This is a genomic window from Pontibacillus chungwhensis BH030062 (assembly GCF_000770675.1).
GTDB lineage: Bacteria > Bacillota > Bacilli > Bacillales > BH030062 > Pontibacillus > Pontibacillus chungwhensis.
Map to the genome: position 1 here is coordinate 1 of NZ_AVBG01000011.1, position 115,343 is coordinate 115,343.

Genomic DNA, 115,343 nt, shown 5'->3' on the forward strand with positions numbered 1-115,343 from the left:
CGGCTGAGGAGACTCACCAGCTCCCCACAGGAAAGCGAGTGGTTTCCAGTCCCACCTTACACACAATTAGAGCTAACGGAAACATTCTCTCAGTTTCGAGTCTTCAAGATTACTGCCCTATTTTTGAACAAACTGGTTAAATAACAACCTTAAACGGTAACAAAACCTTTCTAAGCAGAAGATCAAGCAACAGAAGTGTATGAAAAGGAGACTTGTTCATTTTCAGAATTCGGGTTAAAATGGGACTAGTATCGGGGACGAAGGAGGTCAATACTATGGCATCTAAAACTACACAAAAGAAACAAACAGAATCTACACAGCAACGCAAACCATCAAAGCGTGAAAAGCGTCAAAAGTTTGTTGTGTACCTTATGATTGTAACGATGTTATTAACATCACTACTTGCTGGAGCAGGTATGTTCTTATAATGAATGGATCGAAAAAAAGCATTTGGCTATTGAAGCCAAATGCTTTTCTTTTTTTCTTATGCTTTTATATGGCGGATCGCTTCTGCGACTTCTGTAGTAGGAGGCATACAAGAAAAGTTTTCGCAGATATAGGCAGTCGAACGATTATGAATTTTTTTATAATCTGCTGTGAAAGGTGCAAGGCTTGCAAGTCTTTCTACAGAATCACCAACGAGATAAGTCAATTCAGGGTGGAAATCTTCTTGAAGAGAACGCAGTAGTTCATTCATTCCGTCATCCCCTTCACTTTTAAGGACCACAACTTCTTTAGCGCTACTTTGAATAAGCAAATACGTCTGCAAAAAGTACGCATGCCCATCTGAATACTTCACTAAGTCATCTGTGAAGGAAGCAATTGTATGATTTACAACTTCTTCTTTCCTAACATCACCAGTTAATCTTGCTAATCGCAAAAGCTGTAAGGAAGCTACACTATTCCCAGAAGGCACCGCTCCATCCGCAGCTTCTTTAGGACGGGTTATAAGCTGTTCATGATCGGTACCATATAGATAGAAACCTCCCTGATCTGCATCTAAAAATAAAGCCATCATTTGCTCACTAAGTATATTCGCCTTTTGTAAATAGTCAAGGTTAAAACTTGCTTCATACATTTCGATATATGCCCATAATAAATACGCATAATCATCAATTAGCCCTAAATGTTTCACTTCACCATCTCGATATCGCACCATAAGGCGGCCATCTACAAATAGGTGCCGTTCTATAAATTGTAGGGATTGTTTCGCTTCTTCAAAATAGGTTTTGTTTCCAAACACTCTAGAAGCTTTTGCAAGAGCTGTAATCATCATTCCATTCCAGGAGGTGATAATTTTATCATCTTTAAATGGACGAACCCTCGCCTCTCTTGCCTCAAATAACTTCTCCCTCCCAACTTCAAGTGACTCCCGAAGCCTTTTTTCTTCTAAGCCATTTCGTAATGCATAGGATTTGAGGTCAAGTTGAAGCAAATTCGGAATACTTTTCCCTTCAAAGTTCCCTTGTTCTTTAATGTCATATACGTCACAAAACAATTCCCCCAGATGTTGTCCAAGGATTTCTGTTACTTCATTAGGAGTCCAAACATAAAACTTTCCTTCCACACCTTCTGAATCCGCGTCCTCAGCAGAGTAAAAGCCTCCCTCTGCATGCTTTAATTCACGAAGAACATAAGAAATAACTTCTTGTGCTATCTTTTTGAAACGCTCTTCTTTAGTTACTTGATAGGCTTCTGTATACGTAATCGCAAGAAGAGCTTGATCATAAAGCATTTTCTCAAAGTGCGGCACTAAAAATTTCTCATCAACACTGTACCGGGAAAATCCGTATCCAATATGGTCATATATTCCTCCAGCCGCAAGTCCATCCAGGGTTTTCTCAACCATACTAAGAGCCTTTTCTTCTCCAGAATATCGATAGTAACGTAACAAATACATTAGTGTGTGGGGTCTTGGGAATTTTGGAGCACTACCAAAACCTCCATATGTCTCATCGTAGTTATTATGGAAGGCCTCATAGGTTTGGTGAAGGACGTCTTTTGTTAAAACTGTGGTATTTTCCATATTAAACGCCTGGTCGAGTGCATTTTGTACATTATTCTCAATGTTTTTCACTTTGTCAGGCTGCTCTTTAAAGTTGTGATAGAGCTGCAAGATCACATCGCGAAAACCCGGCATCCCGTACCTGCTCTCTTTTGGAAAATATGTACCAGAATAAAAAGGGACCTGTTCAGGGGTGAGGAACACGTTAAGAGGCCATCCGCCCATCCCGTTCATCATATGACAAACAGTCATATAGATTGAATCCAGATCTGGTCGCTCCTCCCGATCTACCTTTATCGATACAAAGCGCTCATTTAAAAGCTTTGCTACCTTCTCGTCTTCAAAGGATTCTCGTTCCATTACGTGGCACCAATGACAAGTCGAATACCCAATGCTTAGAAAGATCGGCTTCCCTTCTAAATTTGCTTTTTGAAAGGCTTCTTCTCCCCATGGGTACCAATCAACAGGATTGTATGCGTGCTGAAGCAAATAAGGGGATTTCTCATGAATTAACCGATTAGGCTTTTTATGTAAAGATTCATAGTGATCCATTATTTTCTTACACCTCATTATTTTGGTTTATGCATGCCACTATAACATATCTTAAAGGAGATAAAGGTAGAATTTGTAGAGATTTGAATTGTTATTCCCCTCATAAAGCATCTCTTTATTGAAACACTAAGTAAGGAGAACCACTCTTAAAGAGAGGATGTTTCGATGAAGAACAATCAATGGTGGTCCATGTTTAATACAAAAAAACAACCCATGTGGATGGGACTGTTTGGTAAACGAAAAAGAAGCCGTGGCCCGATGGTGATGTCTGTCTTAGGTGTAATGGCTACAATGGTTAGCGCTGCCTTTTATGGTATCGCGCGCGGTCGCCAGGATGAAGGCACGAATCAAAATGAACCGATGCGTAAATATGCTGGTAAGATTCAGGAGTATATGAAGCGTGCTGACTCCCGCCCTTCAGGAGCTGCGTTCGCGGAATTTGCTGATGAGATTATGCCAGATGCCAATAAAAAACCTGAAGAAAAAAAGTAAAAAAGCGGGCGACTCTTATGAGTCGTCCACCTTTATTTAAATGAATCTCTAAACATTAAGAAAGGCTTATACCTATTTGCTCACTTAAAGCAGTTACATTAGATGAGTCTTTTCTTCATCACAAGATCAGTCGTTTCATACCCCATTTTTTTATAGAGTCCAAGGGCTATTTTATTATGAGCGAAGACGTGTAGCCCAATTTGGCTAATCTCCAACGATTCAGCATATACCTCTAATGCTTTCATAGTGGCCGTACCGTATCCTTTTCCTTGTTCTTCTTCGTGCAGTTTTATATCATAAATAAATATGTGCGCTTCTTCAAGACGATGCTGACGATGAAGCCAGATCATGCCAACCTCGTTTCGATCCTCATTGACGATCGTAAATAAATCGTGATCATTCGTATCAAGATCATTTGGCAAAAGCGTCTCAAATTGCTCTTGTGCATTAATCAGGGCTTCTGACTCTGTCCAGTTCCCTGCTTTCACATGTTCCATAGCGTATTCACGTATTGAATCTGTATAATAACTTTCGAATGTTTCTTGTTTCATTGGTATAAAGCGTACTTTCATTATCATACCCCCTTCACCTCACCTCAGTTTACCCTATGCCCATCACTGTTCATCGTATACCTGAGCTTTTAGAAAAGGCAAGTAGGAAGATTACTATCTTAGTCGAACTCTCCTTTTCTTTTTTAACCCCTGGCTAGGCCCACCTCAAGCACGGAAACATTCTCTCAGCTTCGAGTGTTCCGCATAAGGTGCTTATTTGTAAAAATGAAATCTACATAACAGAGAAAATAAATAGAAGACAAAATCATTATGATTTCATCTTCTATTCATTCGTAATTTTTATATTTTAATGAGTAAGCAACTCTACTGACTCGCATCCACCTTTACGATGTTCTCACGAATCATGGCAATTGAGATGATAAGGGCCACTAAGCTTAGGATAAAAAAACCTGCGGCATAGGTTGGAATCCTTTCTTCTGGGAGTAAATCAGTAATCTCGATAAGAAAGAAATACACACCAATTCCATCCCCATCTATGTTTGTACCAAGAGACCATAGTTTCAAACCCTTACTAAATGATAGTAATGCAAGCAAAACTAAAATAGCCACACCTGACCAACGGCGAAGAAAATCCATACACCTCTCCCTCCTTACTCACTTTTACTACACATACAACGTAAATCCTTCTAAAGGGAGGTTTTTATCCATTAAATGACAAAGGTTTTCATTAAATTACTTTTTTCGACAAACACCTATATTGCCCTCTTTCATCGTCTAACTCTCTATTTAACAATTCAATCTCTTTTAAAGATTGCTAGAAAACCTATTTTTATTTAATATTCTTCTTCCCTCTCACATAAAGATAGAGTGAGGGAGGGGTCACGTTTGCAACGAATATCAAAAGCTTCTATACAATCAAAGGTAACTTTCATAAGTCGATATCTAGTAATCTATGGGTTCCTATTTATTATGATCGCGATTATGACGGCTACCTCTTATAGCAAAACATTCTTATCATCTCAGACAATTGAAAATGCCTTAAAGTCGTTTCAAAGCACAGAAGTATTGTTGGCTGTAATGGGGAGAGAAATGCCCCCTCTTTTACAAGAATATGAAGAAGAGGTACCAGATCTATCTACTTCTAAATTTGTAGTTGATGCTTTAACCGATATTCGTCTTGGAGATGCACGTAGTCTTCTTGGGCGGGAGATACCAGGGTTAGATGCGTACCATACAGAAATCTTAATAGCCGGAGAGGGAACAGATTACACCACACTTCCATACGAGTCTCCACCGCCCGATGACTTCTTCTCAAGCGCTGAGGATAAAAAGGATACATCACCTGAAGAAGATAAAGTACCAGAAGAAGCTTCTGTATTGATCTATCATACACATACGTGGGAAGCATTCTTACCAAACTTAAACGGAGCAACAAAACCTAATGAAGCTGTCAGTCACGACGAGACAAAGAATATAGTCAACGTCGGATCCATGCTGAAAGAAGAATTGCTAAAATACAATATTCAATCTCAGCATGTGAAGGATAACGTCGCAACCGAGTTGAAAGAAAGAAACTGGTCATATCCTGATTCTTACAAAGCTTCAAGAGAGATTGCCGCAGAAGCTTTAGCAAAAAATGATAAAGTAGAATACATCTTCGACCTGCATCGTGATTCCGTTGACAAAGAGATCACGACAACAACAATAAACGGACAGCCCTATGCCCGGCTTTTCTTCATTGTGGGTAAAGAGAACAAATTCTATGAGGAAAACCTTCGTTTTGTAACCGAGTTAAACAAGAAACTAAATAAAGAATACCCAAGCATCAGCCGAGGCGTCTTCCAGAAAAGTAAAGCTCAAGGAAATGGACTCTATAATCAAGATTTATCTGAGAAAGCTTTGCTAATTGAGATCGGTGGCTACGCGAACAACAATGAAGAAATTCGAAACACCGTTGCAGCTTTCGCAAAAGTGTTTAGTAAAATGTATGAAGGTGACATGGAAGTAAATGCTCAATAAACCTTGGCTCATTTGGTTTTTATGGGCTGCCTTATCCACACTCGCTTCCTTCTTCATTTTTCACTGGATGATAACGGTTGCATGCTTTGTTGCAGGACTTTCGATAACTGTGGTTACGTTGTTTCATGAGTTTTGAGAGAAGAACTGAGCCTTTTAGCTCAGTTCTTTTCTGTTAGTTAGGCAGAGCTTAAGTCGATCTTCGGATACTTTTGTGCTTCCATATACTTCTTTACACAGAAAAGGCACCTTTCGCCCAAAAAAGTGCCTTTTTATTAATGATTTATATCCTCTTTGTCTTTTATCTCAACACTCATAACAATAGCAAAATCTTCCTCTTTAATTACTTCCGGAAGTTTAGTAGGATCTCCCATCCCACCACTACTTATAGAATTATCGCCAGATGCTACCCAATAGGCGACATAAGCTTCTTCTCCTTTTACTAGCGTGTGTTTCTCTGATAGCCCACCGTAAGTGGACATCCCAAGGTCCTCTGGTATAGTAGCCTTACTACCCCCAAGGCCATTTCCATCTCCCATATAAAGATGGGCTAGTTCCTCATCTTTCAACATTGCAAACGATAAAAGGTCATCTTCATATGTAGTTTTCAGTGCACCAAACATTTTACTACCGCCTTTTAGAAATTCACCATCTTTATAATAGGTAAATGTCGTAACAAGGTCTTCCCCTTCCCCTAAACTGCCATTCATTTCGAAGTATTTTGTATAGCTAATTCCTGTAGCTGATACAAGTTTTTTCTCGCGATCGGTTAACTCAATCGGTTTAATTGTTACATCTTCATTTCCTTTTTCCTCTTCCGCACAGGCTGCTAGTATAACGAAAAGGAAAAGAAATAATATCATTCGTTTCACCTTTTCACCCCTTCATTCAGAGTAATGTGTATAGGTTTGCACATAAAAGGGAACAACCCTAATTTAAGATACTACCCTTACCATTTAACCCCACATTATCGTACCACAATTAACCAAAAACGATATCGCCCAAAAAGGATTTTTTCAATTTTCTAGAAATGGTAGATTAAGAACTTAAAAGGAGCGATTAAATGAAAACAACTAAAAGCCCCATCCATAACAGCATAAACACCATGTTTGTGCCCGTAAGTGACCTACAAACTTCCGCCAGATGGTACTCTGATCTACTAGGTCAGGAATGTAACCCTTCTGAAGTAGAGGAACCAGTCTACAACATGAAGATTGATCACTACACTGGAGTCCTACTCGATGCCGGACCTCCCGGAGAGAAACAAAAAGTAACTCCCTAAGCTCACCCTCTATTCAACTTCCATACGGATGATATTAACGCTTCGTACCAATATGTAAAGGAATTAGGATATAGCATTACCTCTAACATCACACGTTTTGAAGACCTTTCTTTCTTTACAATTAAAGACCCCGATGGCAATATCATTATGATCTGTACAGGCTAGTATTCAAAAGCGAAAGTGCCTGTTTAGCAACGTATAGACTGGACTGAGCCGCAGTGAGGTCAAGGAAACACGATGAGCCTATGCGGATCGATGATGACTGATCGACCGGAGGTGAGGGAAGTCTACTAGTTGCTAGGCACTGGAGCTAGACGATCAAAAGCGAAAGTGCCTGTTTAGCAACGTATAGACTGGACTGAACCGTAGTGAGATCAAGGATACACGATGAGCCTATGCGAATCGATGTTGACTGATCGACCGGAAGTAACGAAAAGGCTTAAGGAAGATTATCCTCAAGCCTTTAACTTTAATTCTTTTACACGTTGCCGCAAATCCTCCGGCCACCAAGCTCCACAATCTTCTGAGACAACACAAGCCGCGCACGCCTCCAAGTCATACACCATCATGTCTTTTATTGGAGGAGCATAGAGGTGTAAAGTAATTAACCCACTCTCGTTACGATCTTTCATAGTATGCACCCCTTTAACAGGAGCGAACAGAAACTCTCCTGCATGTTTTTGTTCATCAAATAAAGCACGTGGAATCCGTCCGTCTTTAACCTCAAAAACCGTGTGCTTAGTCGTACCGTTTAGGACGTGTATCCACCCATAAGAATTACCGTGATCATGAGGGGCACATTGAAGGTTTGACCAGTTCATCACGAGCAGTTCCACCTCTTGGTTATGAAACAATACTTTTCTGTAATAAGGCTTCCCTTCAGGGTCCTTAAGATGCTCCTCTACATCATCCACTTTTGTATCAAGCTGCATAAGTGCATACCTTAACTCTTCTTTTGAAGGTGATTTTAGTTTTCCGAGAACATCTTCTAAACGATGTTTCCATTCCATCCTATATCCTCCTCTTTTTAAGTAATCTGATTAGGTTCCACACTTGACCATTTACAAAGACGACGCCCACGATAATAATGACGCCTCCTGCTATACTTTGGAAAAAGATTTTTTCGTGAAGAAGCAAAACCGCTGCTATTAATGTAGCTAGTGGTTCTAAATACATAAACGCAGACGCTTGAGAGGCTTCAAGCACTTCATGTGCTTTTCCCCAATACCAATAAGCAATACCTGAGACAAACACCCCAAGAAAAATAAGGTGCCCCCACTCTGTAGCAGATAAAAACGGTAAGCTCTGCCATCCTCGGCTTTTCACAAGAATGGGGACTGTTAGCAAAAAGGATAACGCACTCATATAAAACGTAATGACTAATGATGGTAAAGGTATGGGTAAGCGTTTGAGTAAAATACCATACACCGCCCAGTTCAACGTACTAAGAAGCATGAGAAGATATCCAATATTTATGGCAAATTCTAACCCCTGTCCACTTCTTGAGGTCGTAATCAAGATTACCCCGGCTATAGCCGAAACTATACCAATAGCTCTAGACAAGGTTACTTTCTCATGTAGAAAAACCATGGATAAAAAAACAGTAAACACAGGAGAAAATGAAATCATCCACCCTGCATGGGAAGCATCAATAGTTAATAGCGCTGTTGCTTGTATAATTTGGTGAACGAAGACTCCTAGTATTCCAAGCACAATTAGAGATGGAATAGACCTGAGGGATAGTTTCATAGGATATCTCATTACGAGCAGCACACATAAAAGAAAGATTGCCCCTATCCCAAACCGAATGACCAGGACTGTGTAAGGGTCAAGTTTATCTAAAACAGCCTTTGTCGAGACAAAAGAAATGCCCCAAAACGTGATGGATAAAGTCGCATAAAAAGAGGCAGCAATTTTGGATGGCATAAACGACGCTCCCCATTTCGAAAGATCTTCTTTCTTTCATCCTATGCCTGTCCAAATGGTTCATGAAAGAATCATTTGGAAATTTTTATTGAGAAGAAATGGTTGTTAACCTACAATAGAGATAGAATTGTCGGAAAATTAGGAGGATGACCGTGCTCTTATACTATTGATCTTTGTGAAGTTCTCATCCAACATCCATTTATTAAAAGGAGGACTTACACATGGAATGGGTTAAAGAATTTTATAATAGGCAGTATGAACTGTTAACAAATAACCCCTTGAACCAGATACTACGGGATGACTTGGTTGATAAGATGGAGGATCTATTGGAGGAAAAGCCCCGCAACCTCCTCGAATTAGGTGGAGGGACAGGTCAGTTTGCTGTTGCTGCAGCCAAACGAGGATACGACGTAACTGTTATTGAACTTGTTCCAAAAGCGGTAGTGAGGATGAAAGCCTTGGCTACAGAGCATGGAGTTGAAGATAGTATTCATATCATAGAAGGGGATTTCTATGAAGCAGAGTTTAATCACCCTTTTGACTGTATTTGCTATTGGGACGGCTTCGGCGTCGGCTCAGATGAGGACCAAACGAAACTCCTACACCTAATAGAAGAATGGTTAAGTCCTGGTAGCCAAGCGATCATTGATTGCTACACTCCTTGGTATTGGGCAAATGCTGCCGGAATAGAAATGAGCTTTGATGACATTATGAGACAGTATGACTTTGATCCTTATCACTGTCGAATGATTGACACTTGGTGGTCAGTTAACGATGAAAGCCAAGCTGTGACTCAGTCGCTTCGTTGCTACTCCCCAGCAGATCTTGAACTTCTCCTTACGAAAAGCACTCTCCTACTGGATCACTCTATACCAGGCGGGGCTGTGGATTACGATAAAGGGGAATACGAGGAAAGAGTACCACTCCACCAAGCCATGTCTTACACAGCTTGCTTGGTGAAGAGCAGACCTTAAAGAATTAAGGAGTATGAAATAACCGATTATTTCATACTCCTTTCTTATGTATGACCTATTTCTATATATACAATAAATATAAGGGTAGGTAAGATAAAGGCTACAGCCGCTTCCCAAAACGAAAGAATATCTACAGCCCCTAATACGAAAACAGTATTCATAATGATACAATATAAAATGATAAGTTTTTTTAGCAAATTCTTACCCTCCCTTCACCTTGCATTACCCTCCTAAATTGTACCATATACATTTTTCCCCATCCCTTAATCAAACTATAAAAAAAGATCCCATCTCATTTCGAAATAGGAACTTCTAAGAAAATGATTGTATTAATGTCCGCCACCATGGCCTTCAAGATCACCAATGGCTTTAACTGTGGGAGGATGAGCTTTTGAATATTCATATTCAATATCATAAGTCTCACCGACTTCAACAAGGTTCCAGGTCATCTTGTCTTTAAATCTTAATTCTTTCTTCATGCCTTCTACCTTGATTATGTACTTATGGGATTTTTCCATCTCTTTATCATGTTTCTCAATAACTTTAACATCATGTAGCGTATCGTGATGGGCAATTTTCGTATTCAAGTAAAACGATAATCCCGTGATTACAATGATGCTGACAATAATAGTCTTGATTAATTTTTTCTTCACGGTATGTCCTCCTTCTGTTTCCTCGTTTCTATTTAATCATAGAATAAGTCTGTTGACCATTTTTTATGAGAAATGTTTAAAGGTTTCATTCACAAATGCTTGATAAGGGGTTTCGGGTAAACCTTTGATCCCTTCATAAGCTTCTTTTGCATACATCTTACCCTTTTCCCATTCCCCTAAATCCTTAAAGCAAAGGGCTTGATAGGCTTTTACTTGGTGGATCATGGAACGATCAAACGGATGCACCCACTCTGGGATAATGGTAAATTGATTTAATAGGTCTAATGCTTCTTCTACATTACCCATATGATATAGAGCCTTCCCCTTTTCCATAACATAATACGAATCCACTGATCCTCCTGTCACATCTTTAAAATCCTCAATAGTGCGGATCGCTTCTTCATATTCTCTTGCAGCTTCATTATAATAATGGGATTTCAATAACAGTACCGCTGCTTTTGTCTCAGCACTATCTACAAACTGACTGTATAAATCAAGCTTTCCTAGATAATACGATACATCCTCATCATTTCGCATCATAATCGCATATAAACAAGCGATGCGGTATTGTTCTTCAATATGGTAAAAGATTTTTGTTGTTCTTGAGTATGATATCGCAGATTGCAGAACTTCCTTCGCTTCTTTATTTTGCCCAGTTGCAAAAAGCAAAGAAGCTTCATGAGTCTTGTATTTCAAAGAGGTTAACGTTTCAAGTGCTGCCCCTTTTGATTGAATTACGTCACGTTTCTCTCTTAATAAATAGAGGGATTCATCGTATTGCATATCTTCCATCCTCATCCACGAATTGAACAATGTCAGTTGAGCGGACTCTTCATAAAGGTGTAATGTCATATACTGATGATCCGCAAGATCTAAATAAGCTTCCCAATTTGGATCCCCTCTTTTGTATAAACTCTTTCCGTAGATCTCTAACACTTTGGCTGATTCATAGGACAAAGGGAAGTGCTCGGTTTGAACTAATGAAACCTGTCTTACGACTTCCTCATCATTTCCTTCTCTGAAGTAAGTTTCAATAGTAGCTAGAAGATCTCGCATTTCTGTTGCACTGACTTCCTCAAGTAACTCGTTCACGGTTACATCAAGCTGTTCTGCAATGTAATGAAGACTTTCCATTGAGGGCTTTGCTTTATCATTCTCAATTAAGCTAACCATCCCTTTAGTCATATGTTCACCAGCTAACCCCTGCAACGTTAACCTTTTCTTCTTCCTAAGTGTTTTAATACGCTCTCCTAAAGATCTCATACTATCCCCCCTCACTATGTTTAATTATATTAAACTTTTTCCTTTTTTGAAAGCTTGCGTTATGTTATGATTTGTTTAATTTAATTAAACTCACCTCTAAGGGGCGATTCTATTGCAAGTGGAAAAACGAGTAATTTACCATTTATGGGCGTTTGCGTGTAGTAAGTTTATATCATCTTTCGGAAACAACGTTTATGGATTTGGTATTAGCTTATATATTTTAACAGCTACAGGTTCAGCCATTGGATTTGCCGTAAATCTTATTTGTAACACCCTCCCAAGGGCAATACTGGCCCCATTTGCTGGCACATTTGCCGATCGGTTATCAAAGAAGAAAATGGTCCTCTTCTCTCAAGGAGGTGCGGCACTTATTGTTACGAGCTTATTAACCTTTACGTATATTCATAACCTCAACATGTACGCTATCTATACAGCTACGACATTACTCTCACTCTGTTCAACCTTTAATAGCGTCACTCTTACTTCAGCGATTACACAACTATTTGATCAAGAAAGAATTCAAAAAGCAATGGCCTTTCAACAAGCTTCCATTTCTCTATCGACAATCGGTGGGCCTATTCTTGGAGGAGCGTTATTTGGACTTGTTTCCATGAAGACATTTCTATTCATTTACATTTCGAGCTATGTCGTTTCAATCTTATTACAATCTACCATGAATTTCTCCCTTTACAGAAACCAACCTCATACCAAACCATCTTCTTTATATACCTCTCTCATAGAGGGCTTGCAATATGTAAGGCATAATCAAACACTCTTTAACTTATTTCTGGTATCTTTACTTATAAATTTCTTTGCCGTTGCTCTAGCTATTGGACTACCTTATATGGCAGTTGAACGACTTGATATTCAACCTGAGCACTTCGGTATTATAGAAGGGACTTTTGCATGCGGCATGCTTCTTGCTTCGGTGTATTTTTCTGTAAGAAAGACATCCCGTAACCCACTTCGATTAACAAAGTGGGGGATTATAATAGCAAGTTTCCTAATGGCACTTACCACTTTGCCCTTGGTGTTCTCGCTTAGTTATCTGGCTAACGTAAGCTATTATATTATAATAGGTCTCTTCTACGGAATCTCTATATCCTTGATTAACACCCCTCTTGGTGTACTTTTGCAGAACGTGATTGAGGAAGGCGTAAAAGGAAGGGTGTTTGGCATTATGGAAATGATGGCGCAGGGGTTATCTCCGCTTGGGATGATGACTTATGGATTAGCCTTAGATAAGATAGGTGCTTTATGGAGCATTATTCCATCAAGCTTGTTTATGATTGGTTTTACATTACTTCTTCTGAATAGAAAACGTATTAGAACCAATCCTATTGAACCCTCATCTGCAACTAAAGCATAAAAGGCGTCCCGCTCCACCTTTTTCCATGCTATAATAAACCCAAGAAATGGAGGGATCATTTTGCAAAGCTTACCTACATTTATATTAAGTGCAGTAGGGTTTTTCTTTCTTTATTATTTCGAGATTACAAACCTATGGCTTATTGCTTTCTTTGGAGTGCTAATGGTAGCCTTTGCGATCTTCCCGACACTTAACATTTTGTTATGGGAGAAGGATATACCCAAAATCGAACGATTTTTGTTAAAGAATAAGAAAAACCTTACCTTTTATACGGTATATGCTCTCGCCAATGGGCTAGATGAGGAAATTAAATCTAGTACAGAAAAATTAGTCTCAAAATCAAAACAGCGTTCACGTCAAGCCCTTTACAAAATCGGCGAAGCCCTTCATTTTAAAGATCTTGAAGCTGCTAATGAAGAGCTGAGTTATATTACAGCACCTGCTTATCGCGCGTATTATGAAGGTTTTATACGTCTGGAAGAGGGAGATCTAGCACATGCTAATCGCATTATTGATGAGATTCAAACCACTTGGATGAAAAATACTTTAATGGCAGAACGAGAAAGGTTGGCTGGTCAATTAGATGAGGCAATCCATTATGCAGAAGCGGCCAAAAAGAATTCTAAAGGACTTCAATACTATACATTACATAAGACATTTGAGTGAGAACTTGGTATCTAATGCATAAATTATATCTTATTGGACTCTAACTGAAACTTCCCCCACCTTCCGTTCGTCTAACCTACTGAACCAACTTTACAAGGGGACTTATCTAATGAAATCTAAACATCTTTACAAAGGGGCGCTTTCGATAGGTTTGCTGCTTAGCGCTTGGGGAGTGACAGGAAATATGGTAAGTGATGCTTCAAAGAACCACTCACAACTCGAGATTCAAGATCAAACCGAAAACACCCTCTCTACTTCTCTGAATGAATTTCAATACAATGACCATATAAAACAAACGAAAGATCTTCAATATCTTTATACTCATACATTAGCAGATCTTCAACAAGAGGTGTTCGGTGATAAAAATGGTATAAACGAATACGGGGTTACATACCTCGATCGAGAACAACAAAAAATTGTAATTGGACTAATTGAACAGGGGGATCAAACCCAAGAATTTAAAAAGAAAGTGTTGAAAACCCTTCCTCATGAAACTGTTCAATGGAAAACCGTTAATCATTCTATGAATAAACTTATGAGCAAAGTCCCTATGGTTTACGAAGAAACAGATACAATAATTGAAAACAAGGAAAATAACTACCAAATAAGATATGACATGGAGAATAATCGTTTAGAACTTCTAATAGATCACATTACTTCAGAACAGAGACAGAGGCTCATTCAAAAGTTCGGCAGTATGCTTTCCATTCATGTAAACAACATGTAAAAGTTACTAGTGCGCTACATCATTATTTTTGTTCAGAGGCTACACACGACCATACAAATTTAGACTCTTGCCCACTGCTTTTCGTAGATGTGTAATTGACTCCTTTTTCTAGTATATATTCTTTATTTTACTTAATAGGAATATAACCCTTACAATGGAAGGATAGGTGAAGTTAGTCACCAATAGAGGAGGAAACCAATTAATGGGAAAAGAGTACAATTTGAACTCAACGGACTTTCAATCTTTGAAAACCGCCTCTAAGAAGATGTTCAATATGATTAGCACCCGTTTAAATGTTAATACAGCTTACGTAGCCAAGCGCGGAGAAAATGCAATGACAGTACTTAGCTCTTTTAACAAAGATGAGGAAATCATCCCAGAGGGTTACGAAGTAGAGTATGGCGGTAGTTATTGCCGACATATTATTAACAATAAAAACCAAGAGATGCACACACCAGATGTCAATGAGTACCCGGTGACCAAGGACTTAGTCGTCACTCCTGAACTTGGTGTAAAAGGCTACTTAGGTGTTACCCTTACAGATACTGAAGGAACTGTATTTGGAACGTTATGTGTAATGGACAGGGAAGAAAAAGTCTTCAGCGACGAGGACGTAGAATACTTAAAGTCTATGGCTGACCTACTTTCACATATTATCGAGCTCGACCAAACCAAGTTTAATATGGGTTTTCTCAATGTCCCTATCCTTCCAATTACGAACGGAGTATCAATCCTTACGCTCCAAGGAGTAATTGACGATGATCGAGCGAGCAAAATTATGGACACAGTGTTGCGACATACTTCTAGTAAACAAATCGATTATATCATTATTGATTTATCGGGGCTTGTCATTGTAGATGACGTATTTCCGACTTTACTTGTGAAGCTTGTTCAGTCGCTTCAATTAATTGGCGCAGAAACGATTATTACAGGGATTACACCTGAAGCTGCACTTCATAATATAAGTAGTCAGCATATTCAAGACCTGAAGGCAAAGACCGTCCAGAACCTAGAGGGAGCACTTGAATATATCGGCTTCTATTTAAACGAAAAATAAGCAAAAAAATCCCACATTCCATGTTCATGTGGGATTTTTTGGTTTACACCTCTAATGTTCGCAGCCGTTCACTATAAATTTCGTACACTTCAACTGCATCATTAAGTAGATCTAAATCTTTATCGCGCAGATCTGTTGCCAGGATGTTTAAATCTTCCCATAGAAAAGATTTATTTACTTCAATAGCTGAACGTTGGAATACTCCTTCAGAAGACCCTACAGGATCATTGCCATTACGTTTCAGCCGATCTGTTAGCAATTCCATTTCATCAGATACATAATCTTTAAGCTCTTCATAAGGAAGTTGTTGTTCATCATCCCCCATTATAAAGATATCCAACTTCCCTCTTACAACAAACAAATCAGCTAAATAATTATTCACCATTTCAACTTCGTCCGGTAACAAGTCGGCCTCTCTGTTCTGTACAAGATTATTCATATCGATCACCTCTGTTTATCTATTTTTCTTCCCCTATTATATGGATGATAAACTACCGACCATTATTCCTATTATCTTCAACTTTCTGTAATATAATTCTAGGTTATTCTATTATTACCGCTTCATCAGTGATCTTGCCATTTCCGAATGTCCAAATTCTATATTCTGTATCAGAGCCTTTCTTAACAATTAGGACATATTCTCTAAAGAACTCACCCCACCCTCCTAGTCTATTAATGCTTTCAATCGAAGTAATTTCCGGATTATGATTGAGTACTTCCGACTTAACACTCTGGAATTTCGCTTGTACGATCAAGGTCATTGCTAGATAACCTACTAGTAATGTACCGGCTAAGCCTCCTATTGTTGTGAAGAGCAGTTTTTTATTTAATTTATTCAACAACTCATCCCCTTTTAGTTTATTCCTGTTTTTATAGCCTTTCAACATTCCAACTTTTCTCTAATTGAATGGATACTTCTCCGGAAATGGGAGTAGTATCAAATGCCAAACTTATGGTATGGCTCTTATTATTAATAGAAGAGAACACATATCTACTTTCTAAATCAGATTTGTGGGATATAGAGCATGTTTCTAGTTGAGCAAAAGGAGGGATCACCAAGGGGGATTCTCGATGATATAAGGTGACCCAAATACCATCATAAGTCCTCTCTTGACCATTATTTTGAACAAATCGATCATGCATGTTCCTCATAAATTTTTGATACGATGAGAGGTCCTCCCAAAAACTAAAAATATAAGCCGTTTCTAAATCAGACGAATCCCAACCGCCAAACTGGCCACTAAATCCATCCATTTCACTAAGGTCACTCCAATAAGTTTGAGCTTCTTGAAATGATTCCTTTAGATTTACTGGTACGTGACACTTTATTCGTTTAAGGATCATTACCCACTGTCACCTTGGATCATTTGACTTGCTAGGTCCATCAGTAATTCTTTAATCTGTTCAGAGTTGTCTCCACTCCCTGCATGGGAAATTTCATGTAGGACACCATCTTTCATCCAGTACACACTTGGAGATTGAAAATCTTTCTCCTCTTTATTGGAAGAAGCTGAGTAATAAGCTTTCTGACCGCCCGATAGCTTAATTTCATTACTATGTTTAATAAGTTGTTCAAAGTCTACTAGTTCAAAATCTGCAGCAAAAATCGCGATACTCTTTTTATCCCTTCCTTCTGTAGAAGCTGTAAGAGCTATCCCGATATCTTGTTGATCATCAGGATCTTTAAAGTCGCTAATGAGCACATCATCGAACGAACCATAGGCTTCTGGAAGGTCAGTCGGAATCCTCAATCGAAATGGAAGAGACTCAACAGCTTCTTCTACTGAGTTCGCTTCATACATTGTCGGTTGCTCTTTTTCTGTTTCAAGTACATTCTCATAAACCTTTAAATGATCTGTGTTGAGCATGGCACCCTCACTTTGACACCCTGCTAACAGAGCAAGGGCTAACGCTCCTATGTATATCTTCAAAAGCTCGCTCCCCTCCTGACATTTATTGCATTGTCGTTTGAGTCTTTGTACTAAAGACAAGCCATCCCTTTATTAAATTAGTAAAAGAATGAATTAGATCATAAAATTTCATTCATCATTTTACCATATTTACCAGTTATAAAGTCTTGCATAATCATGATTTTACCTAAAATTGTAACACATCCAAATAAAAGAAGACGCTACCCATAAATATAGAGTAACGTCCCTACGTATGATCTAGCCAAATTGTGGATCTACACGAATGGTGCACAAGAGATTTTCTTTCACGGATTGGAAAGCATCAACCTCCCCTGTGTCTTTTGAGATCTTATACAGGGGGTCAAGTAACGTATAACAATCCTGCCTATGCAGTTGACAGTCTTGAAGCCCTAGCACGGTTTCATATGCGAACTCCCACAGGTCTTTATGCAACTTCTCAGGAAGCACCTTTGCAAGTAGAGCTGTCATCCTTAATATCTCTGATAAGATAGCGGTGTTGTGGTTCGCGTATTCCCGTACATGAGCAAACCCTTTATGAAGATAAAAGCTGAAATCTTTCTGATCGAGTATAAATCGAAGCTTCCCCTTTCTGTCTCCGAGATATGGAGAGAAATTGGATTGTTTCCCAATGCTTTTCAATAAATCTGTAATTTGATGCAACGTGTTTGATACGGTTAAAGGATCATTGTTACCAATCGCTTTAATGGCCACTTCAGCAAGCTTATTGACACCGTACTCAAGATCCTGAATTTCAGTTTGCTTTTCACCGATCTCAATGAAACCTAAATACTTATCATCATTGATTACGTTATTTTTTGTCCATATTGTTAGTAATGGAGCCTCGCTTAGGACAAATTCTCCAATGCCAGCCTCAAGCTTTACAGTAATCCCATCACGTTCTGCTTCTTGGACAATTTGGGCAATATCAGCAAGCTGAACATACCCTGTTTTAGGAGAAAACAAGACAATCCCTTCTTCATCCGGTAATTTTTGAACACGACCATCCTCATAATCGAGTATGAAAGGTTCCTCTTCCTGTATGAGTGATTCTTGGACAGATTTTGATTTCTCATTCATATTAAAACTAATATTGTGTACCTGCATCCATGTTGTCGTATGATTAATAAAGTAAACAAATGTTAATGCTGCAATAATCGCAGTCAGGATCGATAGAATTGGAGTTGCAAAGATATATTCTTCCTTCTCATGCGTAACATATAGGAAGTTTAACAACACATAGATAAAGCTGCCGTTAAAGATTCCTAATACATGCTGCGTCATCTTATCACTCACAAAGTTGACAAGCATCTTTGAGGAGAATTGACCACTAAAAGTTGTTAATGCAACCAGCAATGAGTTAATGGTAAAAGCACTAAGTGTCAACACTCCACCAACAAGTGCACTCAGTAACACTTGGAGTGTTGTCCCACTAAATCCTAGTCCAACAGGTAAATACGATCCGACATCTAATATATAGTCCAAATAAAACGTAAATATAGATAATAAAATAGCGCCAGCAATATACCATAAAGGCATAAACCAAAGAGTAGAGTTTAGTTCTGTTTTCCTCTGTCTTCTTGACATGGAACCATATTTCTTAATGTAACCAAAAAGGCTCATGATTGATCCCCTCACATTCTTAGAAAGTACTCCTCCCTCGTTCCCCCATCATAATGGATTGAACCCGTACCAACTACAAATTCATACAACCGTAAAATAATGATAGGAGATTGTAATATAATTGGCTGAAATCCCCTTATAACTATCCTATAAATGGAAAAGATAGCTCTATAACATCAATAAGGGTGGTTGCATGAACAAACGCAAACGAAAGAATTCTCTTCTAAGTCCAGCTTTACAATCAAGATTAATCATCAGTTGCTTTATATTTATAGCACTATTACTAAGTATCAGCATCAGCGAGGAAGACTTACAAACGAGATGGATCTTAAGCGCCTTACTCCTTGGTATGAATATTTACACTGCTAAAGCATTAGCGCTTCATCTGACCTATAAGAGATCGAAAAGGATACGCACCTGGTCTTTAATTGAGAAACTAAGACTAAGCATCTATCTATTTGTTACCGTACTTACAATGGGAGCGAGTGCTTCTTGGGAAGTATATAGCCTTTACAGTATTGCTTTAGGGCTTTTGCTCGTCCATAAGTACAGCGACACTCTATTCTCCAAGAGTAAAGACGGCTTTGAGACTCTTGCGATGAATGAAATTGACCAAATGAGCGGGACGGAGTTTGAACAATTTGTCTCTAAACTATATGAGGGCCTCGGATATTCCACTCAGCTCACACCTTTAACAGGGGATTACGGCGCAGACATTTTAACGGTGAAGAAAAAAGTAAAGACAGCTATTCAAACAAAGTGCTACGGAAAAGATAAGAAAGTTGGGGTTAACGCTATTAATGAAGTTCTTGGAGGAGCAGGGTATTGGAAAGCTAATCGTAAAGTTGTCCTAACAAACCGTAGTTTCTCAAATTCAGCTATAAAATCAGCACAGCGAAATGATGTAACTTTAATCGATCGAGAGGGATTACAAATCCTCTTGGATCAATATAAAAAGGAAATCGACCGCGGTAGGAACAAAAGACGTTTCCCGTTGCAGAAACGATCTGGAAAATAATTCTTAAAAACTTAAAATTAGCCCAGAACGCTTGCTGTTCTGGGCTTTCTTGGTAACACTTTGTCGTATATAGCGCAATTCCTAAGGTCTGAATTATGGGTTATTGCTAAGACGAAAGAAAACTAAGTCTCATTCGACTTAGTTTCCTTTCATTTTATATGGACTTTTAACTTCCGATAACAACAGGGTTTCATTTTCATCTATGATCACTTCAAATTCTTCTTGTTCTTTTAGTGAATCTGGTAGTTTCAGATTTTCTTTATAACCTGTGCTCCCAACAACCTTTATTGAAAAAGCAGTATTTGATTGTACTAGAGATAAAGAAACTACGCCTACTTCTTCCTCATCCAATGATTCCACGTTTAGAGCACGAAGGATAGCTAAATGCCTCTCATCAGATAATTCCTGTATGGTAAGTTCAAAGTTCTCACTTTTCCCCTTGTAAATAGAAGTATCTTTTGCGGTGACTTTAATTTCCCTGACGATGCCTGCTAGCTCTTCCTTAACTTCACTATACGTTGCAAGGTTTTCAGAAATAGGATTTGAGTTATGAATATAAGAAATTTTTGTAATGAGATCAGAGATTTGTTCCTTTAATTTAGGTTCTTGGATTAGTTGTTCTGCTGAACTTAAAAATACCCATGTTGTCTTTACGTTAGACTTCCACGTTTCTAGCTTAGGCTCTATGTCCAAACTCTGCATTTCCTCTTCGGTATATTGAAAATAAGCAGAAACATCCCTATGATTAGCAAGGGGGTTAACCCTCTTAGACTCAGGTGTATAAAATATTGAAGCATTGTAGAGATAGCCTAGAGCAACTCTTTTGTCCGGAAGGTTGAGAGAAGAGAAAAGGTGGAAATCAGAATAAATTGGCTCAACTCCTTCAAAGTACTTTTGAGTTGCCGTCCATTCTTGTTCAGCCGGTCCAGAAGGTCCTTCTTCCATTAGTAGCAGCGTTACACTACTAATCATGAGAAGAAAAGCTACAACGGATAAGGGGTATAGAAACCAATTACGATTTCTTTTTTGTGTTTTAGATTGAATTCTATTCCAATTCCTGGCTTTTCTATTTACATCCATCTCAAAAGATGGGAGCTTTTTCATTTCATCTTTCAAATTATTGTGATCGCGCATGTTCAATCCCCCTTTCATTCATTACGCACGCTAATTTCTCTTTAGCCCTGTGAAACGTTGTATCCACTTTAGCAGTACTCCACTTCAACACCTCGGCTGTTTCTTTAGTGCTTAAATCCAGAATCCCCCTACAAATGACGACATCTCTATATTTGGGCTTCAAACTATTAATTGCTTCATACAATCGCTGATCTTCTTCTTTATTTAATACTATTTCTTCTGGAGTCAAACCAACCTCATGACTCTCTCCTCTATCTATCAACCTTTCCCATTTTTTCTTTCTGTATCGATCAATAGAAACGCGTCTTGCAATTGAGAATAGCCACGTCTTTGGTGAAGCTTTTCCTTTAAATGAAGGAGCATGTTTCCAAGCTCTTATAAACACTTCTTGAACTAAGTCATCTACGTCATCCGTTCGATTGTAATACACGAGAAACTGGTACACATGCTGACTGTATAATTCGTACCATTCCTTTAACTGATCTTCCTGATCCATACACCCTCCTCCTTTATTCTTTATCCATTGGCTCTGTTAATGCTTAGTGTTGATTTTGTTCCATATAAGCCCCCTTATGTGGAACACTTGAAGTTGAGAGGATGCTTCCGTTTGCTCAAATTAAGAGTAAGGTGGTTTGGGAAATCACTCGCTTTCCGCGGCGAGCTGGGAAGCCTCCTCGTTCGCTACGCTCTCTGTGGGGTCTCCCCTAGGCTCCTACTGCCGCAGGAGTCTCGCAATTTCCCGAACCACCTTTGCCATATATAGAGGGAACGGAAGCATGCTACATAAGGGGGCGGAATGTTGGATCCCCGCCATAATCGAGCTGGAGGGACGTTATACTTAACCTGGTAAGGGGTGTCTGGGGAACGAGGAGACTCCTGCGGGAGAAAGAGGTCGACGAGATCCCGCAGGGTGGTTTTCCCGAGGAAGCTCGACAGCTCGCCCGCGGAAAGCGAGTCGTTCCCCAGACACCCCAAACTCTCAACAAAATAACGGCCCCATTTGCACTAAAATGTCTCAGTTTCGATCCTTCACTAATTCTGCCCTATTCTTGAAGAGGGTTGTTGTAAAGAAGAACAACAGCAAACTTTAGCAGAGCCTATCCATTAGACGATAGAAAAGCTATTAATCTTACAGTTTTATGTAAATCGATTTACAGTTTAATACAAAGATTACTACAATTTCGATAGAATTTCATAGTTTTACCACTTCTATACAAGGGAACTTCCTAACGAACATAATGTTATAGAGGAGAGATTTCATGATTACACAAAGATGGACTTGGCTATGGGAGAAGCATGAGCAGGCTAAAGATTTGATGCGTTTTTTTGCAAAACCAGATGAAAACGCCTCCTCTACAAAAAAACATTTCTCACAACAATCTTCTGGGGGAGATGATGGTGGAGGAAGGAGTTTTAAGAAAGCACAGTTAATCGGGCTGTTTGCAGGCCCTCTGTTATTTGCACTTACCTTTATCTTTTTTCAACCTGAAGGACTTTCTTATGAAGGGAAAGCAGTATTAGCTAGTACCATTTGGGTCGCAGTATGGTGGATGACTGAAGCCGTACCTATTCCGGTTACTTCTCTCATCCCCATTGTGCTATTTCCATTAACCGGCGGTCTGAATATGGAACAGACAGCCTCATCTTATGGAGATGACACGATCTTTTTATTTATGGGTGGCTTTATGATTGCACTTGCTATGGAGAAATGGAACCTACATAAGCGCATAGCACTAACGATTATTTTAGCAATCGGAACAAATACCAAACGGATCATTTTAGGATTTATGGTCGCGACAGGTTTCTTATCGATGTGGATCTCTAACACCGCTACTGCTATGATGATGGTGCCAATTGGTCTTGCGATTATATATCAGGTTTCTGAACAATTAAAAGATGATTCGATTGATACATCTAAAGAGAACTTCGGATTTGGAAAGGCCCTGATGTTAGGAATTGCTTATTCCGCTTCAATCGGAGGTATTTCTACACTCATTGGTACACCACCAAATACAGCTTTTGCAGCTGCTGCTAGCAACCTATACGGAGTGGAAATCTCATTTGCTCGCTGGATGTTGTTTGGGGTTCCTGTTGCCTGGGTGTTTATATTTATCGCCTGGTTTTACCTTGTGAAAGTCGCATATCCCCCTAAAATCAGTGAACTACCTGGTGGACGTGAGGTCATCAAAAATGAAAAAGACGATCTTGGTAACGCATCTTTTGAAGAAAAAGTGATCTTACTCGTCTTTACGCTAGCAGCTTTCTCTTGGGTAACTCGTTCCTTCCTTTTGCAACCTTATGTAAATGAGAATATTGGAGACGCCATGATTGCCCTAACAGCCTCTTTTATACTTTTTGTAATCCCTTCAAGAACCACAAAGGGAGACCGACTTCTTGACTGGGACACTGCGGTTAAATTGCCTTGGGGTATACTGTTACTATTTGGCGGAGGCCTGGCTATTGCAACAGGATTCATTGAATCCGGATTATCTGAGTGGATTGGAAATCGACTTACTGTGTTACAAGGGATTCATATATTTGTTGTTCTTCTCGTCGTTTCTGCAATGGTCATTTTCTTAACGGAGATTACTTCAAATACAGCAACAGCCAATATGATGTACCCGATAATGGCATCTCTAGCTGTGGCTTTAGGTGTTCACCCATATGCCATTATGATTGCTGCAGGCGTGGCTTCTTCATCTGCATTTATGCTCCCTGTTGCCACCCCACCCAATGCAGTCGTTTTCGGTTCTAATTACTTACGAATACCCGATATGGCCAAAGCGGGATTTGCCCTTAATCTGACAGGTATTATCATTGTAACACTTGCTGTTTATTTCTGGCTCCCCATTGCCTGGGGAATAGACCTTACAGAAATTCCAGAGATGCTAAAGAAAGAATAACCAAAAGGACAGGGGCTCTCCCTGTCTTTTTTAATCCTCTTCATAAAATGCTGGGTCTTGATCATTCAATCGCCCGTCACCTTGAGATCACGCTTTAATTTATCCCTTTCTGTTTCATGTAAAAAATAGTCAAGGATTATATAGCTCTTCCATTGTTTCTTAAGACTTATACATCAAAAAAAAGAGATTATTAAGAAAATCTTAACAATCCCTTTATACACGTTCCATCTCATGATGTTTTAATTAGGTACACGAGTTAATAAAACGTTACTTAATGGTCATTTAAGTAAGAGAACTGTCCCTTAACTCGTGGTCTTTAATATCGCCTTTTTCCTTCAAGAATGAAAGCACACAATTGTTAAACTCTTTAGGCTTATCAATATTAACTACATGTCCACTTCCAGGAACCAATATTAACGTAGAGTTCCCCGCCTCTTTTGCATCTTTTCTAATGTACCCCTTGAACATATGGTCCTCTTCTCCAGTTAAATAAAGTTTAGGAACATGAGAAGCTACTTGTTGAACGTGCTCAAATGTTCGTTCTACCGTGTGAAGGATTTTATACCAGCCAAGAAACTCTTTTCGTTCCATTTCTGTAGCTTCTTTAATAAAAGCGTCTCTAGAAGATTTATGACTATTCTTAGGCATTAATATATAAGCAAATAATGAGTAGATCCACATGTGAGGTGCCATATTTTTCAACAACCCTCCAAGAGTAAGTAAGACTCGTGATAAAGGATTAATTCTTGTAATGGCACCTCCAAGAACAACGGTTTCCATCCGTTCCGGAGCAATGGATAGAATGTTGTGTATGAGCACAGAACCTAAGGATATTCCGACGAAATGTGCTTTCTCTATATTCAGGTAATCCAATACTCTTAACACTTCTCTTGAAGCTAATTCAAATGAAAAATCCTCGTTATAACTATCAACACTGGGTGAATTTTTATGTCCCGGAAGATTAATAGCAATGATATTAAAATTCTTTCTAAACTCCTTAATTTGCGGGAAGAAGATACTTGAATTCCCCCCTATCCCGTGTAAAAGAACAACATATTCCTTACTACTGTCTTGGCCCAATACTTTATATTCTAACAAAACGACAGTCCTTCCTCATACGCGTTATAACTTGTGGTAGTTGTATGTAACAATCATCTATCCATAAGAGATTTTTTATCCTTAAAAATACATTATCAGATATTTTGCTCTCGAGGCAATTGAAATTAGAAAAAGGATTATCCAAGAGAAGATAAATTTTACAAGTCACTCCTTGTTAGCGGGAAAATAATTTATATTTAGTTGCCCACTTCTTGAAGCAAGACATAGTTTCTTATTCCCTTTTATCAATTGGGGAAACCATTGAAAAGGCACTATATTTTCTGTCATTTTTGAAATTACTGCTTTCGAATACATCATTCTACTTAATTGTCTCAGACCATCTGATTATGCTCTGAAAGATTTATAACAATGTTTTCTATTTACCTTATGAATTTCTTATTTTTTACATACATAGATCATTTCACTGCTAGCAGCGCTTATAGGCCCTTCTTCCCAATCACCATACACATGAAGAATAGAGAGTCCATGCTTCTCAAGTAGTCTCTCCATTTCTTTAGGAAAGACAAACCGAAGAGCTATAAGACTCTTCCCTTCATGCACAACCTCTTCATGTTGATTCTTGTATCTTCTTATTTTCGTATTGTACTGAATCTGACTTAAAGTGTCATATCGGCTTAAATGATACACATCAACCGTATGTCCAGTTGCTTCATCCATATAAGAATGGTCAATCTCCTCTTCCGGTTCACTTATGAGCTCATAGGCATTTGGGAAGCGCGGGCCAAAGATAAACACACCACCTTCATTCAAATGGCGACTAACAGAAGCTAGCAATCCATCTTGAGAATCATTGGTAAGAAAATGTTGAAATGAATGTCCAACAGTAAATATGAAATCCACTTTCCTATGGAGGTTCAAATTCGCACAGTCTTCAAGGAGCCAATTTATATTGTCTTCATTATGGGCTTTACGTTTTGCCTCTTCAAGCATCCCCTGATGTACATCGATTCCCGTTACATCATATCCTGCACGCGCAAGTGGGAACGTGGCTCGTCCAGTTCCACAAGCCAGATCGATAATAGGTCCATTTTGCTTCTCAGCCCACTTCATAAGAAGCGGAATATCACGCTTATATCCACTATTTTGCTCATCGTAACGAGCGGGGTCATCATACTCCTCGAAATTGTAGAATTGCTCTAAGCTTTTCATAGGTACCTCCCATTCCTAAACTAATGTCTTTTAATGAATAATAGAATAGATGAGATCCCCCTAATACAGACGAAGTGTCACCCTTATTACCATAATGCTTTTTACATTAAATTACATCGTACACATTATTTCAAATTAAATAACTGAATTCAATCAAAATTCCTTAACAAAAGACGTACCCATTAGGGTACGTCTTTTATTAAGGATTAACTTCTAATGTATGTTGGTCATTAACCACAACCCGGTCACCTGTTCCAAGAATAACATCTAAAGGGTGAACTTCTGCCTTTTTATCTGAGAAAATCCACCTTCTGCCTGGTTCGATTAACAATAGTGAATTTCCACGTTTCCTACTCCCCATAAAATTGAGGACTGAACCACTAATGGGCTCTTGGTCTCGTTCATGAATACCAATTTGACCCATTCTTACCCCCGCACTTTGCGCATCTGTAACGGTTATGCTAATTTCGCTTATCTTCAAGAGGCTGTTTGATGAGAATGGCACACCACTACCCTCTGATATGGAATGTCTGGCAATGAATTCAACAATATTTCCGGCAGGGTCATAGAAATATAAAGATTGAGCAGGAAGATCTGAAAAATCTGCCTCATCTTCTCCTTCTTCTGTGTTCAGTTGAACTCTAGACTGAACCCAGTGTTTTGCTTCTTTAAATTGATTAGAAGGAATGTTAAAGGCAAAGTGATAATACGGTTCCCCTTCTACATCCTTTGAAGTAAACGCTAAAACACTTTCTCCGACAAGAACTTCAAAAAATTGGTCACCTTCTAATATGATCTCCATTTCTAATACATCCTTGTAAAACTGTTTCATAGATTGAATATCATTAGTTTTTAATATAACCTTAGTGATTTCCATCGTTTCATCCTTCCCTTTTTAACTGTAGTTAATCCGTTCACTCCTTTATATATAAATGATTCCCATAAAAAATCAGCTTAAAAATCCTTGACATTATGGTGCCGCCACAAGCGTATAGCCTTATCCCTGTCTCTATTTAATCCATTAAACACAAACATCTAATACAATAATTGTAAAATATTATTGGCACTTAAGATAATACCTATATCTAATTAGTATGTATAATCATCCCTTATCACCTATAGATATAAGAGTTAAATCTATTTAGTTCCCAGTATTTTTTCTCTATAACTTGAAAAGGAGGCGCATCTTAGCACCTCCCATTTCTTTAACTAATCCTTAACGATAAACGCTAGCGCACGTATTCGCCTGCGGTTCATAATAACAATGGTTTTTAAATTGCCCAGCAAAAGGCTGACCGAACCATGTTGGAGGACATGATCCTGATGGATTAAAGTACCAAAGGGAGTACTTTGCCGGAAACTGCCTCCAAAATTTCAAATTCTTTTCTGCTAAACGTTTTTCCGCCGATCTAGCTCTGTTATAAAAGAGATTCCCCTTTTGTACAGCTTCGAATGAGTAATTGCCACCTTGTACTTGATAAATAACATCAGATATCGTTCTGAGATCTTTAAAATCTAAACAATCTGATGCAGTCCGATTTACAATGACATTCCCAACGTACAACATGCCTTGTTTTCCTTCACTAACCGCTTCTGCTCTCATCATTCTTGCCATTAAGGCAACGTCAGAATCTGTATATTTTACTCTCGGCATACTTTCACCTCACAATTTTGTCTGAAAATTCTCTTTCTTAGTTTAAATGTTGGTGAAACCCAACTGTTTATAAGTATGTATGCGCAGCTTATCCTATTATCCCTTTTCTGTTAGCTATTAAAAACAGAGCAAAATCTAAAAGATTTTGCCCTGCAAAGCATATCGGTTATGAATATCTCTCTTCTAAATTATACGCGACTCTTCTCTTCCTCCTGTAGCTTCCTCCACAGAATCTTTCCGGAACTTGTAGTTGGTAGGGAATCACGAAACTCTACGAGTCTAGGATACTTATAGGCGGCCATGTTTTCTTTTGCCCACTCAATGATCTCCTCCTCAGCTACTGAGCCTTTCGCATCTTCATTTAAAATCACAAAGGCTTTCACTGTTTCACCTCGCCGTGGATCAGGAACTCCTACAACACATGCTTGCTGTATGGCAGGGTGGTTATAAAGGAGTGATTCCACTTCTGTAGGCCACACTTTATATCCTGAAGCGTTGATCATTCTCTTGACCCGATCGACAATAAAAAAGTATCCTTCCTCGTCCACTCTCCCTATATCCCCTGTTCTAAAGAATGTTTTCCCATCGATCTCAAGGAATGATCCTTCATTGTCAGATTCATTGTAATACCTTACGAAAACTTGAGGGCCATTTACGACAATTTCTCCTACCTCATTTACTCCAAGCTCTAGTTGAGTAGCAGGATCAATAATACGTGCATCGACATCGAATGAAGGAACACCGAGACATTGGAGCTTTGGACGATCAGGTGGATTGAAGTGCGTATGAGATATCGTTTCAGATAAACCATATCCTTCAATAAACTTAAGACCCGTCATCTCATATAGATTGTTACCAACAGCCTCAGGCAATGCAGCACCCCCACCTGCTAGCACTTGCAGACTTGAGATTTCATATGAAGAAAGAGTAGGATTTGAGAGGAAATCAATCAGCATCGTACTGATCATAACCCAGTGTGTCACTTGATTTTCTTCAATCATTTTAGCTGCCATTTCTCTGTCCCAGCGAGTTAAGATGACCATCGTGCACCCGCCATATACTGGCGCGTGAAGACTATGAAGCATCCCCGTTACATGGAACAGAGGTAAGGTAGTAAGGTGCACACTATCCATTGTAATGCTTACCCAGTTGTAAGCAGAAACAGCATTTGCCTGAACAGTTGAATTTGTATGCATACACCCTTTTGGTTTTCCTGTAGTACCAGAAGTATATGGCATAACACATAAGTCATCAGGACCTGCTTCAGCTGGCTTAGGTGAAAGACCAGCTGCGAGGGCATCTTTCCAATAATACGTTCCGGCGTGATGGAAAGATTGACGCGGTGCAAGCACTTCAGGTGGGAGCCCTTCCATGTGCTCTGCAGGAAGATAATCACTGTAGGAAGCTACCAAAATGGACTCAAGAGATGTCGATTTCAAGAGAGGTTGTACACGATCATACAGCTCTTGTCCAACGATCGCGTTTTTAATTTGACTATCTTGAATGAAAAAGGCCAGCTCCTCTGATGTGAGCATGGGATTAATCGGGACGACAAGGGCATCCGCACGATTAATACCATAGAAGCTCACTGCATATTGAGGAGAGTTCTGCATAAAGATCAGAACAGGTTCTCCTTTTTCAACACCTAGCTTGTTCTGCAAATAACCAGCAAGTGCGTCTGCTTCTTCTTTAAACGTTCGATAGGAAATCTCACTTCCGTAATAAAGCATAGATGGATGGTCAGGAAAACGTGCTGCTGCCACCTCCAAATTATGATAGAGCGTCGTTTGTGGTACAGACAGACTTTTCGTTACACGATTCGGGTAGTACTGAAGATGATTCGTTAACATAAACCGCCATTCCCCTTTCCACTCTTTGGTATAGTAGTTAACCTACGTTATGGTACAAGAACTAGCTTCCCTTTCGTCTTACGGCTCTGTAGTAATTCATGTACGTTTGCTGCTTCAGCAAGAGGATAGACTCCCCCGATTGTAAGCTTCAATTCATCCCTTTGAACGAGTGATAAAAGCTCCTGAAGGCTTGAGCTGAATAATTTAGGTTTTTTCATAATTTGTGGTAAAAAGAAACCGACAACTGATAAGTTCCGATTCATTAAACCTGAAGGATACATTTGAGCTGGGTTCCCACTCGCGACACCGTACACAACCACTCGTCCAAATGAGCGCATGCACTTAACCGTTTCATGGAAGATCTCGCCACCTGCCATCTCTAATGCAACATCAACTCCCTTTCCGTCGTTTGCTTCAATCACCTTCTCTCGCCAGTTATCTTCCGTGTAATTCACAATCGCATCTGCCCCAAGTGACTTAGCAAGCTCTAACTTCTCTTCTGTACTAGCGGTAGCAATAACTTTTCCTGCTCCGAATGTTTTAGCTAATTGTACGGCAAGAGACCCAACACCACCAGCGGCTGCGTGAACAAGAACCGTTTCTCCTGCTTCAAGACGTCCCATCGTTTTTAAAATATGATAAGCGGTCAAGCCTTGAAGAGGGAGAGCAACAGCTGTTTCAGGTGTCACGCCTTCTGGTATTTGAATTAAGGTCTGAGCATTAGCCACAGCGTATTCAGCATAGCCGCCCTTCTCAATAAGAGTCACGACTCGGTCTCCCTTTTGTACGTTCGTTACACCTTCCCCTATCTCCTCAACGACCCCGGCAACTTCCGCTCCAGGAATAAAAGGCAGTGGAGTAGGCACAACATATGCTCCCTGCCGGCGAGCTGTATCCGCATAATTCACACCAATGGCCTCAACTTTAAGAAGCACCTCCCCTTCAGACGGATTAGGGTTATTTAAATCTTTTATTTCTAATACCTCTGGTCCTCCATAGGTCTCAAACTGAACAGCTTTCATGAAAACTCCTCCTTATTGGCCTGTAAATGCAGGCTTTCGTTTCTCAACAAACGCGCTTACACCTTCCTGATGATCCTCAGTTGAAACCATGACGGTCTGAGTAATTCGCTCTTGCTCAAGAATCGAAGCAAGGTCAGCTGTTTCAGACTGGTTAACGAGCTTTTTCATCATACTGATGGCTCGACCCGGTCCCAATGCGATCTTAGCAACGTATTCTTTTGCGGAAGCTTCAAGTTCGCTCTGCTCATATACTTTATTAACTAACCCAAGCTCCATGGCCTGAAGGGCTGATATAGGCTTGGCGTTAAAGAGAAGCTCTTTCGCCTTATAAGGACCAAGCTTTTTCGTTAAGAAATAGCTCCCTCCACCATCTGAAACCAATCCCACCTGGGCAAAACTTAAGACAAACTGACTTTCTTTAGCGGCGAGAATTTGATCACAAGCAAGTACCAAGTTCCAGCCAGCTCCTGCTGCGAAACCATGAACGATTGCTATAATCGGCTTCGAGCATTCTTTCATCGTCAGTATGAGTTCATTTAAATACCCTAAATGATCATACACATCTGTAGCCGTTGCTTGCCCCATCTCTTTTACATCTCCACCTGCGGAGAAAGAACGTCCTGCACCAGAGATGGTAATCGCTTTAATAGAATCAGAGCGATCTGCTTGTTTCACCGCCCGTGTTAATCCAGTAATCATTTCTTCACTGAATGCGTTAAGGCGATCTGGCCTGTTTAACACACAAGATAAAACAGGCCCCTCTTGAGTAATTTGTAAATGATCATTGCCTTGTATCAAATCATATCCTCCTTTATATTAGCGAACGAAAGCATTCGCTTCGATCATGTAAGATGCGATAACACGGTTTCGTTCAATACGATTCTCTGTAAGAAAAGCATTCAAGTTAACGGATACACCCATTAAGAATTGCGAGCGAATTTCGCCTTTTAGCAAGGATGCACCGAGATACTTGGCGTTCGTTTCAACTATTGCCAAGCATTGTTCTACAAAGGTTCCTGCAAGTTTTTCTTTTAAACTATAGTGACGATCCCCTTGTTCTTTCGCTTTTTCTGCCCGAACCACGCATGATTCTGCCTGATAAAGGGCAATCGCGATATTAGCAAGCTTCATAAGCGTTTCCTGTTCATTTTTCATTGTGTCTCCGTAGGCTTCATAAGCAGCACCTGCACAAACTAAGAAAATGTTCCTGAAGGTATCTACTGCTTGATGCAAAGAAGCGAGAATGTCGTCTTGTTTCTGAACTCCACTTTCAAGCTTCTCTTGGGCCTGTTCAATTAATGAACGTGCATCTACTTCTCCTTTCGCTACTCGTTTAAAGAAGGCCCCGGGTATAAGTAAACGGTTGATTTCATTCGTTCCTTCAAAAATTCTATTTATTCGCGCATCCCTGTAAGCTTGTTCAACTGGGTATTCTTTAATAAATCCAGCTCCCCCGTGAAGCTGTACTCCTTCATCTGCCATATAATCAAGAGTTTCAGAACCCACAATTTTACAAATAGCAGATTCTAAAGCATGTTCATTCATTGCTTTAGCAACTGCTTTATAATCGCCAGAATCCTCATAGCCTCCTAGAGCTGATTCTACTAGTCCCGCTGTTCGATACATCACCGACTCTGCTGCAAATAATTCACTCGCCATCGTTGCAATTTTTTCTTGTGTTGCAGGAAAGTCTGCAATGCGACGTTTAAATTGTTTTCGTTCCGTTACCTGTGCCAAGGTTGCATCAAAGACAGAACGTGAGGCGCCAGTAGTTGCGAAGCCAAGATTAAAGCGACCTAAGTTCAGTACATTTAAAGCAATAACATGGCCGCGACCAACTTCTCCCAACAAGTTTTTTACAGGTACCTGACAATCTTCAAAGATGACTGAACACGTTGAAGAACCTTTGATCCCCATCTTCTGTTCTTCCGGTCCAATCGTAACCCCGGGAAAATCTTTTTCAACTATGAAAGCAGAAAAATGCTCACCATCGACTTTGGCATAAACAATGAAGGTATCAGCGAAAGCAGCATTTGTTATATAAATTTTTGTTCCATTTAAAATATAATGCGTACCTTCTTCGTTCAAAACGGCTGTCGTTTTAGCCGCTAAGGCATCTGAACCTGCCTCTGGTTCAGTGAGGCAATAGGCTCCAATATATTCACCTGAAGCAAGTTTTGGGAGATACGTCTCTTTCTGTTCCTTTGTTCCGAAGTACGTAATCGGTAAACTTGCTATACAAGTATGATTACTGTGCGCGACGGAATATCCGCTCGCACTGCCTAGAGCTTCACCAACGATCCCTTTGCTAACCTTGTCTAACCCTAATCCTCCGTAAGCTTCAGGAATGCTGTGTCCAAGTAGCCCCAGTTCCCCCGCTTGCTTCATAAGTGAGGCGACTAAGTCAAAGTCACCATTCTCGATGGTTTCCCTTTGAGGATAGACTTCTCCCCTTAAGAACTTCTGAGCTGTTGACTGAATCATCTTATGCTCATCTGATAAATCTTCTGGTGTGAACATTTCTGAAGGGGTTACACGATCTGTTAAAAACTGCCCACCCCTGATCAACTTATCGACTGGATTCATATTTCTCAACCTCCTTAATTGAGCCGGTTCTCTTTGAAAACGCAGGAACAATATTATACTGATTTTCATTTGCCACAAACGCTACATCTTCTTCCAATCCATAAGCAATCATCATTTCCCCCACTCTCGTTTCAGCCAAGACTTCTCTAGCGGTACGTTTTTCGTTGTTGTATACCATTAATGCACCTCGAGCAGCATCGGATAAAACCCATTCACCTTTTTGTATTAATGAATGCAGGAGTCCCCCTGCACCGTAGTAGTCTTCCAGACAGAACGAGTTAGCTAATCCGGAGCAAACAAGGACAATATCTTCTGTTCGGTGTTCTCGGTAGAGCCGGTCAGCAATGGCTTGTAGATTTAAAAGGGAACATAGATAAATCATTGAAGCTCCTTCTGAACGGCGAGTAGCAACTGTACCATTCGTGGTCGATAATATGAGTAGACGATTATAAACAACTCGATTTAACGCCAGGGGATTAGGGGGGAGAAATCCCTGAATCGTGATGCCTCCATACTCCCCTGCAACGAGTGGGTTTTCATGACGAAGCCTCTCGGTTACTGTTATAGCTTCCTCTTCATTTAAAACCGGTATCACTTCGCGAGCACCATTTGCTAAACTTGCCGTAATTGTGGAAGTAGCAAGGAGAACATCAAAGACAACGGCAATTGAGTTTTCCTTCCACCTAGAAGGGTCAATATCTTCTTTTTTCATCACTACATGAATGCGCCCCACCTCTACACCCTCGCTGTTTCTTCCGCTAAGTCTATGAGGTGATTTACGAAATGATTCATATGCGCAAATCGCGGGTCATTTGTCTGCCCCATTTTGTAGCGGTAATAGATTTGTTGTACAATCCCAGCGAGCTTAAAATAAGCAAATGCAAGATAGACCTTCATATTCGTTACATCTCTACCACTTTTCTTCGCATACCTTTCGATAAATTCATCCCGAGAGAAGAAGCCTTCCTGCACAGTTAATGGTGGCTTCCCCAATCCATGTCTTAACGACTCTGGGTCATCCTTTTGGATCCAATACCCTAATGCGACTCCTAAGTCAGCCATCGGGTCACCAACTGTCGTCATCTCCCAGTCAAATAAACCCACCATCCTGCTATAGTTGTTTTTGTTAAACATCGCGTTATTTAGTTTGTAATCATAATGGATGACTGAAGCTTCAGAAGAAGATGGTGTGTGATCGATGAACCACTTCTTAATTCGTTCACCTGATTTCACATCATCTGTCAGTGCTTTGTCATAACGCTTAATCCAACCGTGCACTTGGCGCTCCATAAATCCTTCAGGTTTCCCTATTGTTTCGAGTTCAGTTCCTTGATACTCAAGATTGTGTAGTTCCACAAGCCTGTCGACCATCTCTTTAGAAATCGATTGTCCTAGTTGATGAGAACCTTCTACTCCTTCTGGCCATTCCGTATCAAGAACGATCCCCCTTTTCCTTTCCATTAAAAAGAAGGGAGCTCCTAATACGGATTCATCACTATACATAAGAGGTCTAGGGGCAAGAGGGAACCTATCGTGAAGCGCTTTCAAAATTGTGTACTCTCGTTTCATATCATGAGCTTTTGGAGCAACCGGTCCAAGAGGAGGGCGACGTAGTACCGCTTCAAAGTCCCCTTTCTTCAATTCATAAGTTAAATTCGAATGACCTGCACCAAATTGACGAACGTGAAGTTCTCCTGATGGAAAGGAAGATAAATGACGCTTAAGATAATCTTCAAGTGCTCTACTATCAAGTTCTTCTCCGCTCCTTACAGGTTGTGTATCTTGCATGATTTTCCCCCTTTTTAAACATTCACTACAAACTGATCTAACTTCTCTCGAATAGGATCTGAGAGAGGTTTACTTTTCTCTGTTTCTACATCGAATGAAACAATAACCGACTCCCCCCTAGCGATTAGTGTATTTGTTACGTCATCATAAATCTCTTGAAGAGCCGTGAAACTACTATTACCAATCCGAACGACTTTCGTCTCAATAACGAGAACCTGCCTGAAGTAAGCCTGCTTAATAAAATCACATTTCGCCGAGGCTAATACATAATTCTGGTCTTGATCAAAAATATCCGCATCATAGAAAAACTGAATTCTAGCATCTTCTAAATAGACAAAATAGTTACTGTTATTCACATGCCCGAGTAGGTCTGTTTCACAAAACCGAACCATTACTTTATGTTGATGCACGTCGTCACCTCACCTTTATGAACGAACTCTTCCGTTTTCACTATATTCATAGAATCCTTTTCCTGTCTTACGACCAAGCTCCCCCGCTTCCACTTTATCGGTGATCGTTTTAGGTGGCTGATCAAGCGGATTTCCTGTCTCATTGTATTGTTGCTGCATGACGTAATACCCAACGTCAATACCAGATAAATCTAGTAATTCAAACGGTCCCAGTGGATGGCTGAGGGCTTTTTTCGTAATCGTGTCGATATCTTTGAAATCAGCATAGCCATTTTCATAGAGACTCATTGCTTCTTTTTGGATAGCAAATAGAATGCGATTGGCAATAAATCCTGAAATCTCTTTATGAAGAAGGACGGCTGTCCGGTTCATCTGTTCACTAACTTCCATAGCGATTTGCGCTGTTTCTTCAGAAGTATGGTCACCCTTTACCACTTCCACACAATCCATGACAAGAGCCGGGAAGAAGAAGTGCATGTTGCATACACGGTCTGGCCGTTCTGTCACGTCAGCGATTAGGGAGCTGACAATAGTAGAGCTATTCGTTGCAAGGATTGCTTTTGAGGGAGCAATTTTATCAAGCTTCTGAAACACTTCACGCTTTACGTCTAGCTTCTCAACTACGGCCTCAATAACGAAATCAGCCTCTCCTGCTGCTTCTTCAAGACTTGGCGTAAATGTAAGACGATTAAATGCTTCATTCTTATCTCCTTCTGAGATCTTCCCTTTCTTTACCCATTTATCCATAATTCCGTGGAGCGTTTCTTTTGCCTTTTCAAGAACCTCTTCATTTAAGTCTTGAAGTACTGTTGAATACCCACCTAAAGCTCCAAGCATCGCAATCTGATGCCCCATTGATCCAGCTCCAATAACCGCTAACTTATTCACCCTCATACTCATTACCTCCTTATAATTGAATCCCCTCTAGGATCATCTTCATGTAAAGGTCTGTCAGCTCATCTTCTGTTACCTCGCCGTCAGGCTCATACCAGAAATAGCTCCAGTTGGATACGCCTAAAACAGCAAATGACAACATATCAGCACGCAAATCACTCCTAAACTCTCCATTGTTTATCCCGGTTTGGATAATATGCTGTAGGTTTCGCTGAAATTCGTCTCGCTTTGGAAGCACTTGTGAAGTATGCTTTTCACTTAAGTGACGCATTTCCCTGAAGAATACACGGGCACTCTGGGCACCTGACTTAATATTACTTATAATCATTTTCACATTAGCATAAAGCTTCTCACGTTCTGTAAGCTTTGCATCTTGTAAAATAGCTTCCTGCTGTTCTAGTAACCCTTCAATAAACCGAAGATGAATATGCATCAACACGTCTTCTTTATTAGTAAAATAGTAGTAAAAGGTTCCTTTCGTCACACCTAGTTCTCTTGTGATATCCTGAATCGATGCTTCCCGGAAACCTCGTTCTCCGAATAGTGCTATGCTTGTATTGATGATTTTCTCTCTCATGTATAAGTTCCTCTCGTTAGTTAGTTGTGAGTATCGTTAGCAATGGGCGTGCATGCCGCCATCTACAACGAGTGTCTCGCCTGTCACATAATCGGAAGCAGCTGATGCAAGGAAAAGAGCCGCCCCTTTCAAGTCCTCTTCACTACCAAATCGGTTGAGAGGAGTCCGATCTAAAATGTGCTGTCCACCTTGCTCTAGGACAACCTTTGACATTTTTGTTGGGAAGAAGCCGGGTGCAATTGCATTTACATTGATACCATGTGTTCCCCATTTCACGGCAAGGTCTTTCGTAAGTGTTAAAATAGCTCCCTTACTCGCGTTATAGCCAACTGTATCCATAAAGCTCGGATCAGCTCCGCCCAGTCCTGCGACTGATGCAATGTTAATCACTTTCCCAGACCCTTGTTCAACCATAACTTTACCTACAGCCTGAGCCATCAGGAAGGTCCCTGTCGCATTAACGTTCATAACTTTCTGCCACGCTTCTAAAGGCATTTCAAGGGATGGTGCTCCCCAAGTAGCCCCGCTGTTGTTAACCAAGATATCAATCGTTCCAAATGTTTCTTTTACTTGTGAAACAACTTCATTTACTTGTTCTTGATTCGTGACATCACATTGTAAGGCAATCGTCTTTATTCCATGCTGCGTTTCTAATTGAGTGGCCACTTCTTCACACGCTTCTTTCTTTCTAGAGCAGAGGACAAGGTTCGCCCCAGCTTCTGCAAAAGCTTCTGCCATTTGTGCGCCAAGGCCACGACCACCACCTGTAATAACAGCAGTCTTTCCTGTTAAATCAAATAACTGTTGAATACTCATCGTTTTCCTCCTTTATTGATGTTTAGCGAGTTCGAGCTTTGCAATTTGACGACGATGAACTTCATCTGGCCCATCCGCTAAACGTAAGGTTCTAGAATTTGCCCACTGAGCGGCTAACGTGAAATCGTCACTAACACCTGCACCACCATGAGCCTGAATGGCACGATCAATAACATTCAACGCCATTTGCGGTGCTACAACCTTAATCATAGCAATCTCGGACTTAGCCTCTTTGTTCCCTACTGTATCCATCATGTACGCTGCTTTTAAAGTCAGCAGTCTCGCTTGTTCGATTTCAATTCTTGAATTTGCGATCCATTCTCGTACAACCCCTTGTTCAGCAAGTGGCTGATGAAAGGCCACACGATTTTGTGTGCGCTTACACAAATCATCAAGCGCACGCTCAGCAGCTCCTATTAACCTCATGCAATGATGGATTCGACCTGGCCCAAGACGGCCTTGTGCGATTTCAAACCCTCTTCCTTCTCCAAGAATCATATGATCTACAGGAACACGAACATTCTCAAAATCAATTTCCGCATGACCGTGTGGAGCGTGATCATACCCAAATACTGGTAACATGCGATTCATTTTAACTCCTGGGGTATCTAATGGAACGAGAATCATCGACTGCTGTTTATGGCGGGGAGCCTCAGGATCCGTCTTCCCCATAAAAATAGCAACTTTACAACGAGGATCACCTGCCCCTGATGACCACCACTTTCGTCCGTTCAGTACATATTCATCTCCATCACGTTCAATTTTTGCTTCAATGTTGGTTGCATCAGAAGAAGCAACATCAGGTTCCGTCATAGAAAAGCAAGAACGGATCTCTCCATTAAGTAGAGGCTTAAGCCATCGTTCCTTTTGTGACTCACTACCATAACGAGCGAGCACTTCCATGTTCCCCGTATCTGGTGCATTGCAGTTAAATACTTCTGGTCCTATTAGGGAACGACCCATTTCTTCGCAAAGAGGAGCGTATTCCAGGTTTGTTAAACCAGCTCCATATGTAGCATCAGGTAAAAATAAATTCCATAATCCTTCATTTCTTGCCTTTTGTTTTAATTCTTCTATAACAGGCGGAAATTGCTCAAAACGAGACGTTTGTTCATTAAGTTGTTCTTCATACAACGATTCGTTCGGATAAACGAACTCATCCATAAACGAACGTACTTGAGTGAGTAAATTGTTAACTTTCGTGGAGTAATCAAAATGCATGGTAGACCTCCTCCCGGCTAACATACTAACCGGTTAGTATGTAATTCCATTGTATGCTGATTATTCAGAAAATTCAAGAGGAAAGGTTTAGGTTTAGATTCTATTACTTGAGGCTATAAGAAATGTACGTAGAACATCCATTGCCTTCCACCCAACATATACCAGTACAATCACATTGAATCTATAATTCAGTCGATGCTAGTATAGGAAGAAGAATGCACAGAAAGGTGATGTCACTTGAATTTTGGAGATCAAGTTGTTTCGGTTAAGAAATGGCTTCTTTATTTAATATTATTAGCAATCCCAGGTGTTAACATTGTTACAATTTTCGTATTGGCGTTTGGGAATAAAAATGAGACTGTTCGAAACTATGGTAAAGCCTCACTATTGTTAATCGGAATTATTCTAATCCTAACTCTAATTATTGCTTTTTTAGGGTCTTCTTAATAGAAATCCCCATACTCAGGTGGTATGGGGATTCTTTTACTATCGTTTATGTAAGCAACACATGATCGGCCTTTGATAAGGGATGCACTTTATTCATGTAATAATCTTCTGCTTTCCAATACCTTTCCTGAAATTTATTGATATTGGCTTGCGTATGTTCTGATTCTCTATTAAACCTCGTTTCCCTGGGACAATCGAGAAAATAAACATGGTCTAAGTAAGCTCTCCATTCTTCCCTTTGTAAGAATACCCCTTCAACAACAATTACGCCTTCTGAAGGTAAACGGATCTCTTCGTCCCGGCATTCATCCTTTGCATAATAGTAGAAAGGAAGAGTAAGAGAGGAAGCTGTAGCAAGTTCACGAAATAACGCATCCCTTAACCGTTCAACGTCCCACTGGAGATGATAGTACTCCACCCATGAATCCATTCCTGTTTGATACCTCTCATGTTTCTCAACAATATGATGATCAAGATGAATAATGGTACAATCAATCTGTTTCTTCTCCAGTATAGCTTTAACTTTTTCTACAAAGGTGGTTTTTCCAGAGCGACTTAAACCATCTATTCCGATGACGTACCTTCTGTTTCGATTGAGCGAACCTTTTAGTTTATTTGGATCTAACATTTTAACCTCCCCCTTCTATCTCAACTAGACTCTTTTTGTTGCGATCTCTTCAATCCAAGGTAAAGGATAAAGTTTATAGCCAGTAAAATTTGAACCAAACTTTCATGATGATTAAAACCTGCCCATATTAAGATAAACATAGAAATAATCATGGCCATAAGCCACATCAATGATTGCTTCATAAGCTCCTCCTTCATAGTTGCTAATCTTTTCATAGTCTTTAAGGGGCATAAGGTGTGAACAGAAATATACCAAATATAACAATTACGCTTGTCAAAATAAGAGTAAGAAACAGACCTATTGCAACCAGGATATTCTTTTCATCCTTTTTAAATAAGCCAACAGTGCAGCAGATTAAACTTATAAATGTCCCAACAGGCAATCCAATAAGTAGAATTCCTGAAGCTGATGAGGGGATCAGGTACATAAGCATTAATAGAAAAATTGGAATGCACAAAGATAGATAGCTAAGCCACGTAAATTGCTTGTATTCTATGTTTCGCCCCATATATACAGCTAATCCTACAATTAAAATACCAATTATAAAAATAATGATAAATATTGCCGTCATATGCATCCTCCCTATCCATATTGACTAACCATTATGATCAATTTGCTAATTACCTTAATCGCTTCCTATAGTTATACCTTATAAACGTAAAGGCGAACTCTTAATAGAATTCGCCTTTACGTTATCTCTTGTCTGTCTCTTCTATGAACTTCTTGATTCGATCTTGATATTCCTCCTCCGCAACTGTGTAGCCGTCCGTATGAGTTGCGCCTGGAACTATCCATAGCTCCTTTATACCAGGGGCTGCTTTATAGAGACGCTCTGCCATGTCTGTCGGAACTAGTTCGTCGTCCTCTCCGTGAATAATGAAAATGGGCAAATCCGAGTTTTTCACCTGATCAATCGTTGAAGCTTCCTCAAACGTATAGCCTGCCCGTATATTCGTTACCATACTTGTAACTTGCAGAACAGGAAAGGATGGTAGATTATATAGATGCTTCATTTGATGCGCTAGTTCTTCATGTACCGAGGTATATCCACTATCAGCAATAACACCTTTGACTTCTTTCGGTACCTCTTCACCTGCGGTCATCAACACTGTCGCTGCCCCCATCGAGAAACCATGCAAAATAATTGATTCAGCCCCTTTTTCTCCAATGAGAAAATCAATCCATTGTAAATAATCAAACCGATCGTGCCAACCGTAACCGATGTAATCTCCTTCACTATCACCATGGCCTCTGGCATCAGGCTTTAAAATATGATAGCCTTGTTCATAATAAAATTTTGTAATCCCTGGCATCTGTTCTTTATTGCCTTTATAGCCATGAGAAAGTATGACGGTCTTTCCATTCGGATTTTCGTTTTCCAAGTACACAGCTTCAAGAGTTAACCCATCATTCGTTTTCAAATTGACATCTTGGAAATCTTGCTTTTCGGTCCACTGTCTAACAAGCTCTTCCTTGCGCAATTCCTCATCTAGCACACTAGCCGCTTTCGCAACATCTGCTTCTCCCCCGTGTAAATCAACTGCTCCACTACTGCTGTTGATTGCTACTCCGTAAAAGTAATTCCCAGCACCGATGAGACCAATTGCCAAGAACAGCAACACAGTAATAAAAATCCAACCGATCCTCTTTTTCATATTTCGCGCTCTCCTTTTTTAGAGTATCTATATATGTTCAACAAACTTAGCAGTACAACAGAACAATGACGAAGAACGTTTAAAACGTTAAGTAAGCCTTATCTGAAGACCTATTCTTCTACCTTAACATAACAAAGAGAACCTTTTTCTTTTTGCAGATTTTCTATATAATAGATGTGTAAAGCTTATTATGCTAGGAGGACCATTATGTCTGAAAAAACTTTCTCAACTGTTATTACATGTATGGACGGACGTGTCCAGCTACCCGTAAACGAATGGATGCAGAATCAATACAATACACCATATGTTGATACGATCACAGCAGCTGGTCCTGAAAAGGTTATTCTCGCAGGAGCCGCTTCAGAAGTGGATTCCATGAAAGAGAAAATCACCATTTCTTGCGACGCACATGGATCTGAAGTTGTGGCGGTAGCAGGCCACCATGACTGCGCCGGGAACCCGGTTGGACGTGAACAAAAGATTGAAGAAATCAAACAAGCTGTTGAAGCTGTACAATCTTGGGGCTTTCCTGTTCAAGTAGTAGGACTATATGTTAATGAAAAATGGGAAGTCAAAACGATATAAGAGAAAAATCAGCTCCTATCGAGCTGATTTTTTCTTATTCATTTCTCTCCACTCACCTTCTAACATAGCCATCTCATATAAACTCCAGTAATCTTCTCCAATCCTACGATGATCTCGGAGAAGCCCTTCTTTCTTAAAGCCTACCCTCTCATAACAACGAATCGCGGATTCATTGAAACTAAACACACCAAGCGTAACACGGTTTAATCCCATATCCTCAAACGCTTGTCTTAACACCGTTTCTATAGCTACATGAGCGACCTTCTTCCCCCTCATAGAATCATGGACAAATACTTTCCCTACACGAGCAGAACGATTATGATAATCAATTCTTCCTAAGGAGATATGACCAATCATACTGCCGGTTTCATTTTCTATTATTTTATATATGAATCGATCAGATCCATTTTGATTTGCACCAGCTATATAATTTTTAAGTTGACTTTCGTTCAATGGGAAAGTGAACTGTGTGCCACTCCATTGTAAAAGGGATTCTTTGGATGGAACCCAACTGATCAGTTGTTCGAAGTTTGATTGATTGAAGTATTGAAAAGTAATCAAAATATACCATCTTCATAGATTTATCTTTATAAGTAAATACAAATTTTAAAAGGAAAAATTACTGTTCTCTAGTTTAACATATTATCCCATTAGGTTCGTTTCAAATTTCAATTCCTTGGAACATATTCGTTTAATACTCACAATAAAAAGAGACCTAAATCGCGATAACGACTTAGGCCTCTTGAATCTATTTATGATGTTTTCTTTTCTAATTCTTGTGTTTGCTTTTGATTCTCATCAAGTACGATACCTTGATCAACCGCCATCTCCCTGGCAACTTTAGGTGCTAACCATACAGGTGGTAACATTAGAATGGACACCGGTACAGCCGTCACAACAATAAAGTTTTGTAGCGTTTGTATACTACTCTCACCAATACCAAGTAACGTTGAAGCAATGGCGCCAAACAACAACGCCCAAAATACACGTAGCAAACGAGGTGGATGGGCATGCCCTGTAAGCGTTACAGCCACAGAATAGGACATGGAATCTGCCGTAGTTGCAACAAAAACAATGGTTACAACAAGGAATCCACTAGCCATTACGGTGCCAAACGGAACTTGCTCCATAATGGCCATAACAGCAGCTGGCATCCCTGAATTATTGAGCGCATCAGAAATAGCTCCCGGATTCTCCATTTCATAGAAAAGTCCAGATCCCCCAACAGCCGCAAACCAAAAGTTACTCACGATTGGCGCTAAGATTGCCACAGCTAAAATTAATTCTCGAATTGAACGACCTCTTGAAATACGGCTGATGAACATGGCCATTGCAGGTCCAAAACCGATGAACCAACCCCAGAAGAAGATGGTCCAGTACCCAAGCCAACCGTCATCACCCCGGTAAAGACTCATTCTTACAAAGTTTTGTATTTGGTAAGCCTCGGCTCCAATAAAGGAATCAATAATAAAGAGTGTTGGTCCTAATATAAGCATACCTAACATCAGAATTAAAGCTAATCCAACATTAATTCTACTTAAAAGCTGAATCCCTTTATCGACACCTGTAGCAGCTGAAATGGATGCCACCACTACCAGAAAGATAATTACAATAGATTGAGTGAAAATCGTGTCCGGTACATCGAATAAATACTGTAAGGCATATCCAACTTGAAGTCCTAAAAATCCAATTGGCCCAATTGTCCCTGCTGCCACCGCAATAATCGATACAATATCAGCTACTGCTCCTACTATGCTACCTTTGCGGAAGATTTTCTCTCCAAACATCGGATATAGCATCGTACGTGGCTTAAGAGGATACCCTTTATGATAATGGGCATACATTAAGACAATTGTTGTAACTGTACCAAGACTCGCCCATGCAGTGAAGCCCCAGTGGAAAAAGCTTTGTGCTAACCCAGGAACTACAGACTCAGCAGAACTCATCCCTTCCTCAGCAAATAAAGGAGGTGTTGTTAAGTAATGGTACAGCGGCTCCCCAGCTGCCCAGAAAACGCCTCCTGCTGCTAATAACGTACATAAAATCATAGAGACCCAACGGAATAGTCCATATTCAGGTGTATCAAGCTTTCCTAATTTCACTTTCCCATATTTCGAAAGGGCTAATGCAACTCCGACAACAAATGTAGCTAGTAATAATAATTGCCAGAATGCTCCAAAGAATGTAACAGAAAAGTCGAACGCGCTTGTAATCCATTCTCCCATTAGTGTGTCATTAACAAGGGACATTACAAGAAATAGTATGAGGAATCCTCCACTAATGATGAATGTGACCCAATCAAGCCCCGTTCTTCTATTCGTTTCGTCTGTCATTGTTTTCCTCCTGGTTTTTGTTATATCTTTTGCTAGATATAGTCCGTATTTTGTTCTTAGATGCTCTGGAATCTTTCATCCTCTATATTAGAAAGCGTTTCTCCCCTTCATTTCCGACCTTTTTTCACATAGTGTTTAATTATATAGATTGTGAATAAACTCGTCAAAATGAAATTTTAAATGATTTAAGAGGAATACAGAGGATTTAGAACCTAAACAAATACGATACCAGTGAGGCTTTGAATTATGAAGCGATTTGATGGGTTTTGGCTGTTTTTATTAATTGACTTGGATGAGTTTATCCTGTTCATGTCTGTGTTCTTTATAATAAGCGACTTCTTGTTGTAGGTAGTCTGCTAGATTCGGACATTCAATACCAGACCCTCTCAGATGTTCACACGCCTGGTCGCAATTATACACTGCCTTCAATTGGAAATAGTCTAACGTCTCTCGCTCCACTTGAACCCATCTTCGGATCGAGCGTAACGCAAGTGTCTTATATACGATCGAGGTCGGTAACGTATAGGTAGGTTTCTTTCCAAGAAGAGTTTCGCAAATTAATCGATAGGCCTCTCTCGCCGTTAAAGGATTAGGATCTGTTAAGTGATAAACCCTTCCTGATGCTCTCTGATTATGGACTAGAAATACAGTAGCGTTTACTACATAATCGATCGGGACTAAATTAATAAGAGCTTCCCCCCTACCAATATAAGGAATAGGAATACGAGCAAATTTATCAAGAAATCTCATTACAAAGTACGGCCCATCAAATTTTGCCGTTTCCCCCGTTTGGGAATCTCCCATTACTATACCCGGGCGAATAATTGTGGTAGGAAGCTCTGACATATACCTTTGTACCCGCACTTCCGCTTCGTATTTTGTAGCTTCATAATGATTCTTGAAGGACTGCCCACAATCTAGTTCTGTCTCAAATATCTCTCCAGACCGATCTCCGGAAACAAAAGCTGTACTAAAATAGACAAACCGCTCTAGAGAAGAGAGTTGTCTCACAAACTGCACCACATGTTCTGTACCAATTACATTTACCTGATAAGCCAGATCTTCAGGAACAGCCAAATCATAAATAGCTGCTAAATGAAAGACGTGGGTTACTTGATTATATAGTCGATTTCTAGTTTCTTGGTCCATCCCTAAATCAGGCAGAGTAATATCCCCTTTAATAAGAGTAAATCTAGAATCCTGAACAAGCTTAGCCATCTCTATAGAAGCCTTATAGTATTGATCCTTGTAAACCAACAACTCAAAGTGAGCGTTTGGGTTTTCTACTAAAAGCTTTTGAATTAATTTTGATGATATAAATCCCGGAAACCCCGTCACAAAGTAAGTACGGTCCATGACATGTCCTCCTCGTTATCTATATACGTCTCCCTCTAATTTATTCCTTGGTCATAACAAACAGACTAAAAGAGAGGGCGAAAGTCTAGTAAAGGATATGATCTAAGCGAGTTATGACGCTAGTTAGAATTATTACTATTATAGAAGAACATCACGTAAATTAGATTATTTAATCCTAGTAGGATATCGATCATTAATGAAATGTATAGATTGTTGTATGAGCGAACGAAGCACCTCGATATCAATATCATCAAGTTTGTTTACATACACACACGCCTTACCTGTTTTATGCTTTCCTAGTTGAGTGAGAAGTGTTTCACGGTTTGGTTCTCCTTGTGCTAAATAGAGACTATGTTTCGCTTTTCTAGGGGAAAAACCAACAACAGGAGCATCCCCTTCATGACCTGAGTCATATTTATAATGATAAGAACCAAACCCAATAATCGATGCCCCCCACATCTTTGCCTCACATTCTGTAGTTTCAGTGAAAAGGTCAAGCAACTGGTAGGCATCTTCACGCTTTTTCACACTTTCTATTTGTTCAATGAACTCTAGTACACTTCGATCATTAGGTTGTGTTTTTAATTTATACAAGGATAAATCCTCCTTTTTAATTTTCTACATTCTTATCATTTGCCATATCGGGTAGTTATTGCCATACTAGCAGATGGGCCTAAAGGCTCAATTCTTTTCTCTCAATCTATTAGGAGGTTATTTACATGAATGTTTACAATTATTCGGCTATGGCTATGAACGGACAAGAACAATCCCTCGATCAATATAAAGGTAAAGTACTGTTGATCGTGAATACGGCCGGAAGGTGCGGATTTACATATCAATACGAGGACCTACAACGTCTTCATGAACGTTATCAGGACAAAGGACTTGTCATTTTAGGCTTTCCATGCAATCAATTCGACAACCAAGAACCTGATGAAAATGAGAAGATACAAACAACATGCCTGTTAAACTATGGAGTTTCGTTCCCCCTCTTCCAAAAAATCGATGTAAGAGGCGAAAACGCTCATCCACTCTTCACTCATCTATCAGCAGAGAAAGCGTTCGAAGGATTTGATAAAACACACCCTGTTGCTAAAATACTCATTCCACTTCTAAACGAAAAGCATCCTGAATACCTTACTGATGACTATTCTATTAAATGGAACTTTACGAAATTCCTAATCAATACAGACGGAGAAGTCGTGAATCGTTTCGAGTGTACAACAGATACAATCGATATGGAGCAAGACATTGAAGAGCAGCTTTCAAAGCTGACTGTTTAACAGAACTTCCTCTAAACCGCTCAGGGTTACTTCTGAGCGGTTTAACATTTTCTCTTATACAGGCTTCTCTCTCTTCCTCTTCAGTAAACTTCCATAACTGCTTTATCTCTTAATAATTATGTCTAGCTCTTATGGAGCTTCCTTATTTAATCTTTCTTTAATGGCCTGTATAACAATTTTGTTCGTTTTAACTCTGGCATAATATTTATCTTCCCCTTCTATCACATGCCACGTGCTTTCAGGAGTTGAAGTATTATGTAGCATGTCCTCTACAGCTTCCTCATACATTTCCCATTTACCTCGATTTCTCCAATCCTCTTGAGTAATTTTCCATTGCTTTAAAGGATCTGCTTCTCTCTCCTTAAAACGCTTAAGCTGTTCCTCATTTGAAATATGGAACCATAACTTGATAATAATGTATTGATCATGGACGAGATTACGTTCAAATTGGTTCAATTCCTCATACGCTCTCCCCCATTCTTCTGCACTGGCAAATCCTTCTATTCGCTCTACCAGAACCCTTCCGTACCAGGAACGATCGAATATAGCAATTTTGCCGTATGGTGGCAACTTCGTCCAAAAGCGCTTCAGGTAATGATGGCTCTTTTCTTTTGATGTAGGTGCCCCTATTGGATGCACTTCAAAGCCACGTGGGTCAAGGCCACTTGTCAATCGTTTAATCGCTCCTCCTTTTCCTGCTGCATCCCATCCTTCACAAACAATTAGACACCCTAACTGGTGATCAACTAATAAACGTTGTAACTGAAGTAACTCCAACTGGGTTTCTTTCAACTGTTTTTTGTATTGTTTTTTGTCATTTATCTTCAAAGAAAGATCTACAGACTCAAGCATATATCCACCCTTCCTTTCTTATTTCAAAGTTTGATAGTGAAACTATGACCACTTATCAATCCATGCATAAAATTGGTTTCGCTTCTTTATTTTATTCCTAACGCTTCTAAATCCCAGGTCAACTTCGTCTTTTTATCACACTGAAAGCCTTCAATACTACTATGGTTTATCCACTTTTCAAGTGAGGCATGAGTGGAGAATAAGAGACTAAAGGGGCTATCGAAGTGACATGTGAGCCCTAAAGCTCCATTGTCCCCAATAAGGGTGGCAGGCTGTTCACAAAGAGAAACTAATTCCTCATCAGAATAATCGTTTAAATCTATTGTTCCTCTTTTTAGATTAAGCTGTGAGTAATAAGCTTTTGTGCACCCTACCTCTTGCAACATAGCGAGAAAAGGTGGGAGAAGTAGTATAGGTAAGCTATCTTCATAAGGATAAATTATATCCTTCCCTATAGAATATTGAAGCCTGGCAAGTAAATCCTGGCGCACTGAAGACTGATATACTCCCACATAATAAGTACCCAACGCGACGGAAATTTGCTCATCTTTCGTTAGCCCTGTTTTTGCCTTTACTTCACTCCACGTTACTAATTTCCCGTATTGGGAAATCTCCTTGTTATCTATAAATGGATTTTCACTACCCTGTCTTACCCGTTCTTTTTCAACCCATCCTTTAGGCATTTGAACAAAAGGAGAGTAGATTACAGCAACTGAATGATATGGATTTGGTAACTTTTCAAGTATAGTTGAGGTAAGTGTTGAAGGTTCAGGATAAAAATAATCTATGCAAATGGTTATGCACCTCCCTTTCCATTACTTTCTCGATTGAAACAAGATTCCCCTTCAGATTAGCCTCCAATAGGTTTAAATGAACGTAGGTTCGACCATAATCCTACTATATAAGGAAAGGCAGGAGTTGTTATGAGTTCATTTGTTACCGGCATGCATTGGGCCTATTTTGTCATCATGATGATCGGGGCAATTTACTTTTACTTTTTAAGTCGAAATCCTAAAGGTGTCCCTTCGTACGAGTATGTACTTGCCATTACCATTCCAGCTTGGTCAGGCGTTGCCTATTTATCCATTGCCCTAGGTCAGGGGCTTCTCGAGGAAGCAGATAAGACGATATATTTTGCTCGTTACCTCGACTGGGTCATCACCACCCCTCTTCTCCTACTTGCACTTGGGTTAACAGCAATGATTGAAAACAAGAAGAAAAATATTGCCCTATTGTTCTCGCTTGTTGTTGCAGACGTTTTCATGATTTTAACTGGTTTAATAGCAGATTTCTCTGATGGTGCTTTAAAATATATATGGTATGTTCTAGGTGTACTAGCGCTTTGTCTTATTTTGTATATCATATGGTATCCATTAAAACGAATGGCTGATCATACAGGTAAAGAATTATCAAGACATTACAAACGAATTGCCCTTTACCTGACTGTCTTTTGGGTTCTCTATCCAACCGCTTGGATACTCGGTTCGTCCGGTTTAGATGTAACTCGAGAGACAATGGAGATTCTCGCTTTCATTATCCTACCTATATTTTCAAAAATCGGTTTTAGTGTTCTGGATCTGTACGGGTTGCGACGTCTTCATTTAAAACAACCTTAAAATGGCACGCACCTTTCTAAGAAATTTTGCCCGCTCCTACTATCGCAAATAGGAAATGACCTTTATAATAGACAAGCATGAACTTATCGAAGGAAAAGGTGTGTAAAACATGAGCTTACTCACAGTAAAGAACTTAAGTCACGGCTTCGGGGATCGTGCGATCTTTGAAGACGTTTCTTTTCGTTTATTAAAAGGAGAACACATTGGACTTATCGGAGCCAACGGTGAAGGTAAGTCTACTTTTATGAATATTATTACAGGTAAACTAGAGCCTGATGCCGGAAAAGTCAACTGGTCAAAACGTGTGCGCGTTGGTTATTTAGATCAGCACGCAGACTTAGCACAAGGAATGTCCATTCGTGATGTATTACGAACAGCGTTCCAATATTTATTTGATATTGAAACAGAAATGAACGGTTTATTTGCTAAAATGGGCGAGGTAGAACCAGAAGAACTCGAGCAGCTGCTTGAAGAGACGGGTCGTATGCAAGACGAATTAACAAACAATGATTTCTACACTATTGATGCCAAAGTAGATGAAGTCGCAAACGGTCTTGGTCTGGACGATATTGGTTTAGAACGAGACGTAAACGACTTGAGTGGTGGACAGCGTACAAAAGTCTTACTCGCAAAGCTACTACTTGAGAAGCCAGATATCCTTCTACTGGACGAGCCAACAAACTATTTGGACGTAGAACACATTGATTGGTTGCGTACGTTCCTTCAGAATTATGAGAATGCGTTTATCTTAATTTCTCACGATATCCCGTTCTTAAATAGCGTTGTGAACTTGATTTATCATATGGAAAACCAAGAGCTTACTCGTTACCCTGGCGACTATGATGAATTTTTACGTGTATACGAAATGAAGAAGCAACAAGTGGAGGCTGCTTATAAGAAGCAGCAAAAAGAAATTGCCAACTTAAAAGATTTCGTAGCACGTAACAAGGCAAATGCTGCAACAAGTAAAATGGCGATGTCTCGTCAGAAGAAACTTGATAAAATGGATGTTATCGAACTGGATTCTGAAAAGCCAAAACCAAGTTTCAATTTTAAACAAGCCCGTACACCAGGCAAATATTTATTTGAAACGAAGGATCTAGTCATTGGGTACGATGAACCTCTTTCAAGACCGTTGAACTTAGAGATGGAACGTAATCAGAAGATTGCCCTTTCAGGTGCGAACGGGATTGGTAAAACAACCTTGCTTAAAAGTATCTTAGGAGAAATTAAGCCTGTCTCAGGTTCTGTTGAGCTTGGTGATCACCTCCATATTGGGTATTTTGAACAAGAGTTGAAAGAAGATAGTAACAATACTTGTATAGAAGAAATATGGGAAGAATTTCGTCATCTTACACAATATGAAGTTCGTTCATCTCTTGCTAAGTGTGGCTTAACGCAAAAGCACATCGAAAGTAAAGTGAAAGTGTTAAGTGGTGGCGAGAAAGCCAAAGTTCGTTTATGTAAGCTAATTAATAAAGAAACAAATCTGCTTGTTCTAGACGAACCGACCAACCACCTAGATGTGGATGCGAAAGCAGAACTTAAACGAGCGCTTAAAGATTATAAAGGAAGCGTCCTGATTATCTCTCACGAACCAGACTTCTACCAAGATGTCGTAACTGACGTGTGGAACTGCGAAGACTGGACAACCAAAGTATTTTAAACAAAAACAGGCCCGCACTCCGGGCCTGTTTTCTTATTACGATTACACTTCACTACTTTACAACACTAACGCGTGTCTGACACCCTTCACTACTGTACAGCAAGAACGCGTGCCAGACACCCTTTATCTCTTTATTGTGGTAAAGATATTATAGGAATAGTAATCCTAGTGAGATGAAGATGCCGCTTACGATAAGCACGATCAAGCAAAAGCCCATAATGTCTTTAGCTTTAAGACCTGCGATTGCTAAGGCTGGCAATGCCCAGAATGGTTGGATCATATTTGTCCAGGCGTCTCCCCAAGCGACTGCCATAGCTGTTTTCGGAATTGAGACCCCTAACTCTTTTGCAGCTTCAAGCATAATCGGTGCTTGCACTGCCCACTGTCCTCCGCCTGAAGGGACGAAGAAGTTTACAATCCCCGCACTGATGAATGCGAAGAACGGGAACGTAAACTCAGTTGAAATGTTTACAAACCAAGAAGACATCTCTTGTGCGAACCCTGAGGCAACCATCATCCCCATAATCCCAGCGTAAAATGGGAACTGAATAATGATCCCACTTGCCCCACTAACTGCTTCTTTGACAGATTCTATAAATGCCTTAGGAGTTCCATGAAACAGAATTCCAAGGAATAAGAAACCAAAGTTCACGATATTTAAATTCAGTTGAAAACCATTACTAATAAAATAATATACTAAAAATGCAAGGCCAAGTATTCCAGTGACACTAGCTAATATCTTGCTATTCTCTAAACGGTCTGCTGGTGTAAGATCTCCTTGATCAACAGCGGCTGCTTGATAATCGCGTCCCTCTTCTAAAATAGAACGATCAATCAAGACCCGTTCATCCTTAGAAGGCATCATCCGATGATTGAGAATGGGTAAAACAACAAATAATGATGCTACGATTGCCAAGTTAAATACAGAGAAAATCGTTTCGTCAGTAGAGATAATACCAATCATTTCCTGTGAAAAATGATCTGGCGTTGCAATCGTTAAAGGGATTGATCCTGCTAATCCACCGTGCCACACAATAAACCCTGAATACGCACTAGCGATAAGAAGCCGATAATCTACGTTGTTAACTTGCTTAGCAAGTTCTTTTGCGAATAAAGCCCCAATCACAAGTCCAAAGCCCCAATTAATCCAACTTGCCAATAACGACACAAGCGTAACAAACACGATCGCTTGCCCAGGTGTTTTCGGCTTAGCAGCTAGTGAGCTGAGTATTCTTTTAAATAAAGGACTGCTTGCTAATACAAATCCCGTAACAAGCACTAATACCATTTGCATAGAAAAGGATAATAAGTTCCAGAACCCTTCACCCCAATATTGCACCATTTGTACAGGTGTACTTCTAGTGACTCCCATACCCAGTAAAAAAACAACGAGTGTAAGAATAATAACAAACACAAATGGATCTGGTAAGTACCGTTGCATTAGCCGATTCGATAAATGGATTGCTCGTTTCATACGTATTCCTCCCTTTTATTAAAGCGCTTTCAAAATACCCCACCTACTAAATTACCAAAACAAACAACATAATTCAAAGAATTTTTTGATTATTACAAAATATATAAAGGGATAGGACAAAATATACATAAGAAAAGAGCGAATCCTCAAGCTATGAGGATTCGCTCTCTGTAGTAGCCTTATTATTATCTTTTTCTACGACTGGTCTCTTTCCATATTGCAATTCGCGTATGGAAAGTCCGAAGTCCATTTGGAGGTGAGGATAATCTTTAAAAGAACTCCAATCTCCTCCCCATTCAAAACCCAGATCTTTGGCAATAGATACGACCTCCATCCAGTCAGCCTTTCCATTTCCATTACCATCACGCGTTGTATCCCACACCACGTCTCCACTGTTGGTTTTTAATGCAAAATCAATGGCAAGTCCATAATTATGATACGACTCTCCACCGTCTGCATGGGTTACTACAGAACCTTTATCTTCTCGTCCTTGTGCATAAAGCTCATTTTGTCTTTCGATTGAGCGATGACCATCTGTAATAACTACAGAAATTCCCTTCTCCTCAGCTCTTTTAAGTAATGTATGTTTAGCTTTTTCAACCTTTGGGTGCAGTTCAGTAGGCATTGGTGCATCTTTTTTTTCTAAGGGCTGAAATACCCCTATAGAATTCCCTGAAGAGTCCGTATTTGCAATAAGCCATAATATTAGTGCGCCAGTCCCTAAAATCAGCATTAAAAAAGCTACAATATTCGTTAGTATTCTCAAGTGCTTCTGCATTCCTCTCCTTGTAACTTTCTTTATATCCATACAATATCACACTGAAGATCTACGAAACACAAGATAACTTCAGTTGATGTGCTCTTTCGGTTTAAGTCATAAATAAAAGAGGAAATATATCCCTAAAGTATTAAACGGAGGGTTGAAAATGTCAGATAAAAATAATCAACAGAATCGAAAGCTAACAGAAGATGATCAAAGCTTTCAAGAGAAAAAGGAAAAAGAAGGTCTGATCGACGGTGTTCCTACAGAAGATCAACGTCAAGAACAAGTAGAAGAACGAAAGAAAACAAAATCGAAAAATGACTCCTCTACAGAAGAACTCTACAGCGAAGATTTCCAAGAATAATATTTGCAGGTTTATAACTCTTAAGGCCGGGGTATCCTAGTAATAGTTCCCTTTCTAAAGAAGATTTCTAAAGGTAGTTGTTGTAGCAGTTTAGAAACATATTGACTTTTCACAAGTAAGATACTATAATTGGTTATTGTGCCTTCGCTAAAAGGTAACTATATCGGAAATTGAAAGAGTGATGTGTATGAGACTGGCATTCTGCTATGTTTTAATACAACTTAATCACACTGGATCAGCTTCGGAGCTGTAAGGATGCAATAGAGGTAGGGATTGCGTCGTTTAAGTTGAAAAACTACCTTGTAGAATTTATAAACCGCGGCAGTGTTTGAACATCTAATCAAACACGTACCTTGCAAATAAGCAAGCAAGATAAATGAGTAAAATCATTTTTTCCTAAGTACGATAACAAAGCGAGTCAGGTGACGACCTGGCTCGCTTTTCCAATTTATAACCACTGATAGCAGCTTATTTATCTTAAGAGCAACAAGCCACTACTTCATCCATATCCTTTTCACTTACCCAGATTTCACCATCTCTTACTTCATACCTGATATCCGCCTCATTCAATCGCTGTATTTGCTCCTCGCTCTCTTCAGTCCAATATGTATAAGTCTCTGTTGAACTACAAGCGGATAATGCAATGAGTGTGATGAATAGTGTGAGTAACCAATATTTTCTCATTTATATCCCCCCTTAAGTCATGCAGTTATCATAAACTCAATTTTGATTAAACTCAGATCTCTACTTCCCACTTCCATATCTCTGAATCTACCTCAGTCAGCTATCCTTTTTCGTTTCATTCCACAAAACTTTCCAATCTCAACCACAACTACTCCGGAATTTGATACGATACTGGTAATACATAAATGAAGGAGTTTCCGCGATGAGAAATAGATTAATGATGGGAATAGGTCTACTATTGTTAATTGGGATTGGATTATATTCTGTTTTTGACTCTCCTGAAGAGGTAGGAAAGATTGATTTACCCCAAGTCAAAATGGCTTCGTCAATGAATGACGTAAAACAATACTATTATCGAAACGTCCCTGCATTAAAGCGAGCAGAGGAATTATCACTTATAGAGGAAATCAATCAAACGTATGAATTACCTGGCGTTCAATCGGAAGTTACAATAGATGAAGCTTGGTACAATGGAAGAACGATTTATTTGTTCTACCACAGGGATGTCGCTTCAATTGGGAAGGCTTCAATAAATAATAAAAAAGAGATGCCAGTACCACAGCTTTATACACCTAATGTACATAATCAATCTTTCATAGCGAAGGTTAATGACGAAGCCATCCCTCTTCTAGCAATGGCTTCAGACATAGAGGGTAAACATGGCATCCAACTCGGCAACAAATTCTATTCATTTGTACCATTAAGCGTCGACAGTAACGTTCCACTTGAAGGAAATGCATTGACCATTAAAGGCTCCCCCATGATTAACGTAGACGGACAAGTTCAGGAAATAGACCTTTCCGTTTCTTTCAAAGCTCATGAAGATGTGATTAAAAGCATGAGGATTAATGAAACGTTCTCATACAAAGATTACAACATCAGTTTTAATTCTATTAATTTTGGTACTTTTGGTACAGATCTCGGAGTAACCATTAAACATCCCAAAGACGAACTCCCCAAAAATATGCATGTTTCTGCAACAACGAACCAAGGAGAAAGGTTTCAATTTTCTGGCTGGTTCGTAGAAAATAAACAAACACAAGAAATTGATAACGATTATATTATCAAAAGGTACCAAGCGGTCCAATCATTGCCAAAAGAGATGAGATTCACGTTGCAAACGGTTAGCTTTGAAAGTGATCAATCCATTACTTTCAAAATGGACACAACAAGACTTCCAAATGACTTAGAAGAGAAAGATACCTATGAAGAACAACCTGAAGAAATCATTGAAGTCTTCGATCAGGCAGAAGTGAGTCTCGAATCAATCCGATATAATTCTTCAAACTTAACGATTAAACTTAGAAAGGAGCTGACAAAAGGGTTAGAGGCACCATTTCGCACAGTCAGCTTCAAAGTAGATCCCTCTCAATTCCAGCCAACTGCTTCCACAGCTTCTGAATCTGACACTACCATCCTATACAGTGGAACAGTAGCACACTCTCTCGATGGAATAGAAAAATTAAGCCTTTCGATCCCTTCTCCTGAAGTAAGAAACGAAGATTACCTTCAGATCTCCTTGAACAACCTTCCTTTTTCGATTGTTTTTAAGGAAACGAGGAACGTGGATTTTCAACCATAATGTGGCAGAGCAACCCTCTATGTATGAATCTATAAGAATAACCAGCTCTCAAGCTGGTTATTCTTGTGTATACGTATAATATTGATAATCTAATTCCATTCTAATGTAGCCCTCAACAGAGGAAAGGTAGTCCCGATCTAATGTGACCATATAGCGTTCATTAGGACCTGAACTTTCCCCTACTTTTATTTTGTTTAATTCAATTTGTTCTCCATTGGCCGTATAAAACGCGATGTTCTCTTTTGGCTTAAAGGTCGCATCCCCATCCCCACGATTGAAGCTAGTCAAAAAACCACCATTCTCTTCATTCGAAAAGCTTTGACGGATATCAAATGTGAGCGTGTAGTTGCTCTCTGAGTCAATACTTACGCTTTCCAAGATGACGGTAGAACTGCCCTTCTTCAGAACCTTTTCATCAACGTCCGTTTTCTTTTCGTTCATCCACTCTTTTTGAATTTTCACATCAGCTGTGACAGCAGGATCCTCTAGTTGCAACGTATAGCCATTCTCTTGGAAAACCTTTTCTCGTATCCCCTCAGTTGATGAATAAAAGTAAACCGTTGTAAACACAACGATTGCAACCATGCTGACCAATATGGCTACAATTTGTTTCATAATACCTCTCCTTTTGTCCTTCTATGATGATTGACCAAATGACTCTGGCATTTTAACCGCCACCACTTCACCAGTAGCGCAACAAATCTCACCAGAGAAGACTTCTATATGTACCTTATATTTCTTAGGATGGAGCTCCTCAATTGTACCCACTGCTTTTAGTGAATGCCCTTGTGGTGTTGGTTTCTTATAATTGACTTGTAGGGATGCAGTTACAAACCTAGGTGCCTCTACCCCGTCTTCTGGCATATAGCCATTTTTCTTATGTAACGCTAATGAAGCAGACCCTGTGCCATGGCAATCAATAAGAGATGCTAGTAAACCTCCGTACACAAAACCAGGGATCGCTGTGTGTTCAGCCTTTGGCGTATAAATTGTAACGGTTTTGTCCCCGCCCCATCCAGTCCGAAAATGGTGTCCCTTCTCATTTAATCGCCCACAACCGTAACACCAGGAAAAATCATCTGGATACACATCTTGTATCGCATACTTTACATCTGTACTCATGAGAACACTCCTCCCTCTCCCATTCATTTCCTTCTTATCATAATATGAAATCGCTCCATTTTACAATGTATAGACAGTGTTTTTGGTTGCCTTGATCACCAGTAAAGTGATTTAACGAAAACAACCATCACTCATTAATAAATAAACATCGTTCGCACTAGAAACAGAAACAAAATTACAAATGCAATCACTATAATTATCTTAAATACGAGCATTCTCTTTTGAAATGGTGAGAGATTTTTCATAATTCTCTCCGATTTTCTTTATAGGTTTCCTTAGCAATTGTTCCTTGGTGAAAGACCATCATCCACTTCCCCCTAATGCGCTTCCATATTGAACTTCTCAAAGAGCGTTGATGCGTTAAGTGATTATCAACTGTGAATGTTGTTAGCATTATCTCTTCAGAGAGTGGGTGGATTTCAAAACCATATAATTCCATGTCGACGACTCCGATATTTTCAGGTGTTATACCTTCCTTATATAACACTTCACCACTACTACCTATTTCAAAAAAAGAAGGTGCTAATAGTTGTTGCAAGGCTTCTAAAGATTTTCTAGTTTCAGGTTGAAGCAACTTCTCCTCTAAACCTCTTAAATGATTATATAAATCTTCCATGACTAGCCCTCCTATTTAAGTTAAAAAAATGCTCAAGGTCATACCTAGAGCATTTTCCTCTTAAGCAGTTTCAAGTTGACGAATAAACTCATCCTCAGAAAGAACTTCAACGGAGTGTCCTTGAGCAATTAGTGTTTCTACACGCTCTAATTTACTGCTTTTCTTACCTTTTAAATAATTCTCGTAAGCTTGGTTGCCTACTACAACATAATTGGTTGTGGATTGGACAGAAGTTTCCCAATCACCACCAAGATCAACGACTCGCTGAATAGCTTCGTCACGTTTGAGTGCTTTCAGTCTACCAGTGAAAACAAACGTAGCATTATAAAACGGATGAGATGTATTGAAATCATGTGAGGCTGCCATATACTGCTTAGCTTCTGCCTTTTGTCCCCTTTTACTAGCACGTTTTTTCCTATTTAGACGCGCTGGTTCATAGGAGGCGTCAAACATCATCCCGTTAATCGTTTGACTTTTATCCACTACTTCTTTCTCATCCCTTGCTTCTAGATGTTTCCCTGCATCTAGGAAGATTTGCGCAGCTGCACGCGCGTCATCTAGGGCATGGTGGTGATTCAAGTCTATATTTAAATGATGGGACAGTTCTTTTAAATTGTATCTAGGAAACGACCACGTCTTCTTCGAGATGTTCATCGTACAATTGTAAGCAATCATTGGATAAGGAATGTTATATTCATCTAAAACCGCTCGCAACACCCCCATATCAAATTGAGCGTTATGAGCAAGAAGAAACTTACCTTCAAGGAGAGGCTGAATGTCTTCGTGCCAAAGCGCGTCAAACTCATGAGCCTCTTCCACATCTTCTTTCGTAATACCATGAACGGATATATTAATTGGAGCAAAATAGTTCCGTCTTGGCTTTACTAATGAATAATATTCTCGTTTGGGTTGACCATTTTCATATTCTACGAGACCAATTGAACAAACACTAGACCTCGAAGAATTAGCTGTTTCAAAATCAAGCGCTATAAAATTCATCTTTCCCCACCTACTCTAGTCTATTTCTTTCTATGATAGAGGGTGTAGCCCCTATTCGTCTATTGTCTTGTTTTGGAATGCAATAAGACTTAAAGCTAAAAGAATGTTTCCAATTGCGATATTAGAGGGGAAGGTGGTTCGGGAAATCACTCGCTTTCCGCCGCTCAGGGAATAAAAAACTTAAATAAATACTGAGCCCTAAACTCTAACAATGACAATCTAAAATGGAAGTGAAGTTACTTTATACTGGATACCAAGTTCGTCGAACCAAGTGTTCAAGCCTTGCCAAAGGTCTTCGCAGTGTTTATATACAACTTCTGAGTCAGTTAACTCACCACTTAACACTAGTAAAGCTAACTCATTGAAACCTGGAGGCTTGGATGGAAGCTGCATGGCTTCTTCAAACATTTTAGACTGGGTGCTATAAAAGCTGTTGTTTTGCAGCCCGACTAATAAAGAAGCTTTTCTAAGAAGCTGGTGCGCGCCTTGGGGTATGTAGGTTAGGTGTCCTTTTGCATAGGCATTACGGATCTTCCCCATGCATTCATAAGGCTCCCAAATCATGAACTCTCGCATCACGCCCCTCTTCTCTTCCTCGTTATGGGAATAAGGGTATATTTTCAATGTTTCAAAGAAACCTTCAGGATCATACACACGGAGAACATTTATAAATGATCCCGCCCAGATTGGCCATGTGCATTCATATCGCTTAGCCTTCTCGATTATTTTAGAACGTTCAATAGAACCAATCTCAATTTTATATGGAGGGTAAATAAATTCATGGCTCTCAAGTAGAACACCGTCTTTTGTGACGATATGCATTTCAATGTCTGAATAAGGACCTGCATTTCCATTTGCTACTGAGCCATATACTCCGATTGCAACAATGTCATTTCTGTGCTTGGTTACATGCTTATTTACAATGGTTTGAATCATGGTTTGTTTTTCTTCAGGTGTGGTTTGCGCTGGATCATTGACTAGGTTCACACCAACACTTCCTCTTCTATAAATTAATAACATGATCTATTCAATTTCTATAAGACGATCCTCTCATTCCTCCCTAGAACCTCATCTACACTAAGAATAAGAAACGATTAGTGAAAATAGAAGTTCATTCACTCCAGTCTTCCATATTTTTCGTCATTCCTAAAGCAATCACAACAGCCAGAACACCAGCTGAAGCTTTACCAATCATCACAGGAATCATCATATCCTTCTCTATACCTGCCACAAAAGCAAGGTGGCTTCCAATAACAAACGCTCCGCTAACAGCGAAAGCCGCGTTAATAACTTTCCCTCTGTTATTCATATCTTTCATCGTACCTAGCATCGGTAAATGATGAGCTAAGGAAGCCATAAGTCCTGTCATCGCTGTCGCATTTAACCCAAGTCTTGCCCCCAATCTGGTAAAGAGCTTCTCCCCTTTTCGATTTAGAAAAGCAACGAGGGGATAAGCTCCTGCAAGAGTAACCGTAATCCGCCCTACAATAACAATCCCCTCACTTAAAGGAGCCATCCCAGGAATAACAGTAAATCCCGTTAATGTTTCAATAATAATAGCAGCTAACCCCGTTATTACAATGAGTTCTACCCCTTTTCCAAATACCGCGAAGAAACGAATCGTAGCGTTCGTGAAAAGCCATAAACCAATGGCAATGAGTGCGGCAAGTAAAATAGAAGGAACAAGGTTTCTGAGCATCCACAGAGGTTCATAACCCGCGATAAAACCTCCCATAAAAACACCAAAAGGAATGGTCATCATTCCGATTAAGATCCCCTTCGCAAAAAAGGGCCGATCATTCTTTTGTATAACAGTTAGAGCGATTGGAATTGTAAACACAAGCGTCGGCCCCATCATCGTACCTAATAAGGACCAGGAGAAGATAGCCGCTTCTTCTGTAGCAGCAAGAGACGTCGCTAGCGGATATGCCCCCATATCAATAGCAAGAAGCATAGAAGCAAACATGGATGGATCTGCTCCAAACCATTCAAATAGTGGCACTATAATCGGAGCAAGCCATTTAGCAAGAACAGGGGCAAGTGAAATAATTCCGACCATCGAAAGTGCGAGTGGTCCCATCATCATGAATGCTTCATAGAATCGCCAGCCTAAAAATAATTTATGATTCAATACGTAGTAATCTAGTGCTCCAAGCACCATAAATAAACTCATTACAGCTAATATTAGATCGTTAAGCCACAACCGCCTTCCTCCTTTGAAGATTCAACTATGTATTGGCGACTGATTCGCTAATCTCATGTTAACATTAATTGTAAAGATCAGAACTATTTTTCTTTGCCGTTCAAATAAAAGAAGTTCCTCTACTCTAGAAGAACTCCCTCACCCCATTATATCCGTCAAAAAAATCATACTGATAAACCCAAAAATAAATGAAAGCGTAGCTACTCGTTCATTCCCATCACCGTGACTCTCAGGTATCAATTCCTTATAGACAATAAAAAGCATCGCACCTGCTGAGAAGGCAAGTCCATATGGAATAACATCGCTAAAAAATTGCCCAAACCACACCCCGACCAATGCCGCCAATAGCTCAACACAAGCCGTCACACATACTAGTACCATCATTTTTAGTCGATGAACCTTTTGCAGCAATAAGAATAAAGCCACCAGAAACCCCTCAGGCATATTTTGTAGGCCAATGACAAACGCTACGATTGATTCTAAATCTCTATATTCACTAGCAAAGCTAATGCCTACTGACAAACCTTCTGGTACATTATGGAGAGACATTGCGATAATAAACAATAAAATAGAAGAACGTGATACTTTTCCCACTTCATGTTCTAAGTCCTGATGAGGTAAGAGAATTTCAAGGAGCATCAACACCACAGTTCCAACTAAAATGCCTGTTATTAAGACAGGCACATTCGATAGTTTTAGAGCTGAAGGGATCAGGCCATACGTTGATGCTGCCACCATCACGCCTGCTGTATATGCAAGAAGGACATCACGCCCTTTATGAGAGAGGTTTGTTATCAGCAATACAGGTAAAGCACCGAGTACCGTACATAAAGAAGCAACTAGCATGCTTATCATTTCTACTCCCACTGAGATCCCCCCTCCCACTACTCTATGAGGACGAGCTCAGCTTCATGAATCAGCTGATTTACATTTTTGTAGAATTTTCTGAAACCAAATGGAAACAAAAACGTAAGTAAGAGTACCAACAAATTTGGAGGGTTTTTTAGTGAAGCTACAAAGTAATGTACTATGGAAACTAGTAGTGGTATGTGGAGTCTTTTTACTGGCAGTTGGATGTTCCTCTGCGGACTCAGCAGAGAAAGATAAGGATCGTGAAACCGCTGAAACCGTAGTAAAGAAAATGTTCTCGGGTCCAAATGAAGAGCTGGCTGAGAATTACGAGAATATACAACAATCAGCAAGTGAAATTGAATCTTATTATGACGAAGAGTTCAAGCCTTATTTCTCAGAAAACTATTACGATGATGTGATTGCAAATCGTACCGTAAACTTATTCCATAGCAAAGTCCAAGGAATTAACGGTAAAATGAATGTAGAAGATTTAACAATAGAACCAGTCGAATCAGCTGAAAACGCATATACGTATACGGTTAAGGTACAAATTACTAAAGTTGAGGAAGAAAATGAAACCGTTGAGTTATCTGGAAGAATCAATTTTAATGAGGACGGGGCTATTACAAGAATTACACATAAAGACCTTGATACATTTACGAAAGCAGTTTCGGCAAAAGAATAAATATAAAAACAAAGAGCTCAGAAATTAATCTGAGCTCTTTTCCCTTTATTCAAGCATTAATCAATTGCCTTATATTCTTTACCCAGCTGCTGAAACGATTTTTGCGTAGAAGTCACAAGAATCTTAGTACCAATTGGAATCTTTTCATAGAGAGCTTCTACATCTTTGTTATTCATTCTAATGCATCCGTTTGAAATATACTTCCCAATTGAATCAGGTCGATTGGTACCGTGAACACCATAAATTCGACCATCCGTATCTTGAGCATCAAACCCGATCCAGCGAGTACCTAGTGGGTTCTTTGGGTCTCCACCTGGAATATTAAGTTTTCGGTAATATGGATTCTTCGCTTTAACTGTAATGGTGTGAAGTCCTTCTGGTGTTAGATCCGAAGTTTTCCCTGTCGCAACCGGGTAGACACCTTGTATCTTACCGTCATCCATAAAAGCCAATTCATTCGTCGTTTTATTGACAACCACAAACGGGTAACCTCTTGATGGATTTTCCCCGATCGGCCAAATTGGAGAAACAAGCAAAATAAAAACGAGCAAGCTTTTCACACACTTACCTCCTGTCTAGCATGGTTTTAGTGGTAGCTTGCCCGCTCGAGTCATTAAATATCACTCTTTTTAAACGACCGTTTGATTATTAAATATTGTTCGATTTCATTTAGCAAATTAAATAAACTAGCGCGCTCTTCAAATTCTTCCCGTGTTTGAGGGAGCTCTCCTCTTTTAAAGCCTTCTTTCATTTCTTTAATTTGCTTCAAAAACAGAACCGCTGTATTTCCGGGATGGACACTGTCCGAGAGTTCATCAAAGAATTCAGCCATAATCATCGATTGCTCGTAAGTATGGTTCACACGACTGATATGGGGTAACATGCGTTCGAGCAACTCGAATTGCTTCTGCCGCATCTGAAAGTAGTGGTAATATTCATGGTGGTTACGAAGGAGATGGTTCTCTACATCTCGATAAGCCAAGCTCTTTGCATCTTCAAGCATATGAGCCGTTTCCGTTAACTCTTCCCCAGACCATTTTTGGTCACCCGTTCTTAAGAATCCAGCAATTTCTTTTAGTATAATGCTGAAGTTGTCCTCGACTTGTTTTTGTTTCTCTTTTAAATTACTTTCAAGACTAGGCATGTACAAGTTCAGAATAAGGGCTACACCTATACCAACGACAATCAATAAAAATTCATTTACGATGGTTTCAAACCCAATATCGTTTGAACCATATAAGTGCAGAATAATAACAGAGCTTGTTACAATCCCCTCTTTCACCTTTAGTTTTACCGTTGCTGGGATAAATAAGATCAGCATAATTCCAATTGCAAGAGGGTGATAGCCAATGGTTTCAAATACAGCGTAAGAAAAAACCATAGCCAATAAACAAGCTGCAAACCTGGATGATGCACTCATAATAGAGCGTTTTCTCGTATTTTGTATACAAAGTATGGTAAGGATTCCAGCCGAAGCGAAGTTCGTTAAGGCCAGGATTTGAGCAATCCAAATCGCTATAGGAGTGCCTACAGCGGTTTTAATCGTCCGATATCCAATCTTCACGTCTTAATCTCCTTTAATTTCGGTAACATTTCCATTTAAACGAGTAAAAAGATGGCCAAGTTTGACCATCTTTTTTACTTAAATTTCTTCACAATGTTCATCAAAGATTGCTTGTAATTTATTTACGACCTGAATTGGATCAAATCCTTCAATGTCGTGGCGTTCTACCATCGTTACAATCTTACCGTCTTTTAAGAAAGCGAAAGAGGGTGAAGATGGAGGGAAGCCTTCAAAGTATTCGCGCGCACGATTTGTAGCTTCACGATCTTGACCAGCAAAAACCGTTACCAGGTGATCTGGACGTTTATCGTAATGAACGGAATGGGCTGCAGCTGGTCGTGCCACACCACCAGCACAACCACATACAGAGTTAATCATAACAAGTGTGGTCCCTTTTCGTTGTAATGCTTCGTCTACTTCTTCCGGTGTTGTCAGCTGTTCGTAACCAACCGATTCAATTTCATTACGTGCCTGACCAACAGCGTCTTGCATGAAAATATTAAAGTCCATATATGCATAGCTCCTTTTTGTAGAGTGATCTACTAAGCCCATCATATCAAGATTATCCGGGGCTTTCAACGAAATTACTCTCAAAATTCTAACGAAACATACCTGAATATTCCTATTGACGTAGCTGATCTCAACCCCTATATTACAAAATGTACACTTGGAAAAACCAAGCAGATACTTATTTTGGAGGAGGAACATCAATGGCTTATCTATTTGTCGCTCCAATCGCCATCATTCTCATTGTGATCGGTGGCATTAAAAGAAATAAAATTTTATTGGCAGTAGGCGCTTGTTTAGCTATCTTTTTCGTCTATTCAACCTACACCTCAACTCCCCCTGCCACTATTCCGGACGGATTTAAGAAAGCAGAAGCTTTAGAAGGTGAACCTGGCGTTGATCGATTGACTTCTTATTTGAATAAGCAGTTCCCTGATGCAACGTATCATCTAAAGCCACAAAGACAAGGTGACAGTTCGTCTTCACTCATCACCGTCGCCTTTGAAGAGGAACCAGATTGGTTTTACAATTATCTTGTAAAAGAAGACGGGATCGCCCAAGTTGGTGTACTGGCCCCTGAAGATGAAGATCCAGAAGAGGGTAAATATTTCGAAGAGGTTGAATAAAAGCCATTAGAGGAATCTCTATTATTTAATCCTGACTTAAGGTACATAAAAAAGACTGGCCTCAGAAAGTCCATTATAGACTTCTAGGCCAGTCTTTTCTTTGATGTACGTACTATTCATTATCGCTTGAATTCTTCTTATTCCCTTTAGCGTATTTCCCCTGGCGGCCGTACTCTTTGTTTTGTTCCTCTGTTCGGTTCTCGCCACTTTTACCTTGATTATTACTGTTATTAGCCATTATAAATACCTCCTTAGAAGTTCTTTTGTTGACCACAATAGTCTATACCCGCTTCTCTTCTAGAATTAAACACTTGAACTGGATCATTTGTTTTTCAGCCGCATCGACAACGCTCTATACAAGATTGAGCAATCTTGTTAATGGATTCTTTTTCAAAAAGAATACCTACACCTGATTTCTCCTTTCTTGCTACTAAGCCGACCTCTCGTCCATCCTCAAGGTCAAAGACAATCATTTCATCTACCATTAAGGTGACCTCATCTGTTTCTACTTCTTTCGCAAAAATGGAAATGCCTCTTATATCTGTAACAAAGAGCTGATCGACAGAAATATGATACAGAACATTATCTTCGTCCTCTTCTTCTCGGTTTAGTTCAGATGGATGCAGCTTTGTAACATCCCAATACCTGACAAACCCTTCGGACTCAAGTCTTGTATTATGAATGGAAATGTATTGATGATTGACTTCAATAAGGACTGAATCGTATTCATCCAGGGCTTCGTTTTGAACATGGAGGCTTGTAGAAGTTGCAATAATGGAATCAAGACGTTGACCAACTAAATAAGCAAGAGCTATAACATCTTTCTCAGATAAATGAGCTTTAAAGGGTTTCATTCCGATTTCTCCTTCCCCTTTTACCATTCAATCACTTAAGTGGCGATGATCATACTTGAGAATTATAATGGATGAGGCGATTCTAATAAGAAAGGACCTATCCAATATGCAAACGGAAAGCAAACTAGGAATACTTTATACGGCTAGTGCGTATATCTTGTGGGGAATCTTGCCGATTTACTGGAAATTTATTCAAGAGATTCCGGCTTTCGAAATTTTGGCTCACCGCATTATATGGTCCTGCCTTTTTATGTTCGGGGTCATCGTTATCCTTCGAAAAAGAGAACCATTTAAACAGGAGTGTAAACGAATCTTTACTAATAAGAGGCAAGTGATTGGGATTAGTCTTGCTTCCATCACAATTAGCATTAATTGGGTTACCTATATTTGGGCTGTAAACACAGATCACGTAGTAGAAGCTAGTCTAGGCTATTATATTAATCCACTTGTGAGCATATTCTTAGGAATGCTTGTATTGAAAGAATCGTTTAATAAAGCTCAATGGCTTGCCATTCTTCTAGCAACAATCGGCGTAACCTATATGACATGGAACTTCGGGTCTTTCCCTTGGATTGCGATATTACTTGCGTTTAGTTTTGGATCCTATGGTTTATTAAAGAAGATGGTGAACGTAGGAGCTGTGTTTGGATTGACGATTGAGACATTATTGGTCACTCCTATTGCGTTACTGTATTTATTTAGTCAACAAGCAGGAAACTTTGAAGGAGTAGAATGGATTTCTATGACTACTATCTATGTATTTGGAGCAGGTATCGTAACTGCAATCCCGCTCCTTCTGTTCTCAAGTGGAGCAAAACGGATTCCATTATCCTTGGTTGGCTTTCTTCAGTACTTTGCTCCGACCATTATGCTGATTATTGGTGTCTTCCTATACAATGAACCCTTTACTCATGTACATATGATCGCCTTCTCATTCATCTGGTCCGGATTGGCCATCTACACCCTCACAAGACTCAAACGCCCCCGCACCTTAGCGCAATAAAGCACAGCAGGGTGTCAGACACCCTGCGCTTCACTAAAGCATAGAAGTGTGTCTGGCACGCTGTTGTTCTGTAGAGTGATAAAGGATAAGCTGATATTAAAAAAGCAGGTAGGGTCGAAGCCTACCTGCTTATCCTTGTTTCATTTTTAGTTGTTGATCAGCGAATTGCTGGTAAGTTGTATGAGATTGGTAAAGCTCTGCATGAGTACCAATTCCCGTAACCTTTCCTTGGTCGAGAAAAACAATTTGGTCCGCATTTACAACGGTCGACAATCTATGAGCAATGACGATCGTCGTCCTGTCTTTCATCAGATTATCGAGTGCCTTTTGAACTACCATTTCAGCTTTACTGTCCAAACTTGAGGTTGCTTCATCTAATAATAAAATCTGCGGATCACGTATTAACGCGCGAGCAATTCCTATACGCTGTCGTTGACCACCAGAAAGTTTTATACCACGTTCCCCGACTTCCGTATCGTACCCAGACGGGAATGAACGGATAAACTCATCTGCATAAGCCATGCGCGCAGCTTGACGGACCTCTTCCTCAGTGGGTTCCCTATCCAGTCCATACACAATGTTATCTCGAATTGTACCTGCAATAATCGGACTCTCTTGTGACACGTATCCGATTTGACTTCGCCATTCTTTCAGGGATAATGAGTCAATGGGAGTGTCGTTATACATAATCTCTCCATCGGTAGGAGAATAGAAACGTTCCAATAAAGAAAATAGCGTAGTCTTCCCACTCCCACTTGGTCCAACCACTGCTGTAACAGCATTTGGTGAAACGGTAAACGATACATCCTCAAGGACAGGCTCTGAAGGATCGTATGCAAATTGGACCTGATTAAGCGATATAGAAGCTTTTCCTTCTTCTAATCTTATTCCTTTCACAAGTGGCTCTTCATCATGAGAAAGGATATCGACGATTCGTTCCGTAGCTCCAACAGCTTTCTGAAATTGAGTGAAGAAGTTCGTAAACTGACTTAAAGGAACGACAATCTGGAACAAATACAAGATAAAAGCAACAAGGTCCCCTGCCGTAAGGGCACCTGAGGAAACACGAAATCCTCCATATCCTAGTACAATGACAAGCATCGCCATCATCACGAGTGTCATTAATGGGCCAATAACTGCTTGAATCTTCGCTTCTTTCACTCCGTATTGAAATAAGTGAAAAATACCCTTCTGTCCTTTATCGAATTCCCTCCCTTCAGCATTAGAGGCCTTCACAAGACGGATCTCTGAAAGCGTCTGGGTTGTTGTGGATGTAAACGTAGCTGTCTCATCTTGCAAGCTACGAGAGATCTTATACATCTTCCGCCCAAGAGGCAAAATAATCCCAACAGCTAAAGGGACTGCTATTAACATCACGATTGTCATTTTCCAATCCAGATAAAGAAGGATGACGATTGAACCAATGATCGATATTAATCCAGTGAAGAAATTCGTTACATGCTCAGTAATTAAGTTCTTTACAATACTTGTATCATTTATAATGCGAGATATCATTTCTCCAGTCTTTGTCTGATCATAAAATGAGACTGGAAGCTTAATATGTTTATCCCACACTTTTGTGCGTAGGCTTGCGACAATTTGCTGACCTACATAATTTAACAAATATATCGATACGCCACTTGCAATCGCTTGTAAAAGGAAAATCACAAATAGTCCTACTACATATATCCATTTAAAGGACTCTAGCGTGAAATCATCAATAAACCCTTTCGTCAGAAGCGGTATGATTAGCCCAACGATTGTAGACACCACACTAAATGCAACAGCAATGACCATACGCCCCTTAGAAGGGTTTGTTCCACGAACCAAATGCAGAAAATCCTTCCATCCTATCCGCCTCTTATTATCTTCTTTCATCTCTATTGCCTCACTTCTTTCAAACTTCACCCTAAGTTTACCACATCCACATACTCATCATCTCACTAAAGCATTAAAGGGTGCCAGACACCCTTCACCCCTTTATCGTATTAACGCACAACACGGTGCCTGGCACCCTTTATCCTGTTAAAGACATAAAGAAACATCTAGCAAATGCGCTAGATGTTTTGGGGAGGTTAATGAAATAATATAATTTCCATCAGCTTGTTATAAGCAAAGGGTAATACGGTAGCTATAACCAATCCTGAAGCTATGGTAATGGTTACGTATGTTTTATATTGTACGGTTGTTATTTCACTTCGTTTTTTAGCAATGATCAATACCTTTACCATTGAATAAATAGCTATCAATATAATGATAGCTGAAAATATTGATAATAATGTAACCTCCACACTTCTCACCTTACCTTCTACAACACAATCTCATTATCGGGGCAATGAGATTTATTATTGAATGGCTATACTCGGGTCAAAATCATCCCTGGCAATCTTCGTCTCCTTCCCCATAGCAATGTTAGCAAGTTCCATTCCAAAATAAGGACCGCTAGTTAAACCAGATGCCCCTAAACCGTTTGCAACAAACAAACCTTCCACACTAGATACCTTACCAAGGACAGGTCTTGATCCTGGGGTGAAAGGTCTAAAGCCGACTTTAGTTTGAACATAATGGCTTTCTGAGAGCCCCGGAGCAACACGAAGGACTTTATCTAACAGTTCAGAAACGCCACCAGCTGTGACATCATTATTGAAACCAGCTTCATCTTCCTTAGTAGCGCCTACGACAATCCTTCCATGTTCAAATGCTAAAATGTAGTGATTGTATGGTGGCAAGACAACTGGCCATTCATTCGTATCACAATCCGGTAAATCCAAATGAATGATCTGCGCTTTTTGAGGACGGGCTTCAAAATGTAACCCTAATGGTTTTAGAATCTCTTTAGCCCATGCGCCACCTGTCACCAGCACTTGATCACTTTTATACTGTTCTCCATCTACTTTAACACCTATAACACGACTTCCTTCGTATATAAGCGTGGCACTTCCGGAAACAATCTTAGCACCATTCTTCTCTGCTGCCCGCATAAGAGCATCTCTCACAGCTCCCCCATTAACACGAGCACCACCACTTACGTGGACAGCACAATATTCCTCTGATAGTACAGGGAACAGCTTATGTGTCTCTTCAGCTGAGAGCCTTGTCACTTCCCCCATTTCGGGAGTCGTTTCTCTCCGATTTAATGCGACTTCCATTTTTCGGTCTAGTTTCTCTTCAGTATCAAAAATATTTATGGCACCAACCTGTTTATATCCGGTCTCTGTCTCCCCGTCTCTCTCAAGCGCTTCAATCAGCTCAGGGTAGTAAGCTGCCCCGTTCTCAACGAGTTGATACCAGGATTTATTTGAACGATTTGTTAGCCAAGGGCAAATAATACCTGCTCCCGCTTCAGTGGCTTGGCCTTGATCTTGTCGGTCGACGAGCGTGACCTGCTCACCCGCTTTAGCAAGATGATAAGCGGTAGAGGCTCCGACAATTCCGCCTCCAATTACGATATGCTTTTTCATGATGACACCTATCCCTACTCAGTCTTATGTACTCTCGTCATTGTACAAGATCTAGGAGCACAACTCAATTAGACCTCTCCTCGCTTTTCGCTGAAGAGAAGCAATAACGTCGCAATTGGACCCGTAAACAATGACAATAGGAACCAATTGAGCCCAGTCCGATTCTTCCCTTGAGCTAGAGCCGCATTAATTAAAGCAAGCGTCCCCCACCCTACATAGTATGATTCGTCCAGCGTAATCACCCCCACTAAAACCTTAACACAATTTTGGTAAATAATGTTTGTTAGATTTTTCTTACTCTTTTATACTGTAATAAAAGGGGAGTTAAGACATGAGTACGAAAGAAAAAGTTTTTCAATCTCAATTCAAAGAAGGCGCCTATCCGTTTTACGAAGAGCTTCGCCAAGAAAACCCCATTTTCAAGATGTCGAAAGTACATAACCAGACGACCTGGATGGTGACGCGCTATAGTGATGTGAAAGAACTATTAAAGACACCAAGCTTCTTAAAAGGCTTCTCTAAATTATATTCAAATGGAAACGAGGAAGGTATTGAACAAAATATTTTCAGAAATATGATGCTAGACCTTGACCCACCCGACCACACACGACTTCGCAAACTTGTCACGCCTTACTTTAATCCCAAAACGATCTCAAGCTTAAGCCCTAGAATTGATGACATAGCCAAAGAATTAGTTGAAGAAATGAAAGAAAAACAAGGCCCGGTTGACCTTATTGATGAATTCGCCTTCCCATTACCGATTATCGTCATTAGCGAATTGCTAGGTGTACCACCTGAAGATCGTAACTCGTTCCGAAAATGGTCGAACACGATCGTAACAGCATCAGAAGGTGAACACCCTCAATTCTCACAAGACGTCAAAGACTTCGTAGCCTATTTAGATGATCTGTTCGAACGCCGTCGTAAAGAACCTAAAGACGACCTCATCTCGAACCTCATTCAAGCTGAAGAAGAAGGTGAACAGCTAAGTCGTAATGAGCTTTATTCAATGGTCGTACTTCTTATCATTGCCGGTCATGAGACCACAGTAAATTTAATAGCCAATACGATTTACGCTCTCTTACAGCATCCCGATCAATTCAATAAACTAAAAGAGGACCACAGTTTGATCGAAAGCGCCATTGAAGAAGGACTCCGATACTATAGCCCAGTTGATTTCTCAACGGCTCGCTGGGTGGAAGATGCCCGTGAATTTCACGGCAAGACCTTAAAACGAGGTGATGTAATTTTTGCTTCTTTAACTTCAGCGAATAGAGATGAACAAAAGTTCGGGAACGCATCCATTTTTGGCATTCACTTTTGTCTCGGTGCACCACTTGCTAGATTAGAAGGAAAAATTGCGATCCAACATCTATTAACTGCTTGCCCAAACCTCGAGCTCGCCCCGCATACATCCCCTGCATGGCGGAAGATGTTTTTACTAAGGGGATTGGAACAGCTCAATGTAACATTATAAGTACTTAGAAAGAAGTTCAGAGATAACCTGAACTTCTTTCTATGGTTAAACCAATGGAGGGATCTCATGGCATATAAAGGATCAAATGTTTATGATCAAGAATCGTTTTTCAATCAATTCATGGCTAGAAGAAACAGAGAAACAAGCCCCAATAATACAATGGAGAGCCCGGTCATAAATGATCTAATAGATTCCGTTCCAGGTAAGCGAATTCTGGACCTGGGATGTGGGGACGGTAGTTTTGGTTTAACACTAATCCAACAGGAGTGTTCTTTTTACGAAGGTGTAGATCCCTCATTAAATATGGTCGAAAAAGCAGGCAATAGATTGCCAGAAGACTATTCCGCTATCCATCTTTCCTCTATGGAAGATTGGGAGTTTAAAGATCAGCAATATGACGTTGTCGTTTCACGCATGGCTCTTCACTATGTTGCTGATCTCTCCCCTGTTATGAAGAATATTTTCCATTCCTTAAGAAACGGAGGACAGTTCTTATGCAGCATCCAACACCCTGTGTTAACGTCATCAGTTGAATGTGCTGCTCTATCCGGAAAACGATCAAACTGGGTCGTTGATGATTACTTTAATCAAGGGGAGCGTCAAGAACAGTGGATGGATGAACAAGTAATCAAGTATCACCGAACTACGGAAACATATTTTCAGCTTCTAAAAGAGGTAGGGTTTACAATTGAAAACTTAAAAGAATGCGAACCACAAATAAATTATTTCCCTAATGAAGAAGAATACAACCGAAGAAAGCGAATTCCCCTCTTTCTTGTGTTTTCTTGTCGCAAATAAAAATGGTGCAGTGAAAAAACACTGCACCTCCCCCTATTCTTCTGCTTCCATTGCATCAGCCTTTGTCTTATGAACCGTGCCAAAGGGATGTTCAGGTGGCGCATAAATTACATATACCTTAATCGGAACATCACCGATATTTGTTAAGTTGTGCCACTTACCTGCTGGTACCATGATGGCAAAATCATCCCCTACCTTTTGTTCAAAGGTAAGCTGATCTTTCGTATCTCCCATCTGTACCAAACCTTCTCCTTGCTCAAGTCGGATAAACTGATCTATATTGGGGTGAACTTCCAATCCAATGTCGCTTCCAGGCTCAATGCTCATCAAGGTAACTTGAAAGTTCTCCCCCGTCCAAAGGGCTGTACGAAACGTGTCATTTTGGAGGGTTGCCTCATTAATATCAATTACAAAAGGCTCCCCCCCATAATCTTGTAAAGGTACTCGTGTCTCTTCAGAGGATAGTGCATTAAATCGTTCAGCATTCTCCACCTCGTCATTACAAGCTCTTAAGAATAAATCGTGGATCGGTGAAAGATGAGATTGCTCATAAAGTTCACGATACACTTCATAATTCTGAGTTTGAATATCGTATGCTTTGTTTAGACCCTCCTCATAGGTGTAAAATGGAATTTGATTAATTTGATACGTAGGTTGATTACCCGTAATCTCTGTGTACAGATCTGTGAATCGGTTCAAATGATCTTGCTCTTTCCTCAACGATTGAACGATGCTTATATAATCCTTTTCGCTTGGCGCGGCTTGCGCTAAGCGATTATAGAAGTCTACCGCAGTCGCCTCACCCTTTATTCCTCTTAGCAGCGCTTCCGCTACACGCTGGTTGCTCCGACTCAATTCCCTTGTGCTGTACGAAGTATCATCCTGATATGGATCAATGTGTGAACCATAATACACATTCATCATCCCCTTCAAAAAATTCATCACCCCATCCTATGCAAAGGGCCCATCATTTGTACGAAAATCCTATAAAAAAAGGACTAAACCCTTCATCGGCTTAGTCCTTACTTTACTACATGGAAGTCGACTGATCTGACTTCGCTCCTATCTTATTTTTAACAATACTGAAACCTACAATCGCAAAAATAATCGAAAGAATCGGTGTAATAATATTAAAGAGCGCATATGGTGCATAGGAGAGTGTTTGAACACCGAGCGTCCCTGCTACAAAAACACCACCTGTATTCCAAGGAACAAGAACGCTCGTTACTGTTCCTCCGTCTTCAACTGCTCGAGATAAATTCTTACGATGAAGGTTATGCTTAGGATACACTTCTGCGTACATACGAGCAGGTATAATAATAGAGATGTATTGCTCGGCCATTGATACGTTCGTAAGGAATGATGTAAAAATTGTCGTTGGAATGAGTGCTCTACCCGAGCGTATTAAACTGACAATGCCATCCATCAATCTTTCAAGCATCCCCATCCCTTCTAGTACTCCTCCAAAGATCATAGCAACAAGAGTAAGGGAGATTGTATACATCATACTGCTTAAACCACCTTTATTAAGCAGTTCACGAATCATCTCATTATCGGTCTCTAGCGAGAAACCGTCGTACAGTGTGGTAACAGCCGTGCCCACCTGGTCTCCTTGAATCACAATCTGACAAAGAAAACCTAAAATAACCCCAACACTTAAAGCAGGCAATGCAGGAACTTTGAATAATACGAGTATGATGACGACAAGAGGAACAAGAAGTAACCAAGGAGAAATAAGAAAATGGCTCTCAAGGCTCGTCATAATCCCTTCAATTTTATCCTTTTCGAAACCGTTTACAGAAAATTTTCTTCCTAAAAAGAAAAATACCGAAAAAGCAATAAGATAAGCTGGAATTGTAGTATAAAGCATATGTTTAATGTGTTCGAACAAGTTTACATCTGCTATTCCAGAAGCCAAGTTCGTCGTGTCTGATAAAGGGGACATCTTATCGCCCATATATGCTCCAGAAATAATAGCCCCAGCTGTCATTGGTTCTGGGATCCCCATACTAATTCCAATACCCATACCTGCAACGCCTACTGTCGCCATCGTCGACCAGGAACTTCCGATCGATAAGGCAACGATTGTGCAGAGAAGCATAATTGAGACTAGGAAAAAGCCAGGTGATATGAGTTTAAGTCCATAATAAATCAAACTCCCTACGATTCCCCCACCAATCCACGAACCGATAATCAGGCCTACTAAAATTAAAATGACTATGGCTGGTAACGATTTATGTATGCCTTTATAATAACTATTTTCAATTGCTTCCCATGAATACCCATACAGTAAAGCAATAATAGAAGCTGAAAAAGCCCCTAACAATAATGGTACATGAGGCGCCCCCTCATACTTAATGATCGTAAATCCCATCCCCACGATCATAATGAGTAGCGGCAAAACCGCCACAAAAATCGGCATATCTTTCTTCGAATTTTCCAAACCATCAACTCCCTTCTTTTCATTACAATTTATGACCTTTCCCTCATTTCCCTACGAACTAAACCACCCATTTTTAAAATAAGGAAAAGGAACCAGCTCACCCATAAAACTTTTGGTAAGATGAAAGTCCGTAAAGAGGGTACGAAGAGGAAGGATTGAGTAAGGTAAAGACAAAAAAAGAAGTGCTACATTTACGTTGAGCACTCCTAAAAAGCCTAACCACGCTCGGTAAGGAAGTCTATTAAAAATAAGCAGATCTAGGACCTAATTGATCAACTAGGATCCCTTTTACTCTATTAAAGGAAACATCCGTTAACTTATCACGGTAAATAGTCTCTTCTGATCCATCTACCATATTTAACGTTAGCATATCATTGTTAACCATAACGACATTATGGATCTGATTGTAATTTATTTGTTTACTCTTTAATAAAGGAATTTGCGCAATTTCAAGACGATCTTCATGAAATTGAATGTATGATTTCTTCCTTAGTGAATAATAGTATGAGGCTTTTATTATACCAATAGTTAAAGTGCCCCCTAATAAAAGCTTATCGCTTAAAGTAAGGCCCGATTGGAACAGAAGCAACAGGAACAAACTTACTACTCCTAGAGCAACATAGTAGAACAACACGTTATTTCCTTTACGTTTCCACGCTACACTCGAACCATACGGAAACATGATAACTCCCCCAAATTCGTTCTTTTTGTTATTTTATCAGAAAATTCTATCAAAATCTATAAATCTTCTATTCTTTTTAGATTGACCCGACCTTCTTCTGCGTACTAGAATGGCTCAAGGTTAAATAAGCCCTGATACTAAAGGAAAGACGAGGGTCAAGAATGGTATATCGCGTAAGTATTTATCTGTTAGGAATGTTGGTTAACTTTTTTGGTGTGGCCTTACTTATTAAAGCCACTTTAGGCGCGGGATTTTGGACAGCTTTATTTGTAGGTTTATCGGATCAACTCGGATTCACTGTTGGTATATGGTACGCCCTCTTTCAGTTCTTGTTTATCTTTGCCAACGGATGGCTTATGAAACAGATGCCTGAGCCGCGTGCCATTATACCGCTTGTATTAGAAAGCTTAATACTCGATTTTTGGCTCGAGATCGTTTTTCACGATTTCACCTTGCTTCATTCACCATTCTTAATACAGGCTGGAGCACTTATGCTCGGAATCACACTTAGCGCTGTCGGAGTCGGAATGTATATCCTGCCTGCCTTGCCAAGGGCGCCAGTGGACCAGCTCTTCTTAGCCATCGCAAGCAGATTCAGACTAAGCTTACGCCTTAGCCAAACGCTTGTAGCACTTACTACATCGACTTCAGCCTTCTTAATTGGAGGGCCTGTCGGACTAGGTACTGCTGCTGGTGTATTATTTGCAGGTCCGATTATTCAGCTAACGTACAGTAAAGCTTATCCTTATTATTATTTAATTCATCCACACTACAAAAAACGATACGAACTTGCTATATAAAGAAAAGCGTCTGCAACATGAGCAGGCGCTTTTATAATAGCTTTTCTAATTGAAGATCTAACGGCTCTTTCTGATAGATGTCCTCGTTGACCTCTTGTGCTAATATACAGCCCACAGATTGGTAAAAGCGTTGCGTTTCTACTGCAGGATGAGCGCCAATATAAATTTTCTCAGCACCCAGGTCTTTAGCGATCTCGCAACACTGATAAAATAATTGTTTCCCTATGCCTTCCCCACGATAAGAATTTGAAACATGAATAAAAGGCAGTGGCACATATTGATTAGCTGATCCAAAGAAACGATTCTCTACATTTGCAAATCCGGCTACCTGAGTTCCTTCAAAGGCAGCTACTACACCTCCGCCTTCTTCGATGCATCTTTTTAAGTACAAGGAGATGTCCTTTTTCTGCTCTTGGCTCCAATGATCGATAAAAGAATCAGCCTTTATCTTTACATCGGTTTGGTTTGTCGTATACCACACACTTTTAGTTTCCTGAAACCGGTCGAATTCTATTAAAAATTTTTCATCAATCTCGTTAACGCTTACATCCCTTATCTGTAGATTTCTCTTCATGATCCATCCCTCCCACTTCATTTTACATTAAAAATGGAATCTTAACATTTTTCTGAAAAATGATTGACGATGGAAATCTTACCCGTTATAATCCATATCAAGCTTTATTAATTAAATAACAAACTCTTATCCAGAGTGGCGGAGGGACTAGGCCCTGTGACGCCCGGCAACCTTTCAAGGATCGTCCTTGAAAAAGGTGCTAATTCCTACAGATCGATTATTGATCTGGCAGATAAGAGGAGGCCTTGTTACATACACCCTCTTCTTATTCAGGAAGAGGGTTTTCTTATACCCTCTTCCTTATTACTTACACCCTTGAAAGGATTGATTAACATGAAACGAACACTCGAACAACGATTACAAGATGGACCGGTTATTTGCGGAGAAGGCTACTTATTCGAATTGGAGCGTCGAGGCTATCTTCAAGCCGGCTCCTTCGTTCCTGAAGTCGCACTTGATAATCCTCAAGCACTAAAGCAAACCTACCGCGATTATATGAATGCAGGTTCTGACGTTGTTTTAGCCTTCACCTATAATGCTCACCGTGAGAAGATGCGCATTATTGGGAAAGAGGAGCTATTAGAACCTCTTAACCGACAAGCGATTCGTCTGGCAAAAGAAGTAGCTCAAGAGAATCCAGTTGAGGAAGCGCTTGTGGCTGGAAACATTTCGAATACAAATCTCTTTGATCCTGAAGATGAATCCTCAAAAGAGGCCGTTCGCTCAATGTTTGCCGAGATGATCTCTTGGTGTAAAGAAGAAGGGGTCGATTTCGTAAACGGAGAAACGTTCTATTACTATGAAGAAGCACAAATTGCTCTAGAAGAAGTGCTCAAGCAAGACCTCCCTGCTGTTATTACGCTGGGCGTTATGGGCGAGAATAGAATGCGTGACGGCTATGAAGTAGAAGAAGCCTGTCGTTTGCTTCAAGAACAAGGAGCTTTAGTTGTTGGAATGAACTGCTTCCGCGGACCTGCTACAATGCAACCTTATGTAGAAAAGATTCGCAAGGCTTGTGACGGCTATGTAGCTGCACTACCTGTTCCATACCGCACCTCAGAAGAGCACCCAACGTTCTTTAATCTACCAGATGGCGGTTGTGCCTGTCACTTACCAACAGAAACGACATTCCCAACTTCTCTTGACCCACTTTACTGCAACCGTTACGAGATTGCTAGTTGGGCTAAAGATGCACTAGACACAGGGGTCAATTACTTCGGGTTATGTTGCGGCGCTTCTCCAGCCATGCTTCGTGAAGTAGCTGAAACAGTTGGCCGTGAAGCAATTAATTCTAAATATTCCCCTGATATGAAGAAACACTTCCTATTCGGTTCAGACGAAACGCTACAAAAGCATAATCAAGCGTATCGCGTAAAAGCTTAAGATTGAAAAAAGAGGAACAAACCATGTTTTGGTTTGTTCCTCACTATATAAGAACATGGTAATAATACATCTTAGTATCAATTATCTATGTTGATCAATGAGAATAGGATTCCCATCAGGATCTTCAATTGTAAAACTCCCTGGTCCTTCGCTCGATTCATCTGCTTCTGAAAGGATTTTGACTCCCCTTTCTTTTAACTGTTTTTGAAGTTCCCTGAAATCGGTAAAAGAATCAAGTTCTTTAGCATCTTGATCCCAGCCAGGATTAAAGGTTAAGATGTTTTTCTCGAACATGCCTTGAAAGAGCCCAATCACACAGTCCCCATTCTTCATAATAACCCAATCTTGATCAGGAACACCTCCAAGAGAATCAAACCCTAACGTTTCATAAAATGCTTTAGATTTCTTAATGTCTTTTACAGTTAAGCTAACAGAAAATGCACCAAGCTCCATACAATATCCTCCTAAATAATTGACTTCTCATCTTATTATCTTCGCTCCATTGGAAAGAAAACCTTTTATTCTATCTCAATAAAATAGTCTTCAGCTTCGACTAGAGCACCTGTTTCATACCTTACCAGTGTGCTTGAAGTTTGTTACCATTCGGATCATAAAAATGGAAATAAGCATGACCTTTATCTTCTTCCATATGATCGACCTTAACTTGATGATCCATTAAGTGTTGATGAAATCGAGATAATTCTGGAGTTGCAAAGCCAATACTAAATGCTTGTTCATGATTGATTGTAAAATGCGAAAACGTTTCATCTTCAGTAGGCACTAACACAAGTAAAAAAGGGCCTTCATTTACTTTTATAATGGCAACTGGTTCCTCCGTAATAGTTAGTAACTGGAGCCCTAATACATCTCTATACCATTGTGCGGACTGTTCTAAATCTTTTACTGGGATTCTAATATAATGAACTTGTTCAATAAATGATTTACTCACTATCTACCGCTCCTTTATTTAATCTTGGTTTAGTTGAATACCTTTTATTACGATCTTTTTCGACAGGCTTTATTGCAACGTTATAAACCCTTTGTTATTTTCATTAACATAGCTTACTGTCCTTTTGTGTAAGTCATCTTTATGTAATGGGTAAGAATCAAAGTGACTAGCCCTATACCGAAAAGTATGCCCCCAGAAACTACAAAGCTATTTATATAACTTTCTATCCGAATATGATACATAGCAGGATCCGAGCCACCCTTATCAGCCATTAATGTCCCAAAGTTCGTACTGAAGAATAAAAGTATAAATCCAATTACAGATGATGTAAGCCCAATAGTTACAAAACGATAATAATTATCCTTTGTCATAAAAAAACCTCCAATTTTATAAAGTTTATCGCTATGAACTCTGACCTGCCCCTTATTGCTTACCACACGAATAACAACGTTTATCTTTGTCCTTTTCTCCGTACATACGTAATTCTTTTTTGCTCTCACAAACCGTACAAAGAGCGTAGTCAATCTGTGGCAAAATTCCCTTCTCTGCTGAGGGTACCCATTGTTCCTCATACAATTTTTTATTCATTCCATAATCAATAAAAATAAGTTTCCCTTCACTGTTTAAACCATAATTACTGCTGTCTTTTAAATCAAAACTATCGAATTCCTGGTCTAAAAGAGTAAGAGCTTCTTGGTACAGATTTGGAATTAGTTTCGTTTCTCTATGGATGCGTATTTATTTTAACTACATAATCGCATACTATATAAACTTTTCGTGTAGAACCTATCCCTACAAAATTTTCATCTGTACAATACCTATCCCAATTCTCCATTATTTCTCTTATCATATTTCCTCCTATTCCAACATCCCTATTAAACTAGTCTGAATCGTTAGTGAAAGAAGATTCTATATCTACATCAGGTTTTGACCAATAAAATTAGCAGAAACAGGCTCTTTACCAATTTCCCTTGCCCAGACAGACAATTGACCGATGTGATGGATTTCATGGGCAATCATATGTCTTAAGATTTCTCCGTGTGTACATATAATAGTGGTTTGCCTGTCTTTAGTCTCAAATGTAACTTCTTTTTCTTCATATATTTCTTTATCAATAAATGTTCTTATTTCGGGGACTATACTGACAGATAATTCACTCAGTAGTTCTAATGAGTTATAATGATTACAATCTAGTCTTAAGATTTTTCTACCAGTTAGGCGGGCATACCAACGCTGTTCAACATCTATTATATGAAATAAATTCCTTATAAAAGATTGATGCCCACCACTTCTCTCCTGAAACAAATCCTCAACGGTTAAATGATTACACCAGTCTATCCATCTATTTCTCAGACTCCAGTTATATTCAAATAAATACTTCAATTTCTTCGCCCTCCTCTAAATGGAGTACTTTAATGGACGTTCGACTTCATATCTACCACAAATTATTAAAGTCCTTTTGTAAAAACTTCATTGAACCACTTTTCAATAACTGATTTTTTATCCATACAATCATCCTTCCTATGCTTGTTAAAATCTCGTATTCAAAAACGGGGTTATCAAGACTTCCCATCATTGTAAGCGTTAACATAATTCAATTAGTCAAATATCAAATCTTAGCTTTAAACCTAAAACCCTTCTACTCTGTACATAGAAAAGCTACTGTTCTTATGCAAAAATCACAGTGATCATTTTATTTTTTTGAATATGTATTCAACCTTTTCTTCTACTTCACGGTTACCGTCATTAGCAATAAAGACAATGATGAATTGATCTGTATATAAACTATTAACACCATATGGAAATTCTGTTTCAGCAAGAATTGTTTTTAGTTTGTCGACTATCCTATCCTTACTTCCAAAGTCGTATAGGATATAAACACTTCCACCATTAAAGTCATAATGTTTCTCATCCGAACCAGCAAAAGTAAATATTTTTGACTTTTCTGTTTTCTCATTCAAAATAATCCCCTTCTCTTGGAATTCACTTAGTATTGGCTTCACTATTGATTCGGCCTGTGAATTTGAATTACATGACGAAAGAATTATTATTGAGAAGAACACAATACTCCTAAAAATTCTTTTAATTATTATGCTCCCTCCTATTAACACTTCTGCACCCTTTATAAAAAATGATGTAAAATCGCACCCTTTAGCACAATAAGGGGAAGAATACCAAAATATAGTCTATGCTAAATTAAGTAGTCACTGGCCACTTTTACATCAAACATCCCACTCTCTTTTAAGAACTGTAGAAGTAAGTGGAGGTGTCCACTACCATACAATAAAAAGATTCGTTCCTTATTTGAATCAATCAAGTTATCTAAATTTTTATATATTAACATATTGCGATAATACCAATACTTCGCATTCCATATTGCACCAACTGGGTGGCTGGCACTACCTACTAGAGCCAGTTTCATATACAACTTTTGTCCTCTCAAAACATTCTGAGAATCATTAAGCCACAGTAAAAATTCTTTCAGCGAATGGTTATGTAAATATGCATTTGATTCAGCTATTATGTTTTCTCCAATTTTTGTCACTTCTTTATATTCTTCGGAGTCCTTCCACTTATCCAAATTTGGAATGTCTTTTTGATCCTCATTCCAATCCACAGCGTATACCTGGTTGAGATTACACTCACCCGCTAAACGGAAACCGATTTGATCAATCTCATTTACTTTTAATGGATAATGGCCATTAATATAAGAAACATATTGCGCATTCAATTCTTCCTCATTTTCTTGTAGAACCTCTAAAGCTACCTTTGTTGGTTCAAATTGCTTCAAACAATGTATGATTTCTCTAATTTCATTTTGCCTTTTATTTGATAAGATATCCACTTTGTCCGTACTAAACAGATCTCCGTTATCTTGATTAGAAAAGTGGTCAGTTCCAAGTAACAGTATAGTTGGCTTCATAATAATTGCCTCCTTTGTAAGGTCTCTGTTACGCACCCTCAATAGTATTGACATATTATTCTGATAAACGTTCTTGAGATAGACCCCCTCCCGTAATCATACCCGTTTCTAACATACAGACCTTCAGGATAGACATAAAAATCAATTATGATTAAGCTCAAAATGTTCTTCCTTTAACTTAACAAGTTCAATTCCTTTATCTAAATGTTTGAGTTTACTTGCTAGACTCTCTACTCCGAATATTTCTGTAAAAGTGTGACTGCCAACTAAAAGGTTAATGCCTATAAATTGAGCATATTGAATAGTATATAATGTTGCTTCTCCAGTTATATATGTATCACAACCTTCTTCGACTGCCATCTTTATATGATTTGAAGAATGTCCTGCACCTGTTAGCACTCCCACCTTTTTTACTAGCTTTTCATTATTCCTCCATGCTCTAACTGGCTCCTCTAATTCATTTCTCATTTTTAGAACGAGCACCTTAAAATCAACAGGCTCGCTAAACTCACCTATACCAGGAACATCCCCTTTATGATAAAACGAATATCTGATTATGTTATCTATGCCGATGACATTCATAAGAGAAGTGCAAGTACCAAATTCGATGAAATCTAAAGGACCATGAATCCAGAAGTGACTAATATCATACTCTTGTAATTTTTTAAGCACTCCTCTTTTAAACCATAAATAAAGTCCCATGCATCGTGATGAGTAACTATTAAATCTACACCGTTCTTTGCGGCTTTATCAATAGATTCAATGGATAGATTTGTCGAATAGCCAATTTTTGATATCAATCTATTGGACTTATAAGTAAAACCGTAATCATCATCAAATCTTTCTAATAAATCTTCATTAAAAAGTGTTTTAATATGATGTTCGAATTGCCCTATGTTCAAAATTCCATTCCCCCTAATTCCTTCAACTCTAATCCAATGCACGCTTATAACCCTTACCATTTACTTTAATAGGAAAGACCTAATTTCAAGCACCCATAGTGAAGTCACTTTAGTTTAAGCTCTGTTTTTATTCATCCATTTCACAGCAAAATCCACCATTTCTTTCATAGGTATAAAATAACTTTTGGCTTCCCCAACTGATCCTTCTACTACGTAGTTTGTTTCATTACGAAAATCAGTAAATATTTTATCGAAATCATCAGATTCATTGTTGATATCTTTATAAGTTGTCCATTCTTCTTTATTACCTTTTTCGACTTTCACATCCCATATTTTTTCACCAATAAACGTGTTCTCTTGTCTGTACTCCGCTAAATGCAAAGATGTATTAGAATCTGTTGGAGCGCCAAGTAATAGGATATATCCATTTAAGTCGTATATTCTTCCTAGTGGTGAGTTCTCATTAAGAGCAAAGTCTAAGTTATGATGATCTGTTATATATTTTGCTTTCTTCCCCCAAGCAGAAAATGAAGTGTGTGGGTGGGAACTTCTATACACATTCTGTTGTTTCCTAAACGTTTCAGGTATAAATCCCATAAAGGCAGTAGGTGTTAAATCTGGGTAATAAATAGGCATATGATCTCTAATTATTTTTATCTCTTCTTCTGTATAGCCACTTTCATATTCCATTGGGTCACAAAGTTGCTCGGACTGGGTAGGCATCACTATGTTCCCCTCAGTACCAACTGTATCTTGTAATGCTAATATTACAGATACCGGACCTCCTATCACTCTTCCTATTGATTTTAAGGATGAATGGACAATTACTGTCATTCCGTTTCTAACCCCTAATTTTCTTAAATCATGCATCATTTCTTTTTTAGTAATTAGTTTCTCGTTATTCATAATCCCCTCAACCTCTCAAAACTTAATATTCACTATGAAAGGGCTAATTTCCTTATTCATCATAACTACCCATTGTAAATTATTTCCGAAACCTCACACCTATACTAACATAAAATACCAAAATCTATTTGACATATAAACAAAAAACAGACCAAATCATTTGTGATTTAGTCTGCTAATTCGTATACTGCTTTCGTATGCTTCTTCACTAAAAGGGAAGCTTTAATAGCAATCACTTCGCCATTAATAGTCTTTCTTCAAGCAATCCAACATCAAGTACCCTAAAACCACTCCTGCAACGGTTGTGAGCGTAGGGTGACTTACTAAAATGAAATCAGGCATCCGCATTCCTTCTCCCAATGGGGTTAGAGGCAATGTCGACCAAACAACAACGACAAGAGCAGGTACTCCGACAGCCAAGCCTCTAACCCAGTCAAATGTCCACCGCGTCCGTGCCATAACTTCTAAAATAAACTTAGGAAGTCGCAAGAGAATACCGATCCCCACAGGAAACAGTGTAGCAAATAACAGAAATGCAGTCGGGCGCTCATACGTAACCTTATACTCCTGCTGTAAATCCATTTCATAACTTTTCCCTAAGTAAATAATCAATCCAATCGCAACTGTCCATACAAAATAATAGCCAAATAGCTGCTTATTCCGAATAAATATCTCCCCCTTTAAATTTATATCCAATCCTTTCCCCATAAGCTATTTATAAGAGCTACATAAACAGTAAATGCGCCTGTTATGATTAAAAAGGTTATTGGAAGTGCCCGTAAAGTTCCATTTCTCTGTAAAGCTTTAAAAAATACAATAAAAGCCATCACAGCAAAACAGTAATAAATATAGATCATTGGATAAAAAGTGTATGGGCCTAGAAAAAGACTGAGAACAGAAAACTGTAGTATAAAAGCAAGAATCGAGACTGCTATCCACTTACGTTCGTCTTGAGCCTCCCGGATTGACTTAATTGACAATACGAAAACACTTAACACAACTACGCCCAGCAACCATTCAAAAATGAAAAACATCTGTTCATAGTTCACAGATAGAATGTATCCCAATATGAATAAAGGAATCATTGTCATTAATAAATAAACCGTCCCTTTTATACTAGGTGTCATGTTCACAGCCTCCTTAATTATCCATATTTTAACACACTGGAATTATGAATACCCCCCATAACTTTCATGCACACCTATTTTTGAATACACAAAAGAGGAGCACCAGACCTTTTACAATCTGGTGCTCCTCTTTCTATGTTAATTAAATTATGTACCTATTTAAGCGGAACCGTTTGACAAGCTAAGCGGAAGCCCTCTTCAAGTTCACCCTCTAATTTCACATGTTCCTTAGGGGTTGGTTTGTTTACCACTTCTTCTCCGTTAAGCAGCTCGACACGGCACCGGGTACAATTTCCTTTTTGGCATTTATAATCTAATGGAACATCTTGCTCAAAAGCTGATGCTAATAGGGATTGACCCTTAACAGGTTGGATTGAAAATTCCTCATCTTGCTGTTTTACACGAATCATCATTTGATCCATCATCATCTTCCTTCCTATAACACGATTTTCTTTTATTGTACGCATTTATTAAAAGTATAACAAGAAAGGGGAAGAGTCTCTCCTTCCCCTAATTGTTTAACTCCATTGAATTGGTGTTGGAGCTATGCCTTCTATTTCTTTGCCGATTGCTTCGTACTGCTCTGGTGTTAACCATACGTGGACAGAACCTTGATCTTCGTGTCCGCGAATTAAGCGACCGATTCCCTGGCGCATACGTAGAAGCATATACGGAAGATCCACTTCTTGCATTGCATCCCCTGCGTGGTTACGCTTCGCATCGAATACAGGGTCTTTTGGGGGGAATGGCAAGGAAGAGATCATCACCTGTGACAGCGCCTCTCCCGGTACATCAAGCCCTTCCCAAAGGTGATAAGAGCACAAGACTGTCGCATGGTCTTGTTGGAACGTCTGTACTGTTTCACTTATTTCTCTGTCTCCTTCATAAAGCATTGGGAAGGAGAAGGATTGACGATCTGCCCAAGTTCTGAAACGATTCATTTCTTCTAGAGAAGAGAACAAGATTAACGTTTTTCCTTCTTGGTTTTCTAAATAGGTCTTCATATTCTCCCACTTCTGTTCTTCCCCTTCGTCAAGGTGGCCGTTCATCTTCATTTGTTCCTCGTAATCAAACGGCGATTCAACCGTAAAGGAAAGATAATTCTTGATACCAAGACTACCTGCGATATACGAAAAGTCTTTCTGACGAGAAAGAGTGGCAGATGAGAATAAGAATGGAATGTTCTGACTAAACACTTCTTTCTCTAATACATCTTCTACAAGTCGTGGCATAATGACTAATGAACTGTCTTCATGGTTTGTTTCAAGCCAGAAGATCCCTTTATTATCTTTTAGTAGAATCGCTAATCCATAAGAGAAGAACTCCAAGTATTCTTCTATAATCTTCACATTATAGTCATCCATTAAGAAAAGTTCGGAATCAAAGACGAGCTGTTCAAGCAAGCTGTGCACATTTTTGTTCATCTGTTCCGCCAAATCAATCATTTCTTTCGACCGAGGAACTTCATGGCGGTTTGAACCTTCTACTTCAGAACTCGTGTCGCGAAGAATGTCAAACCACTTGTCGTGCATTTCTAGAATATCTTCAATCAGAAGAAGAGATTCTTCCCGAATATCCTGATTTAAGTATTCCGTTAGAACACTTGTAAGAGTCTTCGAGTTAAAGCGATACGTTAACGCCTTTTGAGCAGCAAACTCAAGCAAGTGCCCTTCGTCAAATATCACGCTACTAGCTTCTGGTAAGAGTGGAAGCTGCCCTTCACGCTTTCTCGAATCCTTCGTCCATACATGCTCCATATAGAAATCATGTGAACAGATAATGAGGTCAGATGAATGACGATAATATTGACGATTTAACGTTTGTCCACAGCGGTGACGCCAATCACACGTTGAACACTGCTGAAGAGGATCCCATGAAATAGCTTCCCATTTTTCATTCGATACCCACGGATATTCTTTTCGATCCCCGTAGCGTTCAAACTTCTGCATAGAAGCATCGCCACCGAAAACAAATTCAGGAATAGAATCATACACATCTAGTATATCTTCGTCTTCTGTTGTTTCCTCAAGCTTATCTAGCTTTTTCACACAAACGTATTGTTCACGCGCTTTCGCAAGGCGCACGTCTACGTTTAAACTTAGCGCTTTTTCAAGTTTTTCAATGTCTCCGCCTTTTTTCACGAGCTGTTCAATTAGTGTTTCATCCGCACACGAAATAATAGCAGGTTTATTCATATAACGGGCATAACAAATCGCATAAAGCAAGTATACAAACGTTTTACCCGTTCCTACACCCGCTTCTGCGAAAATGGTTTGCTTATTCTTGAAGGCCTGTTCTACCTGGAACGCCATATAAATTTGTTCGTCCCGAAGCTCATAACCTTGTTCTGGTAAAATGTCGTAAAAGACATCTCCAATATAATCACCTAATACATCAAAGAATGTATCTTCTTTGGAGATTTCAAATGGAAGGGTTTGTGTCATCGTATTCTCCTCTTACCCTTTTTAGAGGGTGAAAATTTATTGCAGCATTCCTTATCATATCAGTTTTTTTGCTGCTCATGAATGTTTTTTTATTGAACGGAGTGAATGAACCGTCACTTCGCTTCTTACAAAGAAGCGAATGTTCCACCTTGACTGCCCTACTCCTTTAGAAATATAAAAGGACCCATGCTCATGATCGTGCTTCCCTTTATAAATTCCTTGCTTAGCTAGCTGACCCATATTCTTAATTTTAAAGAAGTAAGGGATATTGACTTGTTTCCCGTGTAAGTGTCCACACACAAGCATTGTAAACGGGTGCTTTACTTCAAGCAACACATCAGGATCATGGGTAAGCACTAGCACATCTTTCTTATCATCCCCTAAAAAAGAAAAACTCTTCTCAGGATCGTGGTATCCTTGGGCATGATCATCTACACCGACAATCACAACGTCATCTTTTTCGACGAATTCATTTTTTAACAAATGAATGCCATACTGCTTAATGAGGTCTTCGAGTCCTTCGACATCATCGATATTACGGTCATGATTGCCAAGAACTGCATAGGTTTCAATGCCTGTATGTTGTATAAGTTGCAAGAATGGCTTAAGTGTTTCAAATTCTTTCTCAGATTGATCAATATAATCTCCTGTTAAGAATATATAATCAGGCTGTTCAGCATGGATAAGCGCCTTAATATTGGCAAGCGAAATCCGCATGTGGCGAATATGTAGATCACTTATTTGCAATATCTTCTTGTTGGTCTTCCCTTCCCAATCCACTCGTTCAACTTTCAGCCATTTCGTTGGCAAAATGAAAAAAGCTTCCCATGCAAGCAGAAAGATGATTACACCAGCCAGTATCCAGGTTACCAAAGTCATTTTCCGCACCTCTTTTGCTGTAAGATTACTAATTCCCTATCCCTTCCCTCATTTCCTTTCTCCTGTAGAACATTTTATGTAGGAAGTTAAGAGAAATCACGAAAAAGATGCCCGCCAGAAACGGACATCTTCTTTCTATACCCTATTTGAGCTATTCCAAAAACGATTGTAATGCTTCTCTCGTTTTCTCTTCATCATGGGATAAAACTGCCCCTTCTCCAGGCACGCGAAGGTTTGAATATCCTACATCTTTTGGAATGGTCAAGGTTTCAATATCATCCGGAGTGTTTAACAGGAAATCTGTTCCAAGCCCTAAGATCGACGTGGTACCCATATTCGTTTTCACGTAAGGTTGAATCGACCCAAGTGCTCGTGGCAATCGTGCTAAGCCTGTGAAGGATACAAATTCATCCTTAAGTGCTTTCAATACCTTCTGTTGGCGCTCAACCCGCATCAAGTCTCCATAAGAATCGTTACGGAACCGAGCATAGCCGAGCAATTCTTTTCCATTCAAGTTCTGATCCCCAGCTTTTAGGTCAATTGTTTGAACACCGTCTTTATAATACATATCCTTCTCAACAGTAATCGGTACTCCATCTGGAGCAATCGTATTGACGATACTGACAAATCCGTTAAAGTCAATAATGGAATAGTATTCAAGGTCGACCCCAAAATTCTCCTGAATCGTCTGCCTCATTAATTCAGGTCCACCTAATGCAAAAGCGGCATTTAGCTTTTTATATCCATAACCTGGGATATTTACGTAGGTGTCTCTCATTAAAGAGACAAGCTTTAACTTATTTTGGTCAGTATCATATTGGCCAATCATAATTGTATCTGAACGAGTTGTTTCTTCTCCACGCTGATCAATGCCCAATAAAAGGACATTCGTCTTTCCTTCTGGACTATCTATTCCTTCAAAGGGCTCATCCCCATAACTCTCATTCATGCCAGGAGCATCTTCATTTGCTCCCCTTAGACCCGCTGTATATTCATATAAAATATAAGCGCCGATTAGGACGAAGAATATAAAAAAACCTAACACGATTCTCCTTGTCCTTTTTTTGCGCTTCGCTCTTCTCGTATTAAAACGTTTCTCTTCCACCCATGACTCCCCTTCCGCCCATTCAGCAGAATAGTATAGTAGGATTGATGTCTACTGTGTACAAGTCTTCACATTATCCTATTTTCTATCTAGTGGCATTATACCATAATGAAAAAAACGCAAATCAACTATTTCATCAAGGGCTACCTCAGTTTCTTTTCGCAGACTTGTTACTTATCTCGAAAATCAATACTAAAGTACACATTTCCCCTGAGTGCATAGGATATTCTTATATCTTTCGGAGGTGTTTGTGAATATGTACTATAACCCTAATCCGTATCCTTATTACGGGCCCTATTACGTGGATGCTCCCCAGTATTATAGAAGAGAGCCTGCGGTTTTCCCCAATGAACGATACCCCAACAGAATGGATTCATCTAACAGGATTGTTTTAAAAGATTACGGACCCAATCCATATGTTGTAAACATTAATGATGCTACGATACAAAATAACACGTTCAGGACTGCTTTATGGACTGGAGAAAACTTGCAGGTAACTTTAATGAGTATTGATGTTGGCGATGATATAGGCTTAGAAATTCATCCAGATGTTGATCAATTTTTACGTATTGAACAAGGGCAAGGACTTGTACAAATGGGAAAGAATAAAGATAATTTAACCTTTGAGAAAATGGCCTACGATGATTTCGCAATAATGATCCCTGCCGGTACATGGCATAATGTTACGAATACGGGGAATGCCCCATTAAAACTCTATTCGATTTACGCCCCGCCTAATCACCCATTTGGTACTGTTCATAATACGAAAGCCGATGCCACAGCTATGGAGCAGAGTAACGGTTCCGAAAATGGAAATGGAACAACAATGATTTCAGGGAAAACTCCTGATGAATGGATTCAGCATACAGAGTATCTCGTGAATGAAGGATTAGAAGATGTAAAAAGAGGAATTAATGCTCTCCATATTCTTCAAGAATTTATACTAATGGGTGTTCTTGTTGGTAAAGGGTATTCACCTGAAGAAGCCTACGAAACGGTAGAAGAATGGGAACGTACAGGAGAATCTAAACTTTTACAACAGAGCAAAGCAATGCGATGGTAAGAATAACATACTTGTCCTCTCCATAAAGAAAATCATCATTTAACTAAATCATCCAAACAAAAAAGTATGTATTGTAAGTTACTTAAAAACCTACAATACATACTTTATTTACGTACATTTTCCTTATCCTTATCACTACAAAAGGTTATTCAAAGATAGGCGGTTGATCTATAAATGGCGCTTCGCAAGTAATTGTTTCGCCCGTAAATGGATGAGGAAACGTAAGAGAAGCTGCATGCAATGCCTGGCGTGGCGCTGCATTCTTCTTCCCACCGTAAAGCGAATCACCCAAAAGCGGATGACCAATGTGACTCATATGGACACGGATTTGATGGGTTCTACCTGTTCGTAAGAAAAGCTTTACAAGCGTTGCATTCTTTTCTTTAAGGTAACCATGAACTTCGTAATCCGTAACTGCAGACTGACCCTTAGGAGAAACACGCTTTCTAGTTGCATGGTGACGGTCTTTTCCAATTGCTTGATCAATCGTCCCTTTTTTCTTAGAAACCAAACCATGAACAAGAGCAAGATAAGCACGTTTAACTTTACGTTCTTCTAGCAAACGGTCCATAATGGATCCTGCTATTCTGTGCTTCGCAAACAAAATCGCCCCCGTTGTTTCACGATCCAGACGGTGAATATGGCGAACATTGGTATGAGGGCCACAATGATGAGTAACCGCATTTAATAGGGTACCCGTCTGTCCCTTTTCATTTGGATGAGTATCCATCCCTGCTGGTTTATTGGCTACAAGAATATGATCATCTTCAAACAAGATCTCTACATTCTTCTGCTCTGGCACCACATCGGATTCTTCAGGAATGAAGACTTGAGCTTCCAAATAATCCCCTTCGTTAAGGGTCTCGCTCCAGCGTTTTTGCTCGTTATTAACGAGCACCCCTTTATCCATACGAATCTGGTGAAGTTGTTTCTTAGGGATTTGCCATACGTCTCGTAATAAAACTTCAATTGTGGAACCGTTCCATTTTGATGGAATTTCAAGTCCCATCCAATTTTCTCTTTTGTCTAGTTGCATTGTATATTCCTCACAGTAATTTATTTTAACGAATGAAAGATTTGAATCAATTCGTCAGGTGCATGCTTCACGTTATAAGAAAAGACACCTTTGTTGGTGTGCAAATATAAAAAACCATACAGGCCAACCGTATCTTTGTAAGACATGTCGAAAACATGTTTCAAGTCAAACACGTTCCGGTCGGTCGTAATCTTGTCTTCTGATAAAATAAGATAGCATTCTTCTTCCTGATAGAGTTGCTGTCCATTATGAATAGACCGGGTCACGCAATAATAGGAATGACGATAGAGCATAAATCCTCCTCTTGAAACTGCACTTTGTCCCGATTGTACCACAACACACTCCTCCATCCCTAATTTTAATGAGAGTTTAGAATTGCGCATAGCCACCTATTGAATTACGATTAGGGTAATAAGCTTTAGGAGATGATGAAATGAGACAAGAGCTTGAATATATTAGAGAAAAGATTTTAAATAATAAAACAGAGCTCGCTCACGCTATTGAAGCTTTAGAAGCAGATGACTTTGTAAATTCCATGAAATCAGTAGACTTACCATATGAAGAATTTATGAAAATGCGAGAAGAATTATTTGAAATTATTGCCGATTCCCTCATAGAAGATTCAGAGTATTCATTAAAGCGAGCAAAGGAATGGGCAGAAAGAGTCGGTCAACAATGTCTTGAAATTGGGGTTCCACTCAATGAGTCAATACGTAGCATGGCCTTTTTCCGTACAGTGATTTGGAACGCATTTGATAAGGATTTGGAAGAACAGAAATTTTCGGCTATTACCATACTTGATGTAAGCAAATACATTAACCCTTTATTAGACGAAGTAAGTTATACTTTTAGTAGGTTGATCGTCCAAGATCACCAGAAAACAATGAACATTGCCCAACTCGCAATGGAAGAACTATCTGTTCCGGTGGTACCGATTACAAAAGGAGTAGCCATTCTACCACTAATAGGTGAAATTGACACACATCGTGCCAAATTAATTATGGAATCCACATTAAAACATAGTACAGATGATCAGCTCGACTACTTAATTATTGACGTATCTGGCGTCCCTATGATTGATACAATGGTAGCTAATAACATTTTCAGTATTATTCAGGCGTTAACGATTATGGGAGTTGAAGCTAGCATTACTGGCATGAGACCAGAGATTGCCCAAACCGTTATTAGCCTCGGTATTAACTTTAAAGACATCAACAGCTACGCCAATATGCAGCAAGCACTTGAGAAGATTGGATTCACCCACGAAAGACAATTACAAATATAAATATAAAACGGGTACTTGCCTTCCTTTCGTATATGAAAGAAGACAAGTACCCGTTTTAATTTTTTAATTAAAACATAGAAACCATACTATTTAACGTTCGCCTCTTGTGTTCGTTTAACCTCTGTTTCAACCATTGTTATAGATTCATTATAGCTAGGATGCGGATAATGAGGGAAAGAAAGATCTTCATCACGAGCCGCCATCTCTAGAGCCACAGTCCCCGTAGATATTAACTCAACTGCACCAGCACCAAAGGCATGAAAACCTAAAACAACATCGGTATCCTCCTGTATGATGAGTTTAATAAATCCTTCACGCTTTCCATGGATAGTCGCATACCCATTTCCTCCATAACCAAACTGGCCGACACGAACGTTTAATCCTTTTTCCAATGCTTCTTGTTCTGTCATCCCTACTGAAGCAATCGGTGGGATGGTATGGGCTACTGTAGGAATGAAGGTGGGATCAAACTCAGCCGGGGTCCCCTCTATTGTCTTAGCTACGACTTCAGCTTGCTTAATGGCTTTGACAGCAAGAGCTGGCCCTGTTGTTACATCACCAATTGCATAAATATTTTTTATGGATGTACGCATCCCGGCATCTGTAGCGATAAATCCATTTTCCATTTCCATTCTTAAACGATCTACTCCTAAATCACTTACATTAGGCTCAATCCCAACAGAAATAAAAGCATGAGTCGCTTCAATTTGAACCTCTTCCCCTTTTTGTCTGAACTTCCCATTTACTTTGTCACCATCGACACCTAAGCTTATTAAAGAGGCTCCGGAGTATACTTTGACCTTCTGCTTCTTAAGGACACGTTTCAACTCCCGGTTAATAGAAGAATCATATCCGTAATCAGATTTCTCATCTTCTAAAACAAGGGATACACTGGCTCCAAACTGTCGAAATGCCATCGCAGCTTCAAGAGCAATGTAATCACTCCCATATATGAGAAGATGGTCAGGCACTTCTTCTAACCTATATAGGGAGTGACCTGTTAAGATACGTTTTTCGTCGGCTGTTATCTCATTAGGCATAAAGGGACGACCGCCTGTCGCAATGACAGCGTGATTAAAATGATAGACATCGAATTGATGACCATGGTCAACCCCTATTCGGTCCTCTGACAAGAAAGAGGCGTGACCTTCTATGATTTCAACTTTGTTGGCTTTACATAAAGACTCTACCCCTTTACGTAAATTACCTACAACTTTGTTCCGATAGGATTGAAGTTGCCCTAGATCAAAGGAGGTCTCGCCCATTTGTATACCAAAGTTACTCATACCAGCAACCTCAGATTGCTTCTGTGCACTTGTTGCAAACAGCTTTGATGGGATGCAGCCTTCGTTAAGACAAATGCCTCCCAGAATTCCTTTTTCAATTAGCGTAACGTGGGAACCCTGTTTAGCTGCGTGAATGGCAGCATTATAACCTCCGGGGCCTCCACCTATAATGACAACATCACGTTGCTCTGCAATTTCTCCGACTACCATTTATACCAGCTCCAACATTAATGTATTCGGATGCTCCATTAGTTGCACCAAACGGTTTGAGAATGCTACGGCTGTGCCTCCATCTGCCACACGATGGTCGAATGTAAACGATAGGTTCATCATTGAACGAATGACGATCTCGTCGTTCACAACAGCTGGACGCTTCTTCGTTTTATGAAGGGCAAGAAGACCTGTTTCAGGGTGATTGATAATAGGTGTGGCACCTGTACTCCCTTTAAGAGGGCCTACATTACTAATCGTAAATGTACCACCAGAAATGTCAGCCATCGTTAATTGATTAGAAAGAGCCTTCTCCGTTAATACTTTCATTTCCCTATGAATCTCTGTAATAGATTTTGACTCTACGTTACGCAATACAGGTACAATTAACCCATCTTCTGTATCTACTGCAAGACCAATATTGTGAGTATCTTTCAATTCAATAACTTCCTCTTGCTCGTTTAACGTCGCGTTAAAGATCGGGTAATCCTTTAATGCCACAGAAACGGCCTTAATATAGAATGCAGCAATTGAGAAGGACTCTCCTTGCTCTTTACACTGCGATCTCCATTCCATCGCGTTGGTCACATCTACTTCTTCAAACTGTGTACAATGAGCAATGGTATGCAAAGAGTGAGTCATCTTCTTTGCAATTTGCTTACGGCGACCTTTAAATGGAATGGTTTGCAGTGAAGAAGGAGCTGTCACTTCTTCTGACTGCACCTCTTCTAATTCTTTCTCCGTTGTAGCATCAGCTACTGCTAAGGCCTGTTTAGAAGTCTCTCCGCTCATATAACTCATCACATCTTCATCCAAAATACGGCCACCTGGTCCTGTGCCTTCTACCAGATCAATATCCACCCCATTATCCCGAGCAATCTTTCTCGTATAAGGAGCAGCCAGGACACGGTCACTGCGTTTTGGTATGTGGAACGTATGCGTTTCTTGCTTATTTACTTGCTCAGATTTCTCTATTTTATGATCCTTTTCATCTTTCGAAGGTGCTCCAGCTAACTCTATTTCTAAAACCGTTGTTCCAACTTTTATAGTTTCACCTAACTCCACCATGATCTTACCAACTGTGCCGGCGCCTGGAGAAGGAATCTCAGCTGTCATCTTATCGGTTTGAACTTCTACAAGCGGTTCATCTGCAGTGACAGTATCACCTGGCTTAACAAAGAAGTGAAGGACCTCTGCTTCTGTCATTCCTTCACCAATATCGTGTAACTTTACTTCGACCATGCATAGTCCCTCCTTTTAGAACGAAACAACTTTTTCGATAGATTTTATAACCCGTTCAGGGGTAGGTAAGTAATGATCTTCGTAAGCAAAGAATGGTACAGGGGTGTCAAAACCTGTCACCCGTTCAATCGGTGCTTTCTGATAAAGGAAAGAGGTATCATTAATAACAGATATCACATCATTTGCTACCCCACTAGTGGCGTGTGCTTCTTGAACGATTACAGTGCGCCCTGTCTTTTGAACAGATTCTGCGATGATGTCTTGATCAAGCGGATAAAGGGTTCTGAGATCAATTAAATCACAGTTCACACCCTTCTCTTCCATCTGTTTCACAGCTTTCTCTGCAACAGGAACCATGGCTCCCCAGGCAATGACGGTCACATCCTCACCTTCTGTCAGAAGCTTCCCTTTCCCAATCTCAACCGTATATTTATCTTCAGGCACTTCTTCACGAGAGGAACGGTAATTGCGCATTGGTTCCATAAATAAAACCGGATCAGGATCTTCAATACTCGCAATTAAGAGTCCTTTCGCATCATAAGGGGATGAAGGACAAACGACTTTAATACCTGGCATATGGGTAAATAATGCTTCTACTGAATCAGAGTGAATCTCAGGTGCTCTTACACCCGCCCCATACGGAGCACGTATGACCATCGGCACAGAGTAATGGCCCATTGTACGCGCCCGTATCCTTGAAGCATGGGTCATAATTTGTTCATAAGCAGGATAAACAAAGCCAAGGAATTGAATTTCTACTATTGGAAGGAAACCGTTGATGGCCATACCGATTGCTGCACCTGTAAAACCCGCTTCGCTTAAAGGGGTGTCTATGACACGATCTTCTCCAAATTCAGCTTGCAAACCATCTGTCGCTCGGAATACTCCGCCATTCTTCCCTACGTCTTCTCCCATCACAAGGACTTCTTGTTTCTCACGAAGCATGGTACGCATACCATCCGTGACCGCCTGGACAAGTGTTAACGTATTCGTTCCTACAGTTGTCTGCATTATTGATCCCCTCTTTCCATAAGTGCGACATAGTCCTTTTTCTGTTTCTCAATCGTCCACGTTGGACTTTCGAATACATAGTCAAAAATAACGTTCACATCAGCCGGAGGTAGGCTTTCCATCTCCTCAATAGCTTGATCAATCTCCTGGGCCACCTCTTCTTTAATACCTGTCACCCATTCTTCATCCCAGAGGCCAGCTTGCTTCATATATAATTCAAGCCTTGCTACAGGGTCTTTAGAAGCCCTGCGATCTTCACTTTCTCTTTGTTCACGATATTTCGTCGGATCATCAGCTGTTGTATGAGCACCATAACGCCATGTCACTGCTTCAATTAACGTTGGACCCTCTCCACTTCTAGCTCGTTCAATGGCACGGTTCATCTCTGTATAGACTGCGATAATATCATTTCCATCAACACGAACTCCCGGTATATCATAGCTCACTGACTTTTGAGCAATGGTTTTTGAGTTCATTTGTTTATGAATCGGAACAGAAATGGCATAATTATTATTCTGATTAAAGAACACCACTGGTGACTTTAGGACACTCGCCACATTTAAGCCTTCATGAAAGTCACCTTCAGAGGTAGCCCCGTCTCCGAAATAGGCCACGGCAATGTTGTCCGTTCCTTTTCGCTTCTCGGCATAAGCCGCTCCAGCTGCATGAGGTAAATGCGTGGCAATGGGGACACTCGGCGGAAAGATATGCAACCCTTCAGGTGGCACACATCCTTCATTCCTTCCATTCCAATACGTCAGAATCGTCTTCAACGAATGACCAAACGTCATCGTAGCCCCGTGGTCACGGTAAGTCGGGAACAGCCAATCCGTGTTTCGTAAACACATAGCACTTCCCACTTGAGCCGCTTCCTGTCCTTCAAATGGTGCATAAGTACCGATTCTACCTTGACGTTGCAAGCTAATGGCTTTTCGGTCAAAAGTTCTGATTCTCACCATATTACGATACATATTACGAATAACATCTTCTGTAATAAGCTCTTGGTCAAGATCTTGCACTAGACTTCCTTTCTCATCAATCCATTGAATCATTGGAAATTGTTCTTCCATGTCTATCTCCTCCTTATGTACGTACATTCCATTTTGGACGTTTAGAATGTGAGAAAAAGCTGTTTCTCCTTTGCCTTGCTTCCATTCGTTCTCTACAGAACAAGTCTGCTGCTTCTGAGGTTGGAATATGATGAAGCTCAGCGTTTTGATAGATTGATAGCAATGAATCATAGATACTCTTCGTCTTCTGTAAAACTCGCTCTTTGTTTGGTTCATACAACTCATCGGCTACTTGTATCAAACCACCACTGTTCACAATGTAATCAGGCGCATAAAGAATGCCTTTTTGATGTAGTACCTGACCATGTCGTTGTTCTAAAAGCTGGTTGTTAGCGGAACCCACAATACCTTTGAATTTAAAGGACTCTATAGTTGAATCATTAATAATCCCACCAAATGCACAAGGTACAAAGAGATCAGCATCTACCCGGTAGATGTCCTCACCTCTTACCACCTGAATGGTAGCATTATGTTTATTCGCTTTTGCTACTAAATCAGCAATGGCTTGTTGATTAATATCCGATACATATAAATGGGCACCTTCTTCAACCAATCGAGCCGCTACTTTCCCACCTACCTTACCAAGACCCTGAATTGCGTAGGTTTTGCCTTTTAAGTCCTCTGTCCCAAACAATGCTCGATTCGTAGCTTGAAGACCATATATAACCCCCAGGGAAGTTGGAACGGAAGAATCACCGCTTCCCCCGTACTCTGCCGGAACACCTACAATACAATTCGTTTCTTTTAAGGAGTGGATAAAATCTTCTGGCAATGTACCCATATCGGTTCCTGTGTAGAATCTTCCATTTAATGACTCAACAAACTGACCAAATGCACGAAACAGTTCAGGCGATTTATCTTTCTCAGGATCACCAATTATGACGGACTTCCCACCGCCAAAATCAACGTCTGCAGCTGCACATTTATAGGTCATCCCTTTTGATAAACGGAGGACATCTTGAAGGGCATCATCGACACTTTCGTATGGCTGCATGCGGCATCCCCCAAGGGCTGGCCCAAGCGTTGTGTCGTGAATGGCGATAATGGCTTTTAAGCCCGTTGCGGGATCATTACAAAAGACGACTTGTTCATGCTCTGTGAACTTCTCAAACAAATCCATCTCCCCCACCCCTTTTTCTCTCTTATCTAATTCAGAAAACGTTTTCATTTTTATGCGTTTGACACAAGGCTTGCTTCTATTCGCTCCTCTATTTGTTCTTTAGGTAGAATCGCCTGTGTCACTTCCCCCTTTCCGATCAATCCTTTTTCATTACGTGCTTCAACCTCTGTGATTACTAAATGATTCTTTAATGCCGTAACGGTTGCTTTTACAGTGATAGTAGTATCAACGGCCGTAGGTGCAACGTGCTTCACTGTTACAGAAGCACCAATACCCTCTTCATGATCTTCTAAGTACGGGAGAATAATTTGCCTTGCTGCCCACTCCATGTGATAAACCATGGAGACTGTAGAGTAGGCAGGATGCACAACATTCCCTTCAAACTGAGCCACCATGTCAGATGTTACAGTCGCCGTTATTTCAGCCGTTTGTCCAATGAATAAACCTTCCTTCATCGTCCTCCCCCTTTACTAAGATAATAAAGCGCGGTCATTCACCATTTGTTCTCCGCGAATCTTCTGGAATTCTTCAAGAAGCGTCTCAATGGTTAACTCCTTCTTCTCTTCCTCTGAAACTTCTAAAATGATTTGCCCCTTATCCATCATGATGAGACGATTTCCTAGATCAAGAGCTTGCTGCATATTATGAGTTACCATTAATGTAGTTAAATGATATTTCTCAACAATTTCACTCGTTAGATTCGTAATAAGCTCTGCTCTAGATGGGTCAAGAGCCGCCGTATGCTCATCGAGGAGAAGGATAGACGGTTCTGTAAATGTAGCCATAAGCAACGACAAAGCTTGACGTTCTCCACCTGACAAAAGACCGACTTTGGCATTTAATCGATCCTCAAGCCCTAAATGAAGACTTTCTAGTGACTCTTTAAAAAATGTTTTCCGCTTCTTCGTCACGCCCCTCCTCAGTGTCCTCTTCTTATTACGGGCGTAGGCAATAGCTAGGTTTTCTTCAATGGTCATTTCAGGCGCTGTACCAGCCATTGGATCCTGAAAAACTCGGCCAATCAATTTTGAACGTTTGTATTCCGGAAAAGGAGTCACGTTTGTATCTTGGATTGTAACTGTCCCAATATCAGGTGAAAGTGCGCCAGAAATCACATTCATCAATGTCGATTTTCCTGCACCGTTACTTCCAATTACAGTAACAAAATCCCCTGGTTTTAAAGACAAATCAATATGTTCAAGAGCTATTTTCTCGTCAAGAGTACCTTCATTAAAGACTTTATGGACATGGTTCAATTCAAGCAACGTTACTCATCCTTTCCGGCTGACGCCATTTGGACTGTGGCCATACGTTCGGCATTTTTCTTTTTCTTAAGCTGGCGCGCTTTCTGGTTATCTATGATTTTCGGTAATACAAGCGCAATAATGACAATACTTGCTGTAATAAGCTTCATATCGCTTGTTTTTAAAAAGTCAGCACGTAGAGCAAGGGTAACGACAATACGATACACAATCGCCCCGCCAATAACAGCTAGAGTTGTTCTGGCAATCGACTTTGTTCCAAATAACGCTTCACCAATAATAACGGATGCAAGTCCGATAATAATCATCCCAATGCCCATACCAACATCAGCAAAAGAAGTCAATTGAGCAATTAATGCTCCCGAAAAAGCAACTAGGGCGTTAGACAGACCAAGTCCTAAAATGATGAATAAATCTGTATTTGCTGAGAAGCTTCGAATCATTTTCTTGTTGTTACCGGTTGCGCGAATAGCAAGACCAACTTCTGTTTTCAAGAAACGGTCGGTCAACCATTTAATAAAGAACGTAACAACAATCATAAAGAAGAAAATGCCCCACGTTTGTGGTAGGAACTCTCCCCAACCAACCATGTTAAATAAAGCATTAAATGGAGCATTCAAACCAAGGCTATCCCACCATCCTGAAACAATGTCCAGCCCAGATTCTTGATTCAACAAGGCGACGTTTGATTTGCCCATAATCCGGATATTGATTGAATAAAGCGCAATCATCATTAAGATTCCTGATAGTAATGGATTAATCTTTCCTTTTGTATGCAACAACCCTGTTACACAACCAGCAAGGAAACCGGCAATAAATGCTATAATCGTTGCCAGGAATGGATTATATCCGTTAAAGATTAGGATGGCTGCTACTGCAGCACCCGTTACAAAGCTTCCATCAACGGTCAGATCAGGAAAGTCTAACACGCGGAAGGATAAGTACACACCAAGCGCCATAATCGCATAAATAATTCCAGATTCAAAAGCACCAAATATCGCAAATGGCACGACCTTCACCCTCTCTCCATTTTCATAAAAGGGCCCAGTGCGCTAGTATAAGTTAGTTCACTGGGCCCCTCCCAAATCAAATGTTACTCTACAAATTCAGCCTTCTCTTCCCATTCTGATTTAATCTCAACACCTTGTTCCTCTGCTGCTGTTTTGTTCATAACAAGCTTTAAGTTACCAGGCACTTCAGGTGCGATTGAGGAAATATCTGCTTCGCCTTTAAGCACTTTGGCAGCCATTTCACCTGATTGGTAGCCAATGTCATAATAATCAAATCCATATGCTGCAAGAGCTCCACGCTCAACAGAGTCAAACTCTCCAGCTACGACAGGAATATCCTGATCATTCGCTACTGAGATTACTGATTCCAAGGCAGATACTACCGTGTTATCCGTAATAATATAGAAGACGTCTGCTTTACCTACAAGAGCTTCAGCTGCTTGCTGTACTTCAGCTGATGTTGAAACAGAACGCTCAACAATTTCTAGGTCTGTACCTTCCATCGCTTTTTTAACAAGGTCGATCTGGGCAATGGAGTTTTGCTCTCCAGAGTTATAAATCATTCCTACTTTCTTAGCACCAAGCTCGTTACTAATAAAGTCAACCGTGCTTGGAATGGCTTCAGGATGATTATCGGTTGTACCTGTAATATTCCCACCTGCTTCATCCATGGATGGAACAAGTTCAGCTCCAATCGGATCAGAAACAGATGTAAAGATAATTGGAATATCAGATGTAGCATTTAGGGCACCTTGAGCACTTGGAGTAGAGTTCGCAAAAATCAAATCCATTTGATCCCCAACAAAATTTGTCGCGATTGTTTGGTTATTCGACTGATCCCCTTGCGCTATTTGAACATCATATTCAGCATTAACTCCAGCCTCATCCAATGCTGTCTTAAATCCTTCAAAAGCTGCATCAAGAGATGGATGTTCTACAATCTGTGTAACACCAATCTGATACGTCTCTCCATCAGATGTCACATCACCGGAAGATTCTTCTGTATCTGTTGTGTCTTCCGTTTCTCCTGAGTCATTTTGAGTGTCATCATCTGACCCGCAAGCGGCTAAAACAAGTAAACTTCCTAAGATCATGAGCATCAACAACCAACTTATCTTTTTCATTGAACTCCCCTTCCCATTAATCCCTCATTTATTTATGTAAGACTTAGATGTTTTTGAAACCGTTTACATTTTAACCATGAAAAAAAGTTGCCTCAGAATCATATGATAAACAACAAAGACAACGTATTTATAACGTAATAGTATCGGACCCTCGTTTATTTGTCAATAAATTTTCAAAAAATTAAAATTACTCTTATAATTCAAAGCGTTAAAGGACCTTTTCTACTACCTCAAAGTTATGAAAGGCAATTTTTATAACCTTCAACAAACGCTAAAACCATCATTTGTAATGCCATTTCATAGCGTAATAGCACACGTTAATACTCTAAAGGAATAGCGGGTGTCTGGCACGCTTTTACTTATTAACGCAAAAAAGATGAGCTATCAGCTCATCTTTTTTAGGTCGTTTCTCTTTTAGTAAGGGGGTAGCCGTTTGCAAGGATGTGAAAACGGGAGGCCGCTTCTTCCATCATAGTTACGAAGAGTTCCTGTACACTTGGAAGGTGACGGATTACCCCTGAAACTTGCCCTCCGTTAATAAACCCTTGATCAAGCTTCCCTTCTAAGGCACCTACTTTATGATAATGCTCAGAAGTGAGACGATTAAAGTCCTCCTCTGCTATGCCCTTCTCCTCAAGAGAGAGTAATTGACCTGCATACGGTGTCTTCATCACACGGCGAACCTTTCCAATACTCCGTCCTACAATTACCGTTTGAAGATCATCTGCACTTAAAAGTGTCTCTTTATAGGCTGCATGCATGGGCGAATCAGTAGTGGCGATGAGTCTCGTCCCCATTTGCACACCGCTAGCCCCAAGTGAAAGCACAGCGGCTAACCCACGACCATCTCCTATGCCTCCTGCCGCTACCACCGGAACAGATACAGCATCTACAATTTGAGGAATTAGTGTAAGCGTAGTCGTTTCAAAATTCGAATTAATGCCCGCAGCTTCGTATCCTTCTGCCACGATGACATCTGCTCCTGCTGCTTCTGCTTTACGAGCTTGTCGCACAGACGCAACCACTGCGATCACCTTCACCCCATGTTCATGAAAGTAAGGGATAAAAGGAGCAGGATTTCCAGCTGAGAGTGATACAACAGGGAGCTTCTCTTTAACGACTAATTCAACCATTTCATCTCTGTAAGGAGTTACATTTAGTGGAATATTTAAAGCAATCGGCCGTTCTGTGAGCGTTCTCAAGTCTTGCAAGATCTTCTTAACTTCTGACAGATCCATCGTACCGACTCCAACAGTACCTAACCCACCAGCTTCACTTACTGCAGCGGATAACGGAGCATTGCTCACATTCCCCATTCCCCCCTGAAGAATAGGATGTTGGATGTTTAACAAGCGACAAAGATCATTCATCTTATTTTCACCTCGTTATGAAAATGTTATACTTTTCATAAAGTTAACACAATTTAAGGAGGAATGGAATGCTTTATAAATACCTAAACGACTTCCCTATAGTCGATCGTAGCGTATTTGTAGCCCCTGGTGCTCACATTATAGGTGATGTAGAAATAGGAGAGGAATCAAGCATTTGGTTTAATGCAGTCTTAAGAGGTGATGAAGCTCCGATTCGCATCGGAAAGCGAACAAGTATACAAGACAATTCCACATGCCACCTATATGAGGATTCCCCCTTAACGGTGGGGGATGAAGTTACTATTGGTCATAATGTTGTCCTTCATGGTTGTACCATAGGCAACCGATCCATCGTTGGAATGGGCTCTACCATCTTAGATGGGGCAGAGATTGCGGAAGAATGCATCATTGGCGCAAATTCCTTAGTACCTCCCGGAAAAACCTATCCACCCCGTTCGCTAATTGTAGGCTCACCTGCTAAAGTCGTTCGTGAACTAAATGAAGAAGATCTTAAGCTCATCCAGCTTTCAATAGATTCGTATGTTGAAAAAGGGAAGCAATTTAAGAATCAAATGTAAAACCTAAATAGAACTCCCCTACAATCAGACAGTTCCCTATTTTTATTAGTCTACCTACAGGGGAGTTGAACCTCATTTATACTGTTAGTTTTATTTGATGCGTCTTTCCTCATAAGCCGCTAGTAAGTCATCTACTCTTATCCCGTTTATTGTCATTCCATCTACCAGGCTATCGACAACCTTCAAACCACTTAAATCACATTGTTCAATCGTACCTTGTTTTAAGTCGCATTTATTAAAGGAAATTGGAGCATCTTCTTCTCCCAAGTCAGTGCTACTAAAATGAACACCACCTAAAGAAACAAATTCAAACTTACTATGAGCTAAATTCAAATCAGCAAACGATGCTTGTCTGAAGTTGATATTTCGAAATTCAGATTGTCTCATGTTGCAGTTGGTGTAATGGATCTGTTCTAGATTACTATTAGTAATAGATGCCTTCGAAAAGTTAGATCCATAGACTGCTGCGTCTTGCAATTCAAAGTGTTCATATAATTTATTAAGAGTAGAAGTGTCTTCAGCAGCTACTCGTTTTTCATAACAACATTCATTGTCTGCTTCAAATACTCGCTTATAACCATGACTTTCATAAAATTGCAAATTACCCTTTTGCCGGCTGGAAGTTTCTAACTCCCATATATGTATTCTTCTGTATTCCTCTTCTATAAATCTCATAACCTTAGAACCGATGCCTTGCCCTTGTAAAAGAGGAGCAATAAATATCCGATCTACTCTTCCGAATGTTTGTCCTGTTATGGTTAGGATCACTCCTCCTTGTATCAATCCATCTACTATAACTTTATAAGTATGTAACTTTTCTATTGAGTAGCGCATTCTTTCTACCGATGTATAGCCGGGTGGTTGGATATTAAGGTCAATCGTTTCCTTTCCCTCTGAAAGATACTTTCTTGCCTCTTCATCAAAACTTCGTTTCATAACTTCTGTTAAACAACTCGCGTCTTCTAACGTTGCCTTTACTACTTTAACTTCTCTCATTTCATAGCTCCCTCAATAATGAATACAATTACTTCCTATTATTTCAAAAAAAATCTAAAAAGCAAGATGATAATGAGAATACTAGAGTACTGTACCCCTATACGTTCCTTCTTACCTATATTTTATAAAAATAGCAATTAAATGTGTTTTTCTTGTTTATAGTTGGATGATTCTGGCTATATACTAGTGTAACCATAATTACCAATAAAAAGGAGATGGAAATTGAATGGCTGATCGTTACAAGACAGGCGAGAAGGTACCAGAGAATGGTACTTATGAATTTGATGGACTTGCTGACACGAACGGAAACGGGGATCCTACTGAAGACGAAAAGCACGTTAGTCTAGAAAGTGGAGAAACATTCCCCCCATTACGTTCTAGTAAAGAAGCTGCTTACTGGAAGAAATCTAACTAAAAAGAAGAGTTGGTCGTTTGCTGATTTAAAGACTTACCTATTTTGTTTGGAGCACATGAATATTATTCTAGAATATTAAACCACACCTTCAACTGTAAGGCATGTTCAGATTAAAATGGAGCGTCCTATGGTTGCAATAAATATTCTTAAAAGGAGAGGATTCACATGGCTAACCGTTACAAGACAGGAGAAAAAGTACCTGAGAATGGAACTTACAAATTCGATGGACTGACAGATGGTCGTAAGAGTGCAAACCCCACTGAAGATGAGAAACATATTAGTTTAGAGAGCGGACAAACGTTCCCTCCACTAAGCTCAAGCAACGCTGCAGCTTACTGGACAAAGTCTAACTAAGCTTGAATACACAGGAAACCCTGCCAACCTTTAGGCAGGGTTTCTCTTTTGTATCCTTAGCTTCCTTTATGCTTCTTCAGAAAGAAGACCATACATATAAGTATCATGAGCAACCCCATTCTGAACAATATATTTCCTTAACACACCTTCTTTTTGGAAACCAAATTTCTCTAGCAATTGATTAGAAGGTTGATTTTCTAAGAAAACGACTGCTCCGATCCGATTTAGCTCCATCGCGTTAAACCCATAATCCACTATACTTTTTATAGCCTCTGTCATGTATCCCTGATGCCAGAAGTCAGGATGGAGCTCGTAGCCAATTTCAGCTCGCTGATATTGAGGTAACCATGCATTAAATCCAATCGTGCCGATAAGCCCAGGAGAATCCTTACGTTCAATTCCCCACCTTATTCCTCGCTTGGACTTAAAATTTGTAGCAAATAGCTCCACTAATCGCTGTGCCTGCTCAATACTCGTCATTTTGTCCTGACCATAGAACTGGATAACTTCATCTTTAGAAAAGCAGTCGAACAACGCTTGGCTATCCTTTTCCTCAATTTCTCTTAACCACAGTCGGTCTGTTTCAATTACGGGGAACATCCATTCACCTCATATTCCATTATTCTATTTCTGGAGCAACTAGCTCTACTTTTATCCGATCTGGGTCTTCAAAGTAAACGGCATAATAATCTTCTCCACCAGCATAAGGGTGTTTGTCTTCATAGAGAATCGAAGTACCTTTCTCTCGTAACTCCGCAGTTATGCGATCTACTTGCTTTCTGGATTGGGCGTGAAAAGCCAGGTGGTTCAACCCTACTCGGCATCTGTGGTATGAACGATCCTTGTACCGCTCTTCAACCTGCACAAACACAAGGTATGTATCACCGAGCTTATAACTTTGCCCACTATCCCACTTTTGAAAAACTTCATACCCTAATTCCCCAAGGAACCATCCCCACAACTCTTTAGACTTTTCAAGGTCAGATACATAGAGCTCAACATGATGAAGCAATCCCTGTTTCAAATCACATCACCTCTCGTTCCCGTTTCGCACGCCAGAATGTATCAGCAAGTGAGATCACGACCACAATCCACAAAAAAGGATTATAGAATGATAGACCGCTTGCTGATTGTCCACCTATAATAGTAAAAAATGCAAGGAGAGCAACAATGTATACCGTAAACCCAATTTCCCACACATTATTGCTCCTATTATTACGTTCTCCTTTCCTCATTAAGAGGCTAGTCACAATTAAAACGCTATAACTAACGAGTAGCAACCACTTAACCCATAGGAATCTAACCTCATTCGAAAGGAAGAAATCATAAGTGAGTAATCCGGTATAAATGATAATAAAAGTCAACTCGATTACTCGATTCACTCCCCACTCCCCCTACACTAAATAAGCTACTTTACTAATTTCTACTGACCTCGCCAAACACCTTCCAAACTATGACAATTTTAGATAAAAATGAAGCCACCCTATGTTTAGAGTGACTTCATTTTATTTCATTTAGGCAACATGTAGAATATGGTGCTCTCCTGTTGTTAGATTTACGTATTCCACACTTGTCGGTTTGGCCTGAAACATGTGCTCACTGCACAAAATGGCTTTCTGAGCATAGTCTTCGAGAGCATGAGAACTACATTCTACGAAGAATTTCCTAAACCTTACTTGTTTATTCTCATGGCTAATGACGGTATGATCCAATCGAAACGCCTTTCTATTGCTTGGATTTACGCCTTTCCATAAAGGACAATACCAAGCATGTTTATCCTGGTATAGATCTATTTGTTGCAGTAAGTGATCAATAATTTGAACAAAAGCAATATAATCACAGCCAGACTTAAAGAAGGTATTCTTTCCTATTTCTTGCTGCTTTTCATGCACTATATGTAATATCGAAGAAGTCGTTCTTTGATTCACAGGAAGCAGGTAAATTTCATAGATGATGTGATTGACAAATTTCTGGTACTCCAGTGTCATTCGTCCTCCCCCTCTCATTTTTTAGCTTTATTATGTCATGATTGAAAATAATTATCAATATCAATTAAGTGTTGACGATGAGAATTGTTTTCATTTATAATCAGTTTAATGAGTGATAACCATTATCATTTAACTACACCCTTTTTGAAAGGAGTTCCAATATGGAATCTACATTTCTTGTAACGAAGTCCTTTAAACATAAAGTAGATTGTTTTTGCTCCTCCAAACATCACACGAATACAATCCCTTTTCAGCGTGGTGATCGTATAGAACTCACAGAAGATATTAAAAACGTGGAACCACTTGGTTGGTATGTGCGCATCGTTGTAAATGAATCTTACCAAGTTTATGTACATATTGATGATCTTGAACAGTTTCACGACCAAAACCTGATTTGTTCTGAAATGGATCTTGAACTAGAATATAACTACTACTCCTATAAAGTGAATGCATCCTTAGATCATAAAGATCAAGAACGGTTCATGTACTATGTCCAAAAACTAGAAGACGTAAACTATGTGCTAACCAAAACGTTAGCCAAGACTTCATCTTAAAGGAGCTGTGAATATGGCATCCATTTTAATTGCATATGCCAGTATGTCTGGTAACACTGAAGAAATAGCCGATCATATTATGAGCGTGTTCAAGGATTATGAACACTCCGTAACGCTCGATGAAATGGAAGAACTTGAACCCCAAGATCTATTAAATTATGATGCTGTCTTGTTAGGTTCTTACACATGGGGAGATGGTGACCTTCCTTATGAAGTAGAAGAATTTTATGAAGAGATGGAAGAACTTGATTTAGCAGGCCTCCCTGCTGCATCTTTCGGATCTGGGGATACCTCTTATCCTAAGTTCTGTGAGGCTGTAAATTTATTTGAAAACAGACTTCAGGAATGTGGTGCAACCATCGTTCAAAAAGGATTTAAAATAGAAATGGCGTTAAACGTCAAAGAGGATTATGAACAGTGCACAGCTTTTGCTCGTTCATTTTTAGATAACATGAATGGTCAAAATCGTATAGCTACCTAAAAAAAGCGCAATGCTTCTTGGTAAATAACCTTTCTAAAGGCATATTACAATGTAGCGTTGCGCTTTTTTTAGAAGTATTTTTGACATGCTGCACAGTAAGGGTCTCCATTTCCGCGCTTTTGTTTCCCAGAGCATGTCGGACACTGAATGTAAAAACTATTATCATTGGCTACACTAGCAAAGCCACCTCGAAAAAAATTCTTCATCCCACCCTCTATTTTTCCGAAAAGCAAAAATGGAATTCCAATCGAACAACCTAACAAGATACATATAAGTAAGATCGTCATGCTTTCATCTTCCTCCTACATTATGTAATCGCATTCTTATATCTTAATCATACCATCTAAATTCCATTTTTTACTATGCATTAGTTTCGATAAATCCTATCACACTTCAAAAACGAAAGAAAATAAAAGACATGTTTTCCTCTTCTACGTTTGTGAAACACCTATTAATAAAGGAGGAAAAATATGAAAAAGGTAGTAGCTTTATTGTTGCTTGCGCTTCCGTTGATAGGGTGTGCAGCAAAAGAAGATGAAGGAGGACAAAAGGAAAGCACACAAATGTCAGAAGAGCACCAGGCAAATAAGGAGAAGAAAGAAACTCTTAGCTCACAAGACGATACGGAAAACAATAGTAAAAATAACGCATCAAAAAATACCAACGATAGCGAATCATCAGAAAGTAAGACTAGTGATCAGCCTACTCTTTCTAAGCAGGAAGCTAAACAAGTAGCACTCGATTATGAAGAGGCCATTACACATACGATTCAGGTCATGGAAGATGACAATGAAGAGAACGACTATACATCTACTTCAGAAATTGCATCCTTTTATAAAGAAACGATGGCAGAAGAATTAGCCTCGTCTAATGCAGAGGAATTGTTTTGGACCAGGGATGGGAAGTTCCAAGTAAAGCCCAGAGACGGAGGGTTAACACTACAACCCGATCAACCTTTTACGTTCAATAAACTCGGAGATCAAACTTATGAAATAGTGCAGGAAAGGAACAATGAACTAATCGGCCATATAAAGGCGCACTTCAAACTAACCCACAACGGGAATCGGTGGGTCATGCAAGAGATTACTCGAGAAGAACTCCAATAAAGCTAGCACAAGAAGTGCTAGCTTATGTAACATGAAGAATAAAAAACTACTACGGTTTGAATTTCTGAACAAAAGTGCCCGCTCCATTCTGAACACTAACTTTCGCATAGGCTCCATTCACAATGGTCAATTGAGGCGGAACGTGCCCACAGTCTATATCATAAATAATAGGAACATCTAACTCGTCAGCCAACTCCTGATACACATCTAGCACCTCATAATTCCCTACAGGGTGATTAGCAGGACTTCTCCCAAAAAGAATACCAGATATATGATTAAACCAGCCCGCTAGCTTCATTTGAGTAAGGGTTCTACGCAGATCTGTCGTGGAAAGCTGGCAATTCTCAAAATACCAAAGAACCGGCTCAGAACCGATGTACTCCTGTTGGAAATTATCTACTCTATCAAATGGAGTTCCCACTAAATGACGTACAACATCGATACATCCACCTAGTAACCGTCCCTCCACCTGGACCGGAGCACCTGTTACTGTTTTCCATTCTGTAGATTCCGTTAAATGGAAGATGTGTGGAGTTGGATTTTCGAAATCCCACTCTTTCTGATAATAATCAGAAGAATACTGTGTAACCGCCCCTCCCTTTTCAGTCGTTAACACATCAATCCATCTGCTAGTTGTAAGGTCTGACTCTTCCCCTCGCAAATCAACAAGATTCGTTCCATGGGCTGTTGCGATACCCGTTTGTAGTGTAGTAGTTAATAAGAGAAGACTTGTATCTGAATATCCAAGCACCCACTTTGATGGTAAATCGTCAAAATGGATGTGCTCAAGCGTCTCGATTAGGAGTTCTCCTCCCCAAGGTGGGATAATTAAATCCACGCTATCGTCTCGCATCATATCATTAAATTCTTGCGCCCTTTCTAATGCAGAGGCTGATCGCGCCTTATCCTGTTTCCAGGCTGTTTGACCAAAGACCATTGTCTTACCGTTTCTCTTCATCTTTTCTTCTGCTTGCTGTAAAAGGGGATGAAGCTCTTCTGGCACACCTGAAGATGGCGCAGTGACTCCAATTGTATATGTGTCTTCGGTTAGACGTGGATATAAAATCATGCAGAACCCTCTTTTCCATTTTTAGCTAATAGTAACAGAAGATTAATAGAGGATCTAGTAAAAGCTTATAACATGAAAGGGGCCTGATTCCCTTGCCCTTTCTTGTAAAACAGCAGATACTATCTCCCATTAAATCAATCTCCACCTTCATCGGTTACCTCCTTGCTCTGCTTATCATAGTCGAATCGGTACCCATACCTCTTCTTCAGCTTCAGCATCCGCCGGGTGATAACCTTCTTGCAATCGTTCAAAATGAGGTCTGTCATCAATCACATAAGGAGACTCAGGTAGCCACGTTTCATAGATGTACGTTAATGTTTGCATAAATGTGCTGGCTGGACCTTTGTGAATAAAAACAGCATACTTCCCTTCAGGAAGCGTGAAGACTTCCATAGAAGGAGGGATATGTTTAAGTTCTGAAACCTCAACTAACGCTTATTTCGTAAATTCCTCATTAGGATCCACATTTCTAAATGAGAACAGAGACGAATACACTTGGAGTGAGTAAAAACATGGATCAATTCGGTCGTGTATTTGATTTCTTTCAGGCATAAACGAACGCCATAACTCTGCAGTGCGATCATTCTGGAACGACATGACCATGCTTTTTCCTACTAAATGTTACTTTTTAATTTCAAGTATTTTTGGTTCTATGTTCATTTCCTCCTCAGAATCATGTATGTGATCGAAACTGGCACTTGTTAAACACCGGACTTCACTTAAATTATTCCTCTAATAAAAATTTTACGATCAACTTCTATAAAATTTCCAGTCTTTTTATTCATGAAGAGATTCTGGTTAGCAAAATGTTTTTAATAAATTACAAAGCACATAAACCCGTTGGAATTTTATGTTAATATAAGATGATACAACTACATAAGGGGATGAGGTAGTGAGAGTAGGAACTGGCTTTCTGTTCATGATCTTCATGTTACTGCTTAGCGCTTGTTCTTCACAATCAAGTGGAGTTACGGCTTCTTTTAACAAGCAAGTAACTGAAGAACTTAGGACTGATGTATTTATACCTGAATATAAAGAGTACCCCATTACTTCAGCACAAATTGTTTCTGTCCCAACTGGTGACGCAAAAGATCTAGCTGTGGTTTACTCTAAGAACAAAGGGACATTGATGGATGAGGAATATATTGATGTTTACGAAAAAGATATGGGGTCAAACGTAGTGTATGGCTTATACGATGGAGAGCCTTGGCTATTTAGAATAACGTATAGTAACGTAAAAACAACAATCAGCACCGATGATATCGATATAAAGAATATAAATGGAGTAGATGTTCAATTTAGTGAAAGAAAGGTTAAGGATGACGAGATAGTACTCACGTTTTTTAACGTAGAGGAAGGTTCTTATTCCATTGAGTTTGTATTGAGAGAAGGATTAACAAAAGATAAAGCATTTGAAATTGCTGAATCCATAATCAAGAATACAACGCAAGGATAGAAAACTCAGTCCATCATGTGGTCTGGACATATATAACAGAAACAAAAAAGAGGCTAATTCCTAAACGAATGGCCTCTTTTGTATTCATGTCTATTCACGAATCCTCTGTTACAAGATGAGGCTTTTCTTATACTTGCTCAGGATCAGACTCGTGAGAAAAGAATAGATAAAGAGCAGCAAGTGTAATAAAAGTGAGCAATATATATTGAATGGAAGCAATAACTAACCCTACTCCCATAAAGGTAATCAAACTATAAGAAATCGCTCGCTTTTGACGGGCAGTGCCCGTTCGATACCCATGAATAATGGCAAGTATAGCAGTTATAGCAATTAAGGTCCCCCCAAGAATAAAGGTTCCATCCTTATGCGTGACGTCCATAACAGTAATGATCCCAATCATAAACCCAGTAATGTCAAAGGTTGAAGTGATCTCGGAACCAAAAGCATAGTGAGTGCTCATAATCGATAAGAATAAAAGTCCAGTAAACATCACTACATATGCGTGCCCCAAAGAGACTGCAATCATTAACATGACCAACAAAACTACAGAAATCACTCTTGTACTATTAAATGAAATTTTATTTGCCATGTGAACCGCAGACATTACGAATAAGAACCATATAATCGTTAATGGAATCGTAACAAATTGAAATGACAGTCCCTCATTCAGTAGAGGGAAGAACATATAATCTAGTTGAATATTTCCGAAAATGGATACAATTAAAATAGCCGCTATTCGTCCGAACGTTCTTCCTATTTCGCCGATCCATAAGGAGTTGGACCCATAATCCGTTAGAATAAGAACGAGTCCTCCCACTATAATAGGAACCGAATAAAAACCTTCCGAGCCAATTAGGAGGAGCCCAATAGTAAAACTTAGCCACATCACAACACTACTCGTTATCCTGGGCGTATTCAATAACCTATCATCGTAAGAAACCTTAGCCATTTGTTTACAAATAAATGGGATTAAACAGCATAAAACTACCGCCAGATTCAACTCCGCACCACCTTCTCAAAAGATTTCGATTACAGAACTTTCGCCACAACCGGTACTTAATAACTACATACCCTTATTGTAACTGGAACCTTTTAAGAAGTCTTGTATTCTTTGTAAATTTTATTTAAATTTTCTGTTAATTTACCAAATATTGATGGAGTAGGAGGGATAGAGGGACAGGTACGTTGTCCCGTGTGACGACCTAATATTTCGGGACGCGAAGGGACGAGGTACCTGTCCCCTAATCCCTGAGAATATCGTCGAGCTTATTTACATCTGAGGAGCTTATTTCAGCGAAACGTGAAGGTTTTTCCATGATAACACCACTCCCAAGGTCTTGATTTAACCATAAAGAATAAGAAATGGTATCTCCGTTATCAAGAGAAAAATCTAACCGATAGTCAGAAGAAGGCAAATCCATACGGTCATTTTGCTCCTTTACATCTTGAGCTAGGTTAATAAGAACTTTAGCTTCTTCAGTATTCTCATTAACTTCTCTCAACAGCTCATATGAATCTTCTGATTGATATTCGTATATCAGAACTTTTTCTGGTTTATTCCCATTCCATGTTGCATGACAACCTGTGAGTCCAATTAAAACGAATAGAAAAAGAATTATGATTGCCTCATACCTAAACCACCTCAAACTTTCTCCCCTCCTCTACACGTATCACTCATAAAGATACATGATGATTAGAAAAATCGTTGTGTTCTGTTGGAACAAAGACCTTAAATAGCAGTAAAAGAGCCAATACCGTTCCAACTCCCGCAAAGATCAGACTAACCACCTGCAGCGTAAACCATTGAGCAAACAGTCCAAGAAGTGTCGTTAACAGAATTTGAATCAACCCTTGAATCATATTTGCTACACTTCCAAATCGCCCCATGAGATCAACTGG

General features: G+C 39.7%; 131 protein-coding genes, 3 pseudogenes and 1 riboswitch (1 of these 135 running past the window's edge). Of the genes and pseudogenes, 35 read left to right on the plus strand and 99 right to left on the minus strand.

All coding sequences use genetic code 11. The features are described 5' to 3' along the window. Window positions 1-275: 275 nt before the first annotated feature. Window positions 276-428, plus strand: a complete 153-nt coding sequence (gene prli42 / locus N780_RS19920) for a stressosome-associated protein Prli42 (RefSeq protein WP_156969185.1) — start codon at window positions 276-278, stop codon at window positions 426-428. A gap of 56 nt (window positions 429-484) precedes the next feature. On the opposite strand, the gene N780_RS13580 is transcribed toward prli42, so the two are convergent. Further along, complete coding sequence (locus tag N780_RS13580; protein ID WP_036785139.1) at window positions 485-2,557, minus strand: thioredoxin domain-containing protein; 2,073 nt, start codon at window positions 2,555-2,557, stop codon at window positions 485-487. Window positions 2,558-2,722: 165 nt separating this feature from the next. Between N780_RS13580 and N780_RS13585 the strand changes: the two genes are divergently transcribed. Next, a complete protein-coding gene (locus N780_RS13585) occupies window positions 2,723-3,049 on the plus strand; it encodes a hypothetical protein (protein WP_036785142.1) in 327 nt (108 codons plus the stop codon). Between the two features lie 98 nt (window positions 3,050-3,147). On the opposite strand, the gene N780_RS13590 is transcribed toward N780_RS13585, so the two are convergent. Together N780_RS13590 and N780_RS13595 are read right to left on the minus strand one after the other, a co-directional pair. After that, window positions 3,148-3,621, minus strand: a complete 474-nt coding sequence (locus N780_RS13590) for a GNAT family N-acetyltransferase (protein WP_036785144.1) — start codon at window positions 3,619-3,621, stop codon at window positions 3,148-3,150. A 303-nt stretch (window positions 3,622-3,924) separates the two neighbouring features. Further along, window positions 3,925-4,197, minus strand: coding sequence for a hypothetical protein (locus N780_RS13595; RefSeq protein ID WP_036785146.1), 273 nt, complete (start codon window positions 4,195-4,197; stop codon window positions 3,925-3,927). A gap of 249 nt (window positions 4,198-4,446) precedes the next feature. Between N780_RS13595 and spoIIP the strand changes: the two genes are divergently transcribed. Then, on the plus strand, window positions 4,447-5,580 hold the full coding sequence (gene spoIIP, locus N780_RS13600) for a stage II sporulation protein P (protein ID WP_052115075.1): 1,134 nt from the start codon (window positions 4,447-4,449) through the stop codon (window positions 5,578-5,580). 272 nt (window positions 5,581-5,852) lie between these two features. On the opposite strand, the gene N780_RS13605 is transcribed toward spoIIP, so the two are convergent. After that, a complete protein-coding gene (locus tag N780_RS13605; protein WP_500038623.1) occupies window positions 5,853-6,440 on the minus strand; it encodes a YgaN family protein in 588 nt (195 codons plus the stop codon). A 200-nt stretch (window positions 6,441-6,640) separates the two neighbouring features. Between N780_RS13605 and N780_RS20195 the strand changes: the two genes are divergently transcribed. After that, the gene (locus N780_RS20195) at window positions 6,641-6,859 is read left to right on the plus strand and encodes a VOC family protein (RefSeq protein ID WP_232299542.1); all 219 of its coding nucleotides are present in this window, start codon (window positions 6,641-6,643) and stop codon (window positions 6,857-6,859) included. A 24-nt stretch (window positions 6,860-6,883) separates the two neighbouring features. Continuing rightward, window positions 6,884-7,024, plus strand: a pseudogene (locus N780_RS20200) (VOC family protein); the annotation flags it as partial. A 290-nt stretch (window positions 7,025-7,314) separates the two neighbouring features. On the opposite strand, the gene N780_RS13615 reads toward N780_RS20200, so the two are convergent. Both N780_RS13615 and N780_RS13620 read right to left on the minus strand, forming a co-directional pair. Beyond that, window positions 7,315-7,869: a cysteine dioxygenase gene (locus N780_RS13615; protein ID WP_036785151.1), complete on the minus strand. Its 555-nt coding sequence runs from the start codon at window positions 7,867-7,869 to the stop codon at window positions 7,315-7,317. Between the two features lies 1 nt (window position 7,870). Beyond that, window positions 7,871-8,785 (minus strand): DMT family transporter, encoded by a 915-nt coding sequence (locus N780_RS13620; protein ID WP_036785154.1) that lies wholly within the window; start codon window positions 8,783-8,785, stop codon window positions 7,871-7,873. Window positions 8,786-9,006: 221 nt separating this feature from the next. On the opposite strand from N780_RS13620, the gene N780_RS13625 reads away from it, so the two are divergent. After that, window positions 9,007-9,759, plus strand: coding sequence for a class I SAM-dependent methyltransferase (locus N780_RS13625; protein WP_036785156.1), 753 nt, complete (start codon window positions 9,007-9,009; stop codon window positions 9,757-9,759). Between the two features lie 44 nt (window positions 9,760-9,803). Here the strand turns inward: N780_RS13625 and N780_RS19925 are convergent, their stop codons facing one another. The 3 genes from N780_RS19925 to N780_RS13635 form a co-directional block, all read right to left on the minus strand. Beyond that, window positions 9,804-9,956 carry a hypothetical protein gene (locus tag N780_RS19925; protein ID WP_156969186.1) on the minus strand — a complete coding sequence of 51 codons (153 nt, stop codon included), beginning with the start codon at window positions 9,954-9,956 and terminating at the stop codon, window positions 9,804-9,806. A 132-nt stretch (window positions 9,957-10,088) separates the two neighbouring features. After that, window positions 10,089-10,412, minus strand: coding sequence for a hypothetical protein (locus N780_RS13630; protein WP_036785159.1), 324 nt, complete (start codon window positions 10,410-10,412; stop codon window positions 10,089-10,091). Window positions 10,413-10,475: 63 nt separating this feature from the next. Then, window positions 10,476-11,675 carry a helix-turn-helix domain-containing protein gene (locus N780_RS13635; protein WP_036785161.1) on the minus strand — a complete coding sequence of 400 codons (1,200 nt, stop codon included), beginning with the start codon at window positions 11,673-11,675 and terminating at the stop codon, window positions 10,476-10,478. 118 nt (window positions 11,676-11,793) lie between these two features. Between N780_RS13635 and N780_RS13640 the strand changes: the two genes are divergently transcribed. From N780_RS13640 to N780_RS13655, 4 genes are all read left to right on the plus strand, one after another. Further along, window positions 11,794-13,044 carry an MFS transporter gene (locus tag N780_RS13640; RefSeq protein WP_232299546.1) on the plus strand — a complete coding sequence of 417 codons (1,251 nt, stop codon included), beginning with the start codon at window positions 11,794-11,796 and terminating at the stop codon, window positions 13,042-13,044. Window positions 13,045-13,104: 60 nt separating this feature from the next. Further along, window positions 13,105-13,710, plus strand: a complete 606-nt coding sequence (locus N780_RS13645) for a hypothetical protein (protein ID WP_036785164.1) — start codon at window positions 13,105-13,107, stop codon at window positions 13,708-13,710. Window positions 13,711-13,819: 109 nt separating this feature from the next. Next, complete coding sequence (locus tag N780_RS13650) at window positions 13,820-14,437, plus strand: hypothetical protein (protein WP_036785167.1); 618 nt, start codon at window positions 13,820-13,822, stop codon at window positions 14,435-14,437. Window positions 14,438-14,639: 202 nt separating this feature from the next. After that, window positions 14,640-15,494, plus strand: coding sequence for an STAS domain-containing protein (locus N780_RS13655; protein WP_036785170.1), 855 nt, complete (start codon window positions 14,640-14,642; stop codon window positions 15,492-15,494). A gap of 43 nt (window positions 15,495-15,537) precedes the next feature. On the opposite strand, the gene N780_RS13660 is transcribed toward N780_RS13655, so the two are convergent. From N780_RS13660 to N780_RS13680, 5 genes are all read right to left on the minus strand, one after another. Next, window positions 15,538-15,933, minus strand: a complete 396-nt coding sequence (locus tag N780_RS13660) for a hypothetical protein (RefSeq protein ID WP_036785173.1) — start codon at window positions 15,931-15,933, stop codon at window positions 15,538-15,540. A 103-nt stretch (window positions 15,934-16,036) separates the two neighbouring features. Continuing rightward, a complete protein-coding gene (locus N780_RS13665; protein ID WP_198135864.1) occupies window positions 16,037-16,333 on the minus strand; it encodes a hypothetical protein in 297 nt (98 codons plus the stop codon). 31 nt (window positions 16,334-16,364) lie between these two features. Further along, the gene (locus N780_RS19300; protein WP_052115077.1) at window positions 16,365-16,838 is read right to left on the minus strand and encodes a DUF4937 domain-containing protein; all 474 of its coding nucleotides are present in this window, start codon (window positions 16,836-16,838) and stop codon (window positions 16,365-16,367) included. Beyond that, a complete protein-coding gene (locus N780_RS13675) occupies window positions 16,838-17,425 on the minus strand; it encodes a hypothetical protein (RefSeq protein WP_036785177.1) in 588 nt (195 codons plus the stop codon). Before N780_RS13675 ends, N780_RS19300 begins: the two co-directional genes overlap by 1 nt. Window positions 17,426-17,662: 237 nt before the next feature. After that, complete coding sequence (locus N780_RS13680) at window positions 17,663-19,045, minus strand: DUF2254 domain-containing protein (protein WP_052115078.1); 1,383 nt, start codon at window positions 19,043-19,045, stop codon at window positions 17,663-17,665. A gap of 193 nt (window positions 19,046-19,238) precedes the next feature. Here N780_RS13680 and N780_RS19305 point away from each other — a divergent pair, with 193 nt between their 5' ends. Continuing rightward, window positions 19,239-20,063, plus strand: coding sequence for a restriction endonuclease (locus tag N780_RS19305; RefSeq protein ID WP_052115079.1), 825 nt, complete (start codon window positions 19,239-19,241; stop codon window positions 20,061-20,063). A gap of 138 nt (window positions 20,064-20,201) precedes the next feature. On the opposite strand, the gene N780_RS13690 is transcribed toward N780_RS19305, so the two are convergent. After that, complete coding sequence (locus N780_RS13690; protein WP_036785179.1) at window positions 20,202-21,197, minus strand: hypothetical protein; 996 nt, start codon at window positions 21,195-21,197, stop codon at window positions 20,202-20,204. Then, window positions 21,181-21,693: an RNA polymerase sigma factor gene (locus N780_RS13695; protein ID WP_036785182.1), complete on the minus strand. Its 513-nt coding sequence runs from the start codon at window positions 21,691-21,693 to the stop codon at window positions 21,181-21,183. Before N780_RS13695 ends, N780_RS13690 begins: the two co-directional genes overlap by 17 nt. A gap of 763 nt (window positions 21,694-22,456) precedes the next feature. Here N780_RS13695 and N780_RS13700 point away from each other — a divergent pair. Continuing rightward, window positions 22,457-24,100 (plus strand): SLC13 family permease, encoded by a 1,644-nt coding sequence (locus N780_RS13700; RefSeq protein WP_036785184.1) that lies wholly within the window; start codon window positions 22,457-22,459, stop codon window positions 24,098-24,100. Between the two features lie 282 nt (window positions 24,101-24,382). On the opposite strand, the gene N780_RS13705 is transcribed toward N780_RS13700, so the two are convergent. From N780_RS13705 to N780_RS13775, 15 genes are all read right to left on the minus strand, one after another. Beyond that, a complete protein-coding gene (locus tag N780_RS13705; RefSeq protein ID WP_052115080.1) occupies window positions 24,383-25,198 on the minus strand; it encodes an alpha/beta fold hydrolase in 816 nt (271 codons plus the stop codon). A gap of 396 nt (window positions 25,199-25,594) precedes the next feature. Continuing rightward, window positions 25,595-26,368, minus strand: a complete 774-nt coding sequence (locus N780_RS13710) for a class I SAM-dependent methyltransferase (RefSeq protein WP_036785186.1) — start codon at window positions 26,366-26,368, stop codon at window positions 25,595-25,597. A 199-nt stretch (window positions 26,369-26,567) separates the two neighbouring features. After that, window positions 26,568-27,245: a toxoflavin lyase-like VOC family protein gene (locus tag N780_RS13715; RefSeq protein ID WP_036785189.1), complete on the minus strand. Its 678-nt coding sequence runs from the start codon at window positions 27,243-27,245 to the stop codon at window positions 26,568-26,570. Window positions 27,246-27,584: 339 nt separating this feature from the next. Next, on the minus strand, window positions 27,585-28,022 hold the full coding sequence (locus N780_RS13720; RefSeq protein ID WP_036785191.1) for a cell wall hydrolase: 438 nt from the start codon (window positions 28,020-28,022) through the stop codon (window positions 27,585-27,587). Window positions 28,023-28,210: 188 nt separating this feature from the next. After that, window positions 28,211-29,872 (minus strand): long-chain fatty acid--CoA ligase, encoded by a 1,662-nt coding sequence (locus tag N780_RS13725; RefSeq protein ID WP_036785193.1) that lies wholly within the window; start codon window positions 29,870-29,872, stop codon window positions 28,211-28,213. Between the two features lie 47 nt (window positions 29,873-29,919). Continuing rightward, complete coding sequence (locus tag N780_RS13730) at window positions 29,920-30,894, minus strand: quinone oxidoreductase family protein (RefSeq protein ID WP_036785196.1); 975 nt, start codon at window positions 30,892-30,894, stop codon at window positions 29,920-29,922. Window positions 30,895-30,906: 12 nt separating this feature from the next. Next, window positions 30,907-31,692: an enoyl-CoA hydratase/isomerase family protein gene (locus N780_RS13735; RefSeq protein WP_156969187.1), complete on the minus strand. Its 786-nt coding sequence runs from the start codon at window positions 31,690-31,692 to the stop codon at window positions 30,907-30,909. An 18-nt stretch (window positions 31,693-31,710) separates the two neighbouring features. After that, window positions 31,711-33,480, minus strand: a complete 1,770-nt coding sequence (locus N780_RS13740; protein ID WP_036785198.1) for an acyl-CoA dehydrogenase FadE — start codon at window positions 33,478-33,480, stop codon at window positions 31,711-31,713. After that, a complete protein-coding gene (locus tag N780_RS13745; protein WP_052115081.1) occupies window positions 33,464-34,213 on the minus strand; it encodes a 2-phosphosulfolactate phosphatase in 750 nt (249 codons plus the stop codon). The genes N780_RS13740 and N780_RS13745 overlap by 17 nt, the downstream gene beginning before the upstream one ends. A gap of 2 nt (window positions 34,214-34,215) precedes the next feature. After that, complete coding sequence (locus N780_RS13750; RefSeq protein ID WP_036785200.1) at window positions 34,216-35,268, minus strand: phosphotransferase family protein; 1,053 nt, start codon at window positions 35,266-35,268, stop codon at window positions 34,216-34,218. A 14-nt stretch (window positions 35,269-35,282) separates the two neighbouring features. After that, on the minus strand, window positions 35,283-35,678 hold the full coding sequence (locus N780_RS13755; RefSeq protein WP_052115082.1) for an acyl-CoA thioesterase: 396 nt from the start codon (window positions 35,676-35,678) through the stop codon (window positions 35,283-35,285). A 15-nt stretch (window positions 35,679-35,693) separates the two neighbouring features. Then, window positions 35,694-36,572: a 3-hydroxyacyl-CoA dehydrogenase family protein gene (locus tag N780_RS13760; RefSeq protein ID WP_036785203.1), complete on the minus strand. Its 879-nt coding sequence runs from the start codon at window positions 36,570-36,572 to the stop codon at window positions 35,694-35,696. A 13-nt stretch (window positions 36,573-36,585) separates the two neighbouring features. Continuing rightward, on the minus strand, window positions 36,586-37,149 hold the full coding sequence (locus N780_RS13765; protein ID WP_036785205.1) for a TetR/AcrR family transcriptional regulator: 564 nt from the start codon (window positions 37,147-37,149) through the stop codon (window positions 36,586-36,588). Between the two features lie 36 nt (window positions 37,150-37,185). Then, window positions 37,186-37,965 carry an SDR family oxidoreductase gene (locus N780_RS13770; RefSeq protein ID WP_036785207.1) on the minus strand — a complete coding sequence of 260 codons (780 nt, stop codon included), beginning with the start codon at window positions 37,963-37,965 and terminating at the stop codon, window positions 37,186-37,188. A 12-nt stretch (window positions 37,966-37,977) separates the two neighbouring features. Then, the gene (locus N780_RS13775; protein WP_036785210.1) at window positions 37,978-39,186 is read right to left on the minus strand and encodes an acyl-CoA dehydrogenase; all 1,209 of its coding nucleotides are present in this window, start codon (window positions 39,184-39,186) and stop codon (window positions 37,978-37,980) included. 237 nt (window positions 39,187-39,423) lie between these two features. Between N780_RS13775 and N780_RS13780 the strand changes: the two genes are divergently transcribed. Beyond that, entirely contained in the window at window positions 39,424-39,633 is a 210-nt protein-coding gene (locus N780_RS13780; protein WP_036785214.1) for a hypothetical protein, read from the plus strand. 46 nt (window positions 39,634-39,679) lie between these two features. On the opposite strand, the gene N780_RS13785 is transcribed toward N780_RS13780, so the two are convergent. The 4 genes from N780_RS13785 to N780_RS13795 form a co-directional block, all read right to left on the minus strand. Next, window positions 39,680-40,261, minus strand: a complete 582-nt coding sequence (locus tag N780_RS13785; RefSeq protein WP_036785217.1) for a kinase — start codon at window positions 40,259-40,261, stop codon at window positions 39,680-39,682. A 20-nt stretch (window positions 40,262-40,281) separates the two neighbouring features. Beyond that, window positions 40,282-40,443, minus strand: coding sequence for a hypothetical protein (locus tag N780_RS19930; RefSeq protein ID WP_156969188.1), 162 nt, complete (start codon window positions 40,441-40,443; stop codon window positions 40,282-40,284). Window positions 40,444-40,481: 38 nt separating this feature from the next. Then, window positions 40,482-40,832: a hypothetical protein gene (locus tag N780_RS13790; RefSeq protein ID WP_036785219.1), complete on the minus strand. Its 351-nt coding sequence runs from the start codon at window positions 40,830-40,832 to the stop codon at window positions 40,482-40,484. Between the two features lie 121 nt (window positions 40,833-40,953). Beyond that, window positions 40,954-41,916: an alpha/beta hydrolase gene (locus tag N780_RS13795; protein WP_036785222.1), complete on the minus strand. Its 963-nt coding sequence runs from the start codon at window positions 41,914-41,916 to the stop codon at window positions 40,954-40,956. Window positions 41,917-42,123: 207 nt separating this feature from the next. Between N780_RS13795 and N780_RS13800 the strand changes: the two genes are divergently transcribed. Next, on the plus strand, window positions 42,124-42,501 hold the full coding sequence (locus N780_RS13800; protein WP_036785224.1) for a carbonic anhydrase: 378 nt from the start codon (window positions 42,124-42,126) through the stop codon (window positions 42,499-42,501). 15 nt (window positions 42,502-42,516) lie between these two features. Here the strand turns inward: N780_RS13800 and N780_RS13805 are convergent, their stop codons facing one another. From N780_RS13805 to N780_RS13820, 4 genes are all read right to left on the minus strand, one after another. Further along, window positions 42,517-43,062: a GNAT family N-acetyltransferase gene (locus tag N780_RS13805; RefSeq protein WP_036785227.1), complete on the minus strand. Its 546-nt coding sequence runs from the start codon at window positions 43,060-43,062 to the stop codon at window positions 42,517-42,519. A 191-nt stretch (window positions 43,063-43,253) separates the two neighbouring features. Continuing rightward, window positions 43,254-44,834 (minus strand): BCCT family transporter, encoded by a 1,581-nt coding sequence (locus N780_RS13810; protein ID WP_036785229.1) that lies wholly within the window; start codon window positions 44,832-44,834, stop codon window positions 43,254-43,256. A gap of 279 nt (window positions 44,835-45,113) precedes the next feature. Further along, window positions 45,114-46,190, minus strand: a complete 1,077-nt coding sequence (locus N780_RS13815) for an SDR family oxidoreductase (RefSeq protein ID WP_036785232.1) — start codon at window positions 46,188-46,190, stop codon at window positions 45,114-45,116. A 165-nt stretch (window positions 46,191-46,355) separates the two neighbouring features. Then, a complete protein-coding gene (locus tag N780_RS13820; RefSeq protein WP_036785235.1) occupies window positions 46,356-46,784 on the minus strand; it encodes a DUF1801 domain-containing protein in 429 nt (142 codons plus the stop codon). A gap of 125 nt (window positions 46,785-46,909) precedes the next feature. On the opposite strand from N780_RS13820, the gene N780_RS13825 reads away from it, so the two are divergent. Beyond that, complete coding sequence (locus N780_RS13825) at window positions 46,910-47,473, plus strand: glutathione peroxidase (RefSeq protein ID WP_036785237.1); 564 nt, start codon at window positions 46,910-46,912, stop codon at window positions 47,471-47,473. Window positions 47,474-47,602: 129 nt separating this feature from the next. On the opposite strand, the gene N780_RS13830 is transcribed toward N780_RS13825, so the two are convergent. Continuing rightward, on the minus strand, window positions 47,603-48,325 hold the full coding sequence (locus N780_RS13830; protein ID WP_036785239.1) for a polyphosphate kinase 2 family protein: 723 nt from the start codon (window positions 48,323-48,325) through the stop codon (window positions 47,603-47,605). Window positions 48,326-48,411: 86 nt separating this feature from the next. Beyond that, complete coding sequence (locus tag N780_RS20365) at window positions 48,412-49,125, minus strand: DUF2711 family protein (RefSeq protein WP_084599605.1); 714 nt, start codon at window positions 49,123-49,125, stop codon at window positions 48,412-48,414. A gap of 123 nt (window positions 49,126-49,248) precedes the next feature. Here N780_RS20365 and N780_RS13840 point away from each other — a divergent pair, with 123 nt between their 5' ends. Together N780_RS13840 and N780_RS13845 are read left to right on the plus strand one after the other, a co-directional pair. Continuing rightward, complete coding sequence (locus tag N780_RS13840) at window positions 49,249-49,941, plus strand: bacteriorhodopsin (protein ID WP_052115083.1); 693 nt, start codon at window positions 49,249-49,251, stop codon at window positions 49,939-49,941. A gap of 109 nt (window positions 49,942-50,050) precedes the next feature. Then, entirely contained in the window at window positions 50,051-51,607 is a 1,557-nt protein-coding gene (locus N780_RS13845; protein ID WP_036785246.1) for an ABC-F family ATP-binding cassette domain-containing protein, read from the plus strand. Window positions 51,608-51,755: 148 nt separating this feature from the next. Here N780_RS13845 and N780_RS13850 read toward each other — a convergent pair whose 3' ends face one another. Together N780_RS13850 and N780_RS13855 are read right to left on the minus strand one after the other, a co-directional pair. Next, window positions 51,756-53,081 (minus strand): short-chain fatty acid transporter, encoded by a 1,326-nt coding sequence (locus N780_RS13850; protein ID WP_036785248.1) that lies wholly within the window; start codon window positions 53,079-53,081, stop codon window positions 51,756-51,758. 151 nt (window positions 53,082-53,232) lie between these two features. Then, entirely contained in the window at window positions 53,233-53,859 is a 627-nt protein-coding gene (locus tag N780_RS13855; RefSeq protein ID WP_052115084.1) for a M15 family metallopeptidase, read from the minus strand. A gap of 148 nt (window positions 53,860-54,007) precedes the next feature. Between N780_RS13855 and N780_RS13860 the strand changes: the two genes are divergently transcribed. Continuing rightward, on the plus strand, window positions 54,008-54,208 hold the full coding sequence (locus tag N780_RS13860; RefSeq protein WP_036785250.1) for a YczO family protein: 201 nt from the start codon (window positions 54,008-54,010) through the stop codon (window positions 54,206-54,208). 477 nt (window positions 54,209-54,685) lie between these two features. On the opposite strand, the gene N780_RS13865 is transcribed toward N780_RS13860, so the two are convergent. Continuing rightward, window positions 54,686-54,892 (minus strand): hypothetical protein, encoded by a 207-nt coding sequence (locus N780_RS13865; RefSeq protein ID WP_036785253.1) that lies wholly within the window; start codon window positions 54,890-54,892, stop codon window positions 54,686-54,688. A gap of 202 nt (window positions 54,893-55,094) precedes the next feature. On the opposite strand from N780_RS13865, the gene N780_RS13870 reads away from it, so the two are divergent. After that, entirely contained in the window at window positions 55,095-56,474 is a 1,380-nt protein-coding gene (locus tag N780_RS13870; RefSeq protein ID WP_036785257.1) for a hypothetical protein, read from the plus strand. A 57-nt stretch (window positions 56,475-56,531) separates the two neighbouring features. Here the strand turns inward: N780_RS13870 and N780_RS13875 are convergent, their stop codons facing one another. From N780_RS13875 to N780_RS13905, 7 genes are all read right to left on the minus strand, one after another. Further along, window positions 56,532-57,089, minus strand: a complete 558-nt coding sequence (locus N780_RS13875; RefSeq protein WP_036785260.1) for a hypothetical protein — start codon at window positions 57,087-57,089, stop codon at window positions 56,532-56,534. Window positions 57,090-57,110: 21 nt separating this feature from the next. Beyond that, window positions 57,111-57,596, minus strand: coding sequence for a PaaI family thioesterase (locus N780_RS13880; RefSeq protein ID WP_036785262.1), 486 nt, complete (start codon window positions 57,594-57,596; stop codon window positions 57,111-57,113). A gap of 241 nt (window positions 57,597-57,837) precedes the next feature. Further along, window positions 57,838-58,212, minus strand: coding sequence for a nuclear transport factor 2 family protein (locus N780_RS13885; protein WP_036785265.1), 375 nt, complete (start codon window positions 58,210-58,212; stop codon window positions 57,838-57,840). Between the two features lie 60 nt (window positions 58,213-58,272). Then, complete coding sequence (locus N780_RS19545; RefSeq protein WP_036785268.1) at window positions 58,273-59,211, minus strand: exonuclease domain-containing protein; 939 nt, start codon at window positions 59,209-59,211, stop codon at window positions 58,273-58,275. A 219-nt stretch (window positions 59,212-59,430) separates the two neighbouring features. Beyond that, window positions 59,431-60,198, minus strand: coding sequence for a kanamycin nucleotidyltransferase C-terminal domain-containing protein (locus N780_RS13895; protein WP_036785271.1), 768 nt, complete (start codon window positions 60,196-60,198; stop codon window positions 59,431-59,433). A gap of 124 nt (window positions 60,199-60,322) precedes the next feature. Next, a complete protein-coding gene (eutH, locus tag N780_RS13900; RefSeq protein ID WP_036785274.1) occupies window positions 60,323-61,414 on the minus strand; it encodes an ethanolamine utilization protein EutH in 1,092 nt (363 codons plus the stop codon). A gap of 138 nt (window positions 61,415-61,552) precedes the next feature. Then, on the minus strand, window positions 61,553-62,269 hold the full coding sequence (locus N780_RS13905; protein WP_036785467.1) for a ZIP family metal transporter: 717 nt from the start codon (window positions 62,267-62,269) through the stop codon (window positions 61,553-61,555). A gap of 151 nt (window positions 62,270-62,420) precedes the next feature. Here N780_RS13905 and N780_RS13910 point away from each other — a divergent pair, with 151 nt between their 5' ends. Next, the gene (locus N780_RS13910) at window positions 62,421-62,951 is read left to right on the plus strand and encodes a hypothetical protein (RefSeq protein WP_036785276.1); all 531 of its coding nucleotides are present in this window, start codon (window positions 62,421-62,423) and stop codon (window positions 62,949-62,951) included. 56 nt (window positions 62,952-63,007) lie between these two features. On the opposite strand, the gene N780_RS13915 is transcribed toward N780_RS13910, so the two are convergent. The 3 genes from N780_RS13915 to N780_RS13925 form a co-directional block, all read right to left on the minus strand. Continuing rightward, window positions 63,008-63,511 carry a L,D-transpeptidase gene (locus N780_RS13915; RefSeq protein WP_036785279.1) on the minus strand — a complete coding sequence of 168 codons (504 nt, stop codon included), beginning with the start codon at window positions 63,509-63,511 and terminating at the stop codon, window positions 63,008-63,010. Window positions 63,512-63,564: 53 nt separating this feature from the next. Beyond that, window positions 63,565-64,515, minus strand: a complete 951-nt coding sequence (locus N780_RS13920; RefSeq protein ID WP_036785283.1) for an aromatic acid exporter family protein — start codon at window positions 64,513-64,515, stop codon at window positions 63,565-63,567. A 78-nt stretch (window positions 64,516-64,593) separates the two neighbouring features. Then, a complete protein-coding gene (locus tag N780_RS13925) occupies window positions 64,594-65,025 on the minus strand; it encodes a BrxA/BrxB family bacilliredoxin (protein WP_036785285.1) in 432 nt (143 codons plus the stop codon). A 200-nt stretch (window positions 65,026-65,225) separates the two neighbouring features. Between N780_RS13925 and N780_RS13930 the strand changes: the two genes are divergently transcribed. Further along, the gene (locus N780_RS13930) at window positions 65,226-65,648 is read left to right on the plus strand and encodes a hypothetical protein (RefSeq protein WP_036785287.1); all 423 of its coding nucleotides are present in this window, start codon (window positions 65,226-65,228) and stop codon (window positions 65,646-65,648) included. Window positions 65,649-65,760: 112 nt separating this feature from the next. Here the strand turns inward: N780_RS13930 and N780_RS20290 are convergent, their stop codons facing one another. Together N780_RS20290 and N780_RS13935 are read right to left on the minus strand one after the other, a co-directional pair. Beyond that, window positions 65,761-65,886, minus strand: coding sequence for a hypothetical protein (locus N780_RS20290; protein WP_269746716.1), 126 nt, complete (start codon window positions 65,884-65,886; stop codon window positions 65,761-65,763). A 94-nt stretch (window positions 65,887-65,980) separates the two neighbouring features. Beyond that, window positions 65,981-66,502, minus strand: a complete 522-nt coding sequence (locus tag N780_RS13935) for a hypothetical protein (RefSeq protein ID WP_036785290.1) — start codon at window positions 66,500-66,502, stop codon at window positions 65,981-65,983. Between the two features lie 106 nt (window positions 66,503-66,608). Between N780_RS13935 and rarD the strand changes: the two genes are divergently transcribed. Beyond that, a complete protein-coding gene (gene rarD, locus N780_RS13940; RefSeq protein ID WP_036785470.1) occupies window positions 66,609-67,505 on the plus strand; it encodes an EamA family transporter RarD in 897 nt (298 codons plus the stop codon). A 129-nt stretch (window positions 67,506-67,634) separates the two neighbouring features. Here the strand turns inward: rarD and N780_RS13945 are convergent, their stop codons facing one another. Further along, window positions 67,635-69,389: an ABC transporter ATP-binding protein gene (locus N780_RS13945; RefSeq protein ID WP_438942510.1), complete on the minus strand. Its 1,755-nt coding sequence runs from the start codon at window positions 69,387-69,389 to the stop codon at window positions 67,635-67,637. A gap of 461 nt (window positions 69,390-69,850) precedes the next feature. Continuing rightward, window positions 69,851-70,966 carry an NAD(P)/FAD-dependent oxidoreductase gene (locus N780_RS13955; RefSeq protein ID WP_036785296.1) on the minus strand — a complete coding sequence of 372 codons (1,116 nt, stop codon included), beginning with the start codon at window positions 70,964-70,966 and terminating at the stop codon, window positions 69,851-69,853. A 331-nt stretch (window positions 70,967-71,297) separates the two neighbouring features. Between N780_RS13955 and N780_RS13960 the strand changes: the two genes are divergently transcribed. Continuing rightward, window positions 71,298-72,443 carry a cytochrome P450 family protein gene (locus tag N780_RS13960; RefSeq protein ID WP_036785298.1) on the plus strand — a complete coding sequence of 382 codons (1,146 nt, stop codon included), beginning with the start codon at window positions 71,298-71,300 and terminating at the stop codon, window positions 72,441-72,443. 66 nt (window positions 72,444-72,509) lie between these two features. After that, a complete protein-coding gene (locus tag N780_RS13965) occupies window positions 72,510-73,241 on the plus strand; it encodes a class I SAM-dependent methyltransferase (protein ID WP_036785302.1) in 732 nt (243 codons plus the stop codon). Between the two features lie 33 nt (window positions 73,242-73,274). On the opposite strand, the gene N780_RS13970 is transcribed toward N780_RS13965, so the two are convergent. The 3 genes from N780_RS13970 to N780_RS13980 all read right to left on the minus strand — a co-directional run bounded on the left by N780_RS13970 (window position 73,275) and on the right by N780_RS13980 (window position 76,366). After that, window positions 73,275-74,183: a cupin domain-containing protein gene (locus N780_RS13970; protein ID WP_232299543.1), complete on the minus strand. Its 909-nt coding sequence runs from the start codon at window positions 74,181-74,183 to the stop codon at window positions 73,275-73,277. 88 nt (window positions 74,184-74,271) lie between these two features. Further along, window positions 74,272-75,663: a Na+/H+ antiporter NhaC gene (gene nhaC, locus N780_RS13975; RefSeq protein ID WP_198135867.1), complete on the minus strand. Its 1,392-nt coding sequence runs from the start codon at window positions 75,661-75,663 to the stop codon at window positions 74,272-74,274. A gap of 262 nt (window positions 75,664-75,925) precedes the next feature. Next, window positions 75,926-76,366: a hypothetical protein gene (locus N780_RS13980; RefSeq protein WP_036785306.1), complete on the minus strand. Its 441-nt coding sequence runs from the start codon at window positions 76,364-76,366 to the stop codon at window positions 75,926-75,928. A 161-nt stretch (window positions 76,367-76,527) separates the two neighbouring features. On the opposite strand from N780_RS13980, the gene N780_RS13985 reads away from it, so the two are divergent. Further along, window positions 76,528-77,166 carry a YczE/YyaS/YitT family protein gene (locus N780_RS13985; RefSeq protein WP_036785309.1) on the plus strand — a complete coding sequence of 213 codons (639 nt, stop codon included), beginning with the start codon at window positions 76,528-76,530 and terminating at the stop codon, window positions 77,164-77,166. A 31-nt stretch (window positions 77,167-77,197) separates the two neighbouring features. Here N780_RS13985 and N780_RS13990 read toward each other — a convergent pair whose 3' ends face one another. Next, window positions 77,198-77,740 (minus strand): GNAT family N-acetyltransferase, encoded by a 543-nt coding sequence (locus N780_RS13990; RefSeq protein WP_036785311.1) that lies wholly within the window; start codon window positions 77,738-77,740, stop codon window positions 77,198-77,200. A 123-nt stretch (window positions 77,741-77,863) separates the two neighbouring features. Then, window positions 77,864-77,979, plus strand: a riboswitch (SAM riboswitch). A 94-nt stretch (window positions 77,980-78,073) separates the two neighbouring features. Between N780_RS13990 and N780_RS13995 the strand changes: the two genes are divergently transcribed. Further along, window positions 78,074-79,123, plus strand: a complete 1,050-nt coding sequence (locus N780_RS13995; protein WP_036785474.1) for a homocysteine S-methyltransferase family protein — start codon at window positions 78,074-78,076, stop codon at window positions 79,121-79,123. An 81-nt stretch (window positions 79,124-79,204) separates the two neighbouring features. Here N780_RS13995 and N780_RS14000 read toward each other — a convergent pair whose 3' ends face one another. The 14 genes and pseudogenes from N780_RS14000 to N780_RS14065 form a co-directional block, all read right to left on the minus strand. Beyond that, the gene (locus N780_RS14000; RefSeq protein WP_036785313.1) at window positions 79,205-79,576 is read right to left on the minus strand and encodes a VOC family protein; all 372 of its coding nucleotides are present in this window, start codon (window positions 79,574-79,576) and stop codon (window positions 79,205-79,207) included. 121 nt (window positions 79,577-79,697) lie between these two features. Then, entirely contained in the window at window positions 79,698-80,072 is a 375-nt protein-coding gene (locus N780_RS14005; RefSeq protein WP_036785314.1) for a VOC family protein, read from the minus strand. Between the two features lie 113 nt (window positions 80,073-80,185). Beyond that, complete coding sequence (locus N780_RS14010; protein ID WP_036785316.1) at window positions 80,186-80,443, minus strand: hypothetical protein; 258 nt, start codon at window positions 80,441-80,443, stop codon at window positions 80,186-80,188. Between the two features lie 544 nt (window positions 80,444-80,987). Continuing rightward, window positions 80,988-81,455, minus strand: coding sequence for a DinB family protein (locus tag N780_RS14015; protein ID WP_036785318.1), 468 nt, complete (start codon window positions 81,453-81,455; stop codon window positions 80,988-80,990). Between the two features lie 305 nt (window positions 81,456-81,760). After that, the gene (locus N780_RS14020; protein ID WP_156969190.1) at window positions 81,761-82,033 is read right to left on the minus strand and encodes a hypothetical protein; all 273 of its coding nucleotides are present in this window, start codon (window positions 82,031-82,033) and stop codon (window positions 81,761-81,763) included. A gap of 230 nt (window positions 82,034-82,263) precedes the next feature. Beyond that, on the minus strand, window positions 82,264-82,995 hold the full coding sequence (locus N780_RS19315; protein WP_052115085.1) for a DUF5694 domain-containing protein: 732 nt from the start codon (window positions 82,993-82,995) through the stop codon (window positions 82,264-82,266). A 141-nt stretch (window positions 82,996-83,136) separates the two neighbouring features. Then, a pseudogene (locus N780_RS14030) lies at window positions 83,137-83,897 on the minus strand (Nif3-like dinuclear metal center hexameric protein). A 114-nt stretch (window positions 83,898-84,011) separates the two neighbouring features. Then, window positions 84,012-84,803 carry an AAC(3) family N-acetyltransferase gene (locus N780_RS14035; RefSeq protein ID WP_036785324.1) on the minus strand — a complete coding sequence of 264 codons (792 nt, stop codon included), beginning with the start codon at window positions 84,801-84,803 and terminating at the stop codon, window positions 84,012-84,014. Window positions 84,804-85,046: 243 nt separating this feature from the next. After that, window positions 85,047-85,499, minus strand: coding sequence for a hypothetical protein (locus tag N780_RS14040; RefSeq protein WP_052115086.1), 453 nt, complete (start codon window positions 85,497-85,499; stop codon window positions 85,047-85,049). Continuing rightward, a complete protein-coding gene (locus tag N780_RS14045; RefSeq protein ID WP_036785327.1) occupies window positions 85,490-85,930 on the minus strand; it encodes a hypothetical protein in 441 nt (146 codons plus the stop codon). The genes N780_RS14040 and N780_RS14045 overlap by 10 nt, the downstream gene beginning before the upstream one ends. Before the next feature lie 155 nt (window positions 85,931-86,085). After that, window positions 86,086-86,355: a 2Fe-2S iron-sulfur cluster-binding protein gene (locus tag N780_RS14050; protein WP_198135865.1), complete on the minus strand. Its 270-nt coding sequence runs from the start codon at window positions 86,353-86,355 to the stop codon at window positions 86,086-86,088. Between the two features lie 93 nt (window positions 86,356-86,448). Next, window positions 86,449-88,374 carry an ATP-dependent DNA helicase gene (locus tag N780_RS14055; protein WP_036785330.1) on the minus strand — a complete coding sequence of 642 codons (1,926 nt, stop codon included), beginning with the start codon at window positions 88,372-88,374 and terminating at the stop codon, window positions 86,449-86,451. A gap of 75 nt (window positions 88,375-88,449) precedes the next feature. Next, entirely contained in the window at window positions 88,450-89,253 is an 804-nt protein-coding gene (locus N780_RS14060; RefSeq protein ID WP_052115088.1) for a metallophosphoesterase, read from the minus strand. A gap of 151 nt (window positions 89,254-89,404) precedes the next feature. Further along, window positions 89,405-90,358: an LCP family protein gene (locus N780_RS14065; protein ID WP_036785332.1), complete on the minus strand. Its 954-nt coding sequence runs from the start codon at window positions 90,356-90,358 to the stop codon at window positions 89,405-89,407. Between the two features lie 367 nt (window positions 90,359-90,725). Here N780_RS14065 and N780_RS14070 point away from each other — a divergent pair, with 367 nt between their 5' ends. After that, complete coding sequence (locus N780_RS14070) at window positions 90,726-91,421, plus strand: cupin domain-containing protein (RefSeq protein ID WP_438942509.1); 696 nt, start codon at window positions 90,726-90,728, stop codon at window positions 91,419-91,421. A gap of 145 nt (window positions 91,422-91,566) precedes the next feature. Here the strand turns inward: N780_RS14070 and N780_RS14075 are convergent, their stop codons facing one another. Together N780_RS14075 and N780_RS14080 are read right to left on the minus strand one after the other, a co-directional pair. Then, complete coding sequence (locus N780_RS14075; protein ID WP_036785338.1) at window positions 91,567-92,457, minus strand: RluA family pseudouridine synthase; 891 nt, start codon at window positions 92,455-92,457, stop codon at window positions 91,567-91,569. A gap of 20 nt (window positions 92,458-92,477) precedes the next feature. Continuing rightward, window positions 92,478-92,792, minus strand: coding sequence for a hypothetical protein (locus N780_RS14080; RefSeq protein ID WP_232299544.1), 315 nt, complete (start codon window positions 92,790-92,792; stop codon window positions 92,478-92,480). A gap of 98 nt (window positions 92,793-92,890) precedes the next feature. Between N780_RS14080 and N780_RS14085 the strand changes: the two genes are divergently transcribed. After that, complete coding sequence (locus tag N780_RS14085) at window positions 92,891-93,742, plus strand: STAS domain-containing protein (RefSeq protein ID WP_036785344.1); 852 nt, start codon at window positions 92,891-92,893, stop codon at window positions 93,740-93,742. Window positions 93,743-93,828: 86 nt separating this feature from the next. On the opposite strand, the gene N780_RS14090 is transcribed toward N780_RS14085, so the two are convergent. The 10 genes from N780_RS14090 to N780_RS14135 all read right to left on the minus strand — a co-directional run bounded on the left by N780_RS14090 (window position 93,829) and on the right by N780_RS14135 (window position 104,447). Next, window positions 93,829-95,238, minus strand: coding sequence for a dihydrolipoyl dehydrogenase family protein (locus N780_RS14090; RefSeq protein WP_036785346.1), 1,410 nt, complete (start codon window positions 95,236-95,238; stop codon window positions 93,829-93,831). Next, window positions 95,239-96,480, minus strand: a complete 1,242-nt coding sequence (locus tag N780_RS14095; protein ID WP_036785349.1) for a dihydrolipoamide acetyltransferase family protein — start codon at window positions 96,478-96,480, stop codon at window positions 95,239-95,241. 15 nt (window positions 96,481-96,495) lie between these two features. Continuing rightward, window positions 96,496-97,491 carry an alpha-ketoacid dehydrogenase subunit beta gene (locus N780_RS14100; RefSeq protein WP_036785351.1) on the minus strand — a complete coding sequence of 332 codons (996 nt, stop codon included), beginning with the start codon at window positions 97,489-97,491 and terminating at the stop codon, window positions 96,496-96,498. After that, window positions 97,491-98,561, minus strand: coding sequence for a pyruvate dehydrogenase (acetyl-transferring) E1 component subunit alpha (pdhA, locus tag N780_RS14105; RefSeq protein WP_036785354.1), 1,071 nt, complete (start codon window positions 98,559-98,561; stop codon window positions 97,491-97,493). Before pdhA ends, N780_RS14100 begins: the two co-directional genes overlap by 1 nt. A 13-nt stretch (window positions 98,562-98,574) precedes the next feature. Next, the gene (locus N780_RS14110) at window positions 98,575-99,681 is read right to left on the minus strand and encodes a Leu/Phe/Val dehydrogenase (RefSeq protein WP_036785495.1); all 1,107 of its coding nucleotides are present in this window, start codon (window positions 99,679-99,681) and stop codon (window positions 98,575-98,577) included. 50 nt (window positions 99,682-99,731) lie between these two features. Beyond that, window positions 99,732-100,136: a thioesterase family protein gene (locus N780_RS14115; protein ID WP_036785357.1), complete on the minus strand. Its 405-nt coding sequence runs from the start codon at window positions 100,134-100,136 to the stop codon at window positions 99,732-99,734. A gap of 15 nt (window positions 100,137-100,151) precedes the next feature. Further along, window positions 100,152-100,946 (minus strand): ABC transporter ATP-binding protein, encoded by a 795-nt coding sequence (locus N780_RS14120; protein ID WP_036785360.1) that lies wholly within the window; start codon window positions 100,944-100,946, stop codon window positions 100,152-100,154. A gap of 2 nt (window positions 100,947-100,948) precedes the next feature. Beyond that, window positions 100,949-101,902, minus strand: coding sequence for an ABC transporter permease (locus tag N780_RS14125; protein ID WP_052115093.1), 954 nt, complete (start codon window positions 101,900-101,902; stop codon window positions 100,949-100,951). 134 nt (window positions 101,903-102,036) lie between these two features. Next, window positions 102,037-103,077, minus strand: a complete 1,041-nt coding sequence (locus N780_RS14130) for an ABC transporter substrate-binding protein (protein WP_084599613.1) — start codon at window positions 103,075-103,077, stop codon at window positions 102,037-102,039. A gap of 398 nt (window positions 103,078-103,475) precedes the next feature. Beyond that, window positions 103,476-104,447 (minus strand): NAD(P)H-dependent flavin oxidoreductase, encoded by a 972-nt coding sequence (locus tag N780_RS14135; protein ID WP_036785364.1) that lies wholly within the window; start codon window positions 104,445-104,447, stop codon window positions 103,476-103,478. A gap of 68 nt (window positions 104,448-104,515) precedes the next feature. Between N780_RS14135 and N780_RS14140 the strand changes: the two genes are divergently transcribed. Further along, complete coding sequence (locus N780_RS14140; RefSeq protein WP_036785366.1) at window positions 104,516-105,025, plus strand: gamma carbonic anhydrase family protein; 510 nt, start codon at window positions 104,516-104,518, stop codon at window positions 105,023-105,025. A 90-nt stretch (window positions 105,026-105,115) separates the two neighbouring features. Here N780_RS14140 and N780_RS14145 read toward each other — a convergent pair whose 3' ends face one another. After that, window positions 105,116-106,021 (minus strand): GNAT family N-acetyltransferase, encoded by a 906-nt coding sequence (locus N780_RS14145; RefSeq protein WP_036785367.1) that lies wholly within the window; start codon window positions 106,019-106,021, stop codon window positions 105,116-105,118. Window positions 106,022-106,247: 226 nt separating this feature from the next. Between N780_RS14145 and N780_RS14150 the strand changes: the two genes are divergently transcribed. Beyond that, complete coding sequence (locus tag N780_RS14150; RefSeq protein ID WP_036785369.1) at window positions 106,248-106,436, plus strand: YjzC family protein; 189 nt, start codon at window positions 106,248-106,250, stop codon at window positions 106,434-106,436. Window positions 106,437-106,601: 165 nt separating this feature from the next. After that, window positions 106,602-106,790 carry a YjzC family protein gene (locus N780_RS14155; RefSeq protein WP_036785372.1) on the plus strand — a complete coding sequence of 63 codons (189 nt, stop codon included), beginning with the start codon at window positions 106,602-106,604 and terminating at the stop codon, window positions 106,788-106,790. Between the two features lie 66 nt (window positions 106,791-106,856). Here the strand turns inward: N780_RS14155 and N780_RS14160 are convergent, their stop codons facing one another. The 4 genes from N780_RS14160 to N780_RS14175 all read right to left on the minus strand — a co-directional run bounded on the left by N780_RS14160 (window position 106,857) and on the right by N780_RS14175 (window position 108,778). Then, window positions 106,857-107,390, minus strand: a complete 534-nt coding sequence (locus N780_RS14160; protein ID WP_036785375.1) for a GNAT family N-acetyltransferase — start codon at window positions 107,388-107,390, stop codon at window positions 106,857-106,859. Window positions 107,391-107,409: 19 nt separating this feature from the next. Continuing rightward, window positions 107,410-107,814, minus strand: coding sequence for a VOC family protein (locus N780_RS14165; RefSeq protein WP_036785377.1), 405 nt, complete (start codon window positions 107,812-107,814; stop codon window positions 107,410-107,412). 1 nt (window position 107,815) lies between these two features. Then, window positions 107,816-108,172, minus strand: coding sequence for a hypothetical protein (locus N780_RS14170; RefSeq protein WP_036785379.1), 357 nt, complete (start codon window positions 108,170-108,172; stop codon window positions 107,816-107,818). Between the two features lie 132 nt (window positions 108,173-108,304). Next, on the minus strand, window positions 108,305-108,778 hold the full coding sequence (locus N780_RS14175) for a hypothetical protein (protein WP_036785382.1): 474 nt from the start codon (window positions 108,776-108,778) through the stop codon (window positions 108,305-108,307). 161 nt (window positions 108,779-108,939) lie between these two features. Here N780_RS14175 and N780_RS14180 point away from each other — a divergent pair, with 161 nt between their 5' ends. Continuing rightward, window positions 108,940-109,332, plus strand: a complete 393-nt coding sequence (locus N780_RS14180) for a hypothetical protein (protein ID WP_036785384.1) — start codon at window positions 108,940-108,942, stop codon at window positions 109,330-109,332. A gap of 13 nt (window positions 109,333-109,345) precedes the next feature. Next, on the plus strand, window positions 109,346-109,813 hold the full coding sequence (locus N780_RS14185) for a flavodoxin (protein ID WP_036785387.1): 468 nt from the start codon (window positions 109,346-109,348) through the stop codon (window positions 109,811-109,813). 68 nt (window positions 109,814-109,881) lie between these two features. On the opposite strand, the gene N780_RS20095 is transcribed toward N780_RS14185, so the two are convergent. Continuing rightward, window positions 109,882-110,100 (minus strand): hypothetical protein, encoded by a 219-nt coding sequence (locus N780_RS20095; RefSeq protein WP_036785389.1) that lies wholly within the window; start codon window positions 110,098-110,100, stop codon window positions 109,882-109,884. 183 nt (window positions 110,101-110,283) lie between these two features. On the opposite strand from N780_RS20095, the gene N780_RS14195 reads away from it, so the two are divergent. Further along, window positions 110,284-110,919 (plus strand): hypothetical protein, encoded by a 636-nt coding sequence (locus N780_RS14195; RefSeq protein WP_036785392.1) that lies wholly within the window; start codon window positions 110,284-110,286, stop codon window positions 110,917-110,919. 49 nt (window positions 110,920-110,968) lie between these two features. On the opposite strand, the gene N780_RS14200 is transcribed toward N780_RS14195, so the two are convergent. Beyond that, complete coding sequence (locus tag N780_RS14200) at window positions 110,969-111,988, minus strand: S66 family peptidase (RefSeq protein WP_036785394.1); 1,020 nt, start codon at window positions 111,986-111,988, stop codon at window positions 110,969-110,971. Window positions 111,989-112,162: 174 nt separating this feature from the next. Then, a pseudogene (locus N780_RS20100) lies at window positions 112,163-112,408 on the minus strand (GyrI-like domain-containing protein); the annotation flags it as partial. A 472-nt stretch (window positions 112,409-112,880) separates the two neighbouring features. On the opposite strand from N780_RS20100, the gene N780_RS14210 reads away from it, so the two are divergent. Continuing rightward, window positions 112,881-113,444, plus strand: coding sequence for a hypothetical protein (locus N780_RS14210; protein ID WP_036785395.1), 564 nt, complete (start codon window positions 112,881-112,883; stop codon window positions 113,442-113,444). A 127-nt stretch (window positions 113,445-113,571) separates the two neighbouring features. Here N780_RS14210 and N780_RS14215 read toward each other — a convergent pair whose 3' ends face one another. The 3 genes from N780_RS14215 to N780_RS14225 form a co-directional block, all read right to left on the minus strand. Beyond that, window positions 113,572-114,330: a hypothetical protein gene (locus N780_RS14215; RefSeq protein WP_036785397.1), complete on the minus strand. Its 759-nt coding sequence runs from the start codon at window positions 114,328-114,330 to the stop codon at window positions 113,572-113,574. Window positions 114,331-114,685: 355 nt separating this feature from the next. After that, entirely contained in the window at window positions 114,686-115,090 is a 405-nt protein-coding gene (locus N780_RS14220) for a YhfM domain-containing protein (RefSeq protein ID WP_036785400.1), read from the minus strand. Window positions 115,091-115,118: 28 nt separating this feature from the next. Continuing rightward, window positions 115,119-115,343, minus strand: partial view of an MFS transporter gene (locus tag N780_RS14225; RefSeq protein WP_036785402.1) — the end only. 993 nt of this gene lie beyond the right edge of the window; 225 of the gene's 1,218 nt are visible here — the last part of the coding sequence; the start codon falls outside the window, past its right edge — the gene reads right to left on this strand; it ends in the stop codon at window positions 115,119-115,121.

Coding starts and splice junctions, on each gene's coding strand:
- prli42 (WP_156969185.1), top strand. CDS start 276: ATGGCATCTAAAACTACACAAAAGAAACAAACAGAATCTACACAGCAA.
- N780_RS13580 (WP_036785139.1), bottom strand. CDS start 2,557: ATGGATCACTATGAATCTTTACATAAAAAGCCTAATCGGTTAATTCAT.
- N780_RS13585 (WP_036785142.1), top strand. CDS start 2,723: ATGAAGAACAATCAATGGTGGTCCATGTTTAATACAAAAAAACAACCC.
- N780_RS13590 (WP_036785144.1), bottom strand. CDS start 3,621: ATGAAAGTACGCTTTATACCAATGAAACAAGAAACATTCGAAAGTTAT.
- N780_RS13595 (WP_036785146.1), bottom strand. CDS start 4,197: ATGGATTTTCTTCGCCGTTGGTCAGGTGTGGCTATTTTAGTTTTGCTT.
- N780_RS13605 (WP_500038623.1), bottom strand. CDS start 6,440: ATGATATTATTTCTTTTCCTTTTCGTTATACTAGCAGCCTGTGCGGAA.
- N780_RS20195 (WP_232299542.1), top strand. CDS start 6,641: ATGAAAACAACTAAAAGCCCCATCCATAACAGCATAAACACCATGTTT.
- N780_RS13615 (WP_036785151.1), bottom strand. CDS start 7,869: ATGGAATGGAAACATCGTTTAGAAGATGTTCTCGGAAAACTAAAATCA.
- N780_RS13620 (WP_036785154.1), bottom strand. CDS start 8,785: ATGCCATCCAAAATTGCTGCCTCTTTTTATGCGACTTTATCCATCACG.
- N780_RS13625 (WP_036785156.1), top strand. CDS start 9,007: ATGGAATGGGTTAAAGAATTTTATAATAGGCAGTATGAACTGTTAACA.
- N780_RS13635 (WP_036785161.1), bottom strand. CDS start 11,675: ATGAGATCTTTAGGAGAGCGTATTAAAACACTTAGGAAGAAGAAAAGG.
- N780_RS13650 (WP_036785167.1), top strand. CDS start 13,820: ATGAAATCTAAACATCTTTACAAAGGGGCGCTTTCGATAGGTTTGCTG.
- N780_RS13655 (WP_036785170.1), top strand. CDS start 14,640: ATGGGAAAAGAGTACAATTTGAACTCAACGGACTTTCAATCTTTGAAA.
- N780_RS13660 (WP_036785173.1), bottom strand. CDS start 15,933: ATGAATAATCTTGTACAGAACAGAGAGGCCGACTTGTTACCGGACGAA.
- N780_RS19300 (WP_052115077.1), bottom strand. CDS start 16,838: ATGATCCTTAAACGAATAAAGTGTCACGTACCAGTAAATCTAAAGGAA.
- N780_RS13680 (WP_052115078.1), bottom strand. CDS start 19,045: ATGAGCCTTTTTGGTTACATTAAGAAATATGGTTCCATGTCAAGAAGA.
- N780_RS19305 (WP_052115079.1), top strand. CDS start 19,239: ATGAACAAACGCAAACGAAAGAATTCTCTTCTAAGTCCAGCTTTACAA.
- N780_RS13690 (WP_036785179.1), bottom strand. CDS start 21,197: ATGCGCGATCACAATAATTTGAAAGATGAAATGAAAAAGCTCCCATCT.
- N780_RS13695 (WP_036785182.1), bottom strand. CDS start 21,693: ATGGATCAGGAAGATCAGTTAAAGGAATGGTACGAATTATACAGTCAG.
- N780_RS13700 (WP_036785184.1), top strand. CDS start 22,457: ATGATTACACAAAGATGGACTTGGCTATGGGAGAAGCATGAGCAGGCT.
- N780_RS13710 (WP_036785186.1), bottom strand. CDS start 26,368: ATGAAAAGCTTAGAGCAATTCTACAATTTCGAGGAGTATGATGACCCC.
- N780_RS13715 (WP_036785189.1), bottom strand. CDS start 27,245: ATGGAAATCACTAAGGTTATATTAAAAACTAATGATATTCAATCTATG.
- N780_RS13720 (WP_036785191.1), bottom strand. CDS start 28,022: ATGCCGAGAGTAAAATATACAGATTCTGACGTTGCCTTAATGGCAAGA.
- N780_RS13725 (WP_036785193.1), bottom strand. CDS start 29,872: ATGTTAACGAATCATCTTCAGTACTACCCGAATCGTGTAACGAAAAGT.
- N780_RS13730 (WP_036785196.1), bottom strand. CDS start 30,894: ATGAAAGCTGTTCAGTTTGAGACCTATGGAGGACCAGAGGTATTAGAA.
- N780_RS13740 (WP_036785198.1), bottom strand. CDS start 33,480: ATGAATCCAGTCGATAAGTTGATCAGGGGTGGGCAGTTTTTAACAGAT.
- N780_RS13750 (WP_036785200.1), bottom strand. CDS start 35,268: ATGCAAGATACACAACCTGTAAGGAGCGGAGAAGAACTTGATAGTAGA.
- N780_RS13760 (WP_036785203.1), bottom strand. CDS start 36,572: ATGAGGGTGAATAAGTTAGCGGTTATTGGAGCTGGATCAATGGGGCAT.
- N780_RS13765 (WP_036785205.1), bottom strand. CDS start 37,149: ATGAGAGAGAAAATCATCAATACAAGCATAGCACTATTCGGAGAACGA.
- N780_RS13770 (WP_036785207.1), bottom strand. CDS start 37,965: ATGAGTATTCAACAGTTATTTGATTTAACAGGAAAGACTGCTGTTATT.
- N780_RS13775 (WP_036785210.1), bottom strand. CDS start 39,186: ATGCATTTTGATTACTCCACGAAAGTTAACAATTTACTCACTCAAGTA.
- N780_RS13785 (WP_036785217.1), bottom strand. CDS start 40,261: ATGTTAGATCCAAATAAACTAAAAGGTTCGCTCAATCGAAACAGAAGG.
- N780_RS19930 (WP_156969188.1), bottom strand. CDS start 40,443: ATGAAGCAATCATTGATGTGGCTTATGGCCATGATTATTTCTATGTTT.
- N780_RS13790 (WP_036785219.1), bottom strand. CDS start 40,832: ATGACGGCAATATTTATCATTATTTTTATAATTGGTATTTTAATTGTA.
- N780_RS13795 (WP_036785222.1), bottom strand. CDS start 41,916: ATGAAAAAGAGGATCGGTTGGATTTTTATTACTGTGTTGCTGTTCTTG.
- N780_RS13800 (WP_036785224.1), top strand. CDS start 42,124: ATGTCTGAAAAAACTTTCTCAACTGTTATTACATGTATGGACGGACGT.
- N780_RS13810 (WP_036785229.1), bottom strand. CDS start 44,834: ATGACAGACGAAACGAATAGAAGAACGGGGCTTGATTGGGTCACATTC.
- N780_RS13815 (WP_036785232.1), bottom strand. CDS start 46,190: ATGGACCGTACTTACTTTGTGACGGGGTTTCCGGGATTTATATCATCA.
- N780_RS13825 (WP_036785237.1), top strand. CDS start 46,910: ATGAATGTTTACAATTATTCGGCTATGGCTATGAACGGACAAGAACAA.
- N780_RS13830 (WP_036785239.1), bottom strand. CDS start 48,325: ATGCTTGAGTCTGTAGATCTTTCTTTGAAGATAAATGACAAAAAACAA.
- N780_RS13840 (WP_052115083.1), top strand. CDS start 49,249: ATGAGTTCATTTGTTACCGGCATGCATTGGGCCTATTTTGTCATCATG.
- N780_RS13845 (WP_036785246.1), top strand. CDS start 50,051: ATGAGCTTACTCACAGTAAAGAACTTAAGTCACGGCTTCGGGGATCGT.
- N780_RS13850 (WP_036785248.1), bottom strand. CDS start 53,081: ATGAAACGAGCAATCCATTTATCGAATCGGCTAATGCAACGGTACTTA.
- N780_RS13855 (WP_052115084.1), bottom strand. CDS start 53,859: ATGCAGAAGCACTTGAGAATACTAACGAATATTGTAGCTTTTTTAATG.
- N780_RS13860 (WP_036785250.1), top strand. CDS start 54,008: ATGTCAGATAAAAATAATCAACAGAATCGAAAGCTAACAGAAGATGAT.
- N780_RS13865 (WP_036785253.1), bottom strand. CDS start 54,892: ATGAGAAAATATTGGTTACTCACACTATTCATCACACTCATTGCATTA.
- N780_RS13870 (WP_036785257.1), top strand. CDS start 55,095: ATGAGAAATAGATTAATGATGGGAATAGGTCTACTATTGTTAATTGGG.
- N780_RS13875 (WP_036785260.1), bottom strand. CDS start 57,089: ATGAAACAAATTGTAGCCATATTGGTCAGCATGGTTGCAATCGTTGTG.
- N780_RS13880 (WP_036785262.1), bottom strand. CDS start 57,596: ATGAGTACAGATGTAAAGTATGCGATACAAGATGTGTATCCAGATGAT.
- N780_RS13885 (WP_036785265.1), bottom strand. CDS start 58,212: ATGGAAGATTTATATAATCATTTAAGAGGTTTAGAGGAGAAGTTGCTT.
- N780_RS19545 (WP_036785268.1), bottom strand. CDS start 59,211: ATGAATTTTATAGCGCTTGATTTTGAAACAGCTAATTCTTCGAGGTCT.
- N780_RS13905 (WP_036785467.1), bottom strand. CDS start 62,269: ATGATAAGCATGCTAGTTGCTTCTTTATGTACGGTACTCGGTGCTTTA.
- N780_RS13925 (WP_036785285.1), bottom strand. CDS start 65,025: ATGGACTTTAATATTTTCATGCAAGACGCTGTTGGTCAGGCACGTAAT.
- N780_RS13930 (WP_036785287.1), top strand. CDS start 65,226: ATGGCTTATCTATTTGTCGCTCCAATCGCCATCATTCTCATTGTGATC.
- N780_RS20290 (WP_269746716.1), bottom strand. CDS start 65,886: ATGGCTAATAACAGTAATAATCAAGGTAAAAGTGGCGAGAACCGAACA.
- N780_RS13935 (WP_036785290.1), bottom strand. CDS start 66,502: ATGAAACCCTTTAAAGCTCATTTATCTGAGAAAGATGTTATAGCTCTT.
- rarD (WP_036785470.1), top strand. CDS start 66,609: ATGCAAACGGAAAGCAAACTAGGAATACTTTATACGGCTAGTGCGTAT.
- N780_RS13955 (WP_036785296.1), bottom strand. CDS start 70,966: ATGAAAAAGCATATCGTAATTGGAGGCGGAATTGTCGGAGCCTCTACC.
- N780_RS13960 (WP_036785298.1), top strand. CDS start 71,298: ATGAGTACGAAAGAAAAAGTTTTTCAATCTCAATTCAAAGAAGGCGCC.
- N780_RS13965 (WP_036785302.1), top strand. CDS start 72,510: ATGGCATATAAAGGATCAAATGTTTATGATCAAGAATCGTTTTTCAAT.
- N780_RS13970 (WP_232299543.1), bottom strand. CDS start 74,183: ATGAATTTTTTGAAGGGGATGATGAATGTGTATTATGGTTCACACATT.
- nhaC (WP_198135867.1), bottom strand. CDS start 75,663: ATGCCGATTTTTGTGGCGGTTTTGCCGCTACTCATTATGATCGTGGGG.
- N780_RS13980 (WP_036785306.1), bottom strand. CDS start 76,366: ATGTTTCCGTATGGTTCGAGTGTAGCGTGGAAACGTAAAGGAAATAAC.
- N780_RS13985 (WP_036785309.1), top strand. CDS start 76,528: ATGGTATATCGCGTAAGTATTTATCTGTTAGGAATGTTGGTTAACTTT.
- N780_RS13990 (WP_036785311.1), bottom strand. CDS start 77,740: ATGAAGAGAAATCTACAGATAAGGGATGTAAGCGTTAACGAGATTGAT.
- N780_RS13995 (WP_036785474.1), top strand. CDS start 78,074: ATGAAACGAACACTCGAACAACGATTACAAGATGGACCGGTTATTTGC.
- N780_RS14000 (WP_036785313.1), bottom strand. CDS start 79,576: ATGGAGCTTGGTGCATTTTCTGTTAGCTTAACTGTAAAAGACATTAAG.
- N780_RS14010 (WP_036785316.1), bottom strand. CDS start 80,443: ATGACAAAGGATAATTATTATCGTTTTGTAACTATTGGGCTTACATCA.
- N780_RS19315 (WP_052115085.1), bottom strand. CDS start 82,995: ATGAAGCCAACTATACTGTTACTTGGAACTGACCACTTTTCTAATCAA.
- N780_RS14035 (WP_036785324.1), bottom strand. CDS start 84,803: ATGAATAACGAGAAACTAATTACTAAAAAAGAAATGATGCATGATTTA.
- N780_RS14045 (WP_036785327.1), bottom strand. CDS start 85,930: ATGACACCTAGTATAAAAGGGACGGTTTATTTATTAATGACAATGATT.
- N780_RS14050 (WP_198135865.1), bottom strand. CDS start 86,355: ATGATGGATCAAATGATGATTCGTGTAAAACAGCAAGATGAGGAATTT.
- N780_RS14055 (WP_036785330.1), bottom strand. CDS start 88,374: ATGACACAAACCCTTCCATTTGAAATCTCCAAAGAAGATACATTCTTT.
- N780_RS14060 (WP_052115088.1), bottom strand. CDS start 89,253: ATGACTTTGGTAACCTGGATACTGGCTGGTGTAATCATCTTTCTGCTT.
- N780_RS14070 (WP_438942509.1), top strand. CDS start 90,726: ATGGATTCATCTAACAGGATTGTTTTAAAAGATTACGGACCCAATCCA.
- N780_RS14075 (WP_036785338.1), bottom strand. CDS start 92,457: ATGCAACTAGACAAAAGAGAAAATTGGATGGGACTTGAAATTCCATCA.
- N780_RS14085 (WP_036785344.1), top strand. CDS start 92,891: ATGAGACAAGAGCTTGAATATATTAGAGAAAAGATTTTAAATAATAAA.
- N780_RS14090 (WP_036785346.1), bottom strand. CDS start 95,238: ATGGTAGTCGGAGAAATTGCAGAGCAACGTGATGTTGTCATTATAGGT.
- N780_RS14095 (WP_036785349.1), bottom strand. CDS start 96,480: ATGGTCGAAGTAAAGTTACACGATATTGGTGAAGGAATGACAGAAGCA.
- N780_RS14100 (WP_036785351.1), bottom strand. CDS start 97,491: ATGCAGACAACTGTAGGAACGAATACGTTAACACTTGTCCAGGCGGTC.
- pdhA (WP_036785354.1), bottom strand. CDS start 98,561: ATGGAAGAACAATTTCCAATGATTCAATGGATTGATGAGAAAGGAAGT.
- N780_RS14110 (WP_036785495.1), bottom strand. CDS start 99,681: ATGGATTTGTTTGAGAAGTTCACAGAGCATGAACAAGTCGTCTTTTGT.
- N780_RS14115 (WP_036785357.1), bottom strand. CDS start 100,136: ATGAAGGAAGGTTTATTCATTGGACAAACGGCTGAAATAACGGCGACT.
- N780_RS14125 (WP_052115093.1), bottom strand. CDS start 101,902: ATGGCGCTTGGTGTGTACTTATCCTTCCGCGTGTTAGACTTTCCTGAT.
- N780_RS14130 (WP_084599613.1), bottom strand. CDS start 103,077: ATGAAAAAGATAAGTTGGTTGTTGATGCTCATGATCTTAGGAAGTTTA.
- N780_RS14135 (WP_036785364.1), bottom strand. CDS start 104,447: ATGAATGATCTTTGTCGCTTGTTAAACATCCAACATCCTATTCTTCAG.
- N780_RS14140 (WP_036785366.1), top strand. CDS start 104,516: ATGCTTTATAAATACCTAAACGACTTCCCTATAGTCGATCGTAGCGTA.
- N780_RS14145 (WP_036785367.1), bottom strand. CDS start 106,021: ATGAGAGAAGTTAAAGTAGTAAAGGCAACGTTAGAAGACGCGAGTTGT.
- N780_RS14150 (WP_036785369.1), top strand. CDS start 106,248: ATGGCTGATCGTTACAAGACAGGCGAGAAGGTACCAGAGAATGGTACT.
- N780_RS14155 (WP_036785372.1), top strand. CDS start 106,602: ATGGCTAACCGTTACAAGACAGGAGAAAAAGTACCTGAGAATGGAACT.
- N780_RS14160 (WP_036785375.1), bottom strand. CDS start 107,390: ATGTTCCCCGTAATTGAAACAGACCGACTGTGGTTAAGAGAAATTGAG.
- N780_RS14175 (WP_036785382.1), bottom strand. CDS start 108,778: ATGACACTGGAGTACCAGAAATTTGTCAATCACATCATCTATGAAATT.
- N780_RS14180 (WP_036785384.1), top strand. CDS start 108,940: ATGGAATCTACATTTCTTGTAACGAAGTCCTTTAAACATAAAGTAGAT.
- N780_RS14185 (WP_036785387.1), top strand. CDS start 109,346: ATGGCATCCATTTTAATTGCATATGCCAGTATGTCTGGTAACACTGAA.
- N780_RS20095 (WP_036785389.1), bottom strand. CDS start 110,100: ATGACGATCTTACTTATATGTATCTTGTTAGGTTGTTCGATTGGAATT.
- N780_RS14195 (WP_036785392.1), top strand. CDS start 110,284: ATGAAAAAGGTAGTAGCTTTATTGTTGCTTGCGCTTCCGTTGATAGGG.
- N780_RS14200 (WP_036785394.1), bottom strand. CDS start 111,988: ATGATTTTATATCCACGTCTAACCGAAGACACATATACAATTGGAGTC.
- N780_RS14215 (WP_036785397.1), bottom strand. CDS start 114,330: ATGTGGCTAAGTTTTACTATTGGGCTCCTCCTAATTGGCTCGGAAGGT.